At 70.0% G+C, this 115,343-nt stretch carries 95 protein-coding genes, 3 tRNA genes and 1 pseudogene (2 of these 99 running past the window's edge); 51 read left to right on the top strand and 48 right to left on the bottom strand.

Annotated elements, in window-relative coordinates:
* On the bottom strand, positions 1-824 hold the 5' portion of the coding sequence (gene purD / locus ABC304_RS01460) for a phosphoribosylamine--glycine ligase (RefSeq protein WP_412928548.1). 448 nt of this gene lie to the left of the window's left edge; the window shows 824 of its 1,272 coding nt (coding positions 1-824); its start codon is at positions 822-824; its stop codon lies beyond the left edge, outside the window.
* An 82-nt stretch (positions 825-906) separates the two neighbouring features.
* Here purD and ABC304_RS01465 point away from each other — a divergent pair, with 82 nt between their 5' ends.
* The 3 genes from ABC304_RS01465 to ABC304_RS01475 are packed head-to-tail and all read left to right on the top strand — an operon-like array spanning position 907 to position 2,201.
* The gene (locus ABC304_RS01465) at positions 907-1,398 is read left to right on the top strand and encodes a hypothetical protein (RefSeq protein ID WP_412928549.1); all 492 of its coding nucleotides are present in this window, start codon (positions 907-909) and stop codon (positions 1,396-1,398) included.
* Positions 1,399-1,426: 28 nt separating this feature from the next.
* Positions 1,427-1,795: a sterol carrier family protein gene (locus ABC304_RS01470; protein ID WP_412928550.1), complete on the top strand. Its 369-nt coding sequence runs from the start codon at positions 1,427-1,429 to the stop codon at positions 1,793-1,795.
* A 46-nt stretch (positions 1,796-1,841) separates the two neighbouring features.
* The gene (locus tag ABC304_RS01475; RefSeq protein WP_412928551.1) at positions 1,842-2,201 is read left to right on the top strand and encodes a potassium transporter Trk; all 360 of its coding nucleotides are present in this window, start codon (positions 1,842-1,844) and stop codon (positions 2,199-2,201) included.
* A gap of 30 nt (positions 2,202-2,231) precedes the next feature.
* Here the strand turns inward: ABC304_RS01475 and ABC304_RS01480 are convergent, their stop codons facing one another.
* Positions 2,232-2,843 carry a zinc-binding alcohol dehydrogenase gene (locus ABC304_RS01480; RefSeq protein ID WP_412928552.1) on the bottom strand — a complete coding sequence of 204 codons (612 nt, stop codon included), beginning with the start codon at positions 2,841-2,843 and terminating at the stop codon, positions 2,232-2,234.
* A 61-nt stretch (positions 2,844-2,904) separates the two neighbouring features.
* Between ABC304_RS01480 and purM the strand changes: the two genes are divergently transcribed.
* From purM to ABC304_RS01495, 3 genes are all read left to right on the top strand, one after another.
* Positions 2,905-4,071, top strand: coding sequence for a phosphoribosylformylglycinamidine cyclo-ligase (purM, locus tag ABC304_RS01485; RefSeq protein ID WP_412928553.1), 1,167 nt, complete (start codon positions 2,905-2,907; stop codon positions 4,069-4,071).
* Between the two features lie 8 nt (positions 4,072-4,079).
* Positions 4,080-5,540 (top strand): amidophosphoribosyltransferase, encoded by a 1,461-nt coding sequence (gene purF / locus ABC304_RS01490; protein WP_412928554.1) that lies wholly within the window; start codon positions 4,080-4,082, stop codon positions 5,538-5,540.
* Between the two features lie 84 nt (positions 5,541-5,624).
* The gene (locus tag ABC304_RS01495) at positions 5,625-6,851 is read left to right on the top strand and encodes an MFS transporter (RefSeq protein ID WP_412928555.1); all 1,227 of its coding nucleotides are present in this window, start codon (positions 5,625-5,627) and stop codon (positions 6,849-6,851) included.
* Positions 6,852-6,925: 74 nt separating this feature from the next.
* Here ABC304_RS01495 and ABC304_RS01500 read toward each other — a convergent pair whose 3' ends face one another.
* Positions 6,926-7,123, bottom strand: coding sequence for a DUF3073 domain-containing protein (locus ABC304_RS01500; protein WP_127094355.1), 198 nt, complete (start codon positions 7,121-7,123; stop codon positions 6,926-6,928).
* Positions 7,124-7,276: 153 nt separating this feature from the next.
* On the opposite strand from ABC304_RS01500, the gene ABC304_RS01505 reads away from it, so the two are divergent.
* Positions 7,277-7,822, top strand: a complete 546-nt coding sequence (locus ABC304_RS01505; protein WP_412928556.1) for a universal stress protein — start codon at positions 7,277-7,279, stop codon at positions 7,820-7,822.
* 62 nt (positions 7,823-7,884) lie between these two features.
* Here the strand turns inward: ABC304_RS01505 and ABC304_RS01510 are convergent, their stop codons facing one another.
* Positions 7,885-8,490 carry a PadR family transcriptional regulator gene (locus ABC304_RS01510; protein ID WP_412928557.1) on the bottom strand — a complete coding sequence of 202 codons (606 nt, stop codon included), beginning with the start codon at positions 8,488-8,490 and terminating at the stop codon, positions 7,885-7,887.
* Entirely contained in the window at positions 8,490-9,410 is a 921-nt protein-coding gene (locus ABC304_RS01515) for a DUF4097 family beta strand repeat-containing protein (protein WP_412928558.1), read from the bottom strand. Before ABC304_RS01515 ends, ABC304_RS01510 begins: the two co-directional genes overlap by 1 nt.
* A 160-nt stretch (positions 9,411-9,570) precedes the next feature.
* Between ABC304_RS01515 and ABC304_RS01520 the strand changes: the two genes are divergently transcribed.
* Positions 9,571-10,341 (top strand): MerR family transcriptional regulator, encoded by a 771-nt coding sequence (locus ABC304_RS01520; RefSeq protein ID WP_412928559.1) that lies wholly within the window; start codon positions 9,571-9,573, stop codon positions 10,339-10,341.
* A 76-nt stretch (positions 10,342-10,417) separates the two neighbouring features.
* On the opposite strand, the gene ABC304_RS01525 is transcribed toward ABC304_RS01520, so the two are convergent.
* The 3 genes from ABC304_RS01525 to ABC304_RS01535 all read right to left on the bottom strand — a co-directional run bounded on the left by ABC304_RS01525 (position 10,418) and on the right by ABC304_RS01535 (position 12,330).
* Complete coding sequence (locus ABC304_RS01525) at positions 10,418-11,278, bottom strand: aldo/keto reductase (RefSeq protein ID WP_412928560.1); 861 nt, start codon at positions 11,276-11,278, stop codon at positions 10,418-10,420.
* Between the two features lie 116 nt (positions 11,279-11,394).
* Positions 11,395-12,114, bottom strand: coding sequence for a hypothetical protein (locus tag ABC304_RS01530; RefSeq protein WP_412928561.1), 720 nt, complete (start codon positions 12,112-12,114; stop codon positions 11,395-11,397).
* Positions 12,115-12,162: 48 nt separating this feature from the next.
* Entirely contained in the window at positions 12,163-12,330 is a 168-nt protein-coding gene (locus tag ABC304_RS01535; protein WP_164734570.1) for a hypothetical protein, read from the bottom strand.
* 266 nt (positions 12,331-12,596) lie between these two features.
* Between ABC304_RS01535 and ABC304_RS01540 the strand changes: the two genes are divergently transcribed.
* From ABC304_RS01540 to ABC304_RS01560, 5 genes are all read left to right on the top strand, one after another.
* Positions 12,597-12,866 (top strand): DUF7218 family protein, encoded by a 270-nt coding sequence (locus ABC304_RS01540; RefSeq protein WP_412928562.1) that lies wholly within the window; start codon positions 12,597-12,599, stop codon positions 12,864-12,866.
* 3 nt (positions 12,867-12,869) lie between these two features.
* On the top strand, positions 12,870-13,904 hold the full coding sequence (locus tag ABC304_RS01545) for a DNA topoisomerase IB (protein ID WP_412928563.1): 1,035 nt from the start codon (positions 12,870-12,872) through the stop codon (positions 13,902-13,904).
* On the top strand, positions 13,901-14,347 hold the full coding sequence (locus ABC304_RS01550) for a fluoride efflux transporter FluC (protein ID WP_412928564.1): 447 nt from the start codon (positions 13,901-13,903) through the stop codon (positions 14,345-14,347). Before ABC304_RS01545 ends, ABC304_RS01550 begins: the two co-directional genes overlap by 4 nt.
* Positions 14,344-14,715: a fluoride efflux transporter FluC gene (locus ABC304_RS01555; RefSeq protein WP_412928565.1), complete on the top strand. Its 372-nt coding sequence runs from the start codon at positions 14,344-14,346 to the stop codon at positions 14,713-14,715. The genes ABC304_RS01550 and ABC304_RS01555 overlap by 4 nt, the downstream gene beginning before the upstream one ends.
* A gap of 109 nt (positions 14,716-14,824) precedes the next feature.
* Entirely contained in the window at positions 14,825-18,295 is a 3,471-nt protein-coding gene (locus tag ABC304_RS01560) for an efflux RND transporter permease subunit (RefSeq protein WP_412928566.1), read from the top strand.
* Between the two features lie 170 nt (positions 18,296-18,465).
* On the opposite strand, the pseudogene ABC304_RS01565 reads toward ABC304_RS01560, so the two are convergent.
* The 3 genes and pseudogenes from ABC304_RS01565 to ABC304_RS01575 form a co-directional block, all read right to left on the bottom strand.
* A pseudogene (locus ABC304_RS01565) lies at positions 18,466-19,149 on the bottom strand (DUF998 domain-containing protein); the annotation flags it as partial.
* 178 nt (positions 19,150-19,327) lie between these two features.
* Positions 19,328-20,320 (bottom strand): aldose 1-epimerase family protein, encoded by a 993-nt coding sequence (locus ABC304_RS01570; RefSeq protein WP_412928567.1) that lies wholly within the window; start codon positions 20,318-20,320, stop codon positions 19,328-19,330.
* Positions 20,321-20,322: 2 nt separating this feature from the next.
* Complete coding sequence (locus ABC304_RS01575; RefSeq protein WP_412928568.1) at positions 20,323-20,931, bottom strand: antibiotic biosynthesis monooxygenase; 609 nt, start codon at positions 20,929-20,931, stop codon at positions 20,323-20,325.
* Positions 20,932-21,242: 311 nt separating this feature from the next.
* On the opposite strand from ABC304_RS01575, the gene ABC304_RS01580 reads away from it, so the two are divergent.
* Entirely contained in the window at positions 21,243-23,288 is a 2,046-nt protein-coding gene (locus ABC304_RS01580; RefSeq protein WP_412928569.1) for a DEAD/DEAH box helicase, read from the top strand.
* 9 nt (positions 23,289-23,297) lie between these two features.
* On the opposite strand, the gene ABC304_RS01585 is transcribed toward ABC304_RS01580, so the two are convergent.
* Positions 23,298-24,374: an Rv2578c family radical SAM protein gene (locus ABC304_RS01585; protein ID WP_412928570.1), complete on the bottom strand. Its 1,077-nt coding sequence runs from the start codon at positions 24,372-24,374 to the stop codon at positions 23,298-23,300.
* 203 nt (positions 24,375-24,577) lie between these two features.
* Between ABC304_RS01585 and ABC304_RS01590 the strand changes: the two genes are divergently transcribed.
* Both ABC304_RS01590 and ABC304_RS01595 read left to right on the top strand, forming a co-directional pair.
* Positions 24,578-25,486, top strand: a complete 909-nt coding sequence (locus ABC304_RS01590) for a M15 family metallopeptidase (RefSeq protein WP_412928571.1) — start codon at positions 24,578-24,580, stop codon at positions 25,484-25,486.
* A gap of 159 nt (positions 25,487-25,645) precedes the next feature.
* A complete protein-coding gene (locus tag ABC304_RS01595; protein ID WP_412928572.1) occupies positions 25,646-26,809 on the top strand; it encodes an acyl-CoA dehydrogenase family protein in 1,164 nt (387 codons plus the stop codon).
* Positions 26,810-26,849: 40 nt separating this feature from the next.
* Here ABC304_RS01595 and ABC304_RS01600 read toward each other — a convergent pair whose 3' ends face one another.
* The 3 genes from ABC304_RS01600 to ABC304_RS01610 all read right to left on the bottom strand — a co-directional run bounded on the left by ABC304_RS01600 (position 26,850) and on the right by ABC304_RS01610 (position 29,935).
* The gene (locus ABC304_RS01600; protein WP_412928573.1) at positions 26,850-27,758 is read right to left on the bottom strand and encodes an SMP-30/gluconolactonase/LRE family protein; all 909 of its coding nucleotides are present in this window, start codon (positions 27,756-27,758) and stop codon (positions 26,850-26,852) included.
* 23 nt (positions 27,759-27,781) lie between these two features.
* Positions 27,782-28,408: a hypothetical protein gene (locus ABC304_RS01605; protein ID WP_412928574.1), complete on the bottom strand. Its 627-nt coding sequence runs from the start codon at positions 28,406-28,408 to the stop codon at positions 27,782-27,784.
* Between the two features lie 180 nt (positions 28,409-28,588).
* On the bottom strand, positions 28,589-29,935 hold the full coding sequence (locus tag ABC304_RS01610; RefSeq protein WP_412928575.1) for an HNH endonuclease signature motif containing protein: 1,347 nt from the start codon (positions 29,933-29,935) through the stop codon (positions 28,589-28,591).
* Between the two features lie 120 nt (positions 29,936-30,055).
* Here ABC304_RS01610 and pip (ABC304_RS01615) point away from each other — a divergent pair, with 120 nt between their 5' ends.
* Entirely contained in the window at positions 30,056-31,027 is a 972-nt protein-coding gene (gene pip, locus ABC304_RS01615) for a prolyl aminopeptidase (RefSeq protein ID WP_412928576.1), read from the top strand.
* An 11-nt stretch (positions 31,028-31,038) separates the two neighbouring features.
* On the opposite strand, the gene ABC304_RS01620 is transcribed toward pip (ABC304_RS01615), so the two are convergent.
* From ABC304_RS01620 to ABC304_RS01630, 3 genes are read right to left on the bottom strand one after another with little or no spacing between them, the layout of a single operon-like run.
* Positions 31,039-31,824 (bottom strand): energy-coupling factor transporter transmembrane component T, encoded by a 786-nt coding sequence (locus ABC304_RS01620; RefSeq protein ID WP_412928577.1) that lies wholly within the window; start codon positions 31,822-31,824, stop codon positions 31,039-31,041.
* Positions 31,821-33,563, bottom strand: a complete 1,743-nt coding sequence (locus ABC304_RS01625) for an ABC transporter ATP-binding protein (protein ID WP_412928578.1) — start codon at positions 33,561-33,563, stop codon at positions 31,821-31,823. The genes ABC304_RS01620 and ABC304_RS01625 overlap by 4 nt, the downstream gene beginning before the upstream one ends.
* A 2-nt stretch (positions 33,564-33,565) precedes the next feature.
* A complete protein-coding gene (locus tag ABC304_RS01630) occupies positions 33,566-34,204 on the bottom strand; it encodes an ECF transporter S component (protein WP_412928579.1) in 639 nt (212 codons plus the stop codon).
* 131 nt (positions 34,205-34,335) lie between these two features.
* Here ABC304_RS01630 and ABC304_RS01635 point away from each other — a divergent pair, with 131 nt between their 5' ends.
* Complete coding sequence (locus ABC304_RS01635; RefSeq protein ID WP_412928580.1) at positions 34,336-37,920, top strand: S8 family serine peptidase; 3,585 nt, start codon at positions 34,336-34,338, stop codon at positions 37,918-37,920.
* A 123-nt stretch (positions 37,921-38,043) separates the two neighbouring features.
* Here ABC304_RS01635 and ABC304_RS01640 read toward each other — a convergent pair whose 3' ends face one another.
* Positions 38,044-39,030 (bottom strand): pirin family protein, encoded by a 987-nt coding sequence (locus ABC304_RS01640; RefSeq protein ID WP_412928581.1) that lies wholly within the window; start codon positions 39,028-39,030, stop codon positions 38,044-38,046.
* Positions 39,027-39,413, bottom strand: a complete 387-nt coding sequence (locus ABC304_RS01645) for a GNAT family N-acetyltransferase (protein WP_412928582.1) — start codon at positions 39,411-39,413, stop codon at positions 39,027-39,029. The genes ABC304_RS01640 and ABC304_RS01645 overlap by 4 nt, the downstream gene beginning before the upstream one ends.
* A 322-nt stretch (positions 39,414-39,735) precedes the next feature.
* Here ABC304_RS01645 and ABC304_RS01650 point away from each other — a divergent pair, with 322 nt between their 5' ends.
* From ABC304_RS01650 to ABC304_RS01685, 8 genes are all read left to right on the top strand, one after another.
* Complete coding sequence (locus ABC304_RS01650; protein WP_412928583.1) at positions 39,736-42,477, top strand: DEAD/DEAH box helicase; 2,742 nt, start codon at positions 39,736-39,738, stop codon at positions 42,475-42,477.
* Between the two features lie 67 nt (positions 42,478-42,544).
* The gene (gene recQ, locus ABC304_RS01655) at positions 42,545-44,656 is read left to right on the top strand and encodes a DNA helicase RecQ (RefSeq protein WP_412929034.1); all 2,112 of its coding nucleotides are present in this window, start codon (positions 42,545-42,547) and stop codon (positions 44,654-44,656) included.
* Between the two features lie 48 nt (positions 44,657-44,704).
* A complete protein-coding gene (locus ABC304_RS01660) occupies positions 44,705-46,477 on the top strand; it encodes a glycoside hydrolase family 3 protein (protein WP_412928584.1) in 1,773 nt (590 codons plus the stop codon).
* 75 nt (positions 46,478-46,552) lie between these two features.
* Positions 46,553-47,344: an alpha/beta fold hydrolase gene (locus ABC304_RS01665; RefSeq protein WP_412928585.1), complete on the top strand. Its 792-nt coding sequence runs from the start codon at positions 46,553-46,555 to the stop codon at positions 47,342-47,344.
* The gene (locus ABC304_RS01670; protein ID WP_412928586.1) at positions 47,344-48,009 is read left to right on the top strand and encodes an esterase/lipase family protein; all 666 of its coding nucleotides are present in this window, start codon (positions 47,344-47,346) and stop codon (positions 48,007-48,009) included. Before ABC304_RS01665 ends, ABC304_RS01670 begins: the two co-directional genes overlap by 1 nt.
* A gap of 196 nt (positions 48,010-48,205) precedes the next feature.
* Positions 48,206-50,311, top strand: a complete 2,106-nt coding sequence (locus ABC304_RS01675; protein ID WP_412928587.1) for an acyl-CoA dehydrogenase family protein — start codon at positions 48,206-48,208, stop codon at positions 50,309-50,311.
* 47 nt (positions 50,312-50,358) lie between these two features.
* Positions 50,359-50,931, top strand: a complete 573-nt coding sequence (locus ABC304_RS01680; protein ID WP_412928588.1) for a DNA-3-methyladenine glycosylase I — start codon at positions 50,359-50,361, stop codon at positions 50,929-50,931.
* 222 nt (positions 50,932-51,153) lie between these two features.
* On the top strand, positions 51,154-53,526 hold the full coding sequence (locus tag ABC304_RS01685) for an ATP-binding cassette domain-containing protein (protein ID WP_412928589.1): 2,373 nt from the start codon (positions 51,154-51,156) through the stop codon (positions 53,524-53,526).
* Positions 53,527-53,647: 121 nt separating this feature from the next.
* Here ABC304_RS01685 and ABC304_RS01690 read toward each other — a convergent pair whose 3' ends face one another.
* Positions 53,648-54,112, bottom strand: coding sequence for a recombinase family protein (locus ABC304_RS01690; RefSeq protein WP_412928590.1), 465 nt, complete (start codon positions 54,110-54,112; stop codon positions 53,648-53,650).
* A 68-nt stretch (positions 54,113-54,180) separates the two neighbouring features.
* Entirely contained in the window at positions 54,181-55,941 is a 1,761-nt protein-coding gene (locus ABC304_RS01695) for a cation:proton antiporter (protein ID WP_412928591.1), read from the bottom strand.
* Between the two features lie 181 nt (positions 55,942-56,122).
* Between ABC304_RS01695 and ypfJ the strand changes: the two genes are divergently transcribed.
* Positions 56,123-57,001: a KPN_02809 family neutral zinc metallopeptidase gene (gene ypfJ / locus ABC304_RS01700; protein ID WP_412928592.1), complete on the top strand. Its 879-nt coding sequence runs from the start codon at positions 56,123-56,125 to the stop codon at positions 56,999-57,001.
* Positions 56,998-57,975 (top strand): prolyl aminopeptidase, encoded by a 978-nt coding sequence (gene pip / locus ABC304_RS01705; RefSeq protein WP_412928593.1) that lies wholly within the window; start codon positions 56,998-57,000, stop codon positions 57,973-57,975. The genes ypfJ and pip (ABC304_RS01705) overlap by 4 nt, the downstream gene beginning before the upstream one ends.
* A gap of 6 nt (positions 57,976-57,981) precedes the next feature.
* On the opposite strand, the gene ABC304_RS01710 is transcribed toward pip (ABC304_RS01705), so the two are convergent.
* From ABC304_RS01710 to ABC304_RS01735, 6 genes are all read right to left on the bottom strand, one after another.
* Positions 57,982-59,649, bottom strand: coding sequence for a GMC family oxidoreductase (locus tag ABC304_RS01710; protein WP_412929036.1), 1,668 nt, complete (start codon positions 59,647-59,649; stop codon positions 57,982-57,984).
* A gap of 32 nt (positions 59,650-59,681) precedes the next feature.
* On the bottom strand, positions 59,682-61,385 hold the full coding sequence (locus ABC304_RS01715) for an aldehyde dehydrogenase family protein (protein ID WP_412928594.1): 1,704 nt from the start codon (positions 61,383-61,385) through the stop codon (positions 59,682-59,684).
* Positions 61,386-61,466: 81 nt separating this feature from the next.
* A complete protein-coding gene (locus ABC304_RS01720; protein ID WP_412929038.1) occupies positions 61,467-62,717 on the bottom strand; it encodes a kynureninase in 1,251 nt (416 codons plus the stop codon).
* 64 nt (positions 62,718-62,781) lie between these two features.
* Positions 62,782-63,753, bottom strand: coding sequence for an amidohydrolase family protein (locus tag ABC304_RS01725; protein ID WP_412928595.1), 972 nt, complete (start codon positions 63,751-63,753; stop codon positions 62,782-62,784).
* Positions 63,754-63,758: 5 nt separating this feature from the next.
* Positions 63,759-64,616: a tryptophan 2,3-dioxygenase gene (gene kynA / locus ABC304_RS01730; RefSeq protein ID WP_412928596.1), complete on the bottom strand. Its 858-nt coding sequence runs from the start codon at positions 64,614-64,616 to the stop codon at positions 63,759-63,761.
* Positions 64,617-64,689: 73 nt separating this feature from the next.
* Positions 64,690-64,950, bottom strand: a complete 261-nt coding sequence (locus ABC304_RS01735; RefSeq protein ID WP_127094393.1) for a glutaredoxin family protein — start codon at positions 64,948-64,950, stop codon at positions 64,690-64,692.
* A gap of 141 nt (positions 64,951-65,091) precedes the next feature.
* On the opposite strand from ABC304_RS01735, the gene ABC304_RS01740 reads away from it, so the two are divergent.
* Both ABC304_RS01740 and ABC304_RS01745 read left to right on the top strand, forming a co-directional pair.
* Complete coding sequence (locus tag ABC304_RS01740) at positions 65,092-66,240, top strand: glycosyltransferase (protein WP_412928597.1); 1,149 nt, start codon at positions 65,092-65,094, stop codon at positions 66,238-66,240.
* A 263-nt stretch (positions 66,241-66,503) separates the two neighbouring features.
* The gene (locus ABC304_RS01745; RefSeq protein WP_412928598.1) at positions 66,504-68,051 is read left to right on the top strand and encodes a metallophosphoesterase family protein; all 1,548 of its coding nucleotides are present in this window, start codon (positions 66,504-66,506) and stop codon (positions 68,049-68,051) included.
* Positions 68,052-68,105: 54 nt separating this feature from the next.
* Here ABC304_RS01745 and ABC304_RS01750 read toward each other — a convergent pair whose 3' ends face one another.
* The 3 genes from ABC304_RS01750 to ABC304_RS01760 form a co-directional block, all read right to left on the bottom strand.
* Entirely contained in the window at positions 68,106-68,552 is a 447-nt protein-coding gene (locus ABC304_RS01750; RefSeq protein WP_412928599.1) for an FAD synthase family protein, read from the bottom strand.
* Positions 68,553-68,636: 84 nt separating this feature from the next.
* On the bottom strand, positions 68,637-69,581 hold the full coding sequence (locus tag ABC304_RS01755) for a glycosyltransferase family 2 protein (protein ID WP_412928600.1): 945 nt from the start codon (positions 69,579-69,581) through the stop codon (positions 68,637-68,639).
* Positions 69,578-70,609 carry a glycosyltransferase family protein gene (locus tag ABC304_RS01760; RefSeq protein WP_412928601.1) on the bottom strand — a complete coding sequence of 344 codons (1,032 nt, stop codon included), beginning with the start codon at positions 70,607-70,609 and terminating at the stop codon, positions 69,578-69,580. The genes ABC304_RS01755 and ABC304_RS01760 overlap by 4 nt, the downstream gene beginning before the upstream one ends.
* Before the next feature lie 66 nt (positions 70,610-70,675).
* Between ABC304_RS01760 and ABC304_RS01765 the strand changes: the two genes are divergently transcribed.
* Both ABC304_RS01765 and ABC304_RS01770 read left to right on the top strand, forming a co-directional pair.
* Positions 70,676-71,533 carry a CDP-alcohol phosphatidyltransferase family protein gene (locus ABC304_RS01765; protein WP_412928602.1) on the top strand — a complete coding sequence of 286 codons (858 nt, stop codon included), beginning with the start codon at positions 70,676-70,678 and terminating at the stop codon, positions 71,531-71,533.
* Complete coding sequence (locus tag ABC304_RS01770) at positions 71,502-72,320, top strand: glycosyltransferase (RefSeq protein ID WP_412928603.1); 819 nt, start codon at positions 71,502-71,504, stop codon at positions 72,318-72,320. The genes ABC304_RS01765 and ABC304_RS01770 overlap by 32 nt, the downstream gene beginning before the upstream one ends.
* A gap of 19 nt (positions 72,321-72,339) precedes the next feature.
* Here the strand turns inward: ABC304_RS01770 and ABC304_RS01775 are convergent, their stop codons facing one another.
* A complete protein-coding gene (locus ABC304_RS01775; protein ID WP_412928604.1) occupies positions 72,340-73,416 on the bottom strand; it encodes a glycosyltransferase family 4 protein in 1,077 nt (358 codons plus the stop codon).
* Positions 73,417-73,649: 233 nt separating this feature from the next.
* On the opposite strand from ABC304_RS01775, the gene ABC304_RS01780 reads away from it, so the two are divergent.
* The 6 genes from ABC304_RS01780 to ABC304_RS01805 all read left to right on the top strand — a co-directional run bounded on the left by ABC304_RS01780 (position 73,650) and on the right by ABC304_RS01805 (position 87,012).
* Positions 73,650-74,210: a hypothetical protein gene (locus tag ABC304_RS01780; RefSeq protein WP_412928605.1), complete on the top strand. Its 561-nt coding sequence runs from the start codon at positions 73,650-73,652 to the stop codon at positions 74,208-74,210.
* Positions 74,207-80,368: a PKD domain-containing protein gene (locus tag ABC304_RS01785; protein ID WP_412928606.1), complete on the top strand. Its 6,162-nt coding sequence runs from the start codon at positions 74,207-74,209 to the stop codon at positions 80,366-80,368. Before ABC304_RS01780 ends, ABC304_RS01785 begins: the two co-directional genes overlap by 4 nt.
* Before the next feature lie 132 nt (positions 80,369-80,500).
* Positions 80,501-81,730: an O-antigen ligase family protein gene (locus ABC304_RS01790; protein WP_412928607.1), complete on the top strand. Its 1,230-nt coding sequence runs from the start codon at positions 80,501-80,503 to the stop codon at positions 81,728-81,730.
* A 34-nt stretch (positions 81,731-81,764) separates the two neighbouring features.
* The gene (locus ABC304_RS01795; RefSeq protein WP_412928608.1) at positions 81,765-83,111 is read left to right on the top strand and encodes a tyrosine-protein kinase domain-containing protein; all 1,347 of its coding nucleotides are present in this window, start codon (positions 81,765-81,767) and stop codon (positions 83,109-83,111) included.
* A 702-nt stretch (positions 83,112-83,813) separates the two neighbouring features.
* On the top strand, positions 83,814-85,865 hold the full coding sequence (locus tag ABC304_RS01800) for a right-handed parallel beta-helix repeat-containing protein (RefSeq protein ID WP_412928609.1): 2,052 nt from the start codon (positions 83,814-83,816) through the stop codon (positions 85,863-85,865).
* A 55-nt stretch (positions 85,866-85,920) separates the two neighbouring features.
* Positions 85,921-87,012 (top strand): acyltransferase family protein, encoded by a 1,092-nt coding sequence (locus ABC304_RS01805; protein WP_412928610.1) that lies wholly within the window; start codon positions 85,921-85,923, stop codon positions 87,010-87,012.
* 68 nt (positions 87,013-87,080) lie between these two features.
* On the opposite strand, the gene ABC304_RS01810 is transcribed toward ABC304_RS01805, so the two are convergent.
* From ABC304_RS01810 to ABC304_RS01840, 7 genes are all read right to left on the bottom strand, one after another.
* Positions 87,081-88,082 carry a DUF6492 family protein gene (locus tag ABC304_RS01810; RefSeq protein WP_412928611.1) on the bottom strand — a complete coding sequence of 334 codons (1,002 nt, stop codon included), beginning with the start codon at positions 88,080-88,082 and terminating at the stop codon, positions 87,081-87,083.
* Positions 88,079-89,548 (bottom strand): lipopolysaccharide biosynthesis protein, encoded by a 1,470-nt coding sequence (locus ABC304_RS01815; protein WP_412929039.1) that lies wholly within the window; start codon positions 89,546-89,548, stop codon positions 88,079-88,081. Before ABC304_RS01815 ends, ABC304_RS01810 begins: the two co-directional genes overlap by 4 nt.
* 5 nt (positions 89,549-89,553) lie before the next feature.
* Positions 89,554-90,627 carry a polysaccharide pyruvyl transferase family protein gene (locus ABC304_RS01820; protein WP_412928612.1) on the bottom strand — a complete coding sequence of 358 codons (1,074 nt, stop codon included), beginning with the start codon at positions 90,625-90,627 and terminating at the stop codon, positions 89,554-89,556.
* 197 nt (positions 90,628-90,824) lie between these two features.
* Positions 90,825-91,970 carry a DUF1972 domain-containing protein gene (locus ABC304_RS01825; protein ID WP_412929040.1) on the bottom strand — a complete coding sequence of 382 codons (1,146 nt, stop codon included), beginning with the start codon at positions 91,968-91,970 and terminating at the stop codon, positions 90,825-90,827.
* Positions 91,971-92,252: 282 nt separating this feature from the next.
* Positions 92,253-93,857, bottom strand: coding sequence for a sugar transferase (locus ABC304_RS01830; protein ID WP_412928613.1), 1,605 nt, complete (start codon positions 93,855-93,857; stop codon positions 92,253-92,255).
* A gap of 320 nt (positions 93,858-94,177) precedes the next feature.
* A complete protein-coding gene (locus ABC304_RS01835; RefSeq protein ID WP_412928614.1) occupies positions 94,178-95,341 on the bottom strand; it encodes a polysaccharide deacetylase family protein in 1,164 nt (387 codons plus the stop codon).
* A gap of 72 nt (positions 95,342-95,413) precedes the next feature.
* Complete coding sequence (locus ABC304_RS01840; protein ID WP_412928615.1) at positions 95,414-96,028, bottom strand: TetR/AcrR family transcriptional regulator; 615 nt, start codon at positions 96,026-96,028, stop codon at positions 95,414-95,416.
* Positions 96,029-96,136: 108 nt separating this feature from the next.
* Between ABC304_RS01840 and ABC304_RS01845 the strand changes: the two genes are divergently transcribed.
* From ABC304_RS01845 to ABC304_RS01855, 3 genes are all read left to right on the top strand, one after another.
* Positions 96,137-96,943 carry a sugar phosphate isomerase/epimerase family protein gene (locus ABC304_RS01845; RefSeq protein ID WP_412928616.1) on the top strand — a complete coding sequence of 269 codons (807 nt, stop codon included), beginning with the start codon at positions 96,137-96,139 and terminating at the stop codon, positions 96,941-96,943.
* The gene (locus tag ABC304_RS01850; RefSeq protein ID WP_412928617.1) at positions 96,940-98,073 is read left to right on the top strand and encodes a Gfo/Idh/MocA family protein; all 1,134 of its coding nucleotides are present in this window, start codon (positions 96,940-96,942) and stop codon (positions 98,071-98,073) included. The genes ABC304_RS01845 and ABC304_RS01850 overlap by 4 nt, the downstream gene beginning before the upstream one ends.
* Before the next feature lie 119 nt (positions 98,074-98,192).
* Positions 98,193-98,705 carry a glycine cleavage system transcriptional repressor gene (locus ABC304_RS01855; RefSeq protein WP_412928618.1) on the top strand — a complete coding sequence of 171 codons (513 nt, stop codon included), beginning with the start codon at positions 98,193-98,195 and terminating at the stop codon, positions 98,703-98,705.
* A 17-nt stretch (positions 98,706-98,722) separates the two neighbouring features.
* On the opposite strand, the gene ABC304_RS01860 is transcribed toward ABC304_RS01855, so the two are convergent.
* Positions 98,723-99,346, bottom strand: coding sequence for a TetR/AcrR family transcriptional regulator (locus ABC304_RS01860; RefSeq protein WP_412928619.1), 624 nt, complete (start codon positions 99,344-99,346; stop codon positions 98,723-98,725).
* Between the two features lie 92 nt (positions 99,347-99,438).
* Between ABC304_RS01860 and ABC304_RS01865 the strand changes: the two genes are divergently transcribed.
* A complete protein-coding gene (locus ABC304_RS01865; protein WP_412928620.1) occupies positions 99,439-100,935 on the top strand; it encodes an MFS transporter in 1,497 nt (498 codons plus the stop codon).
* A gap of 59 nt (positions 100,936-100,994) precedes the next feature.
* Here ABC304_RS01865 and ABC304_RS01870 read toward each other — a convergent pair whose 3' ends face one another.
* The 7 genes from ABC304_RS01870 to ABC304_RS01900 all read right to left on the bottom strand — a co-directional run bounded on the left by ABC304_RS01870 (position 100,995) and on the right by ABC304_RS01900 (position 106,142).
* Positions 100,995-101,747, bottom strand: a complete 753-nt coding sequence (locus ABC304_RS01870) for an amino acid ABC transporter ATP-binding protein (protein WP_127097122.1) — start codon at positions 101,745-101,747, stop codon at positions 100,995-100,997.
* Positions 101,748-101,824: 77 nt separating this feature from the next.
* The gene (locus tag ABC304_RS01875; RefSeq protein WP_412928621.1) at positions 101,825-102,844 is read right to left on the bottom strand and encodes an amino acid ABC transporter permease; all 1,020 of its coding nucleotides are present in this window, start codon (positions 102,842-102,844) and stop codon (positions 101,825-101,827) included.
* Positions 102,845-102,849: 5 nt separating this feature from the next.
* A complete protein-coding gene (locus tag ABC304_RS01880; protein ID WP_412928622.1) occupies positions 102,850-103,755 on the bottom strand; it encodes an ABC transporter substrate-binding protein in 906 nt (301 codons plus the stop codon).
* Between the two features lie 42 nt (positions 103,756-103,797).
* A complete protein-coding gene (locus ABC304_RS01885; protein WP_412928623.1) occupies positions 103,798-105,471 on the bottom strand; it encodes an amidohydrolase in 1,674 nt (557 codons plus the stop codon).
* Positions 105,472-105,831: 360 nt separating this feature from the next.
* Positions 105,832-105,904, bottom strand: a tRNA-Phe gene (locus ABC304_RS01890).
* 65 nt (positions 105,905-105,969) lie between these two features.
* Positions 105,970-106,043: transfer RNA gene (locus tag ABC304_RS01895), tRNA-Asp, on the bottom strand.
* 26 nt (positions 106,044-106,069) lie between these two features.
* Positions 106,070-106,142, bottom strand: a tRNA-Glu gene (locus tag ABC304_RS01900).
* Between the two features lie 206 nt (positions 106,143-106,348).
* Here ABC304_RS01900 and ABC304_RS01905 point away from each other — a divergent pair.
* Entirely contained in the window at positions 106,349-107,767 is a 1,419-nt protein-coding gene (locus ABC304_RS01905) for a peptidoglycan DD-metalloendopeptidase family protein (protein ID WP_412929041.1), read from the top strand.
* Positions 107,768-108,111: 344 nt separating this feature from the next.
* On the opposite strand, the gene ppa is transcribed toward ABC304_RS01905, so the two are convergent.
* Positions 108,112-108,645, bottom strand: a complete 534-nt coding sequence (gene ppa / locus ABC304_RS01910) for an inorganic diphosphatase (protein ID WP_412928624.1) — start codon at positions 108,643-108,645, stop codon at positions 108,112-108,114.
* A gap of 228 nt (positions 108,646-108,873) precedes the next feature.
* Here ppa and tilS point away from each other — a divergent pair, with 228 nt between their 5' ends.
* The 8 genes from tilS to ABC304_RS01950 all read left to right on the top strand — a co-directional run.
* A complete protein-coding gene (tilS, locus tag ABC304_RS01915; RefSeq protein ID WP_412928625.1) occupies positions 108,874-109,884 on the top strand; it encodes a tRNA lysidine(34) synthetase TilS in 1,011 nt (336 codons plus the stop codon).
* Positions 109,885-109,901: 17 nt separating this feature from the next.
* Complete coding sequence (gene hpt, locus ABC304_RS01920; protein WP_412928626.1) at positions 109,902-110,453, top strand: hypoxanthine phosphoribosyltransferase; 552 nt, start codon at positions 109,902-109,904, stop codon at positions 110,451-110,453.
* 128 nt (positions 110,454-110,581) lie between these two features.
* A complete protein-coding gene (gene ftsH, locus ABC304_RS01925; protein ID WP_412928627.1) occupies positions 110,582-112,588 on the top strand; it encodes an ATP-dependent zinc metalloprotease FtsH in 2,007 nt (668 codons plus the stop codon).
* A gap of 9 nt (positions 112,589-112,597) precedes the next feature.
* On the top strand, positions 112,598-113,182 hold the full coding sequence (folE, locus tag ABC304_RS01930) for a GTP cyclohydrolase I (protein ID WP_412928628.1): 585 nt from the start codon (positions 112,598-112,600) through the stop codon (positions 113,180-113,182).
* Positions 113,179-114,018, top strand: a complete 840-nt coding sequence (gene folP, locus ABC304_RS01935; protein ID WP_412928629.1) for a dihydropteroate synthase — start codon at positions 113,179-113,181, stop codon at positions 114,016-114,018. The genes folE and folP overlap by 4 nt, the downstream gene beginning before the upstream one ends.
* Positions 113,991-114,449: a dihydroneopterin aldolase gene (folB, locus tag ABC304_RS01940; RefSeq protein ID WP_412928630.1), complete on the top strand. Its 459-nt coding sequence runs from the start codon at positions 113,991-113,993 to the stop codon at positions 114,447-114,449. The genes folP and folB overlap by 28 nt, the downstream gene beginning before the upstream one ends.
* Positions 114,446-114,979 (top strand): 2-amino-4-hydroxy-6-hydroxymethyldihydropteridine diphosphokinase, encoded by a 534-nt coding sequence (gene folK / locus ABC304_RS01945; protein ID WP_412928631.1) that lies wholly within the window; start codon positions 114,446-114,448, stop codon positions 114,977-114,979. Before folB ends, folK begins: the two co-directional genes overlap by 4 nt.
* A protein-coding gene (locus ABC304_RS01950) for a DUF3180 family protein (protein ID WP_412928632.1) crosses the window boundary here: on the top strand, positions 114,976-115,343 show its 5' portion. It continues 109 nt past the right edge of the window; only the first 368 of its 477 coding nucleotides appear in the window; the start codon lies at positions 114,976-114,978; its stop codon lies beyond the right edge, outside the window. Before folK ends, ABC304_RS01950 begins: the two co-directional genes overlap by 4 nt.

Below are 115,343 nucleotides of genomic sequence, written 5' to 3' on the forward strand. Positions count from 1 at the left end.
TCGGTGACGATGAGGCCGGCGTAGAGCAGCCCGATGAAGGGCGTGCCCTCGGCGTCGAGACGGCGGATGACCGGCTCGGCGACCGTGCGCGTGATGTGCGCGACGAACTCCGCCTCGCCGTCGAACCGCTCCAGCAGCCAGGGGAGGGGCGAGTAGGCGCCCATCCCGCCGGTGTTGGGGCCTTCGTCGCCGTCACGGAGACGCTTGAAGTCCTGTGCCGGGCTGAGTGGCAGCACGTGATCGCCGTCGCTGAGGAAGAACAGCGAGATCTCCGGTCCCGACAGGAACTCCTCGATGAGCACCGCTCCGGCCGGAAGGTAGGACTCGGCGTGGGCGACGGCGGCGTCGCGGTCCTCGGTGACGATGACGCCCTTGCCGGCGGCGAGGCCGTCGGCCTTCACGACGTACGGTGCGCCCAGGTCGTCGAGCGCGGCGGCGACCTCCGCGGTCGTGTGCGCACGCACGGCCCGGCCGGTGGGCACACCCGCGGCATCCATCACCCTCTTGGCGAAGGTTTTGGAGCCCTCCAGCTGCGCGGCTGCGCGCCCGGGGCCGAACACGGGGATACCGCGCTCGCGCAGCGCGTCGGCGACGCCCGCGACGAGCGGGGCCTCGGGGCCGATCACCACGAGGTCGATGTCGGCGTCGTTGGCGTACTCCGTCACGGCCTGAGGGCTGACGGGATCGACGTCGACGATCTCGGCGATCTCGGCGATGCCGGCGTTGCCGGGGGCCGCGAAGAGGTCGTGGGCGACCTCCTCCGAGCGCAGCGACTGGAGGATGGCGTGCTCGCGCGCGCCCGAGCCGAGGACCAGGATTCTCACCCCGTCAGCCTAGCGAGGGGCGCACGGGCGGACCGGCCGGAAAGTCGGTGCCGACTCCGCCCCGCGGTGCGACAATGGAGCCATGGCAGCTCGCCGCAGTGATGGGGACGACTCCGGCTTCGAGCACGAGCGCATCGTCGACCGCGAAGTCCTTCCCGTGCACGTGCACGCGGCCCCGCGCTACGAGCGCTTCCTCCTGTTCGGACTGCTCGGCGGTCTCACCCTGGCGATCATCATGACCGGCGTCGCCGGCATGACGGAGGAGCCCGGGGGCCCGATGTCGACCGGACTGTCGGGTCTGCTGGTGGTGTTCGCCGTGTACGCCGCCATCTTCGTCGGCGCCGGGCTGCTGATCGCGTCCGTGCTGTCGATGACCCTCGCCCGCATCTGGGCGGGGCGCGCGCAGCGGCACAGCGCGGAGCACGACACCGCGCTGAACCGCGATCCCTTCACGCCGGGCAACGACGACATCCCGCGGTGGGTGCACGAGGCGGAGGACCTCGCGCGTGTGAAGAAGCCCGGACGCATCTGGCGGCCGCCGAACCGCGATCAGCCCGACGCGACCCCGCGCTGAGCGAGCCGCGAACGCGTAGCGTGGACGGATGCCGCGCAAGATCGACACCGTCGCAGGGCGCGCCGCGCTGACCGCAGTCGCCGATGCCGTGGCCGCCGAGGCGAAGCCCGGCCGCACCGAGCTGGCCACCGCCGTCCGCTACCTGCTCCAGCTGCTCGCCGAGAAGGCGCCCGGTCACGCGGTGGAGGTGCGCGTGCCGCCGTTCGGCGCCGTGCAGGTGATCGAGGGTCCGCGTCACACGCGCGGCACCCCGCCGAACGTGGTCGAGACCGACGCCCTGACGTGGATCGCGCTTGCGACCGGCACCGAGAAGTGGGCGGATGCCGCGGCATCCGGTCGCATCCTCGCCTCCGGCGTGCGCGCCGATCTCACCGCCGTGCTGCCCCTCCGTCCCTGACCGCCGTCGCGAGGCCACGGCGTCCGGCCGGTGAGAGAATGGACGCATGTCCCTTCCGCAGGACCCCGCATCCTCCGCCGACGAGCCCCGTCCGGTGATCGACGAGCAGATCGTCACCGTGACCGTCCGTCGCGCGCCGAAGTACGCGGTGTTCCTCGTCGCGGGCGGCATCATCGGCGTCATCGTCGCGGCGATCCTGACGTTCTCGTTCAGCGGCGTCGACGAGCTCAGCCCGAACACGGGCGTCGTCTACTCGCCGATGCAGGTCTTCGGCTTCGTCGGCCTCATCTGCGTCTCCGTCGGCATCCTGCTCGGCGGACTCGTGGCCCTCGTGCTCGACCGCACCATCGGGAGCCGCACCCGCGAGGTCACGGCCGACCGGGAGCGCGCCCGCTACCTCGACTGATCCGCCCCGGCGGTTCAGGCGAGCCGCGGTTCAGGCGAGCTCGGCGATGATCGGGTGGATCGCCGAGTCGAAGGCGGCGACGTCTCCGCGGAGGCCGTCGGTGACCGCGATCGTCAGGGATCCGATCCACCAGACGCCACGCTGGGCCAGCGGCAGCACCTGCACGTTGAGCTCGAACGAGTGCGCGCGGCGGCCGACCCGGCGCTCGTGCTCGGCGATGGCGCTGGCGTACGCGCGGTAGGAGACGCCGGGCTTGGCGGTGGCCTCCCGCCGGTAGCGGGAGTGCGCCGCCCGCGAGAACGCGAGCGCGGCGTCGGCGTGCGGTGCCATCGCCGCGCGCAGCTCGTCGAAGCCCGCCGACGGCAGGGCGATGAGCGTCTCGAAGCCGTCGACGAGTTCGAGGGGGACGGGGGACGGATGCGCCTGCGGCTCCACGGTCATGGCCCAGTACTCGCGCCACTGGCGTTCGAGCGCCGCCTGGTCCGACTCGAGCCGGTCCACCCGCGCTGCGGGGAGGCCGCGCAGCTGGGGGAGCTCCTCGGGGGAGCGGAGGGACATCACCTGGCGCAGATACAGCGCGAGGAGCACGGGCTGTCCCGCGTCCTCGCGGATCACCCACTCCGGTGCGCCGGCGCCGACCATGCGCCCATGGTACCGGTGGGCTCGCACCTCGGGCCGCGGCCACCGCCGGTAGGCTGTCCCGGTGGCCTCTGCTTCCACCGAACCCCCCACCCCCTCCTCATCCTCCGGCGACTCCGCGCCGCGCGATCCGTACAGCGCCGCGGGCGTCGACACCGAGGCGGGTGACCTCGCCGTCGAGCTGATGAAGTCGGCCGTCAAGCGCACGCACGGACCCGAGGTCCGCGGCGGCGTCGGCGGCTTCGCCGGCCTCTTCGACGCGAGCGCGCTGCGCGCCTACGAGCGGCCGATCCTCGCGACCAGCACCGACGGCGTCGGCACCAAGGTCGCGATCGCCCAGGCGATCGACAAGCACGACACGATCGGCATCGATCTCGTCGGCATGGTCGTCGACGACATCGTCGTGGTGGGCGCGAAGCCCCTCTTCATGACCGACTACATCGCGTGCGGCAAGGTCGTGCCCCAGCGCATCGCCGACATCGTCGCCGGCATCGCGCGCGGCGCCCACGAGACCGGCACCGCCCTGGTCGGCGGTGAGACCGCGGAGCACCCCGGCCTGCTCGGCCCTCAGGACTACGACGTGGCGGGAGCCGCCACGGGCGTCGTCGAGGAGTCCGGCATCCTCGGAGCGGAGCGCGTGCGCCCCGGCGACGTGGTGCTGGCGCTCGCCTCCAGCGGCCTGCACGCCAACGGCTACTCGCTGGTGCGCCACATCGTCACGGGCGCGGGCATCTCCTACGGCGACCGCGCCGCAGATCTCGGCGCAGACGGCACGACGTGGGGAGAAGCGCTGCTGGAGCCCACGCGGCTCTACACCGCACCGCTCCTCCGTCTCGTCTCGACCCTCGGCGGCGGCGTGCACGCGCTCAGCCACGTCACGGGCGGCGGCATCGCCGCGAACCTCGCGCGGGTGCTGCCGCAGGGCACGTGGGTCGACGTCGACCGGTCCACGTGGTCGCCGTCCCCGGTCTTCCGGGTGCTCGCCGACCTCGGCGGACTCGATCTGTCGGCCACCGAGGGCACCTGGAACCTCGGCATCGGCTTCCTCGCGGTCGTCGCCGCCGAGCAGGCGGAGGCCGCGGCATCCGCTCTCTCGGCCGACGGGATCGCGACGTGGCAGGTGGGCAGCGTCCAGTCGCAAGCGCGGCCGGCGGGGGACTACACGCAGGGCGCCAAGGGCGTCGACGGCGGAGCGGTGCGCCTGGTGGGCGCATTCGCGGACGGGAGCTGAGTCGGACCGTGTGCGGAATCGTCGGAATGGTCGGCCAGGGGCCGATCAACCAGGAGATCTACGATGCGCTCCTCCTCCTGCAGCATCGCGGGCAGGACTCCACGGGCATCGCCACGGCCGAGGCCAGCGGCGTCTTCCACATCAACAAGCAGAAGGGCATGGTGCGCGAGGCCTTCCGCACGCGCGACATGCGCACGCTGCTGGGCGAAATCGGACTCGGACACGTCCGCTACGCCACGAAGGGCACCGCGAGCAATGAGGAGGAGGCGCAGCCGTTCTACGTGAACGCGCCGTACGGCATCGTCCTCGTGCACAACGGCAACCTCACCAACACCCGTGAGCTCACCGACGAGCTGTTCCACAAGGATCGCCGGCATCTCAACACGAGCTCCGACACCGAGCTGCTCGTGAACGTGCTGGGCAGCGAGCTGCAGACCGAGATGGCGGGTCTCGAGCTCGACCCCGAGCAGGTCTTCGCCGCGGTCTCCCGCGTGCACGAGCGCGTCGAGGGGTCCTACGCCGCGATCGCGCTGATCGCGGGCTACGGGCTCCTCGCCTTCCGCGATCCGTTCGGCATCCGCCCGCTCATCCTCGGCACGCGGCACTCGGATGCCGGCGGCTACGAGTGGGTCGTGGCATCCGAGTCGCTCGTCCTGGAGAACGCCGGCTTCGACGTCGTCCGCGACGTCCTGCCGGGCGAGGCCATCTTCATCGACCTCGCCGGACGCCTGCACACGAAGCAGTGCGCGCCGTCGCCGACGCTGGCGCCGTGCTCGTTCGAGTACGTCTACCTCGCGCGGCCCGACTCGGAGATGAACGGCGTCTCGGTCTACGAGGCGCGCCTGCGGATGGGTGAGCGCCTCGCCGACACCATCGCGAAGTACACGCCGTCGGGCTCCATCGACGTCGTCATGCCGATCCCCGACTCGTCGCGCCCCGCGGCCATGCAGGTGGCGCGCAAGCTCGGGCTCGAGTACCGCGAGGGGTTCTACAAGAACCGCTACATCGGCCGCACGTTCATCATGCCCGGGCAGGCGGTGCGCAAGAAGAGCGTGCGCCAGAAGCTCAACGCGATGTCGAGCGAGTTCAAGGGCAAGAACGTGCTGCTCATCGACGACTCGATCGTGCGCGGCACCACGAGCAAGGAGATCATCCAGATGGCGAGGGATGCCGGAGCGAAGTCCGTCACGTTCGCCTCCGCCGCCCCGCCCGTGCGCTTCCCCCACGTCTACGGCATCAACATGCCGTCGCGCCAAGAACTGGTGGCACACGGTCGCACGATCCCCGAGATCGCCGAGGAGCTGGGTGCCGACTACCTCGTCTATCAGGAGGTGGAGGACCTCAAGGCCGCCATCCTGGAGGGCTCCGACCTCGACGACCTCGACATGAGCTGCTTCGACGGCCGCTACGTCACCGGCACGGTGAGCGCCGAGTACCTCGACTGGGTGGAGAACTCGCAGGAGAGCTGAGCCGCGCGGCGCCGGCGGTGCGCCCGGCGCCATGGTCGAGCCGCGCGGCGCCGGCGGTGCGCCCGGCCCCATAGTGTGGGGGGAGTGATCTCTGCTCCTCCCCGTCCCTTCTGGCGGGGAAGGGCACTCGCCCTCGTCGGCATCGTGCTCTTCGCGTTCTCCCTCCGTTCCGCCGTCGCCTCGCTGTCGCCGCTGATCGGCCACATCCAGGACGACTTCCCCGTGCCCGCGGCGATCGCGGGCCTCATCGGCACGGTGCCACCGGTCTGCTACGCGATCTTCGGATTCGCCACGCCCGCGCTCGAGCGGAAGTTCGGGCTCGAGGCGCTCGCGACCGCGGCCATGGCGGTCGTCACGGTCGGTCTCGTCGCGCGCAGTCTCGCCCCCGACGCCGGCCTGCTGCTGGCCGGCACGGCGGCCATGTTCGCCGCGGTGGGCACGGGCAACATCCTGCTGCCGCCGCTCGTGCGGCGGTACTTCCCCGACCGGATCGGGGTGCTCACCACGATCTTCACCACGACGATGACCCTGGCCACCCTGCTGCCGCCGCTGGTCGCCGTGCCGGTGGCGGACGCCGCCGACTGGCGGCTGTCGCTGGGCATGTGGGCCGTCTTCGCGCTCGTGGCGACGGTCCCCTGGATCGGCATGACCCTGCGGCGCCGCGACGCCGAGCGGGCCGACCCGACCGAGGTCATGCCCGGGGTGTTCCGCCGCATGTGGCGCCTGCCGCTGGCGTGGGCCATCACGATCGGGTTCGCCGTCTCGAGCACGATCGCCTACACGTCCTTCGCGTGGCTGCCCTCGATCCTCGTCGACATCTCGGGAGTGACGCCCGCAGAGGCCGGGGTGCTGCTCTCGCTCTTCGCCGGCATGGGCGTCCCCGCATCGATCGCCGTGCCGCTGCTGGTCACGCGGCGCGGTGCGACGCGCATCCTGTTCGGGGTCGCCGCCGCGACCGGGCTTTCCGGCATCGCCGGATTCCTCCTCGCGCCCGCGGCCGCGCCGTGGCTCTGGACCGCCCTGCTGGGTCTCGCGCCGCTGCTGTTCCCGATGATGCTCGTGCTCGTCGGACTCCGCTCGCGCACGCACGAAGGCGCGGTGGCGCTCAGCGGGTTCGTGCAGAGCGTGGGCTACGGCATCGCCGCGGTGTTCCCTCTCGGCGTCGGCCTGCTGCACGACGCGACGGCGGGGTGGACCGTGCCGCTGCTGGTGATGGGCGGCGTCATCGCCTGCGCGATCCCGGTCGGCGTCGTGGCGTCGCGGACGATCACCATCGAGGAGGAGTGGAGCAGACGCCACGGTGCCTGGTGAGCGTGCCCGCTGTCTCGACCCGCGGGCACGACGAACGCCGGTCAGCCGCGCTCACGCGCTGATGCGGCTGGGGATCAGACCTGGGAGGACGAGGAGACCGGAGTCGTCTCGTCTTCGTCCTCTTCGTAGTCGTCGGCCCACTTGTCGACGTAGAGGTCTTCACCTTCGGGGTGCAGCTCACGCTCCAGAGCGGAGTAGTTCACACTCGGGCTGAACGACTTGAGCTCACGGGCGATCTTTGTGTGCTTCGCCTTCTGACGGCCACGACCCATGCGAGACCCCTCATCTTCTACAGACGCGGGATGTTTCGCAGTCCCGCCGCATTCACGAATCCGGTCCGAAGCCGGTAAGAGTAGCATCCAGGATATCACGGAGACCCCGGTCCCCTGCGGCCACGGCCACTCCCCGAAGGTGAGGCGGAACACATGTCGGAAGAGGCATCTGCCGTCCCCGCGCCCGGTGTCGACGACGCCGCTCTGCGCGGCGCGGTCATCGCGGGCGTCGTGCCCGGTCAGTCGTCGCGGGTCGTCCGCGAGGCGGGGCGCTACGCGGCTCTGCTGGGGGTGCACCTGCTAGTGGTGCACGTCGACGTCACGCGCTTCGTGACGTACGAGGACCCGGACGGCTACGTGCACTCGGCACCGCTGGACGCGGAGGGCGGAGTCGGCTCTGCGGAGCTCGCCGCCGTCACCGAGCTCGCGCGGACCGCGCTGGACGGCCGGGCCGTCGAGTGGTCGGTGCGCCAGCTCATCGGCGATCCCGCGCTGGCCATCAAGCATCTGGCAGAGAACGTGGACGCGCGGCTCATCGTCGTGGGCACCCGGCGGCGCGGGCTCGGCGAGTCGATCCGGGAATTCTTCACCGGCGCGGTCGCGGCGCGGCTCGCGCACCGTCAGCAGCGGCCGGTGCTCGTCGTGCCGCTGGGCGATCCGGTCGCCGATGATCAGGACATCTGGCCCGACGCGGTCTGATCAGGCCCTCGTGAGAAGCCGTCTGAGGGGAGCCCCCGGCGGAGCTCCCCCAGACGGGTCCGTCAGCGCTGCAATGCGCGCGTGACCTCGCGGCCGGCCTCGTCGAGTGCGGCGGTGAGCCGGTCGACCACCTCGGCCTCGATCACGCCGCCGCCGGCGGTGAACAGCCGGAGGTCGCTGCGCACGCGCGCGCGGAAGGCGTTGATCGCGACGTCGGCGCGGTGGAGCTGCTCGCGTCCGGCGAAGCGCGGGTCGTCGGCGCGCGCGGGTGCCGGCGGTTCCTGCTGCTGATCCCGCGCGGAGGCGAGGTCGGCGCGCAGGCTCTTCATGGCCTCGCGGACGCTCCCGCGCACCTCGTCGGCGATCAGGCGGACCGAGTCGGCGAGCCCCGCCTGGATGCCCTCGAGGTCGCCGGAGCGCGAGGCGACCTCCGCGTGGCCCGCGTCGGTGATCTCGTAGACGGTCTTCCGTCCGTCGACGGTCTTGGTGACCAGGCCGTCGTCCTCGAGCTTCGACAGTCGCGGATAGATCGTGCCCGCGCTGGGGGTGTAAGTGCCGCCGGTGCGGTCGGCCAGGGCCTGCATGATGTCGTAGCCGTGGCGGGGAGCCTCGTCGAGGAGGCTCAGCAGGTAGAGGCGCAGGTCGCCGTGGGAGAAGACGGGACTCATCACCACGCCTGCCCGTCGTCGACGGCGCTCACGGGGCTCTCGACCGGTCGGCGCTGCTCTTCGGTCGCCGCCTCCACGGGGACGGATGCCGCGGCATCCACTTCCGCGGGCTGACGCAGCACGGTGATGTCGCCCGAGACGGAGTTGATGCGCATGTCGGCGAAGGATCCGCTGAGCTCGCCGACGGAGCCGGCGAAGTTGGTGGTCGGTCCCGTGCCTCTGCCGGACTGCACGACGCCGTCGATCTGCACGCGTCCGCTGACGCTGCGCACGACGTAGTTGGCGGGAACGCCCTCGGACAGGCGGACGGTGGCGTCACCGCTGACGGTGTTGAGGCCGACGACCTGGATGTCGCCGTCCGAGTCGACGAGCATGCCTCCGGACACGGTGTCGATGGTCGCCTTGCGGACGGTGCCGGTGATCGCGACGTCTCCCGACACGCTGTTCGCGTTCAGGGAGCCGACGACGTGCCGGGCGGAGACGTCGCCCGAGACGGCGTTGACCGTGAGGTCGCCGGTGAGGCCGTCGACGATGATGTCGCCGGAGACGGTGTTGAGCTTGGCGTCGTGGCGGATGCCGGAGACGAGCGCGCTCGCGCTGACCACGCCCAGGGTGAGGGCGATGTCGCGCGGCACCGCGACGCTGATCTCGGCTTTGGGCCCGCCGGCGCCGAAGTTGCGGAAGACCTCGAGGAAGTTGTCCCAGCGCAGCTGCGGGTGGTCGATCTCCAGCTGATCGCCGGTGGCCTCGATGCGGAGGTCCTTGACGGTGACGCCGTGGACCTCGATGCGGACGCCGGACTCGTCGTGGGCGACCACGTCGATCTGGCCGCCGACGAGACCCACCTTGAGGGCGCGGATGCCGTCGATGTCGATGACGCGGGTCTCGCCGGGGTGGATGAGCCACTTCTCGAGGGTCATGGGGTGCTCCTTCGTGTCAGACTCGAGATATATCGCGAGTAGGACCAGTAGACACGATATATCGCGTCTCGTCAACATCTGTTCGGAGTTCTCTCAGATCAATCGCTTGACCTTGACGCAGCGTCAAGCTCTAACGTCGTCCCCATCGAGAGGAGGCGCTATGGAGTGGACCATTCAAGATGTGGCCCGGCTGACGGGCACGACGAGCCGCACCCTGCGGCACTACGACGCCGTCGGGCTGCTCCCGCCGTCGAGTGTGGGGGCGAACGGCTACCGGCGCTACGACGAGGACGCCCTCGTCCGGCTGCAGCGCATCCTGCTGCTGCGCGAGCTGGGACTCGGCCTGCCGCATATCGCGGAGGTGCTGGGGCGGGAGGTCTCGGAGGAGGACGCCCTGCGCGCGCACCTCGACTGGCTGGAGCAGGAGCAGGAGCGCACCGCGCGGCTGATCGCGTCGGTGCGCACGACGATCGACACGAGAAGGAGAGGAGCACCGCTCATGGCGGAGGACATGTTCGACGGATTCGACCACACCCGGTACGCGGACGAGGTGCGCGAGCGCTGGGGTGAGCGGGCGGTCGCCGTCGGCGACGCCTGGTGGACGGGGATGGGACCCCACGACCGTCGGGACTTCCAGGCGCGGCTGCGCGCGATGGAGGCCGACTGGATCGCCGCGGCGGCGTCCGGGGAGGCGCCCGAGGGCGAGGTCGCCCAGGCGCTCGCCGCGCGGCACGTCGCCTGGCTGCGGTCGGTGCCGGGGACGCCGCTGGCCGACCCGGACGGCGACGGCCGGGCCTACGTCGTCGGCCTCGGCGAGATGTACGTCGTCGATCCGCGGTTCAGCGCGCGGTATGCCGTGGCGGAGGGCGATCTGACGGGCGCACGACTCGTGCGCGACGCGCTGCGGCTCCACGCCGAGGCGAACCTCTAGCGGGTCGCACAGGCACGACGGCCTCCGAGCATCGGCGCCACGGCGCAGCGGTGCTCGGGGGCCGTCGTGCCGGCCGTCAGTCGGCCATGAGCTCGCGCAGCTCGTCGTCGGTGAGTTCCAGGTCGGGTGCCTGTGCGGAGTCGCGGATGCTCTCCGGCCGGGAGGCCCCCGGAATGGGCACCACGATCGCCGCCAGAGCCAGCTCCCACGCCAGGGTGACCTGCTGCGGGCTCACGCCGCGCGCCTCGGCCACGCGGGCGAAGGCGGCGTGGTTCTCCCCGAGCTCACCGGCCTTGGAGATCCCCCCGAGAGGCGACCACGGGAGGAAGGCGATGCCGAGCGAGGCGCAGTGCTCGAGTTCGCCGAGGCTCGAGCGGAAGGCCGGAGAGAACTGGTTCTGCACCGAGACGAGCCGACCGCCCAGCACCTCGTTGGCCTCGTCGATCTGTGCGACGTCGGCGTTCGAGATCCCGGCCATTCGGATGACGCCGTCGTCGAGCAGGTCGCGGATCGCGCCCACCGACTCGGCGTACGGCACCGAGGGGTCCGGACGGTGGAACTGGTACAGCCCGATGGCGTCCACGCCCAGCCGGCGGGCCGAGGCCTTCGCCGCTTCCTTCAGGTAGTCGGGGTGACCGTCGACCGTCCACGACCCGTCGCCGGGACGCAGGTGCCCGCCCTTCGTCGCGACGAGCACGTCGGCGGCGCCCGAGCCGTACGAACGCAGCGCCTTGGCGATGAGCTCCTCGTTGTGGCCGACCTCGTCGGCGTGGAGGTGGTACGCGTCGGCGGTGTCGATGAGGGTGACGCCGGCGTCGAGCGCGGCGTGGATGGTGGCGATCGAGCGTCCCTCGTCGGGTCGGCCCTCGATCGACATCGGCATGCCGCCGAGTCCGATCGCACTGACCTCGTGGGTGCCGATGTTGCGTCGCTTCATGGGTGTCCTTCCGGGGACGATGGGGAACATCCACTCTTCCTGCCGCTACCCGGTCGGGCACAGGGGTTGCGCGCGGCCCGCGGACGTCTCATGGCCGCAGGCCCGACGACACCGGTTCAGCCGATCGCGGCGACGGCTCGCGCGACGACCAGCAGGCCGAGGATGTAGGCCGACAGCGCCTGGATGGCCATCAAGAGCTTGGCGCGGTGCGTGAGCGGCATCGCATCGGCGGCGGAGAACGCGATGCCGTCCGTCATCGAGGAATAGAGGTAGTCGAAGAACCGCGGCCGCCAGCCCGCGATCTGCGAGGAGCGCGCGGCGACCTCGGTGACCGCGTCGTGGTCCTCGTCCTGCGGGAAGCGGAAGTCGGCGGGCGTGAGGTCCGCTCTCGAACGGATGCCGCGGGCCACGGGGCCACCGCGGTCGATCTCCCAGAACACCAGCGCGAACACGATCGCGTTGGTGGCCCACACCTGCAGGGCGGCGAGCAGGATGAGACCGCCGCCACTGGGTGGGCTCGCGATGAGCTCGTAGATGAGCTGCACCAGCAGCACCTGATTGATCATGAGCAACGACAGCGAGAGCGCGAGCGACAGGGCACGTGACCATCGCTCCTCGCGGTTCAGGCGGTGCGGGTTGAAGATGATGAGCGGCACGAGCGCCGCGAGGGCCAGCCCGACCGCGCCGAACCGCAGCCAGGTGTAGAACGCGCTGGGCAGCAGCGCCCACAGCAGCAGCACGACCAGGACGGCGACGGCCGGCGGCCAGCGGTGCTCCGGGAGAAGCCGAGCGCCGTCCCCCGTCTTCGACGTCTTCCGCGAACCGGCACCCGACATGACGAAACCCCCCACCCGAAGGGTAGGGGGTTCGGCCGGGTGTCCGGGTCAGACGCGGTTGCGTCCTCCCGTGATGACGCGGAAGAGGAAGACGATCAGAGCGATCACTCCCACGATGAGCGCCACCCACAGCAGCCACGAGAGCGCGCTGTTGAGGCCACCGAAGATCGCAAGGACGACCGCGATCACGATGATGATGATGAGGGCGAGGTTCATAGGAGGCTCCTTCTCCGTCGTTCGGTGCAGGGGGGTGTCTGCACACGGTGCCGCACGGGGCACATCATCACGCTCGCACGCGTCGACCGTGCGGACGAGGGCCTTGCGAGCGGACCTCTTCGGTGGTACCTGGGAGAAACCTGAATGCCGCGAACCCGATCCCTCCCCGGGATGGTGTCAAGCCCTGACCGCGACACGGGCGGCGCGCCCTATCGTCGGGACGCGAGGGTCGCGCTGCGCGCGGCCCGTCGGAGAGGGAGGACGCGATGCCGGACGGTCGTGGATCGAACAGTGTGAAGGACCTCGAGCTGTACGAGGCGCTGCGCGCGCAGGGGGACTCGAAGGAGAAGGCCGCGCGCATCGCGAACGCCGCGGCCCGGGACGGGCGCAAGAGCGTCGGCCGGCGCGGAGGGTCCTCGGGCGACTACGAGGACTGGACCGTCGCGCATCTGCGCGCGCGGGCCAAGGAGCTCGGCATCTCGGGCTACTCGGGCAAGCGCAAGGCCGAACTCATCTCCATGCTGCGCGAGCACTGACGCATGGCGAAGCTGCGTCGGGTCGTGCCGTTCGTCGACCCCGGATACACCCGCATCCGCGTCGGCGAGGGACACCAATTCGTCAACGCCCGCGGCAAACGGGTGGGCGCCAAGGACGACGTGCGCATCCGCGCGCTCGTCATCCCGCCGGCCTGGACGGATGTCTGGATCAGCGCGCGCCCGGACGGCCACATCCAGGTCGTCGGAACCGATGCGGCCGGCCGCAAGCAGTACATGTACCACCCGACCTGGAGCGAGGACCGCGACAAGGGCAAGTTCGCCCGCGCACTGGACCTCGCAGCATCCCTTCCCCGTGCCCGCGCCCGTGTCACGCAGGCGCTGCGCACCGAGGGGCTGTCCCGCGAGCGCGTGCTCGGCGTCGCCTTCCGCCTGCTCGATCAGGCGGCGCCCCGCGTCGGATCGACCGCCTACCTGAAGGCCAACGGCAGCCGCGGGCTCACCACGCTCCAGCGCCGGGATGCGGAGGTCGACGGGTCGATCGTGACCCTCTCGTTCCCCGCCAAGAGCGGCAAGCGGGCTCTGCTGCGCATCGACGACCCCCTGCTGGCGGAGGCGATCACCGAGCTGAAGGCCGGGCGGCCCACCGCGCCGCTCCTCGCCTACCGCCGCAAGCGGTCGCGCGTCGCGCTCAGCGCCGGTGACGTCAACGCGCACCTGCGTGCGCTGACGGGCGGACCCTTCACCGCGAAGGACTTCCGCACGCTGCGCGGGACGGTGAGCGCCGCCGACGCCCTCGCCCGCATCGGCACGGTCGACACGAAGAAGGACCTCGCGCGCGCAGAGAAGCTGGCCGTCCGTGCCACCGCGGACGCGCTCGGCAACACCCCGAGCGTCGCCCGCGCCAGCTACATCGACCCGCGCGTGTTCACCGAGTACCGGAAGGGTCACCTGATGTCGCTGGAGGGATCGCGCGATGCGGCCATCCGCACCCTCATCCTCGGCGACGCCGCCGACCGTCCCGTGACGGCCGACGGCGCGCGGGGCCGGCGGCGGCGGCGGAGTACCGTGAAGCGGTGACGACCGCCCCACCCGCCCCGCGCGTGGACTCGCGCATCCTCGGCTGGGTGGTGCTCGGCGGTGCGCTCGGCACCGCGGCGCGGGCGGCTCTCGTGTTCCCCTGGCAGACCGGGACCGACGATGCGACCCTCGCCGTCCCGCTCGTGACGCTCGTGATCAACCTCGTCGGCGCCTTCGCGCTCGGGCTCGTCGTCGGGGTGCTGGGGCCGCGGCATCCCTCCGCCCGCGCCTTCCTCGGCACCGGCGTGCTGGGCGGCTTCACGACCTACTCGGCGTTCGCCGTGCAGACCGTCACGGTGTCGTCGTGGTCAACGTGGCTGTCGGTCGGGCTCGCGCTGGTGAGCGTCGCCATCGGCTTCGCGCTGGCCGGCGTCGGCGTGCGGTGCGGACGCCGCCTCGGCGCCCGTCGCGACGAGGTCGACGCGCCGGAGGAGGCGGAATGAGCCCCCTGCTGCTGATCGCGATCGGCGTCGCCGGCGGAGCGGGGGCGGGGCTGCGGTATCTCGTCGACACCGGCGTGCGCCGGCTCGTCCCACGGCGCTTCCCGTGGGGGATCCTGCTGGTGAACATCTCCGGCTCGTTCGCGCTCGGCGCCGCGACGGGGGCGGTCCTGTCGGCGGAGCTCAGCGCGATCATCGGCACCGGGCTCCTTGGCGGCTACACGACGTTCTCCGCGGTCGCGGTCGAGTCGTGGCTGCTCGGCGAGGAGCGCAGGGCGGGCCAGGCCTGGGGGAACCTCGTCGGGACGGCCCTCGCGTGCGTCGCGGCGGCCGGGCTCGGCGTGCTCGTCGGGCAGGCGCTCGCGGCCTGAGACGGCGGCCGACGCCCAGGGAGCCCGTGGGATACTGGCCCTCCCGATACATCCGCGTATCGGATCGGCGGCTCGCCGCCGCCCTGCCGCACATCATCGAAGGTCGACCGTGTCGAATCTCGCCCTCCTGAGCCTGCGGAACCGCGCGCTCATCGCCCTCATCACGATCGTCGCGGCGATCTTCGGGGGCATCGCGCTGACGAGCCTCAAGCAGGAGCTCATCCCGTCGATCGAGTTCCCGCAGCTGGCGATCGTCTCGAACTACCCCGGGGCCTCGCCCGAGGTGGTCGAGAACGACGTGTCGACGCCGATCGAGACGGCGATCCAAGGTGTTCCCGGACTCGAGTCCAGCAGCGCGACCAGCACGACCAACGCCTCGATCGTGTCAGCGTCGTTCACCTACGGCACCGACCTGGCGACCGCGGAGCAGAAGATCCTCCAGGCGATCAACCGCATCCAGAGCACTCTCCCCGGCGGCGTCGAGCCGAACGTGATCTCGGCGAGCTTCGACGACTTCCCCGTCATCCAGCTCGCGGTCACCGGCTACAGCGACGAGAAGACGATCCAGCAGCAGCTCGAGGCGTCGGTTCTGCCCGAGCTGGAGGACGTCGCCGGCGTCAACGCGGCGCAGATCGTCGGCGGTCAGGGCTCGCGCATCACGATCACACCCGACCAGACCGCGCTCGCCGCGGCCGGCTACTCCACCCAGGCGATCCGCGACGTGCTCGACCAGAACGGCGTGCTCTTCCCGGGCGGGACGATCACCGAGGGCGACCAGACGCTGACCGTCCAGACCGGTCTGAAGATCACGACGATCGACGAGCTTTCCGCCCTCCCGCTGGTGCCCACCGATGCGCAGCAGTTCCAGGCCGGAGCCCTCACGCTCGGCCAGGTGGCCTCCGTCACGCAGGACACCGACCCGGTCACCTCCATCTCGAGGGTCAACGGCGAGCCCGCCCTGACGATCGCCGTGACCAAGCTCCCCGCCGCCAACACCGTCGACGTGTCGCGCGGCGTGTTGGCCGCCATCCCCGACCTCGAGCAGTCGCTCGGCGGCGCGACCTTCACCGTCGTATTCGACCAGGCGCCCTACATCCAGCAGTCCATCGACTCGCTCGCCCAGGAGGGGCTCCTCGGCCTCGTCTTCGCGGTGTTGGTGATCCTGCTCTTCCTGCTCTCGGTGCGCTCCACCCTGGTCACGGCGATCTCGATCCCGACCAGCGTGCTGATCACCTTCATCGGCATCCAGGCGTTCGGCTATTCGCTCAACATCCTCACGCTCGGCGCGCTCACGATCGCCATCGGACGCGTGGTGGACGACTCCATCGTCGTCATCGAGAACATCAAGCGGCACTATGTCGGCGACGCCGACAAGCTCGCCTCGATCAAGCTCGCCGTGCGCGAGGTGGCGGCCGCCATCACCGCATCGACCATCACGACGGTCGCGGTCTTCCTCCCGATCGCCTTCGTCGGCGACGTCACGGGCGAGCTGTTCCGGCCGTTCGCGCTGACCGTGACCATCGCCATGGTCGCCTCGCTCTTCGTCGCCCTGACGATCGTGCCGGTGCTGGCCTTCTGGCTGCTGCGGCCGGGCAAGGCCGCGCGGGATGCCCAGGGCGCTCCCATCGACCCCGAGTCCCCGGATGCCGCGCTCACGCGCCTGCAGGAGGCCTACCTGCCGATCCTCCGCTGGACGCTGCGCCACTCGGCCATCACCCTGATCGCCGCCGTCGTCGTGCTCGGCGGCACCATCGTCGTGGCGCCTCTCATGAAGACCAACTTCCTCGGCGACTCGGGTCAGAACACCTTCACCATGACCCAGGACGTCGGACCGGCACCGAGCCTCGACGCCGAGGACGCCGCATCGGAGGGCGTCGAGGAGAAGCTGCGCGCCATCGGCGGCGTCGAGAACGTGCAGGTGTCGATCGGCTCGAGCGGCTCGGCCCTGCGCGACGCCTTCAGCGGCGGCTCCTCCGGCATCACCTACTCGATCACGACCGACTCCGGTGTCGACCAGGTCGCGCTGCGCGAGCGGGTGCAGGAGGAGGTGTCGGCGATCCCGGATGCCGGCACCTTCACCGTGGCCGGCTCCGGCGGCGGTTTCGGCTCCAGCGACATCGCCATCGACGTCTCCGCACCCGATCAGCAGACGCTCCAGGACGCGACGGACGCCGTGGTGTCCGCCGTCAGCGGGCAGCCCGGCATCGGCCAGGTGACGAGCAACCTGGCCGCCTCCCTCCCGTACATCGCCGTGCAGGTCGACCGGGCGAAGGCGGCGGGTCTCGGGCTGTCGGAGGTCGCCGTCGGCGGCATCGTGTCGGGCGCCATGCAGCCGCAGCGGATCGGGACCGTCGAGATCGACGGCACCGGACTCACCGTGTACCTCGCCGCCGCCCAGACCCCGCTGACGATCGACGAGCTGCGCGCGCTCAGCATCCCGTCGGCGTCCGGTGTGCTGACGCTGGGCGACGTGGCGACGGTGCAGCAGAGCGAGGGTCCGACGTCGGTGACCACGCAGCGCGGCCAGCGCACCGCGACGATCACCGCCACGCCTTCGGGTGACGACCTCAACGCCGCCTCCGCCACGGTGCGCACCGCGCTCGCCGACACGGAGCTGCCGACGGGCGCGTGGGCGGAGGTCGGCGGCGTGCTCTCGCAGCAGCAGGACGCCTTCTCGCAGCTCGGGCTTGCGCTGCTCGCGGCGATCCTCATCGTCTACATCGTCATGGTCGCGACATTCAAGTCGCTCCGTCAGCCGCTGCTTCTCCTGGTGTCGGTGCCGTTTGCCGCCACCGGCGCGATCCTCCTGCAGATCGCGACCGGCGTGCCGCTGGGCGTCGCCTCGCTGATCGGCGTGCTGATGCTGATTGGCATCGTCGTGACGAATGCGATCGTGCTCGTCGACCTCGTCAACCAGTACCGCTCGCGCGGCTTGTCGGCGCACGACGCCACGATCGCGGGCGGCTCGCGCAGGCTCCGGCCCATCCTCATGACGGCGCTGGCGACGATCTTCGCCCTGACGCCGATGGCCCTCGGCATCACCGGGCACGGCGGGTTCATCTCCCAGCCACTGGCGATCGTCGTGATCGGCGGACTGATCTCCTCGACCGTCCTGACCCTGGTGGTGCTGCCGACGCTCTACAACCTCGTCGAGGGTGCGCGCGAACGCAGGACCGCCCGCAGGCGCGGTGACCGCGATGCCGCCGGCGGCATCGACCTAGACGGCCTCGACGACGGACGCGTCGACGCCGCCGTGCCCGCAACGCGCCGCGAGCGGCGCATCCTCGAGGCCGACGACCGCACGCGCCCGCTGTCGTCGGTCGCGGTGCTGGAGCACGACGAGGGAATGACGGATGCCGCGGCACCGACGACCGGGACCGGGGCCGATACGGCGGCGACCGGCGCCGAAACGGCGGCGACCGGCTCGGGGATGGACTTCAGCACCGCGGGCGGAGCCGGGACCGGCGCGGACAGCGCGGTGGAGGACGCCTCCGAGACGACGACGCGCGGCGCCGTCGACGAGACGCGGGAGCCGCGGAGCGGAACCGATCCCGACACCGACGGGGTCGACAGGGCGTAGGTCGCGGAGGTCGGGGCGGGAGCCCCGACGGACGACCACACGAACGTGCGCGCGACGTCGTGCGCGGCGGCGGGCGCCGCGGCGACGATGGACAGGCCGCGGCGCACACGGCGGCGGGCGGCCCGCTCTGTGGTGCGTGCCGGTGCCATGTGGCCGAAGAACAGCCAGAGCCAGAGGAACATCGAGGCGAACGCGATGAACTCGAAGAGCGTGAGGTTGATGACACCGCACGTCATGACGACGAATCCGCCGACCAGGAGGATGCCGGTCGGGACGTTCTTGAGCACGAGGCGACGGCGCAGGCCGGGCACGTAGATCGGCGTGACGATCAGCAGCACGAGGAACGAGAACGTGATGCCGAGCGCGGCGAGGTCGTGCACGGGCTTGACGGTGTTGATCGGGACGAGACCGACCACGGCGAGGTGGAGTCCGAGGGAGGCGATGAGGCCGGAGACGAGCGCGGGTCCGCGGCGGTGGGTGCGGCGGCGCACGGCGTGCTCGTGCATCTCCTCGCGCACGCGGCGGGAGAGGAGGAAGATCAGCACGCCGGCGGCCAGCAGCGTGGTGTTGAAGGAGAAGCCCGAGAACACCGCGACGGTGCCGAGCTGGCTGAAGTAGAGGTACCACCACTGGTGGTCGGGAGCGGTGATGATCGCCGTTCCGATGCCGGCGACCAGGAGCACGGAGATACCGACGAAGAGCTGCACGGCCGGGGTGCGCTCGGGATCGGCCCGAGGGTGCAGGCCGACGGCGGTGGCCGGCAGCGGCTGCGCCACCGCCGGCATCGGGGCGATCTCAGCGGTCGCCGGATGCGGGGGATGGCCGGGGGCCGTCGGAGAGAGAACCAGAGTCATTCGTGCACCACTTCGCCAACAGTGCTCCGATCAAGGATTCCCCTCGACGCCTCTCGCCGAATCCGTGGTCGGGGCCACTGATCGATCGTTAGTCGTCCCCAGTGCGACTCTTACGCCAGACAATACCGGATTCTCCTGAATATTCCGCTAGCGATTGCTCGAGACCGGTGTGCATTCCCTACACGTGATCGGTCGAGGGGGTATGCTCCACCCCCCAGTTCAGCTCCCAGGTCTCGCCGGGCGTCAGCCAGCGGAGGTGCTGACCGGAGTTGAACGCGTCGGGAGGCGCGGTCATCGGCTCGAGCGCCAGCGCGAGATCCTGGCCGGGGTAGGTGTTCATCGTGAACACCTGCACGTGATCGAATCCGGCGCCCAGCCACAGGGTCACCCGCTGCCCGTCGGGCGCCTCGAGGACGCAGCGCACGCGATCGTCGGCGTCGCGGGTGAGCTCGCCGTACGCCACGTTGAGGTCGAGGTCGCCGACGCGGCGGGGGGAGCGGAGGTCGTTGCCCGCATCGACGGGACGCTCGGCGACCGGGAGCAGGCGCTCGTCGAGCTCGAAGAACGATGCGGCGGGGACCGTCAGCGCGAGGTCGGCCGTGTCGACGCCGCCGAGGCAGAAGTACGGGTGGATGCCGAGGGCGACCGGTGCATCCTCGCGTCCGACGTTGGTGAGCCGGTGCGTCGCGGCGATGCCGTCCGACGTGGCGGTGTACTGCACGCTCGTCTCGAGGTGGAACGGATACCCGGTCTGCGGGAAGACCGTCGCCGCGAGGGTGATGGAGGATGCCGCCGCGGACTCGGCTGCCGCTGCGGGGCCGCCCGTCACCGCGGACATGTCGGCCGCAGCATCCGTCGGCTGGTAGGGCATGAACCGCAGAAGTCCGTGCGAGGCGCTGCCGGTCTTCGGCTCGGTGATGGGGAGCTGCCGCGTCTCGCCGCGCTGCGTCCATCTGCCGTCGCGGATGCGGTTCGGCCACGGCACGAGCGTGATGCCGGAGGCCGACGGCGTGGGCACGTCGTCGGGGTACGGGGGGATGAGTGCTCGTCCGCCGACCTCGAGGGAGCGGAGGGATGCTCCGACCTGGGCCACCTGGGCGGCCACCCGCCCATCGGGTGAGACGAGGCGGAAGCGCCGGCCGGTCGGATCGGCGGGGATGGATGTCGTCATGATCACCTCTGCAGCCACGGCCGGAGCAGCCGTGTCACCCAGGGTAGGACGAGGTAGGTCATGACGGGAGTGAGCAGGACCGTCGTCAGCAGCACGCGCACGACCAGCGGCCAGGCTCCGAACCCCGGCACGAAGCCCAGCAGCCACGAGGCGAGGAGGTTCACGGGGAAGAATCCGAGCCAGATGGTCACCGCCTGCTTCCAGCGCGGCGGCGCCGCGGGGATGGGCTGCACGATCGGGCCGGTGGTCGCAGCATCGAGAGGGGAGCCGGGCGTCCGCGACTCGACGTGGGTCGCGAACGGGGCGTCGAACCAGCCCTCGATGCCGCTGCGCCGCTCGATGCGCACCTCGCGGGCGAAGGGGCGGCCTGAGTTGAGCCACCAGGTGCGCTGCGAGGACTGCTCCCACGCCTCGAGCGTGGGGATGTCGCGGAAGCGGTAGAGCATGTACCAGAGGTCGCTGCCCTCGCCCGCGCGCACCCACCCCGAGCCGAGGAAGCCGTCGAACGCGGCCGCGAGGTCGGTTCCCGCCTGCATCCAGGTCGTCGCGACCGACGCCTGCTCCGGATCGATGCGCCGTTCGATGGCGACGGTGATGGGGGCATCTGTCATGCGTCCATTCCATCCGATCCCGGTCCGTCGTCGGCGCACGGGTTCTCAGGGTTCGGTGAGGGGCGTCCGCTACCATGAGGGGTCGGCTCCGGACACCGCGGGCCAACCGCGGATGCTTTTGTGAGTCCCAGCGGGCCGATGGTGGGGGCGCATCCGCCCCGACGACCATCCAGTGAACGGCCCCGCCGGCCAGCAGCGTCCGGCCTGCTCCTCTGCTTCTGCCTCAAGAAGCCGCTCGCGTCCGCGCGCGCATCCCCTCCTCATGCGGAGTTTCGGAGTGCTGTTCCTGCTTTGTGAGAACAGGAAGAACAATGGCCAACCCCAAGAAGAAGACCTCTACCGGACGACCGAACTTCGAGCCGCGCTACGGCGAGAAGAAGTCGTCGTACCAGGACCGCAAGCGCTTCAACGGCGCCCCCACCGCCGGCGGCGAGGCGGGCGGCTCCGCACGCTCGGGTGCACCCGTCCGTTCGGGCGGCTCGAAGGCGGGCTGGGCGAAGCCCGCGTCGGCGAAGGGTGGCGCGGCGAAGGCCGGCAGCCGCAGCGCCGGCCACCGCGGCTACCGCGCCGAGGAGGAGGGCGCGGCCCCCAAGGCCCGCTGGACCTCCACCCAGCGCGCCGGGCGCGACGAGGCGCGGGGCATCCGCGACCACGCGTCCCGCCCCGCCGGCTCGGGCGCGCGCAGCTTCGACGACCGTCCGCGTCGCGATGACCGTCCGGCTCGTTCGTTCGATGAGCGTCCCGCGCGTCGCGATGACCGTCCGGCTCGTTCGTTCGATGAGCGTCCCGCGCGTCGCGATGACCGTCCGGCTCGTTCGTTCGATGAGCGTCCCGCGCGTCGCGATGACCGCCCGGCCCGCTCGTTCGACGAGCGCCCCGCCCGCCGTGACGAGCGTCCCGCGCGCCGTGACGACCGTCCGGCCCGCCCGTTCACCGACCGTCCGGCCCGCCCGTTCACCGACCGCCCGGCCCGCCCGTTCAACGACCGCCCGGCTCGCTCCGCCGGTGACCGCCCCGCGCGGCACGATGGCCGCCCGGCCCGCCGAGACGACCGCCCCGCGCGTTCGTGGGACGACAAGGCCCGCACGGCCGGCACGCACCGCGACGCGGTCGACGTGGTCCACGAGCGCCTGCAGGCGCAGGCGATCCAGGCCGAGGAGACGACCGAGATCGGCTGGTCCGACCTCGGACTCGGCCAGAACATCGCCGGCGTCCTCGTCGAGCTGGGCGCTCCGACCCCGTTCCCGATCCAGGCGGCGACCATCCCCGAGGTGCTCGCCGGTCGCGACATCCTGGCCCGCGGCCGCACCGGCTCCGGCAAGACCATCGCCTTCGGCGCACCGCTCGTCGAGCGCGTGCTGCGCGCGCAGGGCGGCGGACGACGCGAATACGGCCGGCGGCCGCGCGCGCTCATCCTCGCGCCGACGCGCGAGCTCGCGCTGCAGATCGACGGCACCGTGCAGCCCATCGCCCGCAGCGTGGGGCTGTTCACGACGCAGATCTACGGCGGCGTGCCCCAGGGCCGCCAGATCGGGGCGCTCCGCAAGGGCGTCGACATCGTCATCGGCACGCCCGGGCGCATCGAGGACCTCATCGATCAGCGCAAGCTCGACCTGTCCGACATCCGCGTCGTCGTCATCGACGAGGCCGACCACATGAGCGAGCTGGGTTTCCTCGAGCCGCTGCAGCGCATCCTGCGCCACACGCCCGGCGGCAGCCAGAAGCTGCTGTTCTCGGCCACGCTCGACCGCGAGGTCGCCGCCGTCGTCGACGAGTTCCTCGAGAACCCGGCCGTCTACGAGGTCGCGGGCGAGACGCAGGAGACCGGCACGATCGACCACCGCGTGCTCGTGATCGACCACCGCGAGAAGGGCGAGATCCTCCGCCGCCTCGTCGACCGCGACGGCAAGACCCTCGTGTTCGCGCGCACCCGCGCCTACGCCGAGATGCTCGCCGACGACCTCGCCGACGCCGGCATCCCCGCGGTCGCCCTGCACGGCGACCTCAACCAGGCCAAGCGCACCCGCAACCTCGAGCGCCTGACCTCGGGCCGCGTGCGCGTGCTCGTCGCCACGGATGTCGCGGCCCGCGGCATCCACGTCGACGACATCGACCTGGTGGTGCAGGCCGACGCCCCCGACGAGTACAAGACGTACCTGCACCGCTCCGGCCGCACCGGTCGCGCGGGCGCCGTCGGGCGCGTGGTCACGCTGATCCCGCGTCAGCGCCGCCGTCGCATGACCGAGATGCTCGAGCGCGCCGAGATCGACGCGCCCTTCGAAGAGGCCCGCGCCGGCGACGACGTGATCGACGAGCTGGCCGGCACCCTGCCGACCGACGCCGAGCTCACCCGCTGAGCGACGCCCTCAGAACAGCATCGGAGCGGCGGTCTGCGCGGCACGACCTCTTGTGGTCGTGACCACGCGGGCCGCCGCTGTGCGTGCGGCGAGCCCCGGCGACGGCGCTCGCCGCACGCCCTCCTCCTCGGCCCAGCCGTCGAGCCGGTGCCGGCGCAGCAGGGGTCTGACCCGCTGCGTCAGCCACGACCGGTAGCCCTTCGGCGCATACGACGCCACACCCGGGTACAGCCCCAGGTACGCCGGCACGAGGTCGGGATGCTCCCGCTCGAGCCAGGTCATGAACCACTGCTTCGCGCCCGGTCGCAGGTGCAGCGCGCCGAAGACGACGCGTGACGCTCCGGCGGCGGCGATGAGCTCGAGCGCGTGGTCGAGAGCGGCGACCGAGTCGGTGAGGTGGGGCAGGACGGGCATGAGGAACACCGTCACGCGGAAGCCGGCCTCCGTCGCCGCCCGCACCGTGTCGAGTCGCGCCTTCGCCGAGGGAGTGCCGGGTTCGATCGCGTGTTGGAGCACGTCGTCGAAGATCGCGATCGACATGGCGAGTCCGACATGGACGGATGCCGCGGCCTCGGTGATCAGCGGCAGGTCGCGCCGCAGCAGCGTGCCCTTGGTGAGGATCGAGAACGGGGTGCCCGACTCCGCGAGCGCGGACACGATCCCCGGCATGAGGGCGTAGCGGCCCTCGGCGCGCTGGTACGGGTCGGTGTTGGTGCCGAGCATGACGGGCTCGTGCTGCCACGACGGGCGCCGCAGCTCCTTCGTCAGCACCTCCGCCACGTTGACCTTCACGACGACCTGGGAGTCGAAGTCGCGTCCCGCGTCGAGGTCGAGGTACTCATGGGTGCCGCGCGCGAAGCAGTAGACGCAGGAGTGGCTGCAGCCGCGGTAGGGGTTAACGGTCCAGTCGAACGGCATGCCCGATGATCCGGGGACGTTGTTCAGGGCGCTCTTGGCCATCACCTCGTGGAAGGTCATGCCGGCGAACTCCGGCGTCGTGACCGATCGCACGAGACCGTCGATGCGCTCGAGTCCTGGCAGGGCGGCGGCATCCGGCACCCCGAGCTCCTGTCCCTGCCAACGCATGACACCATACGAACAGATGTACGAATGTGTGTCAAGCACAGCGCGACATCGATCGAAGCTCGCACCACCCCGATCGCGCGACCCAGCCCCGGCGTTCACAATGGAAGCGTGACGGCACCCGAACCGCACGTCGGCACCTCCCGTCGCGCGCACCCTCCCGCGCGTGACGTCGAGCGTGCCGCCGCCGACGCCGGGCCGCCCGCGTGCGGCTCGTCTTCGCGCTGGCGATGGCCGTCGCCCTCGTCGTCGGCACGACCGTCGCCGTGTCGGCGGTGCTGAACGCCGGGCCGGTGGCCGAGGCATCCGCATCCTCCGCGACGCCGGCGGCCCTCGCCGCCTCGCCCGCCCCAGCGCAGGCCGACGCCCTCCCCGCGCCGACGATCGTGGGCAGTTCCGTCGCAGCCGTCGACCTGTGCGCGGACGCGACGGTCACCGCCGCGCTGGCCGCCGGCGACGATGCCGCGGTCATCGCCGCCGCCGGTGGACCCGACGGGCTGCGCCAGGGCGTCGCCGCCGGAACCCTGGCGTGCGTGTCGCTGTCCGATCCGGGGCACGTCTGGACGGTCGTCAACAAGAATCGCCCGTTCCAGCCCGTCGACTACGAGCCGTCGCCGCGCGAGCTGCCCGCCGGCGTGCGCAGCATCGAGGGCGGGACGCTGCGATCGGATGCCGCGGCCGCCCTGTCCGCGCTCGTCGCCGCCGCCGCGGCGGAGGGCGCCGGTGAGATCGCCCTCGAGAGCGGCTACCGCTCCTACGTCACGCAGCAGAACAACTTCGGCTCGGGCGGACCGGAGGTCGAGGCATCCGTCGCCCGTCCGGGATACAGCGAACACCAGTCGGGCCTCGCGGCCGACGTGGTGGCCTGCGACGGCGGGGGGTGCGGCACGCTGGACGACCTCGCCGCGACGCCGCAGGGCGCGTGGACGGCGGCCAACGCCTGGCGGTTCGGGTGGATCGTCCGCTACGAGGCGGGGCGCACCGACGTGACCGGGTACATCCCCGAGCCCTGGCATCTGCGCTTCGTCGGCACCGAGCTGGCGCAGGCGTATCACGACGGTGGCTGGCTGAGCCTGGAGGAGTTCTTCGGGCTGCCCGCGGCGCCGACGTACTGAGCATCGGAACGCGACACCCAGTTCCACGTCGAGTGGGATGCGATCCCACATCCCCGGCTCGTTCATCGATTCGGAGACATAGAATCGCCGCAGGCGCCGCGGCCGTTCCGGCCTTCGCCACCGAGATGTCTCCGCGCGGCGGAGAGGGAAGGACCGGGCATGGACCGCGAGATCTACGACGAGGACCACGAGGCGTTCCGCGAGGTCGTCAAGGAGTTCGTCAAGCGCTTCGTGACGAACGAGAAGCGCGAGCAGTGGGACGCCGCGGGCGAGATCGACCGCGCGACGATGAAGGCCGCCGGCGAGTCGGGCATCATCGGCCTGTCCGTCCCCGAGGAGTTCGGCGGCGCCGGGATGCTGCAGGACTACCGCTTCCGCGCCGTCGTCAACGAGGAGATCATCAAGGCCGGTGCGGGCTCGCTCGCCGGCGCCTTCGGCATCCAGGACGATCTGGCCGTGCCGTACCTCGTGCACATGGGCACGCAGGCGCAGAAGGAGAAGTGGCTGCCGGGGATGGCGACGGGCGACGTGCTCGGCGCGCTGGCGATGAGCGAGCCGGGGGCGGGCTCCGACCTGCGCGGCATCTCGACGACGGCGAAGAAGGTCGACGGCGGGTACCTCGTCAACGGCGCCAAGACGTTCATCTCCTCCGGCAAGACCGCCGACATCGTGGTCACGTTCGTGAAGACCGGCGAGGGCAACCGTCCCGACGCGTTCAGCCTCCTCATCCTCGAGAACGGGATGGACGGGTTCGATCACGGCAAGAAGCTCCACAAGATGGGCTTCGCCGGTCACGACACCGCCGAGCTCAGCTTCAGCGACGTCTTCGTGCCCGACGAGAACCTGATCGGCGGCGAGGAGGGCAAGGGCTTCGTCCAGCTGATGATGAACCTGCCGCTGGAACGCCTGTCGATCGGCGTCGCGGCGGCGGCGGCCTCGGAGGCTGCGCTCGCCTGGACTCTCGAGTACACGGGTAGCCGGGAGGCGTTCCGCCAGCCGGTGATCGACTTCCAGAACACGCGGTTCAAGATCGCGGACGTCGCCACCACGGTCGACGTGCTGTGGGCCTACATCGACCGCGCGATGATGCTGTACTCCGAGGGCAAGCTGTCGCCGGATGAGGCCGCCAAGGTCAAGTTCTGGTCGACGGAGCGCGAGTGGGAGATCCTCGACACCTGCGTGCAGCTGTTCGGCGGCTACGGCTACATCACGGAGTATCCGATCGCCCGCGCGTTCCTCGACGCGCGCGTGCACCGCATCTACGGCGGCACGAACGAGATCATGCGCGAGATCGTCGCCCGGCGGGTGACCGGCCGGAAGTGAGGGACGGATGCCGCGGCTCGCGCCGCGGCATCCGTCGCCCTCAGTCCGCTGCGCCCGTCGGCCGTGCCGCTGCGCGCGTGGATGTGCGGAGCCGGTACAGGCTCGTCGTGGCGGTGATGAAGAGGTCGGTTCCATCGTCGCCGCCGAAGCACAGGTTGGAGACGACCTCGGGCACCGGGATGAAGCGGATCTCGGTGCCGTCGGGCTCGAACACGTGCACGCCGTCGCCCGCCGACGACCACATGCGTCCGCGCTCGTCGACGGCGATCCCGTCGGGCAGGCCGACGTCGATGACGGCGAAGGTGTGGCCGCGCGCGGCGCCGATGCACGGGTGCTCGGTGGAGCCGGTGACGTCGTAGGCGCGGATCCAGTGGCCGGGTCCGTCGTCGAGGCCCGCGGCGGTGTCGGTCACGTAGACCGTGCGACCGTCGGGCGAGAAGGCGATGCCGTTGGGCTGGACGATGTCGGTGATGACCGGGGTCAGTCCGTCGGCGGGAGACCAGCGGAAGACGAAGCGCGCGCCGTATTCGCGCTCGCCGGGATGGCCCTCGTTCGGCTGGACGATGCCGTAGTCGGGATCGGTGAACCAGTACGACCCGTCGGGGGCGATCGCGATGTCGTTGGGGGAGTTGAGGCGCGCATCGTTCCAGTGGGACGCGATCGCCTCGACGGTACCGTCAGGCCGCTCGCGCTCGAGGCGGCGGCGGCCGTGCGAGCACTGGATGACGCTGCCGTCGGTGTCGAGTGCGCGTCCGTTCGTGAACTCGACGCCCTGCCGGTGGACGGAGGTCTCGCCCGTGGCGGCGCTCCACTGAAGGATGCGGTCGTTCGGGATGTCGCTCCACCTCACCGTGCGGGAGGCGGGGATCCAGAGGGGTCCCTCGGTCCAGATCCCGCCGGTTGCGAGTCGGTCGATGCGGGTGCCCTCGGGCAGGAGGGGATCGGTCACGGGTGCGTCTCTCGGTCGTCGGCTCAGGCGGAGCGGAACACGTCGACGCTCGCGGGACGCTGTCGAGCGGCGAGCACGAGCGCGAGGACGCCGAGTCCGACGGTGGCGGCCAGGAAGGGAAGGGTGCCGATGGCGGCGAGTGCTGCCGCGACGGGCTGGACGTCGTCCGGTCCGAGTGCGACGAAGAGGATCTGCGGCAGGGCCCATGCCGCGGCCTGCGCGGCCAGCACCCACAGCGGAGCCCACCGCCACGGCGCCGGGATCACCCCCGCGCGCCCGAGCTGCACGCCGCCGATGAGGCCTGCCGCCGCGGGAATGAGGAGCGAGGCGTAGCCCAGCACCTGCCAGCCCGCGCCCGCGCCCGTCGGATCGGTCTGCGAGAGGGCCGCCCCCAGCGCGGTCGCCGCGAGCGGCCAGAGTGCTACGATCGCCAGCGCCGTGAGGCCGAGGGGGCGGCGGGCGACGACGCTCGCCTCTCGCGAGAGCCCGATCGCGAAGAGCAGGACGGCGACCGCCCACACGACGTCTGCGACGGCGGTGAGGACGGCCGTGCCGGGGCCGCCGTACATGGTGAAGCGCATCATGCCCAGCACCCCGCAGAGGATGAGTCCGCTGCCGGCGATGGTCCACGTCCTCGTCACCTGCCGCATGGGTCCAGGCTAGCGAGGGGTATGCGCGCCGCACTGGGGCGGGTCGGCAAGCTGACGCGATCCCGATCCCGATCCCGATCCCGATCCCGATCCCGATCCCGATCTCGATCTCGATCCCCATCCCGACCTCGGCGCTCGTCCGGATCCTGGCGCGAATCTGGGTCCCGGCTCTGGGAGCGATCAGAACGGCGGTGGGTCGTCGGCGACGAAGCGCACCATCGGCGCGGGGGCGTCGAGGTACACGCGCCTGGTCGGACTCGTCCACCGCAGCACCCCGCCGCCGGCCTGCTCGACGCTCCACGCCGACTGATGCTTCAGCACGTGATGTCGACGGCAGAGATGGGCGAGGTTCTCGACCTCCGTTGGACCGCCCCATGCAGCATCCTTCGTGTGATCGAGATCCGACCGCCGCGCGGACACCCCGCATCCGGGGAATCGACATCGCTCGTCGCGTGCGCGGAGGAACCGCCGCAGGTCTTCTGAGGGGCGGTACCGGTCGACGGCCACGACCGCGCCGCTCGAGGCGTCCGTGAGCACGCGATCCCACGCCGGCGCGGCGGCGCTGAGGCGTGCCGCGGTGTCGCGGTCGATCGGCCCGTGGCCACCGAGCACGGCCGGCCGCCCCTCACCGAGAGCGAGCGTGGTCACCGGGACCGTCACCTGCACGCTCGCGGCGATCGCCTCCAGCCCGTCGCCGTGGCCGTGAGCCAGGCCCGTCAGCGCCAGATCGCACAGCAGATCGGCTCGGCGCTCGTCGATGCAGCGCGGGTCGTCGGTCACCGCGACGGCCGGTGAAGCATCGCCCGCCTCACCGCCGGACATCGCTTCGCGGCCGCCGTCGGCATTCGATCGCTCCACGGACGCGCCCTGTCGCGTGGTCGCGTGCGCCATTCGGGTCAGGCGGTCGTGGATGCCGTGCGCAAGAGCCGCGGGGAGCACGGCGAGCAGTTCCGCCATGCCGTCGTCGAGGTCGGTGACGACGACGCGCCGCAGCCGGCGCGCCTCCGCGTACCGCTCGTCGATCGACGTCGACCGCGCCTCCTCCGCCAGCGCACGTGCGATCGCTCGCAGTCTGCCGGGCGTCTCATGCGCGGCCTTGTCGATCGCGCGAGCCTCGTACGTCGCACGCGCGCCCGCATCGTCGATGCCGATGCCCGCGTCGACGATCACCGACAGGTGCGCGCGGCTGATGCGCCCCTCGGCGAGGGCGGTGACCGCCGCAGGGAACCGGTCGACGGCGACGTGCGCGTCGGACAGTCGTCGCTGCACCGTGCGATCGCTCACCCGGAGGGCGGCAGCAAGCTCGGCCGCGATGGACCGCAACGGCAGGTCGGACTCCACGGTGCCCGCCGGTCCGCGGGATGCCTGCTCCTCGGCGAGCGCGACCGCCGCGGACAGCAGCTGCGCCTCCAGCGCCTGCAGGGTGCCGATCGTGCGATGGGCCTGCTGGAGGGTGGCGACCAGCTCGGACAGCATGACGGATTCCTCCTCCGTGGGAAGGGAGTCGGCGGCCCAGCGATCGGTCATGAACCCATTCTGACCAGGGGTTCCGACATCGGCCCCGTCGTCAGACCCGCGCTCGCCGCAGGGCCGGACGATCCCCGAATCGGCGGCCGAGGGAGCCCCGCCCCCACCTATCATTCGAACGTGCATGATCCGATCGAGCCGTACGAGCACGGGTCGCTGGCGCGTCCCGGCGGTTCGCAGCTGTACTGGGAGGCGTCGGGCAACCCCGACGGGCATGCTGCGCTCTATCTGCACGGCGGACCGGGGAGCGGCCTCGGGCGTGGAGGCTATCGGCGCCGCTTCGACCCGTCCGTGTACCGCATGGTCGGCCTGGATCAGCGGGGATGCGGACGGAGCACGCCGTGGGCGTGCGACAGCCTCGACACCTTGGACGCGAACACCACGCCGACGCTCATCGCCGACATCGAGGCGCTTCGCGAGCACCTGGGAATCGAGCGCTGGCTGCTGCACGGCGTCTCCTGGGGCAGCACCCTGGCCCTCGCCTACGCGCTGCAGCACCCCTCACGCGTGGGCGGGCTGGTGCTCACCGCGGTCACGTCCGGCAGCCGGGAGGAGATCGACTGGATCACGGAGGGCGTCGGCATGGTGTTCCCCGAGGCCTGGGAGCGCTTCGCGTCGCGCGCGCCGGACGGCGAGCGGGTGGTCGAGGCGTACGCGCGTCTGGTCCGCGATCCCGACCCGGCGGTGCGCGCCGACGCGGCGTCGGCCTGGGACGAATGGGAGTCCACCACCGTGTCCCTCGACCCGAACTGGACCCCCGGGCCGCTGTTCGACGACGCTCGGCAACGCCTCAACTTCGCGACGCTCGTCACCCATTACTGGGCGCACGACTGCTTCCTGACCGGTTCCGACCGCATCCGCGATCGCATCGCCGAACTCGCCGGCATCCCCGCCGTCCTCATCCACGGCCGGTACGACATCAGCGGACCGGCCATCACCCCGTGGCTGCTCCATCGCGCGTGGCCGGGCAGCGAGCTGATCATCGTCGAGGACGAGGGACACGGCGGCGAGAAGGAGATGGAACGGACCTCGCGCGCCATCGATGCGATGGTCGATCGTCTCGGCGCAACGGCGTCCGGCCCGCGGGCCTGAGCCCGCCGACCTCACACCACCACGAACAGCCCCGCCGTCACCGCCCAGAACAGCACCACGAACACGACGTCCCTCGTGCGGAACGGCACGAGATGCCGCTCGGTGCGATCGGGATGGGCGCCGAAGGCGCGCGCGTCCATCGCGAGGGCGACCCGCTCCGCGTGCCGGATCGCGCCGGCCAGCAGCGGGATCATGTACCCCCACCACCGGCCGATCGCCGCGAACGGTCCACGCCCGGCGTGGGCGCCGCGCACGCGATGCGCCTGCCGGATCACCTCCAGCTCGTGGCCGAACCGCGGCACGAACCGCAGCGCGGCCAGGGCGGTGTAGCCGATCCGGTACGGCACCCGCAGCTGCTGCACACTCGCACGGATGAGGTCGGTGCCGTCGATCGACAGCCCGGGAATCAGACTGAGCGCGACGATCGCCGCGAGCCGCAGCCCCGTCGACAGGCCGATCTCCAGTGCGCCGGCGCGCAGCTGCCACGCGCCCGCCTCCCACACCACCGGCGTCCGGGCGACCGCGGCCGGATCCGTCCACAGCGAGAAGCCGAGGCCCAGCACGACGACGACCACCGGAAGCACGAGGAGCGCGCCGAGCAGCCGCCGACTCGGCCGGACCCCCACGAGGAGCACCACGACGGCCAGCACGAGGAACGCGGCCGGGGTCGCGGCATCCCGGACGAGGACGAGCGCGACCATCGCCGGCAGCGGGGCCGCCAGCGCGGCGAGCGGATTGAGGCCGTGCAGGAACCGCACGCCGCGCGTCGCGGGGGGCGTCTCGACGGCGGAGGTCACCGGTCACCCCCGGGGAGGTCGGCGAGCCGCGTGACACCGGCGAGCGACGGATGCCGCGTCAGCCCCGCGAACGCACGTCGGAGCGGCGGCTGCGCGAGCCCCGCCGCCTCGATGAGCGCGTCGCTCGCGAAGACGGAGCACGTGGATGCTGCGGCCACCACCTCGCCGTCGGCGAGCGCGACCACGTGGTCGGCGTACTCGCTGACGAGCTGCATGTCGTGCGTGACGATGAGGACCGTCGTGCCCTCGGCACGCAGATCGGCCAGCATCGACAGGAGCTCGTCGGCGCGGGCGCGGTCCTGACCGAACGTCGGCTCGTCGAGCGCCAGCACCGGGGCGCCGGCGATGAGCGCGGTGCCGACCGAGAGCCTCCGCTTCTGCCCGCCCGACAGTCGGAACGGGTGCGCGTCGGCCTTCGCGGCGAGTCCGAAGCGGTCGAGCATCCGCGATACGCGCGCGTCGATGTCGTCGCCGGACAGGCGGAGCCGACGGAGGCCGTATGCCAGCTCATCGCGGACGGTGTGGGCGACGAACTGGTGCTCGGGGTTCTGGAAGACGAAGCCGATCGCGGTGTTCAGCTCGCGGATGCCGGCCCCGCCGACGTCGAGATCGCCCACCGCCACGGTGCCGCGGGGCGGCCGGACGACGCCGGCGATCGCCTGGACGAGCGACGTCTTGCCCGCACCGTTCGCGCCGACCACCGCGGTGAACGAGCCGCGCGCGACGTCGAGGTCGATGTCGCGCAGCACCTCCGCGCGACCGCGCTTCAGCGACAGCCCGCGCACCCGGACGGCCGGTGGATCCAGGCGCACGCCGGAGGCGGCAGCACTCGCGCCGGGAACAGTCGCGCCGGAACCGCCGGAGACCGGCCCCGCCTCGCCCTCGAGCGCCGTGCGCAGCTCCGGCGGGTCGAGCGGCAGCGGGTCGAGGATCCACCCCGCCCGCCGCAGGCGCAGCGCCGCCAGCGCCGCCGCGGGCAGCCAGACGCCGTGCGCGTGCAGCTCGACGGCGCGCTCCTGCAGCACGGCCCGCGCCGGACCGTCCGCGATGACCCGGCCCTCCTGGTCGAGGACCACGGCGCGATCGACGAGGTGCATCGCCGCGTCGAGGTTGTGCTCGATCAGCACGACGGCGTGCTCGCCGTCGGCCACGACCTCGGCGAGGGCGCGGTAGACCTCGTCGACCCCGCGCGGGTCGAGGTTGGCGGTCGGCTCGTCCAGCACCAGCAGCGGCGATCCCATCGCCAGCGCACAGGCGATCGCGAGGCGCTGCCGTCCGCCGCCCGACAGGCGGTCGGGGTTCTCCGCCCGCCGCTCCCACAGCCCCACGCGCCGGAGCGCGGCCTCCGACCTCTGCAGCACCTCGGCCACCGGCATCCGCAGATTCTCGGGTCCGAACGCCACCTCGTCGAGCACCGTGCCCGTGACCAGCTGCGCGTCGGGGTCCTGGAACACCATGCCGACCCGGGTGCTGAGCACGGCCACCGAGGTCTCGATCGTCGACAGTCCGTCGACCTCGACCGTCCCCTCCAGCGTGGCGGGGACGTCGTGCGGGATCAGTCCGTTGAGCGCCAGGGCGAGCGTGGACTTGCCCGAACCGCTGGGGCCGAGCAGCAGCACCACCTCGCCGCGAGCGACCTGGAACGATGCCGAGGCCGGCGTCGCCGTCGACTCCCCGTCGTGCGTGATCGCGAGGTTGCGCACGCTGAGCAGCGGCGGACGAGCGGATGCCGCGGCCACGGTCAGCGGCGGGGGCCGGCGCCGGTCCGCCCTGCGCCGGAAGGATCGATCCCCGAGCCACCGGTCGCTGGACGCCCACGAGCGCCGGGACGACCGCCCCCGGAGCGACCGACGCCCGCGCGCCGGAGCCCGGCGCCGATTGCGAGGCCGACGGCTGTCCAGGCGACGGGCCCGAGCACGGACAACACCAGGTACAGGATCTGCGCCCACCCGGGGAGGGTCGACAGATGGGCGGCGAAATAGACGGCGGCGGCCACGACGACGCCGATGACGAGCGCCGAGACGAAGAAGCGCCACGCGGCCCACGACCGGTAGCGGACGGCTGCCGCGACGAGCTCCTGGATCGCCCCGAAGAGCAGCGCCGTGCCGAGGAACTGCGCGGCGTAGATCGGCGCGATCGCGCTGGAGACCAGCGCAGCCAGGGCGTGCGCGGTGAGGGCCACCCACGGCATCCGGAGCAGCTCCTGGGCGATGATCCCGGGCAGCACGTGCACGCCGAGGAGGAAGCCGTAGACGACCGGCAGCGCGGCCAGCAGAGGCACCGTCACCCAGCCGGCGACGCCGCCGAGCACGCCCGTCGCGACCCCGATCGCCGCGCAGATGAGCAGAACGCTCGTCGAGATGCGGGTTCGCTGGGCCACCTGCTCAGCCTATCCGCGACCTCTCATCACCTTCTCACCCGATCCCGTTCCCTGAGTGAAAACCGTGAGTTAGGTTTGCGGGAGCCGTACGTCGTCGTGCGGTTTCGCTTCCTCCCCATCTCTAGGAGCGCATGACTATGGTTCGCAACACCGTGCGAGCAGCAGCGGTCGTCACACTCGCCGCACTGTTCACCGGATCGGCCGCCTCGGCCGGATTCGCCGCCACCCCCGCCCCGGACGCGCCGCCGCCCGCACCGATCGAGTCGCCCACCGGCAACTACATCGTGCTGCTGGACGAGGACCCGGTCGCCACGTACACGGGCGGTGAGGCCGGCCTCGCGCCGACCCGTCCCGACGAGGGGCGGCGACTCGACAGCCAGTCGGTCGACGTCAAGGAGTACCAGGCGTTCCTCGAGCAGCGGCAGGAGGACGTCGCCGCGGCCAGCGGTGTCGACCCCCTCGAGACGTACCAGACCACGCTCAACGGCTTCAGCGCCACGATGTCTCCGGAGCAGGCGGCGAAGGTCAGCGGCATCTCCGGCGTGAAGGGCGTCTTCCCCGACGAGATCCGTCACCCCGACGCCGTCCCCTCGACCGAGTTCCTGGGTCTGGAGGGCGACAACGGCGTGTGGAGCCGCCTCGGCGGCACGGAGGGTGCGGGCAAGGGCGTGGTGGTCGGTGTCGTCGACACCGGCATCGCCCCCGAGAACGCCTCGTTCGCCGGCGACCCGCTCGGCACGACCCCGGGCGACGAGCCCTACCTCGACGGCAACGACGTCGTGTTCCAGAAGAGCGACGGCAACGAGTTCCGCAGCGAGCGCGTCGAAGGCGCGCAGTGGAGCGCCGACGACTACTCGACGAAGATCGTCGGCGCGAAGTACTTCACCACGGGCGCAGCAGCGGCCGGGTTCGACTTCCAATACGACATCCTCTCGCCGCGTGACGGCGCGGGGCACGGCTCGCACACGGCCAGCACGGCCGCGGGCAACCACGACGTGCCGGCATCCGTGAACGGCGTCGACTTCGGCCTCATCTCGGGCGTCGCGCCGGCCGCCAAGGTCGCGGCGTACAAGGCCTGCTACGACGGCCCCGACCCGGCCGACAACACCGACGACATCTGCGCGCTGAGCGACCTGCTGGCCGCGATCGACACGGCCGTCGCCGACGGCGTCGACGTCATCAACTACTCCATCGGCGGAGGCTCGGCCACGAGCGTCCTGCAGCCCGATGACATCTCCTTCTACAACGCCGCCGTCGCGGGCGTTTTCGTCTCGGTCAGCGCGGGCAACTCCGGCCCCGGAGCGTCCACGGCCGACCACGCGTCCCCCTGGTACACGACGGTCGCGGCATCCACGATCCCGACCTATGAGGGCACCGTCCAGCTGCCGAACGGCTTCCAGGCCGCCGGCGCCTCGGTCTCCGTGCCGGCCGGCCAGCCCGTCACCGGACCGGTGGTCTACGCGGGCGACGTCGCCGCGGCGGGTGACGCGGGCGCGAACGCCGCGCTCTGCTTCCCCGACACCCTCGACCCGGCGAAGGTCGCCGGCAAGATCGTCGTCTGCGATCGCGGCACCAACGCGCGCACCGAGAAGTCGGACGTCGTCAAGGCGGCCGGCGGCATCGGCATGATCCTCGTCAACGTCACGCCGAGCTCGGTGGACAACGACTTCCACGCGGTGCCCACCGTCCACATCGACGCGCAGTACCGCACGCCGCTGCTGGACTACGTGCGTAACACCGCGGATGCCACCGCCACCCTCGTCGGCGAGAACACCACGGGCGTCACCACGCCCACGCCGGTCGTCGCGGGCTTCTCCAGCCGCGGACCGATGCTCGCCGACGGCAGCGACGTCCTCAAGCCGGACATCGCCGCACCGGGCGTGGCGATCCTCGCCGCGACCAACAACCCGCTGGGCTCCCCGACGACGTACAACTTCCTGTCGGGCACCTCGATGGCCGCCCCGCACATCGCCGGCCTCGCCGCCCTCTACCTGACGGCCCACCCGCTGGCGCCGCCGGCGGAGATCAAGTCGGCCATGATGACGACGGCCTACGACACGCTCAACGGCGACGGATCGACCAACACCGATCCGTTCGCACAGGGCGCGGGTGAGGTCGACGCGAAGAAGTTCCTCGACCCGGGACTGCTGTACCTGAACGGCGTGGGCGACTGGCGCGCCTACCTGCAGGGCCTCGGCCTGGCGGACTTCGGCGTCGACCCGATCGACCCGAGCGACCTCAACCTGCCGTCGCTCGCGATCGGCACGCTGTCCAAGGAGCAGACGCTCACGCGCACCCTCACCGCGACCGCTCCCGGCACCTACACTGTGTCGGCCGAGGTCCCGGGCGTCGACGTGACGGTGAGCCCCTCGTCGCTGACGTTCGGCGCCGCGGGCGAGTCGCACACCTTCGAGGTGACGTTCTCCAACGCCACCGCGCCGGTCGAGGAGTGGGCCACCGGCTCGCTCACCTGGACCGACGGGACGACGAACGTCCGCTCGCCGATCGCGGTGCGTCCGGTCACGGCCGACGCCCCCGCCGAGGTGCAGGGCACGGGCATCACCGGCAGCACCGACGTCACCATCGACGCCGGCCTGACGGGCGACCTCGCGCTCAACCTGTCGGGTCTCGCGCCGGTGACGCTGCTCACCGACCCGACCCACCCGGTCGAGGGCCACTCCGGCGACCAGGACTCGGGCGATGAGAACGGCCTCGTGACCTGGATCACCGAGGTGCCCGAGGGTGCGACCCTCGCCCAGTTCGATCTCGACTCCTCGGACGACACGGAGGGGACCGACCTCGACCTCAGCGTGTACCGCATCGTCAGCCCCACCGACACGCGCTACTACGAGAAGTTCTCGTCGGCCACCGCGTCGGCGGACGAGCGGGTCACGCTGAACGACCCGACCGCGGGGTACTACCTCATCGAGGTCGACATGTACGCCACGCCGGTGCCGATGACGTGGGACATGACCACGGCGATCGTCACCCCCGGTGGCGAGGGATCGCTCACCGCGACGCCGAACCCGCTGCCCGTCGTCCGCGGCGAGCAGGCTAAGTACACCCTGTCGTGGAGCGGCCTGCAGGCCGACACGCGCTACCTCGGCGTGGTCGGCTACGGCGACTCCGCGGTGCGCACCATCCTCTCGGTCGACAGCGGTCCGGCGGCACCCGTCGCCACGGTCGCTCCCGCGGTGACCGGGACGGCGCAGGTCGGCAAGACTTTCACGGCCACCCCGGGCACCTGGGATCCGGCCGACGTGACGGTCGCCTACCAGTGGCTCCGCAACGGCGAGCCGATCGACGGCGCGACGTCGGCCCGCTACCGCGTCACGCAGGGCGACGTCGGGACGAAGCTGTCGGTGCAGGTCACCGCGACCGCGGCCGGCAACCCCAACGCGGGCACGGCCGTCAGCAACGAGGTGTTCGTGAAGTACACCTCGCGCACGACGGTGAGCATGAACCGGTACATCGGCTCGTCCTCGCAGCCCTACGCGGTCACCGTCAAGGTGACCCCGTCGGGCGGGGAGGCGGCCACCGGCAGCGTCACGATCTGGGTCGGCTCGCAGACCTACACCGGCACGCTGGCCGACGGTGCTGTGACGTTCAACCTGCCGAAGCAGTCGCGCGGCATCCACGTGGTGGTCGCGACCTACGCCGGCAGTGAGACCGTGCAGTCGTCGTGGGGCCTCACCGGGTTCCTCGTCCTGCGCTGATCCACCGAGAAGCGCCCGGGCTCAGGCCCGGGCGCTTCTGCGTGAGCGGATGCTGCGGCGCGCGCCGCGGCATCCGTCGAGCTCGATCGGTCAGAGCCGCGACATCCGTGGATGACGCGTCGCTCAGAGCCGCCGGCGGCGCTGCGTGAGGCGCACGCCCGGGAGCGGCGGCGCCGGGATCCGCTCGGCCCCGTGGTCCACGACGTGCCCGAAGCGCGATGCGTCCGCCTCCCACGCGTCGCGCGCCTCCACGATGTCCTCGTGCGAGCGGCCGACGAAGTTCCACCACATGACGATGTCGTCCTCGAACGGCTCGCCGCCGAGCAGGAACAGCGTCGTGTCCGCCTCGGCGGAGACCTCGATGACCGTGCGACCGGTGCCGAGATAGAGCAGATGCGCGGCATCCACCGGCAGCGACTCGTCGGCGTCGACCGCGGCGATCCCCTCGCCGAAGACGCCCGCGAGCGCATACTCCCACTCCGGGTGCAGCGGGATGCGCACCCGCGACCCTGCCGGGACGTGCAGCTCGGCGCCGACGATCGGGGTGAAGGCGGAGGCGGGCGACACCGCTCCGCCGAGCTCCCCGAGCACGACCGTCGCGACGCCGTCGGCACCGTGCACGGCCGGCAGCGCGATCTCGGGGAGCGCCTCGTGCCGCTCGAACGCCGGTCCGCCGTGGCGCCGGCTCTCGGGGAGGGCGACCCAGAGCTGCAGCGCGTCCAGGGGCACCGGCCCGTCGCCGACCGAATACTCCGAGTGGGCGATGCCGGCGCCGCTCGTCATGAGGTTCAGGGCGCCGCGGGCCACGACCACATCGCTGCCGACGGTGTCGCGGTGGCGCACCTCGCCGACGAACGGCCACGTCACCGTCTGCAGGCCGATGTGCGGGTGCGGCTCGACCCGCATGCGGGTCTCCTGCGGTCCGAACCGGTCGAGGAAGCACCACGCGCCGACCATGGGCAGGTCGCGCTGCGGCAGCGCGCGATGCACCGACATCCCGCGCACACCGCCCAGCGGAACCTCGCGGCTCTCGAGCAGGATGGTCCGCGGGCCGAGGCCCTCCGGCGCGGGCTCCGCCACGGACTCCGCGTCGACGTCGAGCCGGGTCATACGCCCGAGCCGCCCGATTTGCTGGCGCCGGCCGCACCGTCGTCCGCGCTCGGGCGATGGCCCGCTTCGTCGCGACCGGCCGCAGCCCAGTCGATGCGCAGACCCTCGACCTCATGCCCGCGGAGGTACTTGGCCACGAACGAGCACAGCGGCACCACCGTGGCGTCGTGGGCCGCAGCATCCGCCATCGCCTCGCCCACGAGCGTGCCGCCGAGACCGTGTCCCGCGAACGCCGGGTCGACCTCGGTGTGGGGGAAGACCCACCGGCCCTCGTCGTCGGTCTCGACCTCGGAGAACCCGCCGAGCTCGTCGCCGACGTGGATCTCGTAGCGGCCGGCCTCCTCGTTGCGGGTGACGGTCACGGGTGCGCTGGGCTGGGTCACGGGAAGTCCTCTCTTCGCTGCGTCCAACGTAGGTCGCCGCGGCGGTGGTCCGCCATGCGCGTCGACCGTTCGTCGCGCTGATCTGACCGTTCGCCGCACGACAGCCCGCGGGCCCGCACGCCGCACCGAGCGCTACCTCGCACGTCTGCACCTCCCCGAGCGCTGAGCCGCCGACCGCGAGACTGCACTCGCGCGACGAGACCTAGGGGACTGCCCATTGTCTCGCCGCACCGCTGCAGTCTCGCGGTCAAGGGCGAGGCGCGGTCAAGGCGAGCTCGCGGTCGAGGGCGGGGGCGCAGCAGGCATCGGGCAGACTCGGGGAATGACCCTGCTCGAGCTGATCGGCGACAGCCGCGACCCCGACGCGGTCTACGACGCCTTCGTGACGTGGGCCAACGGCCGCGGACTCGAGCTGTACCCCGCCCAGGACGAAGCCGTCATCGAGATCGTCTCCGGCGCGAACGTCGTGCTGTCCACCCCGACCGGCACGGGCAAGTCGCTCGTCGCGGTCGCGGCGCACGCCGCCTCCCTCTCCCGCGGCGGGCGCAGCTACTACACCGCTCCGATCAAGGCGCTGGTGAGCGAGAAGTTCTTCGCCCTCGTCGAGATCTTCGGCGCGTCGAACGTCGGCATGGTCACGGGCGACTCGTCGGTGAACCCGGATGCCGCGATCATCTGCTGCACGGCGGAGATCCTCGCCAACCTCGCGCTGCGCCATGGCGCCGAGTCGGACGTCGACCAGGTCGTGATGGACGAGTTCCACTACTACGGCGACCCGGATCGTGGCGGCGCGTGGCAGATCCCGCTGCTGCTGCTCCGGCGCGCGCAGTTCATCCTGATGTCGGCCACGCTCGGCGACGTGAGCGCCATCGCGTCGGATCTGACGCGGCGCACCGGGCGACCCACCGCGCTCGTCACCGGCGTGGAGCGGCCCGTGCCGCTGCACTTCTCGTATGCCCGCACACCCATCCACGAGACCGTCGAGGAGCTGCTGCAGACGAACCGCGCGCCGGTCTACGTCGTGCACTTCTCGCAGGCGGCGGCGATGGAGCGCGCCCAGGCGCTGTCGTCGGTGCGGATCGTCTCCCGCGAGCAGCGCGACGAGATCGCCGAGGCGATCGGCGGGTTCCGCTTCACCACGGCCTTCGGCCGCACGCTCTCGCGCTACGTGCGGGCCGGCATCGGCGTGCACCACGCCGGCATGCTCCCGCGCTACCGCCGCCTCGTCGAGACGCTCGCCCAGCGCGGGCTCCTGCGCGTCATCTGCGGCACCGACACACTCGGCGTCGGCATCAACGTGCCGATCCGCACGGTGCTCATCACCGCGCTCACGAAGTACGACGGACAGCGGATGCGCCAGCTCACCGCCCGCGAATTCCACCAGATCGCCGGCCGTGCCGGTCGAGCGGGCTACGACACCGCGGGAACGGTCGTCGTCATGGCGCCCGAGCACGAGATCGAGAACGCCGTCGCCGTCGCGAAGGCCGGCGACGACCCGAAGAAGCAGCGTAAGGTCGTGCGCAAGAAGGCGCCGCAGGGGTTCGTGAACTGGGGCGAGGCCTCCTACGAGCGCCTCGTCGCGGCGGAGCCGGAGCCTCTCGAGCCGCAGCTGAAGCTCACGGCGGCCATGCTCATCAACGTCATCGCGCGCGGCGGGGACGTGTTCGCCAACGTCCGCTCGCTCGTCTTCGACAACCACGAGCCCCGCGCCCGCCAGTACGAGCTCGCCCGCCGCGCCCTGGCGATCTTCCGCACCCTCGTGCAGGCCGGCGTCGTCGAGGTCGTCCGCGAGCCCTCGCCCGTCGAGCACGCCGCACCACTCGCCGCCATCCGCCTCACCGTCGACCTTCAGCCGAACTTCGCGCTCAACCAGCCGCTGTCGCCTTTCGCGCTCGCCGCCATCGAGCTGCTCGATCCCGACGACGCAGTCGGCGCGGCATCCGCCCGACCGACGAGGCCGGTACCCTCCACCGTCACCCCCGCCGCCTCAGCCGCCACCTCCACTTCCGACACCTCCACCCCCAACACCTCCACCCGCGAGAACTTCGGAGAATCGAGCGAACTTCGGACCGAAGCATCGGATTCCTCCGACGTCCGCGACGAACTCCGAGTTCCGAATGACGCCGAGCAGGCGGCGCCCACCGCCACGACCGCCGGCACCGGCCACTACGCGCTCGACGTCGTGAGCGTCATCGAGGCGACACTCGACGACCCGCGGCCGGTGCTCTCGCAGCAGCAGTTCCAGGCGCGCGGCGAGGCCGTCGCGGCGATGAAGCGCGCGGGCATCGAATACGAGGAGCGGATGGAGGCTCTCGAGGAGGTCACCTACCCGAAGCCCCTCGCCGAGCTGCTCGCGCAGTCCTTCGAGGTCTTCGCGTCGAGCCAGCCGTGGGTGCGCGACTTCGAGCTGTCGCCCAAGTCGGTCGTCCGCGACATGTTCGAGCGCGCACTGTCGTTCGCGGAGTTCATCTCCGTCTACCAGCTCGCCCGAAGCGAGGGGCTCATGCTGCGCTACCTCAGCGACGCGTACCGCGCGATCCGCCAGACGGTGCCCGCCGAGGCGCAGACCGAAGACCTGCTCGACGTCATCGCGTGGCTGGGCGAGCTCGTCCGTCAGGTCGACTCGAGCCTCGTCGACGAATGGGAGAGCCTCATCAACCCGGTCGCCGATCCGACCGCGCCGGTGGTGCCGCCCGCGCCCCCGTCGGTGCTCACCAACCGCCGCGCGTTCGTCGTGCTCGTGCGCAACGAGCTCTTCCGCCGCGTGCAGCTCGCCGCCCTGCAGCAGGACGACGCCCTCAACGAGCTCGACCCCGACGTCGACTGGTCCGCTGCGCTCGACGGCTACTACGACGACCACGACGTGCTGCTCACGGGCGGCGCCGCGCGCTCGCCGGCGCTCGTCACGATCGACGAGTCCGAGCCGGGCGTCTGGCGCGTGGAGCAGACGCTGGACGATCCGGAGGGCGACCACGACTGGCGCATCCGCGCGGAGGTCGACCTCGCCGCCTCCCAGGAGGAGGGCACCGCCGTCGTCCGGGTGACCGAGGTCCTGCGGCTCTGATCGGGGTCCGTCCCGCGTCGGGGAGGGCACACGAAGATTCCGGATGCCGCGGCATCCACTCCTCACGATGTCGCCGTCGCGCGCGGATCCCACGAGAACACGGCCCTCCGGCAGCTTCGTCGGCGGCCGCGGATACCCTGGAGAGGTGACCCCTCCTGCCGCGCCCGGCGACCCGTACGCCGATCTCGTGTGGGATCCCGACGAGCTCGCACCGCCCGACGACGAATTCGCGCCGCCGCCCGACGAGTACCTCCCCGGCGGCTTCGACGACCGGGCGGCCGGTCCCCGCGTGGCCGGCACGCGCAGCACCCCCGGCCGGGCGGCGAGCACCATCGCCCCCGTCCGCGGGGTGCGCGCCGCGCGCTACCCGACCGCCGCGGCGGCGCTGCATGACGTCTACGGCTACGACGCGTTCCGCGGCGACCAGGCCGACATCGTCGAGCACGTCATCGGCGGCGGGGACGCCGTCGTGCTCATGCCCACCGGCGGCGGCAAGAGCGTCACCTACCAGGTGCCCGCCCTCGTGCGGGAGGGCACCGGACTCGTCGTCAGCCCGCTCATCGCCCTCATGCACGACCAGGTCGACGCGCTCACGGTCAACGGGGTCCGCGCGGCGTACCTCAACTCGACGCAGAGCCCCGCCGAGCGGGCCGACGTGGAGCGCGCCTACATCGCCGGCGAGCTCGACCTCATCTACGTCGCCCCGGAGCGCCTGTCCTCCCCGGCCACGGCCTCCCTGCTCCAGCGCGGCACCCTCAGCGTCATCGCCGTCGACGAGGCCCACTGCGTGTCGCAGTGGGGCCACGACTTCCGCCCGGACTACCTCGCGCTCGGCGGCCTCGCCGACCTCTTCCCCGGTGTGCCGCGCATGGCGCTCACCGCCACGGCGACCGCCGCGACGCACCGCGAGATCACCGAGCGTCTGCGCCTGCCCGACGCGCGGCACTTCGTCGCGAGCTTCGACAGGCCGAACATCCAGTACCGCATCGAGCCGAAGGTCGACCCGCGCCGCCAGCTCGTCTCCTTCGTCAAGGAGCACGCGGGCGAGGCCGGCATCGTCTACGCGCTGAGCCGCAAGTCGGTGGAGGCCACGGCCGAGCATCTCCGCGCCCAGGGCGTCGACGCCCTGCCCTATCACGCCGGTCTCGACGCCGGCGTGCGGGCCCGGCACCAGTCGCGCTTCCTGCGCGACGAGGGCGTCGTCATGGTCGCGACCATCGCGTTCGGCATGGGCATCGACAAGCCCGACGTGCGCTTCGTCGCGCACATCGACCTCCCGAAGTCGGTCGAGGGCTACTACCAGGAGACCGGCCGTGCCGGCCGCGACGGCGAGCCGTCCGTCGCGTGGATGATCTACGGACTCGGCGACGTCGTGCAGCAGCGCCGCATGATCGACCAGAGCCCCGGCGACCGCTCCTACAAGATGCGGCTGGGCCAGCATCTCGACGCGATGCTGGCGCTCTGCGAGACGATCGGATGCCGCAGGCAGAACCTCCTCGGCTACTTCGGCCAGGAGTCGGCCCCGTGCGGCAACTGCGACACGTGCCTGACCGCTCCCGAGACGTGGGACGGCCTCATCCCGGCGCAGAAGCTGCTGTCCACGATCGTCCGCCTCCAGCGCGAGCGGAACCAGTCGTTCGGAGCGGGTCACCTCATCGACATCCTGCGCGGCTCCGACACCGAGCGCATGCGCCAGCAGGGCCACGACCGGCTGTCGACCTTCGGCCTGGGTTCCGATCTGTCCGAGCAGGACTGGCGCAGCGTCATCCGCCAGCTCCTCGCGCGCGGCGTGCTCGTCGCGCAGGGGGAGTACGGCACTCTCGGCCTGAGCGATGCAGCCGCTCCCGTCCTGCGCGGCGAGGCCGACGTGCCGCTCCGCCGCGACGTGCTCGGGCGGGGCGGCGGTGGAGGCGGCGGGTCGCGATCGCGGCGCGCGACGGCGTCGGCGAGTCTCGGCGGAGCCGATCAGCCGCTGTTCGAGGCTCTGCGCGCGTGGCGGGCGGAGCAGGCGCGCGAGCAGGGCGTGCCCGCCTACATCGTGTTCGGCGACGCCACCCTCCGTGCGCTCGCCGAGCAGCGTCCCATGTCGCTCGGTGCGCTCGACGGCATCACCGGCATCGGCGCCAAGAAGCGCGAGGCCTACGGTGAGGCGGTCGTCGCGGTGATCGCGCAGCACTGATCCGAGCCCAACCACAAAACCTATCGTCGTTCGGTTTATGCTCGACCCATGAGCAACGACGCCCCGACCCTCGACGACCGCCCCTGGCTCGACCCGGCGCTGCCGATCGAGGAGCGCGTCGACCTCCTCATCGCGGAGATGACGCCGGAGGAGAAGGCCGGCCTGCTCTTCCACACGATGCTCGGCGTGGGCGACCTCGAGCAGGACAATCGGGCGTTCGACCTGCCGTCCGGCCGCGCGTACGTGACCGAGCTGCACATGACGCACTTCAACGTCCTCGGCGCGGCTCCCAGCGGCCGGGAGTTCGCAGCCTGGCACAACGCGCTGCAGCGGCTCGCAGCATCCACTCGTCTCGGCATCCCCGTGACCCTGTCGACCGATCCGCGGCACTCGTTCAGCGACAACCCCGGCGCGGCGATCAACTCCGGGCCGTTCTCGCAGTGGCCCGAGACGATGGGCCTGGCCGCCATCGGCGACGCCGACCTCGTCGAGCGCTTCGGCGACATCGCGCGCCAGGAGTACATCGCCGTCGGCATGCGGGTCGCGCTGCACCCGCAGGTCGACCTCGCCACCGAGCCCCGCTGGGCGCGCGGCTCGGCGACCTTCGGCGAGGATGCCGACCTCACGTCGCGCCTGGGCGCGGCGTACATCCGCGGCTTCCAGGGATCCGCCTTCGGGGCGGGGTCGGTCTCGACCATGACCAAGCACTTCCCGGGCGGCGGGCCGCAGAAGGACGGCGAGGATCCGCACTTCGCCTACGGCCGCGAGCAGGTCTATCCCGGCGGCCAGTTCGAGCTGCACCTGAAGCCGTTCGAGGCGGCCTTCGAGGCCGGCACCCGCCAGATCATGCCGTACTACGGCATGCCCGTCGGCACCGAGCACGAGGAGGTCGGGTTCGGCTTTAACAAGTCGGTCATCACCGGACTCCTGCGCGGGCGCTTCGGCTTCGACGGCGTCGTCTGCACCGACTGGCGGCTGCTGACCGACTCGGTGATCCTCGGCGACACGCACCCGGCGCGCGCGTGGGGCGTGGAGCACCTGTCGCCGAAGGAGCGGGCGAAGAAGGTCCTGGATGCCGGAGCCGACCAGTTTGGCGGCGAGGCGTGCCCCGAGCTCGTCCTCGAGCTCCTCGCCGACGGCGGACTCACCGTGGACCGCCTCGACATGTCCGTCCGCCGCCTGCTCCGCGAGAAGTTCGCGCTCGGACTCTTCGACGACCCGTTCGTCGACGAGGACGAGGCCGACCGCATCGTGGGTCGCGCCGACTTCCGCGCAGAGGGCGAGGCCGCCCAGCGCGCGTCGGTGACCCTTTTGACCGACACGGGCATCCTCCCGCTCGCCACCGGCACGCGGCTCTACGTCGAGGGGATCGACCCGCAGGCGGCCGCCGCCTACGGCACCGTCGTCGACGACCCGGCCGACGCCGACGTCGCGATCCTGCGCCTCCACGCGCCGTTCGAGACGCGCGCGACCGCGTTCGAGAACTTCTTCCACGCGGGGTCGCTCGACTTCCCCGCCGAGGTCATCGCGCACGTCCGCGACGTGGCCGCCGCCGTGCCCACCGTCGTCGACGTGCTCCTGGATCGTCCGGCGATCCTCGAGCCGCTGGTGGATGCCGCGGCCGCCCTCACCGCCAACTGGGGGGTCAGCGCGGCCGCCCTCCTCGACGTGCTCACGGGCGCGGCGGAGCCGAAGGGCCGGCTGCCGTTCGATGTGCCGCGCAGCATGGCGGCGGTCGAGGCATCCCGTCCCGACGTCCCGTTCGACACCGCCGATCCGCTGTTCCGCTTCGGCCACGGACTCGACCTGCCGGCACGCTGACGCGTCCGGCTAACCCTCTGCACACGCGGGCACAACCCCGCAAGGACGAAAGACGCTCGCCGTTATCGTGAGCGGATGCCTCGCTCTCCCGTGACCGCCCGCCCGCTGCTGCGGTCGTGGTTCGTCGACGACCTCCAGCTCCGCACGCGCACGTCGAGCGGAACTGCCGGCAGCGCGCGGACGTACGTGCTGATCCACGGGATCGGGATGTCGCACCGCTACCTGATGCGCCTCCACGGCGAGCTGGCGGCATCCGGCGCCACCGTCCACACGGTGGATCTGCCCGGGTTCGGCGGGCTGCCCAAGCCCGACCGCGACGTCGATGCCGGAGGCATGGCGGACGCCCTCGGCACGGTGCTCGACCGGCTCGAGGTCCGCGCCGCCGTGCTGGTCGGCCACTCGATGGGCACCCAGTGGGCTGCCGAGCTCGCCGCCCGTCGCCCCGACCTGGCCGCCACCGTCGTGCTCATCGGTCCGGTGTCCGACGAGCGGCACCGCTCCTTCACGGGCCAGGCGATCGCCCTCACCGTCGACACGCTGCGCGAGTCGCCCGGCGCAAACATGCTCGTCTTCACCGACTACCTGCGGTGCGGCATCCCGTGGTACCTGGTGCAACTCCGCCACATGCTGACCTACCGTCTGGAGGAGACGGTGGCGCGGATCGAGGCGCCGGTGCTCGTGCTGCGCGGCGGCCGCGACCCGATCGCCGGTGTCGAGTGGTCGCGGCGGCTGCGGGACCGCGCCCGTCGAGGAGCCCTGGTCGGCGTCCCGGGTCACGCGCACAACGCGCAGCACTCCGCGCCCCGCGCGGTCGCCGGGGCGATCGAGGCATTCGTGGCGGCGCAGAGCGCCATGGCGACGCTGTGATGACCCTGCTGCGCAACCTGGTCTGGTGGGTGCAGGACTACACGTATGCCGCCGTCTGGCAGGTGCGGGCGGCCTTCGACCGCACGACGCCCGAGAGCTTCGGGACCGGCCCCGGTGTTCCCCTCGTCATCCTCCCCGGCGTCTACGAGACGTGGCAGTTCCTGCAGCCGCTCATCACCGCGCTGCACGGTCGCGGACATTCCGTGCACGTGGTCGCGCCCGCACGGCGCAACCAGCGCCCGGTCGCCGACATCGCGCGGCAGGTCGAGGAGTACCTCGTCGCGCGAGGGCTCACCGACGTCGTGCTCGTGGCGCACAGCAAGGGCGGCCTCGTCGGCAAGCAGGTCATGACGGGCGGCGAGGGGGCGGCGCGCGTGCGCGGCATGGTCGCCATCGCCACGCCCTTCGGCGGATCGCTCTACGCGCGGTTCATGGTCGGCCGCACCCTGCGCAGCTTCTCGCCGGCGAACGCGACGATCCTCGCCCTGTCTCGCTCCACCGACGTCAATGCGCACATCGTCTCGATCTACGGACGCTTCGACCCGCACATCCCGGAGGGCAGCGAACTGGCCGGTGCGAAGAACGTCGAGCTCGAGACCGGCGGCCACTTCCGCATCCTCGCCCACCCGCGGGTGATGGCCGAGGTCGCCGCGCTCGCCGAGTAGACCGCGGGGCTGATGGCTCCAGTGGCTGCGGCGGTCCGCCCAGCGCGGCATCGTCGCAGGGTCGGCTGTGGGGGGAGCACAACGCGCCGTCGCGACGTCCCTCGTCCCGGTTGGAGGTATCACCCAACCTGTTTGGGAGGTCGTTGGAGGAGTCCTACCGTGGACACGTCTTCACGCTTCGCCGAAAGGTACCGACATGGCCGACGCCGCTGTTCGCCCCCACCGCCCCGCCACGAGCAGGCGCACGCCCGCCGGAGGCGCTCCCCGCGCTCCGCACACCCCCGAGGAGGCCGCGGAGGCGCGCATCGACGTCTCCGCAGTGACCGACCTGCTGCTCGGCACCTGGGGTGAGACGCGCCGCGAGGCGCGCGAGATGATCAAGGACCCCGCGTTCTGGCAGGTCGCCGGCATGCCGGTGGACCAGCACCGCGAGCGCGTGCTCACCCAGCTGCACCTCCTCGTCGAGGCGGGCGGCTCGCGCCGCGCGTTCCCGAAGGAGTACGGCGGCCTCGACAACAACGGCGCCAACATCGCCGGCTTCCAGGAGCTCGTGCTGGCCGACCCCAGCCTGCAGATCAAGTCGGGCGTGCAGTGGGGCCTGTTCGGCTCCGCAGTGCACCAGCTCGGCACCAAGAAACACCACGACGCGTGGCTGCCGGGCATCATCGACCTGTCGATCCCCGGTGCCTTCGCGATGACGGAGACCGGACACGGCTCGGATGTCGCGGCGCTGGGCACGACGGCGACGTACGACCCCGCGACCGAGGAGTTCGTCATCCACACGCCGTTCCGCGGCGCCTGGAAGGACTACCTCGGCAACGCCGCGCTGCACGGCAAGGCCGCGACCGTCTTCGCCCAGCTCATCACCGGCGGCGTCGACTATGGCGTTCACTGCTTCTTCGTGCCCCTGCGCGACGACGAGGGCAACTTCCTTCCCGGCATCGGCGGGGAGGACGACGGCGTCAAGGGCGGCCTCAACGGCATCGACAACGGCCGCCTGCACTTCGACCAGGTGCGTATCCCGCGCTTCAACCTGCTCGACCGCTACGGCCAGGTCGCCGCCGACGGCACGTACACGAGCGAGATCGCCAGCCCCGGCCGCCGCTTCTTCACGATGCTGGGCGCCCTCGTCCAGGGCCGCGTGTCGCTCGACGGCTCCGCCACGACCGCGACCGCCCTCGCGCTGTACATCTCGCTCACCTACGCGGGCCAGCGCCGGCAGTTCGACTCCGGCGCGGGCACCGACGAGGTCACGCTGCTCGACTACGGCAAGCACCAGCGCCGCCTCATCCCACTGCTCGCCCAGAACTACGCGCAGTTCTTCGCTCACGACGAGCTGCTGAAGAAGTTCGACGGCGTCTTCTCGGGGCGCACCGACACCTCCGAGGAGCGCGAGGACCTCGAGACGCTCGCCGCCGCGCTGAAGCCCCTCTCGACCTGGAACGCCCTGGACACGATCCAGGAGTCCCGCGAGGCCTGCGGCGGCTCGGGCTTCCTCGCCGAGAACCGCATGGTCGACCTGCACCACGACCTCGACGTGTTCGTCACCTTCGAGGGCGACAACAACGTGCTGTTGCAGCTCGTCGGCAAGCGCCTGCTCGCCGACTACGCCGCACAGTTCAAGGGCGCCGACACCGCCGCACTCGCGAAGTTCGCCGTCGGCCAGACCGCCGGTCGCGTGTTCCACGGCGCGGGCCTTCGCCAGCTCGGCCAGGCCGTCGCCGACTTCGGCTCGACCGCCCGCTCGGTGGAGCTGGGACTGCGTGTCGAGCAGCAGCACGAGCTCCTCGCGGGGCGGGTGCAGCAGATGGTCGCGGATGTCGCGGGTGCGCTGCGACCGGCGTCCAAGCTTCCCCGCGATGAGGCCGCCGCGCTGTTCAACCGCCACCAGAGCGAGCTCATCGAGGCCGGTCGCGCCCACGCCGAGCTGCTCCAGTGGGAGGCGTTCAGCGACGGCGTCGCGCGCATCGACGACGAGGGCACCCGCCGGGTGCTCACCTGGCTCCGCGACCTCTTCGGCCTGCACCTCATCGAGAAGCACCTGGCCTGGTACCTCATCAACGGGCGTCTCTCGGCGCAGCGGGCCTCCGCGGTCAGCCGCTACATTGATCGCCTGACCTCGCGTCTGCGCCCCCATGTGCAGGACCTCGTCGACGCCTACGGCTTCGCTCCCGAGCACGTGCGCGCGCCCATCGCCTCCGGCGCCGAGCAGCGCCGCCAGGATGAGGCCCGCGAGCACTACCGCCGCCTGCGCGAGTCGGGTGAGGCGCCGGTCTCCGAGAAGTCGCTGAAGAAGAAGTAGGCCGTCCGGCTCCGGGTCCGGTGGGGGCGGCTCGCTAGAGTCGCTGCGTGAGCACCGACGTCCTCCTCGGACCCGACGGCCGCGCGCGCTGCGCGTGGGTCGGCGACGACGACGAGTACCGCCGCTACCACGACGAGGAGTGGGGGCGACCGTTGCACGGCGACCGGAAACTCTTCGAGAAGATGAGCCTCGAGGGGTTCCAGGCAGGCCTGTCCTGGATCACCATCCTGCGCAAGCGGCCGCGCTTCCGCGAGGTGTTCGCCGGCTTCGATCCGGAGACGGTCGCCGCCTTCGACGAGGCGGACGTCGAGAGATTGATGGCGGATGCCGGGATCATCCGCAATCGCGCGAAGATCCTCGCCACGATCGGCAACGCGCGCCTCGTGCGCGACATGGCAGACGGTGAGCTCGACGCGCTGCTGTGGTCTTTCGCCCCGCCGCCGCGCCCGGCCCCGGCCACCTTCGCCGACGTGCCTGCGACGACGCCCGAGTCCGCGGCGATGAGCGCAGAGCTCCGCCGTCGCGGCTTCCGCTTCGTCGGCCCGACCACCATGTACGCGCTCATGCAGTCCGGCGGGATGGTCGACGACCACGTCGCGGACTGCTGGCGCGCCTCCTGACCCGCCCGCCCGCCCCCGCGCCCGGCCGCCCTTTCCCGCGAGACTGCATCGGGAGCGCGAGACGTAGGGGAATGCCCTGCGTCTCGCCGGCCGGGTGCAGTCTCGCGGGAAGGCTCGGGAAGGCTCGGGAAGGCTCGGGGAGGCTCGGCTTCGCGCAGGATCGAGGAAGCGCGATGTCCGCCGGGTGCGCCACACTGGTGCCACGCTTCCTGAGGAGGGCCCATGACCGACGACGCGCGCGCGGCCGCAGCATCCGCTCCCTTGCCCGACAGCCATGACGTGCTGAGGGTGATCGGTGCCCGCGAGAACAACCTCAAGAACGTTTCCGTCGACATCCCGAAGAGGCGCCTCACGGTGTTCACGGGCGTGTCGGGCTCGGGCAAGTCGTCGCTCGTGTTCGCGACGATCGCGAACGAGTCGCAGCGGCTGATCAACGAGACGTATCCGACCTTCGTGCAGCAGTTCATGGGGCAGCTCAGCCGCCCCGAGGTCGACGCGCTCGAGAACATCAGCCCCGCCATCGTCGTCGACCAGGAGCGGATGGGCGCCAACGCGCGCTCCACCGTCGGCACCGCGACCGACGTGCACGCGATGCTCCGCATCCTCTTCAGCCGCCTCGGGCAGCCGCACGTCGGCTCGCCGCAGGCCTTCTCGTTCAACGTGCCCTCCGTCTCGGGCGCGGGCGCCGTCACGATCGCCACCGGCTCCGGCGCCGGCCGCAAGGAGCGCCGCTCGTTCGAGATCACCGGCGGGATGTGCCCGAACTGCGAGGGGCTGGGCACCGCGTCCGACCTCGACCTGGACGCCCTCGTCGACAAGACCAAGTCGCTGGCACAGGGGGCGATCCTCGTGCCCGGGTACACGGTCGACGGATGGATGGTGCGCGCCTACACCGAGTCGGGTTTCCTCGACCCCGACAAGCCGATTCAGGACTACACCGAGCAGGAGCGCGCCGACTTCCTCTACAAGGAGCCGACGAAGGTCCGCATCCAGAGCATCAACATGACCTACGAGGGTCTCGTCCCCAAGATCACGAAGAGCATGCTCCAGAAAGACCGCGACGGCCTGCAGCCGCACGTCCGCGCGTTCGTCGACGCGGCGGTGACCTTCACACCCTGCCCCGCCTGCGGCGGCACGCGTCTCAACGAGGGCGCGCGGTCGTCGCGCATCGGCGATGTGAACATCGCGGATGCCGCGGCGATGCAGATCAGCGACCTCGCGGCCTGGCTCGCCACCGTCGACGATCCGGAGGTCGCTCCGCTCATGGCCGGCCTGCGCGACACCGTCGGCTCGTTCCTCGACATCGGACTCGGCTACCTCTCGCTCGACCGCGCCTCCGGCAGCCTCTCCGGCGGGGAGTCGCAGCGCATCAAGATGATCCGGCACGTCGGCTCGCCCCTCACCGACATCACCTACGTGTTCGACGAGCCCACCGCAGGTCTCCACCCGCATGACATCCAGCGCATGAACGCGCTGCTGCAGCAGCTGCGCGACAAGGGCAACACCGTGCTCGTGGTGGAGCACAAGCCCGAGGTGATCGAGATCGCCGATCACATCATCGACCTCGGGCCCGGAGCCGGACGGCAGGGCGGCGAGGTCCGCTACACGGGCGACGTGGCGGGTCTGCGACGCTCCGACACCATCACCGGACGCCACCTCGACGACCGCGCGCGGCTGAAGCCGTCCACCCGCACCGCCACGGGGTCGCTGCCGATCCGGGGCGCCACCCAGCATAACCTGAAGGCCGTCGACGTCGACATCCCGCTGGGCATCCTCACGGTCGTCACCGGCGTCGCGGGGTCGGGCAAATCCTCGCTCATCCACGGCAACGTCCCCGCCTTCGACGACGTGGTCGTCGTCGACCAGACGCCCATCAAGGGCTCCCGCCGCAGCAGCCCCGCCACCTACACCGGCTTGCTCGACACCATCCGCGCCGCGTTCGCGAAGGCGAACGGCGTGAAGCCCGCCCTCTTCAGCGCGAACTCCGCCGGCGCGTGCCCCGCGTGCCGCGGGCTCGGGGTGATCATCACCACCCTGGGCTTCACGCAGACCGTCGAGACGCTGTGCGAGCTGTGCCAGGGGACCGGATTCAGCGACGAGGTGCTCGAGTACACACTCGACGGCAAGAACATCGCCGAGGTGCTCGCGCTGTCCGCGTCGGAGGCCCTCGAGTTCTTCCCGAAAGGCCCGGCGGCGCTGACACTCGCCCGCATGGTCGACGTGGGCATCGGCTACATCACCCTCGGACAGGCGCTGAACACCCTGTCGGGCGGCGAGCGGCAGCGCCTGAAGCTCGCGATCTCGATGGCCAAGAAAGGGGCGATCTACGTCCTGGACGAGCCGACCACGGGCCTGCACCTCGCCGACATCGACAACATGCTCGGGATGCTGGACCGACTCGTCGAGGCGGGCAACAGCGTGATCGTGATCGAGCACCATCAGGCCGTCATGGCGCACGCGGACTGGATCATCGATCTCGGTCCGGGTGCGGGGCACGACGGCGGAAGGGTCGTCTTCGAGGGCACCCCTGCGGAGCTGGTCGCCGCGGGCGGGACACTCACGGCGACCCACCTCGCCGCCTACGTCGCCGGCTGAGAGGAGCCCGCTTCCGGTCACGAGCCGCCGGCCGGAGCCGCTTGTCGTAGCCCGCGAGCCGTCGGCCGGGGTCGCTCGTCGTAGCCCGCGAGCCGCGTGTTCCCGGTCAGGGCGTCGGGTGTCAGCGCCCGGCGTCGTACAGGTGGCGGCCGCCGGCGCCCAGCACCTTCACCACGACACCGCGGCGGTGCAGCTCGGCGACGGTGCGGGTCTCCTCGTCGATGTCGCGGCCCAGGGCGTGCACCGTGGCGACGACGAGCACGTCACCCGCGCCGAGTGTGCCGAAGAGGCGAACGAGGCGCTGCTCCCAACTCTCCATCGTCTCCGGAGCCGGATGCCGGAATCCCTCGATCGGCACACCGAACCGCGTCAGCTCGTCGCGCTGGGCGACGACCGACGGCATGTCCTCGCGGGAGATCACCAGCCCGACCAGGCGGGAGCCGGCGGGTCGTGCGCGCCACCAGTTGTGGTCGCTCTGGAGCTCGGTGAAGCACTTGGGGCAGTCCGCCGCGACGTGGGGGAGGTGCAGGGGCGCGGTGGCCGCGGCATCCGCTGTCCCGTCCGACGTCCTCGTCGTCTCGCTCATCCCGGTGCCACCCCCTCGCCTCCATTGTGCACTGCGGCGCGGCGCCGTGCTGCCGGGAAGCGGGTTCGTCAGGCGCGGTCGCCCAGGCGGAGCTGGATGCTGATCTCGTCGGCGTCGAGCTCGGCCAGGGCGTGCCGCAGAGCGACCGTGCTGTACGTGCCCTCCGACGAGAGCTCCAGGAGACGCCGGCGCATGATGCCGATCATCGCCAGCCGCAGCTCGATCAGGTCGCGCCCGAGCGTGCTGGTGTCGTCGTCCGGCGGTGTCGTGAAGCGCGCGCCGACGCGTTCGACGAGGCCCTCAGGGAACCGTGACCCGTCGCGACGCACGATCGCCGCCGTGTCCGCGACCAGCTCGCGGGATGCCGCGGCCCGCAGTTCGTCGTCGATCGCCCGCTCCTCGGCCGCCGAGGGCCCGGCGGGTGCCTCACTGGTGAGCTTGAGCATGCGGGCGACGCGGGGCAGCGTCGTGCCCTGCAGGAGGAGACTGCCCGCCGCCACGAGGAAGGCGATGAGCACGAGCAGGTGGCGGTGCGGCGCATCGGCGGGCAGGGTCTGAGCGGCCGCCAGGGTGACGACGCCCCGCATCCCGGACCACACGATGATGGAGCCGTGCCGCCAGCCGAGGGGCGAGGCCCGGTAGTAGTCGAGATCGGCGATTGCACGGGAGATCCGACGGCGCGCGATGCCGACCATCTTCTCCCGGCGCTCCGGATCGCTGGGCAGCCGCCGGCCGAGGGCCGACACGGGTTCGTCGGCGGATCGCGTCGCCGCGTGCTCGACCCGCTCCGCGAAGTGGTCGAGGCGCTCGCGGCCCTGCGCCTCCGCCCGTCTGCTCGAACGGCTCTGCAGCGCGATCAGCACGGTGACGTACAGCCCGCGCACGGCGATGAGGATCAGGAAGGCGATGCCCGCGAGCGCGAGTCCGTGGCCGAGGCCGCGCTCGGCGGAGATGTTGGCGGCGACGATCTCCTTCAGCTCCAGCCCCATGAGCAGGAACACCGCTCCCTCGAGCATCAGCTCGATCGTGCGCCAGTTGAGTTCGTCAGACAGCCGCTGCTCGGGGGTGAAGCGGCGCGCGGCGCCCTGGCCGGTCACGATGCCCGCGACGACGGCGGCGACGAGCCCCGAGCCGCCGAGGTGCTCGGTCGGCAGGTAGGCGATGAACGGCACGACGAAGCTGATGGCGGTGTTGGCCGCCGAATGCGAGACCCGCTCGCGCACCAGGAGGTTCAGGTAGCCGACGAGTCCGCCGATGATGAGGGCGAGGAACACCCCCCACGCGAAGCTGCCGACGGCCGCGCCCCACGAGACGGCGCCGGCGGCGAAGGCGGCCACCGCGGTCCGCAGCAGCACGAGCGCCGTGGCGTCGTTGAGCAGGCTCTCGCCCTCGACGATCGTGATCACGCGCGGCGAGATGCCCAGCCGCTTCGCGATCGTGGTGGCGACGGCATCCGTCGGACTCAGGATGGCGCCGAGGCCGATCGACAGGGCGAGGCCGAGATCGGGGATCGCCCAGAAGAAGAACAGGCCGAGCGCGAGCGCGCTGACGAGCACGAGCAGCACCGAGAGCCCCGCGATGGGGCGGAAGTCGCGCCGGAATTCGATCGCGGGCAGCGACACCGCCGCCGAGTACAGCAGGGGAGGCAGCACGCCGACGAGGATGATCTCGGGGTCGATGGGGTCGATGTGCATGAACGGCAGCAGGCTGACCCCAGCGCCGATGGCGACGAGCGCCAGCGGCCCCGCGATGCCCAGCCGCGGCGCGACGGCCGTCGTCAGCGCGATGACGATGACGAACGTCAGCGCGATGACGAGCTGATCGGTCACCGGCCCGCTCCGACCGCGGGCGGTGAGCTCTCCTCCGGCATGAGGCGAGCATATTCCCGGCGGTCGCCGCCCGACGGATCGCCCCCGCAGCGCGCCCGTCAGCCCGCGCAGAGCGACCGGCAGAACGGATGCCGCGGCCCGGGGGGCGGTGGGACCGCGGCCCGCCCGGTACCGTGACCACATGACGTTCAACGACAACGCCCGCGTCGGGGGCAACACCGCCAAGCGGCGCGGCGGGGGCGTCGCCGTCGCCGGCGGCGGCATCGCAGGCATCGGAGCCCTCGCGGTGCTGCTCTTCTCCCTCTTCACCGGCACCGACCTGTCGGGCCTCCTCGGCGGAGGCGGCATCCCCGCCCAGCCGGGCAGCGGTGGAGGCGAGGCGATCGCGAACTGCCAGACCGGTGCCGACGCGAACGCGAACGACGACTGCCGGCTGGCTGCCGCATCCGTCAACATCGACCAGTTCTGGGCGGCGACCGTCGAGGGCTACCGCAAGCCGCAGCTGATCATCGTCGACGGCTCGACGTCGACGCAGTGCGGGACGGCGTCCAACGCGACCGGCCCGTTCTACTGCCCGCCGGAGGAGACGGTCTACGTCGATCCGACCTTCTTCGCGCTGCTCCGCGAGCGCTTCGACGCCACCGCCGGCCCCCTGGCACAGCTCTACGTGCTGGCGCACGAGTACGGCCACCACGTGCAGAACATCACCGGGCTCATGGAGCGGTACCCGAACAACGGCACCGGCCCCGACAGCAACGGCGTCCGCACCGAGCTGCAGGCCGACTGCTTCGCCGGAGCGTGGGTGGCCGCCGCGGGCGATCAGCTCGATGAGGACGGCACGCCCTACCTGCAGCAGCCGACGCAGCAGCAGATCGCCGATGCGCTGAACGCCGCGGCATCCGTCGGCGACGACCACATCCAGCAGGAATCCGGTCAGGGCGTGAACCCCGAGAGCTGGACCCACGGTTCCAGCGAGCAGCGTCAGCGGTGGTTCGAGGCCGGCCGCGAGGGCGGGGTCGGCGCCTGCGACACGTTCGCCGTCTCGGGGGGAAGTCTGTGATCGCCACGGACGCCTCCGACGCGCTCTACCCGCCGATCGAGCCGTACGAGACCGGGATGCTGCTGGCCGGCGAGGGTCAGCGCGTCTACTGGGAGCAGAGCGGCAACCCGGAGGGCAAGCCGGTCGTGTTCCTGCACGGCGGTCCCGGCGGCGGCACGTCGCCGTGGCAGCGGCAGCTGTTCGATCCGGAGAAGTACCGCATCGTGCTGTTCGACCAGCGCGGCTGCGGTCGCAGCACGCCGCACGTGAGCGAGCCCGAGGCCGACCTCAGCCACAACACCACGTGGCACCTGGTGGCCGACATCGAGCTGCTGCGACGAAACCTCGGCATCGCGAAATGGCAGGTCTTCGGGGGGTCGTGGGGGAGCGCCCTCGCCCTCGCCTACGCGCAGACGCACCCCGAGGCCGTCAGCGAGATCGTGCTCCGCGGCGTCTTCACCCTGCGCCGGCACGAGCTCGAGTGGTTCTACGAGGGCGGGGCGTCGGCGATCTTCCCCGACCTGTGGGAGGACTACATCGCCCCGATCCCCGTGCTGGAGCGGTTCCACCTCATCGAGGCGTACCACCGGCGGCTGACCGACCCTGACCCGGCGGTGCACGTGCCCGCGGCGCTCGCGTGGACGACGTGGGAGGCCTCCACCCTCACCCTGAAGCCCGACGCGGGTCTCGTGGAGTCGATGACCGACACCGACAAGGCCGTCGCCTTCGCCCGCATCGAGAACCACTACTTCATGAACGGCGGCTGGTTCGAGGAGGGGCAGCTCATCGCGAACGCGGGCGTGCTCCGCGACATCCCGGCGGTCATCGTGCAGGGCCGCTACGACATCTGCACGCCGATCATGACCGCGTGGGACCTCCACCGCGCGTGGCCGGAGGCCGAGCTGGTCGTGGTGGACGACGCCGGGCACTCCGCGACCGAGCCGGGCATCGCTCGGGCCCTCGTCGCGGCGACGGACCGCTTCGCCGCGGAGTGAGCGGGCTCAGATCCCGCGGATGAGGTCGGCCGCGACCTCGCCGATCACGATGGCGGGTGCGTTGGTGTGGCCGCGGATGAGCGTCGGCATGACGGATGCATCGGCCACCCGCAGTCCGGACACCCCGCGCACCCGCAGCTCCGGGTCGACGACGGATGCGGCATCCGTCCCCATCCGCGCGGTGCCCACCGGGTGGTACAGCGTGTGGGAGTAGCGGGTGAGGCTCAGGCGGTCGCGCTCGGCCGGCGTCATCGACTCGCCGCCGACCGGCTGCACCCATGTCCCGGTGGTCAGCGCCGACAGCGCCCTCGTCGCGACGAGCTCCTCGCACGCCGCGAGGCCCGCGAGCATGGTCGCCTCGTCCAGGCCCTCGGGGTCGGACAGGTACCGCGGATCGATGAGCGGTTTGGCAGCCGGGTCCGCCGACGCGAGCCGGATCGTGCCCCGGCTGCGCGGCCGCAGCAGGATCGCCCCCACCGTGAGGCCCTCGGCCGGCAATGGCACGAGTCCCTCCCCGACGTAGGGCGCCGAGGCGAAGATCACCTCGACGTCCGGAAGAGCGGATGCCGCGGCGGCACGTTCAGCTCCGTCCGCCCGAGCGACGCGGTCGGCCACCTCCGTGCGGATGAACCCGTACGCCTCCGCGACATTCGAGGTCAGCATCCCGCGCCGCCGCGCGAGGTAGACCGCGAGCTGGAGCGGCTTCTCCGCGCCGAAGAGCGTGCCGCCCGCGGCCGTCGGCGCGAGCCCGGCCACCAGATGGTCTTGCAGGTTGGAGCCGACGCCGGGGGAGTCCACGCGCACGCGGATGCCGTGCTCGGCGAGGTGGGCTTCGGGTCCGATGCCGCTCAGCATCAGCAACTGGGGGGTGTTGATCGCGCCGCCGGAGAGGATGACCTCGCGCCGCGCGAGGGCGTGCCGGGGGATGCCGGCGATCTCGACGTAGACGCCGGTGACCCGCGGTGTCGCTCCGTCGTCGGGCGCGAAGGTGACCCGGCGCACGAGGGCGTTCGTCAGCACGCGGAGGTTGGGACGACCGCGCGCGGGCTTCAGGTAGGCATCGGCCGTCGACGCGCGTGCGCCGCGCCGCTGCGACACCATCGTCTGGCTGAAGCCCTGCCCCTCGGGGAGGTTCGCCGGGGTGACCGGATGCCCGACCTCCCGCGCGGCGGCCAGGAAGGCTGCGGTGTGCGGCCGCGGGTCGCGCTGATGCTCGACCGACTGCGGTCCCGCCGCCCCCTGGGTCGCGTGCGCCGGCGTCTCGGTCCGCTCGACGCGCACGAAGTAGGGCGCCAGGGCGTCCCACGACCAGCGCGCGCCGGCCGTCTCGGCCCACTCGTCGTAGTCGGCGGCGAAGCCGCGCACCCACATCATCGCGTTGAGCGACGACGATCCGCCCAGCGTCTTCCCGCGCGGCCAGAACACGGTGCGGTTCTCGAGAGCAGGCTGAGGCACGGTGTCGTAGCCCCAGTCGTACGCGCCGCGGAAGAGCTTCGAGAACGCGGCCGGCACGTGCAGCTCGAGCGCCGTGTCGGGCCCGCCCGCCTCCAGGAGCAGCACCTGCACCCGCGGATCCTCGCTGAGTCGCGCGGCGACCGCCGCCCCGGACGATCCCGCGCCGACCACGATGTAGTCGGCGGTCAGATCGGCGCTCCGGGCGCGACCACGGCGCATCCGCCCGTCGCGGGCGAGGCGCCGGGAGGAGCTCACGCGCGGAACGCCTTCGCGAGCGTCCCGGCCATGCGCGCCCAGTTGCGGTCCATCCGGAAGCGCGTGAAGCCCTCGCTCACCGCTGCGCCGGTGCGCGCGGTGACGAACCACGGCGGCTTGGGAAGCAGGCTGAACCGCCCGGGGCCGAACAAGGCGGCCGCGGAGCGCGGGAACGGACGGAACGGACCGCGAACGACCGAACGCTCGACCCGGTCGAGGAGCAGCGCGTTGTGCACGACGCCGATGCCGCTCTGCACGTCGGCGACCGTGGCGCCGGGGAAGGCGCCCCACGTGAGGGTCGGGGTGAGGAAGGCGAACGCCGTCCAGGCGTTGATCGCGATGTCGCCGTAGCGGAGGTCGGCGATCGAGCGCTCGAAGCCGTCGCCGAGGGCGTCGCGCGTCACCGGATCGATGAGCACGTTGGCGCCGAGCGTGCCCACCAGCTTCTCGTTGGCGTGGGTCACCGCAGCATCCAGGAACTCCTGTCCCGACCCGGGCAGCGACACCACCCCGAGCACGGGCGAGAAGTATTCGACCGTTTCGAGGTCGCCGGCGTCCGTGCCCGGCGGCACCTCGACGATCGCGCGTCGCCGTCCCGCGCTCCAGCGTGCGCCGGGATGAGCGGATGCCGCGGCCTCCAGCTTCTCGGAGCTCTTCGGGTACCAGACGGGTCGATCGGGAGCGGCGGCGTACGCCGCGCGCAGGGCGCCGAGGAAGGCCGCGCGCTGCGGCCAGTCCTCGCTGAGGATGACGACCTGCCCGGCGATGCAGTTGTGGCCGGCGTTCTGCAGCCGCATCGTCGCGACGTGCTCGGCGTGGAAGCGCAGGTCGGCCGGCGTCCACTCGCCGGGCACGATGATGATGGGCGAGACGCCGCCGAGCTCGGCCGTGATGGGCTTGTCCAGTACCGGCTCCGACCCGCCGTCGCGGACGATGAGGTCGAACGTCGCCGCCGACCCCGTGATGTGCACATGCGCGATGTCGGGGTGGGTCACGAGCGCGGCACCCACCGCGCCGTCGCCGGTCACGATGCGGAGGAATCCCGGCTCGATGAGCGGGGCGAGCGCGCGCTCGTAGACGGGGACGAGCGCATCCTGCGTCGGGTTCACCTTGAGGATCACCACGCGGTTGTGGGCGAGCAGCTCGTAGAGCACGTCCAGCACGGGGATGGAGGTGATGTTGCCGGCCCCGAGCACGAGGCCGACGCCGGCCTTGTCGGTCGGGTGCAGCTGGCCGAGTCCGGCGCTGACACGCGCCTGCGACTCGGTCACGCCCGGCTCGAACCACACCTCGCCGGTGTAGCCCGAGAGCAGCAGCGCGTCGGTGGCGGTGAGCGGAAACGTGTAGGCGCGCAGACGGTCGCCGGGGGCGGCGTCCAGCAGCACGTCGCCCAGCGGGCTGCGGGACGAGGCCAGGGCAGCGATTGTCGTGCGGTACGCCTCGAGCGCGGTCAGCACCGCATACGGACCCGACAGCCACTCCTCGCCGCGCAGCGGGTGGCGCTTCGAGAGGCCCTTCGACGTGGCGGCGACGTCGGCCCACTCCTCCGCCACGGCCGAGACGGTGCCGTGCAGCCGCTCGAACAGCCGCTCGCGCTGACCGAGGGTGAGATGCGCCCACACGCCGACGCCCGTGCGCAGGGCCGCGAGGTCGGCGTCCAGCGACGCGGAATCGGATGTCGTGGGCGCGCTGATCGACACGTCGCTCTCCTTCGTGCGGGTGGCCCTCAGCTTACGTCCGCGCTTCGGGAGGCGCTCGCCGAGTCGACGAGAGAGCGGGGATCAGGCCGCGTGCCGCCGCACCGACTCCTCGACGGCGCGCATTCCGGCGAGCGTCTCCGCGAAGCTCGTCGACAGCGGCGAGAGGCCGATCCGCAGCCCGTCCGGGTCGCGGTAGTCGGGGATCACGTCCTGCTCCCACAGATCGGCCGTGACCTGTCGCATCGCCGGATGCGAGAGCGTCACGTGTCCGCCCCGCCGCTGCGGATCGCGGGGCGAGGCGACGGTCACGCCGAGCGGCGCGAGGAGCGCGTCCGACACCTGCTCAACGAACGACGTGAGAGCGAGCGACTTCTCGCGCACCGCCGCGATGCCCGCCTCCGCCAGCATCCCGAGCGTGTCCTGCATCGCCAGCATCCCGACGATCGGCGGCGTGCCCGACAGGAAGCGGCGCATCCCGGCGGCCGGGGCGTACTGCGGACCCATCGAGAACACGTCCGCCGCCCCCATCCAGCCCTGCACCGGCTGCGTCAGCGCGGCCTGGTGGCGCTCGGCGACGTACACGAACGCCGGCGAGCCCGGCCCGCCGTTCAGGTACTTGTAGGTGCAGCCGACGGCGAGGTCGAACCCCCACTCGTCGGCGAGCACGGGCACCGATCCGGCCGAGTGGCAGAGGTCCCACACGGTGAGGGCGCCCGCGTCGCGGGCGATGCGGGTGAGAGCCTCGGCGTCCGCGAGATGGCCGGAGCGATACGCCACGTGGCTCAGCAGCACGACCGCCGTCGCGGGACCGACCGCCGCGCGCAGCGTCTCCGGCTCGACGCCGCCGTCACGCGGGACCTCGATCCACCGCACCGTGCCGCCGGTCTCGCGGGCGATGCCCTCGACGAGGTACCGGTCGGTCGGGAAGTTGTCGCGGTCCACGACGATCTCCACGCGCGCGGGGTCGGCGGCGCGCTGCGCGTCGAAGGCCGCCCGCAGCGTCTTGTACAGCAGCACCGTCGTCGAATCGGCGATCACGGTCTGGCCTGCGGCCGCGCCGATCGCGACGCGCCCGATCTCGTCTCCGATCGCGAAGGGCAGCTCCATCCACGACTCGTCCCAGCCGCGGATGAGCCGTGCGCCCCACTCCTGCTCGACGAACGACGCGAGTCGCTCCGCCGTCGCCTTCGGCGGTCGCCCCAGCGAGTTGCCGTCGAAGTACACGAGCGGACTCTCCGCCCCGACGAAGCGGTCGCGGAATCCGCGCAGCGGGTCGGAGGCGTCGAGGGCGGATGCCGCGGCATCCAGCTCCCTCGCGTGCAGGGCATTCATCGGCTCCGTCGTCGACGACGCGGTGGTGGTCGACTGCGTGGTCATCGGCTGGGCGGTCGTCGGTTCACTGGTCATCGGGCACGAGCTCCTCTGTGGGGACAACCCGCGCGCCGGCGAGCCAGTCGGGCACCTCGGCGAGCGAGGCCGGCGGGGCGCCGGGGACGAAGGTGGAGACGCCGTGCAGCGCGCCCTCGCGCGGCCAGGGGTCGGCGAGCGCGGCGATGACCGCCGCACCGTCGAGGTCGGCGGCGAGTAGGACTCGCACCTCGGCCGCATTCACCCCGAGCGGCAGGGGCCCGTTGCCGAGGTCGGTGCCGTAGAGCACGCGGCCTCCGGCCGCGACGAAGCGGCGCAGGTTGTCGACGGCGCAGGGCAGCGCGGGACCGTCGTGGATCGCGAGGGTCGAGATCCACACCTGTCCGCGCTCCACCGCGGTGCGCAGGAGGGCGTCGTCGACGGTCTCGGTGAACGGGGTGTGAGCAAGGGCGTCGACGCCCGCCTCGACGGCGAGCCGGGTCATCCCCGCACCCTGCACGTGCGCCACCACCGGCAGCCCGCGCGTGCGAGCCCGCGCGACGACGGCGGAGAGGGTGTCCGCGTCGAAGACCGGACCGGCGTCGGCGTTGAGCGCCACCTTGACGACGGATGCCCCGAAGTCGGCCTGCTCGTCGACGGCGGTCTGCGCGCCGCCGCTCGCCCCCTCGCCCGCGGATCCGACGACCTCGCGGACGATCGCCGGCGGCGCCCAGCCCCGTCCGACGGGGTACCCGCCCGGCGCCGTGAGGAAGGCGCCGGCGTAGTCGACGTGCGGCACGGCGCGGTCCGCGCGGAACAGCGCCGCGGGGTCGCCGCCGAGGTCGACCACCGCCGCGATGCCGCCGAGGAAGACCTTGGCGAGGTCGACGAGGTGCCCGTGCACGTGGTGGTCGGCCAGGGGCGGGAGGGCCACGCCGATCTCTCCCGAGATGGCCCGGCGTGCGACGGCGGCCTCGTCGCCGAGGAGCGCGCGCAGGGCGAACGGGTCGGGGTGCAGCATCCGACTCAGCCGATCTCGGTGCGCACGGCGAAGAGCTCGGGGAAGAACGTCAGCTGCAGGGCGCGCTGCAGGAACGGCACGCCGCTCGACCCGCCGGTGCCGGTCTTGAAGCCGATGATGCGCTCGATGGTCTTGAGATGGCGGAACCGCCAGAGCTGGAAGTTGTCCTCGAGGTCGACGAGTTCCTCGCACGCCTCGTAGGCCGTCCAGTGCTTCTCCGGGTCCTCGTAGATCGACGCGAAGAGCGGCACCAGCTCGGGGACGAAGGTCCACGCGGTGGTGACGTCGCGCTCGAGGATGCCGGCGGGCACCGCGTAGCCCGAACGTGCGAGCAGGCGGAGGAACTCGTCGTAGAGGCTGGGCGCCTCCAATGCTGCGGTGACCAGCGCCAGGGCCGGAGCGTCGTCGGCGAAGACCCGCAGCATGCCGGCGTTCTTGTTCCCGAGCGTGAACTCGACGGCGCGGTACTGCGCGGACTGGAAGCCGCTCGCGTTGCCGAGCACGCCGCGGAACTGCGCGTACTCCGCGGGAGTGAGGGTCGCGAGCACCGACCACTGCTCGGTGAGCGTCTTCTGGATGTGCTTGACGCGCGCCACGCACTTGAGGGCCGGAGCCAGGCGGTCTTCACGCAGGAGACGGCACGCCGCGGCGAGCTCGTGCAGCACGAGCTTGAGCCAGAGCTCCGTCGTCTGGTGCTGGATGATGAACAGCAGCTCGTCGTGGTGCTCGGGGTCGCTGAGAGGGCGCTGCGCCGACAGCAGCGTGCCGAGGTCGAGATAGCCGCCGTAGCTCATGCGGTCGGCGAAGTCGGTGACGACCGTCTTCTCGATCGTGCGGGTGTTGTCCTGGACGCCGTCGCTCACGCGCCGAGCCTATCCACCCGCTCGGTGTCGAGCGGAGGGCTCGGAGCGGCGCCGGGCTCGGTGCGCGGCGGGGTCAGATGAGCGAGAGCTCGCGCAGCTTGCCCTCGACGTCGGCGTTGGACGGCTCGACGTGGTGCGACGAGTCGGGGTAGACGACGACCGGGATCTGGGTGCGGCCGGAGATCTCCTTCGCGACGTCGGCCGCGGCCGGCTCGGCGACGAGGTCGACGTAGGTGTACTCGACACCGAGCTCGTCGAGCTGCTTCTTGGTGCGGATGCAGTCGCGGCACCAGTCGGCGCCGAACACCGTGAGGGACGAGGGAAGATCGGTCATCCATCCAGCGTAGACGCGTCAGGAGGCGTCGGGCGCGGGGCCGATCCGGGCCGGGAATGCGACGGGCGACGCTGTGTTTACGCTATGGACTTCTGTCAACGGTCTTTTCGACCGGCGCGTCCATGCGAAAATCGGATCATAATGCAGCTTTCCATCGTGGTACCCACCTTCAACGAGGCTCCTAACATCGCGGAGCTCGTCCGACGGGTATCCGAGGCGACCGCGGACATGGACGTCGAGGTCATCTTCGTCGATGACAGCACGGATGCCACGCCCGAGACGATCCGCGAAGTCGCGGATGCGGCATCCATCCCCGTCCGCCTGATCCACCGACAGGACCACGTCGGCGGCCTCGGCGGTGCCGTGGTGACCGGCATCCAGGCCGCGACCTACGACGCCTGCCTCGTGATGGACGGCGACCTGCAGCATCCGCCCGAGGACATCCCGCTCATCGCCCACCGGCTCGACGTCGGCGACGTCGACCTCGTCGTCGCCTCGCGGTACGTCGCCGGCGGAGAGGCCCACGGCCTGGCCGACAAGAGCCGCGTGATGGTGTCGCGCTCGTCGACCGCGCTGACCAAGGCGATGTTCCCGCGGCGTCTCAAGGACGTCAGCGACCCGATGACCGGCTTCTTCGCCGTCGACCGCCGCTCGATCGACATCGACGACCTGCAGCCGCGCGGTTTCAAGATCCTGCTCGAGATCCTCGCCCGCAAGACCATGCGCGTCGCCGAGGTGCCGTTCTCCTTCGCCGACCGTCACGCCGGCGACTCCAAGGCCTCGTTCCGCCAGGGCCTGCACTTCCTCGTGCAGCTCGCCGCGCTCCGCTTCGGCAAGATGTCGCTCTTCGCGATCATCGGCGGCCTGGGCGCCGTCGCGAATGTGCTGATCGTGTGGGCGCTGACGCACCTCGGCATGGACTACATCGTCGCCGCCGTGATCGCGGCCGAGCTGACCATCGTCGCCAACTTCCTGCTGATCGAGCGCTTCGTCTTCCAGGACATGCGCAGCGAGGCATCGGGCGTCTGGTCGCGCTTCGCGAAGTCGTTCACGTTCAACAACGTCGAGCTGATCATCCGCATCCCGGTCATGGCCCTCATGGTCGGCACCGGTCACATCTCGGCCGTGCTCGCCACCGCCATCACGCTCGTCGTCGCGTTCTTCGTGCGTTTCGTCTTCCACTCGCTGGTGGTCTACGCACCGAAGCGCTCGAAAGCCGCACCCGTCAGCCGCACGCGCCAGGTGCTCCGCGAGCTCGACGAGCAGGCGATGGCTCCGGGCGAGCTCTGACACGACGCGACACGCGTTCGCCGGTCCCATCAGGGACTCGGCGCGTACGGTATGTCCGTGAGAATGCTCTCACCCGCTGTCCCAGCTCGCGCATAGCACCTTAGGGTGGCCCTTGCGGGAATGATCGGCCCACCCGAATCGGCCGACGTCCACCGTGTTCGCCACGACCTGGGGTCGTCGGCAGGCTTACGCGCTGGGGAGCGAAGTTCATGATGACGAGAGCGGAATTGCGGCGTGCGTCGATGCGACGACGTCGACGGACCATGACGGCGATCGTGGCGACGGTGAGCCTGGCGGCCACCGGCGCCGTGGTCGCGGGCACGACGGCGGCGAACGCGGCGACCGGCTGCTTCGCGGCCGATACGACGGTCGAGCGCTGGGAGGACTCCCGCGGCGTCGTCATGTTCACGACGGACGAGGCACAGGAAGCGGATGCCGCGGCCGCCGGGTTCACCGCCACCGGCGACGCGTTCGCGGTGGCGAGCCAGCCGGCGAAGGGTCTCGTTCCGCTGTACGAGGCGTACCGCGCCAGCAACGACGACTACGCCTGGATGATCTGGGACCGCGAATACAACGGCGCCGTCAATCGGGGCTGGGAGGGTCGCGGTCCCGTCGGCTACGTCTCGACGCGGCCGATGGACGGCTGTGAAACGGTGCTTATGTCGCGCGCTGTGCGCGGCGCTGTGCACACGGTCGCGATCGGGGAGAGCGAGAAGTCGGAGGTCGCATCTTCCGGTTACCGAGTCGAGTACAGCTGGTACGCGGCCGCTGCCCCTGAGGGTCAGCCGACCGAGCCTACTCCGCCCTCGCCGGAGCCGACGACGGAGCCGACGACGGCTCCGACTCCTGCCCCCACGACCGCGCCCGCACCGGACCCGGCACCGCCGGTGGACCCTGCTCCGCCTGCCACCGGAGACGGCGACGGTAAGTTCACCGTCGCGACCTATCCCGACACGCAGCAGGAGGTCTTCGGAGCAGCAGACGATCGGTTCCGAGCGCGATCGCAGTGGCTGGTCGGCCAGAAGAGTGCTCTTGACCTCCGCTTCGTCGCGCACACGGGTGATGTCGTGAACTGGGACACCGACACGCACAGCCAGTTCGCAGAGGCTCAGGAGGCGATGGAGCCCCTTGAGGCAGCAGGCATCCCGTACCAGCTGAGCATCGGCAACCACGACACGCTCGCGACCGGACCCGGCGGAACGGCGCGCGATCCGCAGCGGACGGCCCAGCTGCAGCGCACGACCACCACGTTCAACCAGTATTTCCGTCCGTCTGATTACCAGGCCCTTGCCGGTTCGTTCGAGCAGGGCAAGGTCGACAACACCTACTCGATGTTCGAGGCGGAGGGTGCGTCGTGGCTCGTGCTGAACCTCGAGCTCTGGCCGCGCGTGTCGGTCGTCGACTGGGCGGAGAGCGTGATCTCGTCGCATCCCGACTCCAACGTCCTCATCCAGACGCACTCATTCCTCGATGGCAACGGCAACATCGATGGGGCGGGCCAGTCGAAGACTCACTGGCAGTACGGAGACTCGTCGCCGCAGTATGTCTATGACCGGCTCGTGGCTCCGTACGGCAACGTCAAAGTCGTCATGAGCGGGCACGTGGGAGACGCCGTGTCGAAGGTCGTCACGACGTCCGCAGGCAACAAGGTGGCGTTTCTTCTGCAGGCCATCCACTCGAAGTCCACGAACCCTGTCCGCTTGTCGCAATTCGACGTGAACGCGGGCACCATCTCGACGAAGGTGTACGGGCCGTTGGACGGATCGACCTGGGATGTGAACACCCTCTCGGGCCTGACCTTCATCCGCTGAGACCGCGGACGACGAAGCGGGCGGTGTCTTCGGACACCGCCCGCTCCACTCTGTTCAGGCGAGCTGCTCCGCGACGCGGGGCCGGTTGAGGATGTCGATCGCCGTGCGCAGCTGAGTGCTGGACGTGTGCGCGGTGTAGGGGAAGTAGACGACCTCCACCCCCACCTCGGCGAACTCACGCTCCAGGCGCAGGCCCTTCTCGGTTCCCCGCCAGTCGTCGCCCTTGAAGAAGTGGGTGAAGCCGACCTGTCGCCACGTGTCGAGCTTGTCCGGCACCGTCTCGATGTGCACGGCATCCACGAAGGAGATGTGTCGCACGATCTCCGCGCGCTCGTGGGTCGGGATCATCGCCTCGACGCCCTTCACCTCGCGGAGCATCTCGTCGCTCACCACGCCCGCGATGAGCACATCGCAGTTCTCCTTGGCATGACGAAGGATGTTGAGGTGTCCGACGTGGAAAAGGTCGAAAGCACCAGCGGCATAGCCAACGCGAAGCGTCATCAGAAGATCCCCCAGAGATCAGATGCGCAGACTCCCCAGAATGCGCCCCAGTGAGGTCAGCTTAGCGGAACACGCTGGACGTCGTCACCCGTCCGCCTGTGGAGTCGCACGGTACTCGTTGTAGCGGATACCGACGGAACCGGCCATCATTCCCAGCCCACGCGAGAGCAAGCGTGCCCCGCGAGCCTGATGCACGAGCGAACGTGTCACCAGACCGAGAGCCCAACGCGCCGCACCGCCGACCACTCGAGCGATTCCGTGCGCCGCCCAGCGGACGCGCCGCGGCAGCCGAGCGGCGGATGAATGCTGCCAGGCCAGATCGCCCGCCACCGTGGTGGTTCCGACCCGATACGCACGGCGCATGACCCACGACCGCGTGGCGCGGTCACGCGGTACGGGATCCAGAACGGTCGCCTGCGGAGCGGACACGATGCGCGCACCCGCGCGAGCGAGTGCGCCCGTGAAGTGGATGTCCTCGCCACCCGTCGTCCCGAATGCTTCCTCGAAACGTCGGCCCGTCCGGGCGAGGAGAGCCACATCCACGAGCAGATTGTTGGTGGGCGCGGCCTTCATGAGCTCGCCTCTGGCGAACTCCTTGCGCCGGAAGAAACCACCCGCGTCTATCCATGGGTCCGGTGCGGGCTCGAAGGTGGAGACGACCCGACCCGAGACCAGCTCCGCGGAGCCTGCGATCCACGGGGCGATGAGCTCGGACAGCCATCCGTCCGTCGGGATCTCGTCGTCGTCGACGAAGATGAGCGCGTCCGCGCCCGCGGCCATCGCTTCTTCGATCGCGCGATTCCTGACAGCAGCCAGTCCTCGGGCCGGCTCGAGGACATAGGAGGTGGCGGCGGCCTCCGCAGCAGGTCGAGCTGATCCCTCCGGATCGTTGTCGATGACGAGGACGTTCACGATCGCACCGGCCTTTGAGGCGCGCTGCTCGTTGATGACACTCAGCAGTACCGCAAGACGGTCGGGTCGTCGGTACGAGGGGATCGTCACGAGGACTTTGCGTTCGCCCTCAGTCACCGGTGTCGCCCCCTCTTCGTAGCGACGGCCTTCTCGAAGGCCTGGCGGTGCCGGGAGCCCGTCACGGCCCACCCGCGTCCGTCGAGAAATGGTGAGCCGACGGGAGCTTTGCGCTCGAGTTCCTCTGCGAAGCGCGTTAGGTCCGCGGCGCTCAGCGTCTCGTCGAACATGTGCACCCACCCGGCACCGACCTCCTCGCTGAGCGCCTCGTTCACGGTGTTCCGGGGCACGAGAACCGCTCGATCCAGGGAGAGAGCCGCCAATGCCGTTCCCGAGTTGTGCATGGCTCGGTAGGGGAGCACGATTCCGCCGGATCGCATGATGGCCTGGGCGAACTTCTCCTCCGATAGATAGCCGAGGTCGAGCGAGATCCGCTCGTCCGGTGCGGCGAGCGCCTCCACCTCCGGTGCCAATCCCGGACTCGGATTGCCCGAGATGCGCAGGCGCCACCCCGGCAACGCCCTACCGGTCGAACGGAATGCTTCGATCAGAGTCTCAACGCCCTTGTACCGCCGGATCAATCCGACGAAGCCGATGGACTTCTGATCGGCGGGCAGCTTCGATACGGAGGCGAACCAATCCCGGTAGTGACCATGCGGGATGACGGTATCGGGGACACCGGCCCTGGTCGGTGTCTCCTCGTTCAGTCGGATGTAGAAGTCTGTCCGTCGATCGACGCTCGTGAGGAACCACCGATCCCACCGCGAGAGGTCCGACGGCAGATCCAGGTTGTGCGCCGTGCGGACGATCGTCGTTCGGGTGATGGTCAGCCGCGCCAGCAGCGCCGTCGCGTACAGGCGTCTCGCGAGGCGCTTGGCCGCCGTCGAGCCGCCCAGCAGCGTCTCCGGCCAATGGAAGTGGATGGCGTCATACCGACCGACCAGGGCGTGACGGCGGTCGAATCGCCTGTGATCGAGTTCCGGATCGGCGTCCAACGCTTCGTCGAGCATGTGGATGTAGGGGTTCGATGTCGGCCGGGGCGGTCCGAACGACTGCATCACTCGAAGCCTCGTAGCGTGCTTGACCATGGCCTCAGTCTGTCAGCACTGAACACGCGCCCTATGCTCGTCACAGGTTTGCGCACAGTTCGGGGGATGGCAATGCCGGGGACATTCAAGGACGCCTATCGACGCCTGGCGGCGGCGCAGAAGGGTCATGCCCGTGGTGCGCCGGCGTATTCGGTGTACGTCAACCGCCGGATCGGTCGAGTGCTGGCCGCGTGGGGCCACTCCATCGGCATGACTCCGAACACCGCGACGGTCGTGAGCGCCCTTCACACCTTCACCGCTCTGGCCCTGATCGTGCTCGCGCCCGCCACAGTCTGGGCCGGGGTCCTGATCGCGCTGCTTCTCGTGCTGGGGTATGCGTGGGATTCATCCGACGGACAGCTTGCCCGGCTTCGCGGCGGGGGGAGCCTGGCGGGAGAGTGGCTGGATCACTTCATCGACGCGTTGAAGATCTCGTCGCTGCATCTGTGCGTGCTGGTCGGGCTGTGGCTGCACACGCCGTTCCGTGACACCGGGTGGCTGGTCGTGCCGCTGGTCTTCTCGGCTGTCGGTGTCACGACCTTCTTCGGCATGCTCCTGAATGATCTGCTGAAGGGCAAGCGCGGGGTTCCGTCGACGCACGGACGGGGGGAGGAACCGCGCTCCGGTCGCTCATCCTCGTTCCGACCGACTTCGGCCTCGTCTGCCTCGTGTTCGTCCTGTGGGGGGCGCCCACCGTATTCCTGGTGGCATACGGACTGCTTATGGCGGCCAATACGGCCTTCCTGGCGCTGGCCGCAGTGCGTTGGTTCCGCGAGATGCGCGCACTGGACGCCGCGACGTGACGTCGGCGGCGATCGTCGTCGTGAACTTCGGTTCGGCGTCGCTTCTCGCCTCGAACGCGGCGAAGATCTCACTGCCCGACGAGGTGCGCATGATCGTGGTCGACTGTTACAGCACAGCTGACGAGCGTGATCGTGTTGCGAGAATCTCCCTCGAGCATGGGTGGGAGCCTGTCCTACTCAACGAGAACGCCGGCTTCGGCGGCGGCACCAACGCCGGGGTCGACGCTGCGCTGCGAGACGGGGCGGACGTGGTCATCGCGCTCAATCCGGATGCGCACCTTTCAACCGAGGCCATCCAGGATCTCGTCGCATCGGCCGCCGCGCATCCTGACGCGCTCGTCTCGCCTCGTATCATCTCGGGCGACGGTAGCCCGTGGTTCGCCGGATCCGATCTGTATCTCGACGACGGCACAATCGCCTCCTCGCGCCGCCGCGAAGAGCGTGCCGGTCGCCCACGGCACCCGTGGGCCACTGGGGCCTGTTTCGCGCTGTCGCGCGAACTATGGGCGAGCGTGGGTGGATTCGATCCCGACTACTTCCTCTACTGGGAGGACGTTGATCTTTCACGCCGAGTCCTGGACGTGGGCGGGCGTCTGCTGAGCATCGATGCCGTCGTCGTCCACGACGAAGGTCAGACGCACGCGGATGCATCGAAGCACGACCGTCGGAAGTCGGAGACGTACTACTACTACAACATCCGGAACCGCCTGCTGTACGCCGCGAAGCATCTGGAGCAGGCAGGAATCAGGCAGTGGATGAGGAGCTCTCCTCGCGTCTCGATGGAGATCCTTCTCCAGGGCGGCAAGGGGCAGCTCCTGACATCGCTGAAACCCTGGCGGGCGCTCTGGCGGGGGCTGCGAGATGGTCGGCAGTTCGCGCTCGAGGCCGAGCGAGCTGAGGAAGTCTGAGGTTCGCTTCGCCTCCGGATCAACGGGGCGCCAGCGAGCTCGCGGCGACCCGCAATGCCGCGGCCGCGCCATCCCAGCTGTATCTGCTGACGACGGAGGACCGGGTCTCAGCGGCAGGCCGGTGGCCCCACTCACCATCGATCGCCCTCGCCACCTCTTCCGTCGGCGCGGTGGGTGACACGAACGCGGCATAGTCGCCGACCGTCTCCCGGAAGACGGCGATGTCGCTCACCAGGAGCGGTGCCCCGAACGCCGCTGCCTCCAGCGCGGGCAGGCCGAAACCCTCATCCAGGCTCAGGCTGATGACCAGGGATGCGTGAGCGTAGAGCCACGCCACCTCGCTGTCCGTCGCCGATCCCAGGAGGATGACGCGCCCGTCCCGGATGGCTTCCGAGACATCGTCGGGGAAGTCGGTCGCGCGTCCCGAGTGCGCGGTGCCGCCCACCACGATGAGCGGGCTCGTCGGACTGATGCTGTCGGCAACGCCGGCGCCACGCATGACCGCGAGGAGGTTCTTCCTGATGTTCAGTCGTCCGACGGTGAGCGCGAAGGACGTATCCGCGGCGACCTGCGTCGGGCGTCGGGGTGCCTCGGACGTCAGACCACTCGGCACGCCGAGGCCCGTGACGGACGTCGAGCCGACTCGTCGCTTCATCAGACGGTCGATGCGATGCGCCTCGGTAAGGGTGGACGTTGCGATGGCGTCGGCGGCGCGGGCCCACGGGATCATCAGGGAGAAGTACGCCTTCTCGGATAGCGAGAACCATTCGGGGTGGTCGACGAACATGGCGTCGTGGATGAAGACGACGGATGCGCCGCTGCGTGGTGCGTAATTGTGCGCGACGATCACGTCTGCTCCGACCTGCCGCGCGATCCGGGGCAGGTCCCATCGGTTGGCGGCAGCATGGGGCCACAGTCGTGTATTGACGATGAGGCCGATGTCGGTCGTGTCGGGAGCGTCGGCGCCTCGGCGCAGGGCCAGAACGAGCTCGTCATCGGGGAACAGGCGTCGCCATGCCGCGATGAGCTCCTTCTGCACCGTGCGGTTAGCTCCGGGTCCGCGTTCCCACCAGAACGCGTCGAACAGTACCTTCATTGCCCCCCCCCCGGCCTTCGGCTCCGACCGATCCTACTGGCGCGCTTCTTCACGCCCGGACGAGGTACACAGGACGTCCGCTAAGATTAATTTGCTCTCACGAACGGATTGGCCCTAGGGTAGATCTTGCCTGTATAGGCATCTGCTCTCGTTGGGGAACGAGAGCCGGGGGAAACTGGGGAATCAGCGTGGGGACGCATTTTGCGGCGCGCCATAGGCGCGCACTTTCGATCATGACGGCACTGACCGTGGGCGCACTCGCGCTCGCCGGATGCGGTGCTGCGACTCAACCGACGAGCGAGTCGACGCCCTCGATCTCGACGGCGCCGGTCGTCGACAGCGGCGCGACGACGGAGCCGACCGCATCGCCCGATGCGCCGACCGACGCGCCGGGACTCCCGACGGAGGCTGCTGCGCTCGACCAGGCGGTGACCTTCGCTAACGGGGTCACCGTCGAGGTCGTCAGCGCGACGGCCACCGCGGTCGAGGCGGAGACACCGGGCGAAGTCAGCGGCCCTGCCGTCGTCGTCAAGATTCGAGCCGTCAACGACTCTCAGGAAGACGTCGACCTCGATTCAGCCGTGGTGATGCTCGCCGCCGTCGACGGAGAGGTCGGCATCGGCACGACCGCCGGCGACAACTCTCCGCTCGGCGGCGTGATCGGACGAGGACAGTCCGTCGACGCCACCTACACCTTCATGCTCGGCTCACCGGCCGGCCGCACCATCAACGTCACCGTCAACTACTCGGCCGGACAGCCCGTCGCCGAATTCACCGGAGAGATCTCCTCATGACCGAATATCGCGAGCGCCGGACGAAGAAGTCGATCAAGCGCCTCATCGCCATCCTCGCCGTCGGCGTGGTCGCCTTGGGTGGCGTTTTGGCCACGGCGCCGGCGGCTACCGCTGACGTGCCCACGACGACGGCTCCGCTGCTGCAGCGGACGCCGGATGTCGCCACGGCGGATGCGCTTCCGACCGTCCAGATCGACTCCGGGTACGTCTGGGCGCAGACGATGATCGGGAACCGCGTCTACGCGGTGGGCTCGTTCAGCAACGCCCGCGCCGCAGGCGCGGCGCCGGGCACGAGCCTCACGCCCCGTACCAACGCCCTCTCCTATGACATCACCAACGGAAACCTGCTCTCCTGGGCCCCGCAGGTGAACGGCGTCATCAAATCCGTGGCGGCGTCGCCCGACGGCACGCGGATCTACATCGGGGGAACCTTCACGCAAGTGAACGGCTCGACCCGGTACAACTTCGCCGCCCTGGACGCGACCACCGGCGCCCTCGTCGCAGGATTTGCGCCGACCGTCGGCGGCACCGGCGTCTACGCCATCACGACTGTGGGTTCGACGGTGTACGTCGGCGGCTCATTCACGCAGGCGAACGGCGTGGCGCGCAAGAATCTTGCAGCCTTCGCCACCACCAATGGGGCGCTGCTGCCGTGGGCTCCCACCACCGACCTCCAGGTCGATGCGATGGTGATGGAGCCCGGCAACCAGAAGGTCATCCTCGGAGGCCGCTTCTACACGGTGAACGGAGTCGCTGGCGAGCAACGCGGTATCGCCGCCCTCGACCCCGCCACGGGCGCGACGGTGCCATGGGCCGTGACCGGCATCATCAAGAACGGCTGGAACCAAGGCAGCAACGCGGGAAAGACCGGTATCTTCACTCTCGCGACGGACGCCACGGGCGTGTACGGCACAGGGTGGACCTTCGCCGACGTGCAGGCGGGCAACATTGAGGGTACGTTCGCGGTCGATGCGGGCGCAGGCAATCTGCGGTGGCTCGCCGACTGCCACGGTGATCACTACGGTGTCTTCTCGACCGGCAAGGTCGTCTACTCGACCAGCCACACGCACCAGTGCGACACGGTGAACCTGTGGCCCGAGCAGCCGGTCCGTCAGTACCGGTACATGGAGGCTTACACGGCCGATGCCCGTGGCACGCTCAGCAGGACCCCGAGCGAGAGCAACATCTACAAGAACTGGGCCGGTACGCCGTCCCCGTCGGCCTACGCGTGGTACCCCGACTTCACCGTCGGCAACGCGAGCGGACTCGGCCAGGCCGGACTCTCCATCACCGGAACCGGCGATTACATCTCGGTCGCGGGTGAGTTCGGCAGCGTGAACAACGGTCGCTTCCAGGGCCTGGTGCGCTTCTCGACGAAGCCGTCCACCGGCGCCAAGCAGGGGCCTCGCATCGCAACGGCGAATTGGACTCCGACGGCGACGTCGACCAACGCAGGAGAGGTCCGGGTCAAGATCCCGTCCAACTGGGACCGCGATGACCTGAACCTGACGTACGAGCTCCGCCGCGACGGCAGCACCGCTCCTGTCGCAACCGTGAACGGAGCATCCACCTGGTGGAACCAGCCCGCGCTCCTCTTCAAGGATTCAACGGTCACGCCCGGTCAGAGTTACACCTACCGAGTGGTGGCCAAAGACGTGAACAACAACTCGGTCACGAGCTCTCCTATCACGATCACCGCGTCCTCGACGCCGGTCTCGGCTTATGCCAAGTCGGTGCTGGATGACGGCGCAACTCACTACTGGCCGCTCGGCGAGGCGAGTGGCACGACCGCTGCCGACTGGGCCGGGGCGACCGATCTGAACGTGAACGGAGCGACCCGCGGTCTCACCGGTCAGGACCAGACGACGCCTTCGACCGCCACCGGCTTCGCCGGCAACGACGGCTCGTACGCGGCGACAACCTCGCAAGAGGTGGCCCCGAACACATTCTCGGTCGAGGCTTGGTTCAACACCACCAGCACGTCCGGCGGCAAGATCGTCGGGTTCGGCGGCAACTCCACCGGAACGTCCGGGAGCTACGACCGTCACATCTACCTGAGCAACAGCGGTCGACTGACGTTCGGCGTCTACCCGAATTCGGTTCAGGTCATCCAGTCCGGCGACGGCTACAACGACGGTAAATGGCACCAGGTCGTCGGGACGCTCTCCGGCAACGGCATGGCGTTCTACGTCGACGGCCAGCTCATCGGCACGAAGTCGAACATCACGTCGGGTCAGGACTACTCCGGCTACTGGCGTGTGGGCGGCGACAACACCGGCGGGTGGCCCGACGGCGGTAGCAGCGCGTATGCTGCGGCGACGATCGCCGACGTCGCGGTGTACCCGACTCCGCTCACGGCGAAGCAGGTCGCCTCGCGCTTCCTGGTGAGCGGCCACGGCGAAGCACCTCCGGCAGCGCCGGCGGACGCCTACGGCAAGGCTGTCTACGGCCTGGATCCTGCGTTCTACTGGAGACTCGACGAGACCTCCGGCTCGGTCGCGAAGGACTCCGGTCCCGGAATCGCCCGCAGCACCGGAACCTATCGAGGCGGCAATGTCCAGGGGGAGGCCGGCGCGCTCAACGGCGGCATCGGAACCTCCGTCCGCACGACGCCCAATTGGCAGGCAGGCGTCACCAGCGACAAGCTCGTGGTGAACCCGACCACGTACTCGCTGGAGACCTGGTTCAAGACATCGTCGACCGACGGCGGCAAGATCATCGGGTTCGGCGACCGCAATGTCGGTGAGAGCGGCAACTACGACCGTCACGTGTACATGTCCGGCGACGGACGTGTGAAGTACGGCGTCTGGACCGGATTCAGCAACATCATCGAGAGCAACACCGGGTATAACGACGGACGGTGGCACCACGTCGTGGCGACACAGGGTTCGGCGGGTATGGCGCTCTATCTCGACGGCCAGCTCGTCGGCACCAACGGTCAGACGAGCGCGCAGGACTACGCGGGCTACTGGCGCATCGGGGGCGACTCGGGCTGGGAGGGCTCTACCTACTGGACCGGTTCCATCGACGAGACCGCGGTGTACAACACGGTGGTCTCCGCAGCGGACGTCCTCTCGCACTACCGGCTCGGTTCGGGACAGCAGGCGCCGAACACGGCGCCTAAGGACCTCGACTTCAGCTCGCCGGCGACGGGACTCTCGGTGGCCTTCTCGGCGACTGCATCCGACGCCGAGGGAGACGCGCTTTCTTACGCCTGGAACTTCGGCGACTCGACGACGGCAGAGGGTAGCGAAACCACTCACGCCTTCGCGGCGGCCGGCACCTATTCCGTCAAGCTGACGGTCACGGATGCTCGGGGGGCCTCCACGGACCTGGTGAAGGACGTCACGGTCGTGCACGCCAGCCCGGCGGCGACGTTCACGAAGACCGTCGACAACCTGAAGGTCTCGGTGGATGCCAGTGCTTCGACGGCGTCCGATGGCGCGACGCTCACGTACGCGTGGAATTGGGGTGACGGCTCCGCGGTGACGCAGGGTGCGACTTCCGACCACACGTACGCGAACGGTGGGACCTTCACGGTCACGCTGACCGCGACGGATTCCCTCGGGGCGGTCGCCGTGACCACCCAGAACGTCACCGTGACTCACGCCAGCCCGATCCCGTCATTCACGAAGACGGTGGACAAGCTCAAGGTGTCGGTGGATGCGAGCGCTTCGACGGCCTCTGATGGCGCGACGCTCACGTACGCATGGAGCTGGGGTGACGGCTCCGCGGCGACGCAGGGTGCGACATCGGACCACACCTATGCGAACGGCGGAACCTTCGCCGTCACGCTGACGCTGACCGACTCCCTCGGGGCGACCAGTCAGATGACGCAGAATGTGACCGTCAACCACGCCAACCCGGTCGCATCGTTCACCAAGGCGGTCGACAAGCTGAAGGTGTCCGTGGACGCCAGTGCCTCCACGGCGTCGGACGGCGCGACGCTCGCGTACGAGTGGAACTGGGGCGACGGCTCGGCGGTGACGCAGGGCGCGACTTCCGACCACAGCTATGCCGCGTCGGGCACCTTCCGTGTGACCCTCAAGGTCACGGACAGCCTTGGTGCCTCGGCCACGACTGCGCAGGATGTCACCGTGGCGGATGCGACGGCGCCGACCTTCGTGGCAGCGGACTCGTTCGGGCGCACAACGTCGAACGGCTGGGGAACGGCTGACATCGGAGGGGCGTGGAGCTTCCTCGGCGGCACCACGTCGGTCGCATCGGTTCAGGGTGGGAAGGGTGTCCTCACACTCCCCGCAGGACAGACGCGGAATCTGGCGCTCAGCTCCACGGTGCGCGACTCGCAGAGCAGCGTCACCTACACGCTGCCGAACGCGCCCTCGACAGGAGCCACGTATGTCGGTCTCGGGTCGCGTCGCATCGGGTCGACCTACTACGTCGTCCGTGCCTGGCACCGCGACAACGGCTCTGTGTGGCTCGTCGCTCAAAGCGGTTCGACCGTCATCACCTCGCGGACCATCAACGGTCTGACCGGTGCCGCAGGCGACACGTTCCAGATGAAGACTGAGGTCGTTGGCACGAACCCCACGACCATCAGGGCAAAGATCTGGAAGGTCGGCTCCCCGGAGCCCACCGCGTGGCAGCTGGAGACGACGGACTCGACCGCAGCGCTGCAGAGCGCCGGCGCCCCGCTGCTCCACTACGCAGTGGGAGGGTCGGCGACAGCCGCCGGTGTGGTCCGGTTCGACGACCTCACCGTCCGTGACCTGGCCGCTCCGGCGGCGAATGTTCCTCCGGTGGCGGCGTTCACGTCGGCGGCGGCGGGTCTGGTGGCGTCGGTGGATGGTTCGACCTCGTCGGACTCTGACGGCACGATCGCGTCGTACACCTGGAAGTGGGGTGATGGTTCGGCGGACTCGACGGGTGCGACGGCGTCGCACACGTATGGTGCTGCGGGCAGTTACAACGTCCAGCTCACCGTTGTGGACAACGCGGGTGCCGCGACGTCCATCACCAAGAGCGTCACGGTCACCGCTCCTGCGGCGAATGTTCCTCCGGTGGCGGCGTTCACGTCGTCGGCGGCTGGTCTGGTCGCGTCGGTGGATGGGTCGACTTCGTCGGACTCGGACGGCACGATCGCGTCGTACACCTGGAAGTGGGGCGACGGGTCTGCGGACTCGACGGGTGCGACGGCGTCGCACACGTACGGTGCGGCGGGTAGCTACAACGTGCAGCTGACGGTCGTGGACAACGCGGGTGCCGCGACGTCCATCACCAAGAGCGTCACGGTCACCGCTCCTGCGGCGAATGTTCCTCCGGTGGCGGCGTTCACGTCGTCGGCGGCTGGTCTGGTCGCGTCGGTGGATGGGTCGACTTCGTCGGACTCGGACGGCACGATCGCGTCGTACACCTGGAAGTGGGGCGACGGGTCTGCGGACTCGACGGGTGCGACGGCGTCGCACACGTACGGTGCGGCGGGTAGCTACAACGTGCAGCTGACGGTCGTGGACAACGCGGGTGCCGCGACGTCCATCACCAAGAGCGTCACGGTCACCGCCCCGGCCAATGTCGCCGTGGCGAGCGATCAGTTCGAGCGCGCCGCGACGGGCGGTTGGGGCCAGGCGGACGTCGGCGGCCCGTGGGCGATCAGCGGCGGCTCGGTTGCCGCAGCCTCGGTGGCGAACGGAACCGGGCAGCTCTCGTTGGCCGCTGGTGGCACACGGTTCGCGGTGTTGTCTCAGACGGCTGTCCGAGACGCGAGCAGCACCGTCCAGTTCACGTCCAACGTCGCGCCGGGCTCAGGCGGCGGCTACATGGGTGTGGTCGCCAGGTACACCACCAGCGGCAACTACTACCTCGTCAATGCCTGGCTCCGACAGGACGGGACCGTCTGGTTGGTCGCCCAGCGTGGGACGACGGTCGTCCAGACCGCAGTGGTCAGTGGGATGACCTACGCCGCCGGCGACATCTTCAATCTCGCGGTCGAAGTGAGCGGTTCAGGGACCACAGCTCTGAAGGCCAAGCTCTGGAAGGCAGGGGCCGATGCCCCTTCGACCTGGCAGCTTCAGGCCAGCGACTCGGCTGCAGATCTTCAAGGGCCTGGCGCGGTCGGTATCAGGGCGAGTCGCCCGTCCTCTTCGACGAGCACCGCGGTGGTAGCCTTCGACAAATTGGTGGTCAACCAGCTGGGTTGATCCCACTCTCGATGTGTGACTGAAGGGTCGTTCGTGTCACCAGGGATTGTCGCGCTCGGAGTATTGGGCGGCCTGGTGGTCTACATGGTCCTTCGAGCGGCTCCACGAACGACGGTCCTACTCTGGGTTGCGGTGCTCTTCTTCGTACCGATCTGGGTAGGCGTCGCCGTGGGGCCGTTCCTCTCGGCGGTGACCATCGTGACGCTCTTGGCGATGGCGACGACATCGAGAAGCATCGAACTCACGGCCGCCGACGCGCTGATGGCAGTTTTGGTGTTCCTCCTCATAGGTCAATATGCGCTGAAGCTGACGTCGCTTCCATCGATGTTCGTCGCCATGACCGACTGGGTGCTTCCCTTCATCTGGGGGCGGTTGATCCTCACCCGCGTACATTCCGGCTTCCTCGCGGTGGTGCTCGCTGCTGCCGCCACCATTGCGGGTACCCTCGCGGTCATCGAGGGGCTCACCGGGGAGAACCCGTTCGTAGGTATCTCCGTCGGGTCCCCCACTTTGCACGCGCAGTGGGGGACGTTGCAGGAGCGAGGCGGCTCAATTCGCGCTGAGGGAGCCTTCGGCCACTCGATTGCGCTGGGTGCGACCTTGGCGATGATGTCGGCGTTCGTGCTCGCCTGCAGATGGAGGCTATGGGCGAAGCTGGCGAGCTTGGTCATCATCGTTGCCGCCGTCACGCTCACTCTGAGCCGCATAGGCCTCGTGACATTGGTGATCACGATCGCGCTGTCTTTGATCGTGCTCCCTACGCTGTCGCGACGGGCGAAGTGGTTCATCCTATTGGCCGGACTGATAGCAGCAGTGCTCGTCGTCCCACTCCTGTCTGATATCTTCTTGAGCGCGGGACGCGAAGCCGGCGGCAGCGCCGACTATCGCTGGGACCTATTCGCACTGTTCCCGTTGATCCCGTGGTTCGGTTCGGCGGCCGACTTCTCTGGGCTGACCGTTGACGGTCAATACTTCGGCAACTTCGCGACATCCGTCGACAACGCAGTCCTCGTGGCGGCTTTGCGGGCAGGACTCGTACCTGCTGTCATCCTCATCCTCATCATCGTGCTCGCGATCGTCCCAGCCTTTCGGCAGCGCTCGACGAATGCGGCGAGCATCGCCGTGGCCGGGCAGGTGCCGGGACTTTTTGCGGTGGCCTTCATCACCCAGTACGCGACAGTTTTCTGGTTCGTCGTCGGGCTCGCTGTCGCGGGTGAGGTGGCCAGACGACAGGCTGAGAGGGCCTCGAACGCGGCGACCCTGGGGGAAGCGGTGATGAGGACAGCTGACTTCGCGCCCACGGGTCCGCTGATACGCTTTCGAAGACTCGCTAGTGAGCGGTCTTCGGGTGGGGAAGGTTGACTTGAGAGTCGAATCTGTGTGGACCTTGGGCGCTGTGTGGAACGCGCTCAAGAAGGGGTGGGCCTTCATCCTCGTCGGGCTGATTGCCGGTGGACTCGTCGGTTTTGGTCTCGCCGCGGCCACGCCGCCGACCTATCAATCCACGGCCACCTTGTACGTGTCGATCAGCCAAGGGTCGAGTGGAGCTGACCTCAATCAGGGGACGACATACGCGCAGAATCAGATGCAGTCCTTCGCGCAGTTGGTGGGGTCTTCGCGCGTTCTCGAGCCCGTGATCGAATCTCTGAAGCTGGAGACGACACCCCGAAGCCTCGCGAGAAGTCTGTCGGTGACGAATCCGACCGACACCGTGATCCTGCGTATATCAGCCTCATCGTCGGCGGCAGAGAGGTCGGCGGCGATTGCGAATGCGGTCGCGCGATCATTCGCTGATGTCGTCGGCGGGGTGTCGCCGACGGCCAGCGGTGGCGCGCCGACGATCACTGCTTCCCTCGTCGACGAGGCGGTGGTGCCGGAGTCGCAGTCCGCCCCGAATAAGCCTCAGGACACGGCCCTGGCGGCTGCCGTCGGGTTCCTGCTCGGGGTCGCGGTGGCGATCACGCGCGCGCTTCTGGATACGAGGGTGCAGTCCGCCGGCGTTCTGGAAAGCATCACGGATGTGCCGGTCCTCGGCACGGTGTCGACGGCGGGGAAGGGCGGGCTGGGTTTGGCGGTGGGCGACGATCCTCTCGGCCCGACATCGGAGGAGTTCCGCCGCATACGCTCGGCCCTGTCGTACGCGGGCGTTGCCGACAAGGTGCAACGCATCCTGGTGACCTCGACATTCCAGGGCGAAGGAAAGTCTTCCTTCTCCGCCAATTTCAGCCTCACCTTGGCCGGACTGCAGAGCCGCGTCCTCCTTATCGACGGTGACCTGAGGCGTCCGAAAGTCGCCGAGTACTTCGGTTTGGAGGGCGCCGTGGGATTGACGACAGTGCTCCTTGGCGACGTCTCCTTCGAAGAAGCCCGTATCAGTCGCGCCCGGAGTCGGCTGGACATCCTGCCTTCCGGCGGCCTGCCGCCGAATCCTGCTGAGCTGCTGACATCAAGGGCCATGAACGACTTCCTCAACGAGGTCAGCCGCCAGTACGACTACGTCATCATCGACTCGCCGCCTGTGCAGAGCGTGGCGGATGCGAACCTGATGGCCCCCCTTGTCGATGGCGCTGTCTTCGTCATCGACTCCCGGAAGACCCGCCGTCACCCCTTGCTGACGGCGATGGCCGGGTATCAGAATGCTGGCGGCAGAATCGTGGGCGTGGTCCTCAACAAGGTGAAACGGCGCCGTCAAAGCGACGGCTACTACGAGCAGGCTGCCCAGGCGATGAAGGATGGCGGTTAGAAAGCGCTCATGAAGCGAGCGGCGACGCTCCGCCCGCTGCTCTCGGCTTACTAGAAGACCGCCCCCGGAGCCCGGCTCGCCGATTGGATCTGCGCGTGATTGGCTCGACCCGGGTCGCACCGGATGAGCTTTCTGGCCCGATCAAAGGGCGATGAGGGTACTCTCATTCCGTCGAGCGCGCCGGTAACACGCTGGTACGGTCTTGGGATCCGCCCGTCCCGATGATGGGGCCGGGCTCTCCGGGAAAGACTGCTGCGAGGGTACGAATTGAAAACCATACACAGAGCTCCACTTGCGCGACGGCGAACGCTGGTCTCCATCGGAGCGGTGGCGACAGTCGTCCTCTCACTTCTCGCTGCATCCTCGCCGGCCAGCGCGGCCGAACAGACAGTAGTCGCCCGGGATTCCATGGAGCGGACTGTGACGGCGGGATGGGGCAACGCTGATTCGGGCGGCAGCTGGTCCGCTTTGTCGAGCACCATCTCATCCGTGAGCGGAGGGAAGGGCTGGATCCAAAGCCCCGCGCCGGGCCGCACCTCGAGGGTCTCGCTGCCCATAACAGCAGGCGACTCGGTCTCGGTGTTCTCGTTGACCGTGCCCACGCTACCGACCGGCGGCCAAGGGATCTTCTCCTCCTACGGTGCGCGGCTGTCGTCCGACTCCTCATATGTCATCGGAGTCCGCGTTCTGCCGGGAGGAGCCGTGGAGACCACCTTGGAAAAGCGAGTCGGCTTCCAGACGACTACCTTTCAGCGCGTGCGCCTCACGCAGGCAATCGCCGCCGGAGGGACGCTGAAGGTCTTGCTCAAGGTGTCGGGAACGAGTCCAGTGCTCCTTCAAGGCAAGGTCTGGCTAGCTCAGCAGAGCGAGCCCGGCTCGCCTACGATGTCATACTCCGATTCCGATCAGGCACGTCTGCAGAAGGCCGGCGGCATCGAGTACTCCGTGTACACGGGTCCCGACACAAAAGTCGCTCCGGTGGCGATCGACGACCTCTCGCTCACCAGCACCACTCAGAGTGCCGCTGCACCAGTGACTACGCCTACGCCGACCGCCCCGCCCGCCACTACCCCGCCGGCGACGTCTGTCCCATCGGGCAGTACCGCGAGCGTTTCGGGAGCTCGTCGTGCTGCCGGAGCTGCGACGCCCGGTAGCAAGGACTTCGCTGTGCCCTCGGGAGCAGTGATCGTCGCTCCGGGCGGATCGGACTCCGGCGCTGGCACCGTGGCGTCGCCGCTCAAAACGATCAAGGCTGGCATCGCAAAAGTTGCGAACGGCGGCACCATCGTTCTGCGGGGCGGGGCCTACCACGAGGACATCATCGTTCCTCCGCAGAAGAAGGTGACGCTGCAGCCGTATCGGTCCGAGGCCGTTTGGATGGATGGGGCGGAGAAGGTGGGGAACTGGCGGTCGTCCAACGGTGTGTGGATCCGCGACGGGTGGACTCAGTCACTCGACTCGAGCCCGACCTTCACCAAGGGAGCGGCTGACGGGACAGCCCCCGGGTGGCAGTTCGTCAATCCGGCTTACCCGATGGCATCACACCCCGATCAGGTCTGGGTCGCAGGGAAGCAGCTGGCGCAGGTCGGATCACGCGCCGCGGTCAAGTCCGGGACCTTCTTCGTGGACGAGGGCGCTGACCAGCTCGTCATCGGCTCGGACCCGAACTCGGGGAGCGTGGAGGTGAGCACTCTGACGTCGGCGCTGTCCGTCCGCTCTGCCGGCTCTGTGGTGCAGGGCATCGGCGTTCGTCGTTACGCGACGAGCGTTCCTGCCATGGGCAGTGTCATCATCGCGGCTGATGATGTCTCATTGTCGGACGTGACCGTCAGGAACAACTCGACGACCGGCCTCTACACGTGGTCGAAGAACACCAAACTCACGAACGTCTCCTTGGTGGACAACGGACTCCTGGGCATGGGTGCAGCGCACGCTGACGGGCTTCGTATCACCGGACTGCTGTCCACGGGCAACAACAGCGAGCGATTCAACCGAGCGCCTGTTTCTGGCGCCATGAAGATCCACAGTTCCAACGGCGTTGTGGTGACTAACAGTGTGTTCGCCGACAACCTCGGACAGGGCCCGTGGTTCGATGAATCGAACACGAACGTCACCTTCACCGGAAATGACAGCCTCCGAAACACCGGAAGTGGCTTCGTCTTCGAGTTGTCGGAAACCGCCACGCTGGCCAACAACCTCTTCGCATCCAACGGCATCGACGGAGTCCTCATCGCCAACTCCGGCAACGTCTCTATCTGGAACAACACCTTCTCCGGCAACTATCGGAACGTCAACGTGAGCATGAACACGCGACGGTCCACCAATACGACGACGCCGTGGGTGACAAGGAACATCTCGGTGGTGAACAACGTGCTCTCCTCGGCCAAGGGCGATTGCGTCGTATGCGTCGACGACTTCTCCAAGAACCTCACCGGTGCTCAGATGGTCACGCGAAGTGAGGGGAACCTCTACCAGCGGACGAGCGCAATCGCCCCCAAGGTGTTCGCGTACTGGTCCCAGGGGAGTGCGGGCGGATCCCAGGTCTTCTCGAACCTCGCGGACTTCGCGCGCTCGACGGGTCGTGACTCGCAGTCCAAATTGGTGGAGGGCTCCGCGGTGCTGGATTCGACCTACAGATTGACGTCTTCGATGGCGCCGCTGCAGACGAGTATCACCGTCACCGTGCCGTCAGCCATCTCTGCTGTCAGCGGCATCTCGGCCGGGTCGCGCCCACTCGGCGCCATCTTCCCCTGACGTCAGTAATCGGAGCGTGACGAGCTAGTGCTCGAAGGCCAGTGCACCTCCGGGTGTGCTGGCCTTCGAGGTGATAGCGTTGCCAGACGGGGAAGGATCTGGGGTGGCTAGAGGCCGATCATTTGCGGAGGTCTTCGACCCACGGGCTAACGGACTTAACTTCGTTCGCTTGCTGCTGGCCATACTCGTCATCCTGTATCACTCCTTTCCCCTGACAGGCACGCCCATCCCCTTCGACCCCGTCAAGAGGTTGATCGGCCAGGTGTGGGTGGACGCGTTCTTCGCGATCAGCGGGTACCTGATCGTGTCGTCCTGGGTCAATCGGCCGAGAGTGTGGGCGTTCCTGCGGGCCCGGTTGTTGAGGATTTACCCGGCATTCTGGGTGTGCTTGCTCGTCACGGCGTTTGTCATCGTGCCGGTCGTTACGGGGGTGCTCGGGTCTGACAACGTCCGCTACATTTTCGCCAACGCGACACTCTTCATCACCCAGTACGACATCGCAGGCACACCTGACGGCGTCCCGTACCCGGGTGCATGGAACGGCTCTCTCTGGACTCTGTTCTGGGAGTTCCTCTGCTACCTGGGTGTGCTCGCTCTCGGGGTGCTCCGCCTCTTTCGCTGGCGGTGGACGATTCCGCTCGCTTTCGGCGTCGCGCTGGCAGCGTCGGTGGCGGCGGCCGCCGGTCTCACGAGCAACGGATGGATCGTGAACGGCTCGCGATTCGGTCTCATGTTCCTCGCGGGCGCGATGCTGTGGAGATTTCAGAAAGTGCTGCCGGTGCGCACAGGATGGATCTTAGGCAGTGTGGCGGTCATCGCACTGTCGACTCTTCTTCCGAACTACCGGTTACTCGGCGCCTTGCCCGTTGCTTACGTGGTGCTCGTCCTGGGGGCTCTCCTCACCTCGCCGAAGCTCCGCTTCAAGAACGACATCTCCTACGGTGTGTACATTTACGCGTTCCTCGTTCAGCAGGTCCTCGCGACGTGGGGACTGTGGCAGTTGGGGTGGTTCGCGTTCTTCCTGATAGCGACCGTCGCAACGGTGCCTCTTGCCACTCTTTCGTGGTTCCTTGTGGAACGCCCCGCGCTCCGGCTTAAGGGAAAGCGTGCTCCCGCAGACCCTGCCGTCGTCGCGTCAGTCCCCTGATTCGAGACCGCAACGCAGCCGCCGGCCGCCATCGCGTCGATTCATGTCCTATGACAAGGCGCCGCCGGTCAGGCGTGTGCGCGTCGCGAAGTGAATGGAATCTTCCGCGTGAGGCGCTGAATGCGTTCAGCGGACCGGGTCAACGCCAGCGCCGGGGTATAGGACCGCTTGAACCTGCCGAGGAAGCGCTTGACCTCCTTAACGTCGCGGAACAACCCGATACCCACCCAGTGGCGGGCGACACGGTCGAGCGTCGCACGATCTGCGTGCGCGAGAGCCTGGCGATGGACGGCGAAGACGAAGGCGCCGGAGTCGCGCGCTTCGGCGATCGTGTCCTCGACTCCCTGCAAGTGAGCGGCCTTCGGCCAGACGGTCGGAGAGGTCAGGGGCGACTCATTGCGGAGAGCGGGCAGTCCCGGTCCGCGCACGGTGGCCCATCCGGAGTAGAGGAAGAACTCGAGCAGCCGTCGGTCCTCGAACTCGACGGCGAACGGACGACCGGACGACTCCTCGATGTCGCGGATGAGCTCTTGCACGACGGAGGTGCGCAGCACGAAGGGCGTGGCCGTCGGCGGAAATGCGCGCACAGCGCCTTCCACCATGGCCTTGTCGCCGCCGAGGTATTCGATCGTGTGGACCAACGATGATCGAAGGGGATGCTGGTCGTAGGGGTGAGAGCGACCACGGGCCCGCCCATCGTCTCCGACGAAATCCGCACTGGTCACCGGGCGGGTGAAGTGATTCTTGGCGTCTAGAGCGATGTAATCTGGCGTGCGCACCCGGGAGCTGATGAGGAGCTTCGCGGCCTGCTGACTCCGCCAGCCCGACGTCGCCCCCGGATCGAAGAGGTCGCGCGTAGGCACGAAGGAGACCTTCGGCGCGTGCACACCATACGCATCGAGCAGGCGCGCCCGGCGACGAGAACCGAGGCCGAGCAGGCAGTTGTCGAGCACGATGATCTTGTCGACGGCATCCGGAGCGAGAAACATGCGCATGGAGCGTGCTTGCAGTTCCAGGAGGGTGACCTCGGCGTCGAAGACGACGCTGACGAAGGTGAGCTTGTCCGTCACACCAGCTCCTTCTCGCGCTTCAACATGAGACGGGCGAATCTCACCAGCAGTGCGAGGTCCACACGATAGATGCGCAAGGACAGGAAGAGCGCTGCGGCGGCGATGCCCGCGACGGCGCCCATCGCCACAGCGAGCCAGGAGTTGAAGATGAACAGTTGAGACGTGGCCCAGCTCGCGAGCCCGGCGGTTGCCACGACGCAGACGATCCTGATGGCGCCGCCGTAGAGGCGGCGAACGGGCAGGGTGGTGATTCTCGAGAGCCACCACAGGGAGAGCGGCCATGCGATGGCCGGCGCGAGCGCCACCCCCGCGGCGACGCCGAGGATGCCGAAGAAGGACCCCGAGACGATGCAGACGGCGCGGATCCCCGTCGACACCCAGGTCCACCACATCAGCTGGCGGCTGAGGCCTCGGGACACATAGACCCAGTAACCGACGAACGGCAACGTGGTCAGGAGTGCGGCGATCGCGAAGAAGCGCAGGATGGGCGCGGCTGAGGCCCATTGCGGCCCGAGCATGATCTGCACGATCGGTTCGGAGAGTCCCGCGACCATGAGGAGCGGCAGGCCGAGCGTGTAACCGAGCATGAGCTGCCCCGACACGACGAACGACTCGTATCTGACCGGATCGTTCTGCGCGCGGGAGAGGACCGGAATCGCGACGCTCGACAAGGGCGTGCGCACCTGGCCGAGCGGCGTCATCACCAGCTGATAGGCGCGGTTGTAGAGACCGAGCGGCGCTGTGCCGAAGCGGGCCGCGACCAGGACCGTGTCGATCTGATTGGCCCCGTAGGACAGCAGGTTGGCGACGACGAGGTTCCATCCGAAGCGCACGAACGACCCGATCGGATAGGCCCGGGAGTACCAGCGTGGAAGCCACCGGCCGACGGCGACGGTGGCGATCAGGGCGATCGCGGCGTTGGCCAGCTGCTGGACCACCAGTGCCCAGTAGCCGGCGCCCGCGAACGCCAGGATGACTGCGATCCCGAGTGCGGATGCCGCCGACACGACGTCGATGATCGCCATCGCTCGAAAGCGCAGACCACGCATGAGCTGCGCTCGGTACTGAGTGGTGAGCCCGTTGATGAGGAAGACGCTCGAGAGGACCTGGAGGATTCCGAGCAGCTCCGACTCGCCGCTGATCAGCTGCAGAGGCCATGCCAAAGCGAAGGCCAGCAGGCCCAGCGTCACCCCGATGCCCGTGTTGATCCAGAACAGGTTGTCGCGCTGGCCGCGGCTGAGTTCCGGGGCCTGCACGGACGCCGAGGTCAGCCCGAAGTCCCGGAAGATCTCGCCGACGCCGATCACCACGAGCACGATGGCGATCAGGCCGTAGTCGTGAGGGGAGAGCAGACGCGAGAGTACGACGACGGAGGCGAGCTGCAGGACGATGCGGGCGGCCTGAGCGATCAGCATGAACAGCGCGCCCTTTGCCGCGGACCCCGCCAGTGTCCGGCCGGGGGCCACCTCGATCAACGCAGCGCCTCGAGCAGGGGCACCGCATTGCCGAGCAGTCGTTGTCCTGCCCCCTGCGACTCGAGCGCGCGGTCCACGAGGTTCGGGTCATCGACGGAATCGAGGACGCGGGTGGACACGGCTTCGTCGCCCGCGAGTGACACGACGTGCGGCCATTCGAGTGCGGCCATGAGCGGTGCGAATTTCCTCGAGTAGGCCATCGCGACGGTAGGAGTACCCGTGGAGAGGGCGTTCAGGCAGGCGTGCATCCGCGCGCCGATTACGAGATTCGCGCCCGCGATCATCCGCCGAGCGTCTTCCAGATCCGTGGGCACGGCGAGGTGGACCGCACCGCCCAGATCCTGCTGGATCTGGCGAGAGACGGGAACGTCGTTGTCGGGATCTGCCGAGTCGAGGACGTGCGGCAGAAGCGTGACGGATCGTCCGCGCTGCGTGAGCCCGGCGATGATGTGATGAACCTGCTCGCGGTAGGCGATGTTGCTGCCGTGGGCTGTGGAGTTCCAGAGGAGTCCGGAGACGTTGAGCAGGACGTCGTACCCGGATGCCGGCTCCGGCTGCGTGATGCCGAACACCATGTCGGTGGTCGTGAGGTCCACCGGACGTCCGAGCGCGGCGCTGGCCTGAGCGCTGATCGGATCGCGTGCGAGCACGATCCGTGATCGGCGCAGATTCCGTCGGGCGAGCACGCGTGCGCGTCGAGATCCGAACGGGCCGATCGTCTGCGGTGCCATCACCGCAGGAACTCCGGACCGCACAGCGAGCTCGTGGATGAGCGACATCGTCGTGTGGCGCGGCATCCCGTAGATGTCGGCGAAGCTGTCACCGGAACGGGTGTCCCAGTACAGGTCGAAGCTGCGCAGCCAGTCCTTCATGCCGCGCTTGTTCGTCACCCACTCCCGCGCCAGCCCTCGGGTAGACCAGCTCACGGACGCGGGCCGGGTGCCGTAGTTCATGTACTCGAACTCGGCCTCGGGCCAGATCCGACGCAGGAAGTCCTGCGACCCCCGTCCGAGCGCCCGGACACCGAGATTCGGTGAGATGTCATCGGTCCAACCGAGAAGTACGCGCAACTTGTCCCCCAAGTTTCGAAGTTCTGCGGACTCCCAGGGAGTTCCGTGATGTTGATGTCGTCGATCACCCGCCGATGGAATCGGAAGGCTGATGCTCCCGATCGCGGGCATCGCACGAAGACCCCACCCGCCAGATTACGACTTCTCGTGATGATGCGATTCGCGTCGACGGCGACAGGTGCGGTCTCAGCCGCGGTTCAGGAGAAGTCCCACTCCTCAGCGGTGCGCTTCGCGCGACGACCGAGCTTGTGCATCGACTCGCCCGCGGCGAGCCGCTGCGCCAGGTCTTCGTAGCCGTCGGCGACGTCGTCCCACCGGAACGCTACCTCGGCGCGACGCTGATTGCCCGCGGCGAGACGGTCGACGGCCTCCGGCTCGTTCTCGAGCGTGGAGAAGTGCGTCACGAGGTCGGTCGAGTCGACGAAGAACCAGGCCTGGTCGTCGAGCACCTCTCGGTTGAACTGCACGTCGTAGCCGATGACGGCGGTGCGGGCGCCCATGGCACGCAGCAGCGACGGATTGGTACCGCCCACCGAATGGCCGTGCACGTACGTGTAGGCGTGCGCGTAGAGCGCGTCGAGCAGGTCCTGGTCGAAGACGCCGCCGAGGAAGATGATGCGCGGATCGTCACCCGCCGCCTTGCGGATCGACTCGGTGTAGCCGGCGCTGTAGGGCGCCGAGCCGACGACGACCAGCGGCATCCGTGCGCTGCTGCGCTGGTAGCCCTCGACGATCTCGAGCACATGGTTCTCGGGCTCGAAGCGGGCGACCACCAGGTGGTAGCCGTTCGGACGCAGGCCCAGACCCTCGATGCCGTCGGTCGGGACGTCGTTGATGATGGGCGCGCCGTAGCGGAGCAGCTCGGTCGGAACGCGGAACTGGTGCGCGTAGTACGCGGCGATGCCGGGGGCGTCCGCGATCAGCGCGTCGGCCGTGCGGACTCCGAACAGCTCGGCGCCGCGGTAGTAGGCCTTGCCGCGCGCACCCCACTTCGACCGGCGCCACTCCAGACCGTCCATGTGGAGGGCGGTCGGGATGCCGCGGGCACGCAGCATCGGCAGGAACGGGGAGTTCGCGGCGTTGAAGACGAAAGCCGCGTCCGGGCGCCGGTGCGCGAGCGCGTGCAGCGTCGACAGGCCCGTGTGGCTGAGCGTCTCGAGCTGCTTCTGCGCGACGGCCGGCAGATGCACGACCTCCATGCCGAGGTAGCTCTTCTCACGCGACTCGGAGCCGCGGGTGTAGACGCGCACGCGGTGGCCGCGCTCGACGAGCCGCTTGCCGACCTCCTCGACCGCGGTCTCGAAGCCTCCGTAGGCGGCGGGGACGCCGCGCGTGCCGACCATGGCGATCGACAGCTGGGCGGTGCGCCGACGCGCGCGGGTGGTGACGACGGGAGCGGACTGCGTCTCCGTCGCGGTGATCATGTCGGTGCGATCGTTTGCGATGACCATTGTCAGCTTCTTCCTGGCAGGTTCGTGCTCGAGCAGGTGACAGGGGAGGGGGAGGACCCACGGCCACCGCGGTCGGCGCGAAGAACGCGCACGTATCGCGGCCGACATGTGGGGGACACACCGGGGATGGTGGCCGTGGATCCGGTTCGGGAAATCTGTGTGGCGGCGTGCATGTCAGTACGCGCCCTTCGGGCGGATCATGACGCGCGCGGTGCGGACCATGATCATGAGGTCGTTGGTGACCGACCAGTTCTCGACGTAGCGGAGGTCGAGGCGGACGCTCTCGTCCCATGAGAGGTCGCTGCGACCGCTGACCTGCCAGAGGCCCGTGATGCCGGGCTTGATGTAGAGGCGGCGGTACACGCGACCGTCGTAGCCGACGACCTCGCTGGGAAGCGGCGGACGGGGGCCGACGATGCTCATGTCGCCGATGAGGACGTTGAAGAACTGCGGCAGCTCGTCGAGCGAGTACTTGCGCAGGACGGCTCCGACGCGCGTGATGCGCGGGTCGTTCTTCATCTTGAAGAGGAGGCCTGACCCCTCGTTGGCCGCGCGGAGGGCGACGAGTTCGGTCTCGGCGGTGGTGCGCATCGTGCGGAACTTCAGGATGCCGAACTCGCGGCCGTCGCGACCGATGCGGGTCTGCCGGAAGAAGACGGGGCCGCCGTCGTCCATCTTGATGGCGAGGGCGATGAGAACGCTGATGACGGCGATCGGGATCAGGGCGATCGCGGACAGGACGATGTCCATGGCGCGCTTCATGGAATGAGCGCCGCCTTCGAAACGCGGGATCTCGACGTGGATGAGAGGCAGACCGTCGATCGGCTTGAGAGAGATGCGCGGGCCGGCCACATCCGCCAGGCGACCGGAGAGGATGAGCTCGGCAGCAGTGCCCTCGAGGTCCCAGCTCAGCCGCTTGATGAAGTCGGGATCGTCGGGCGGCGTGCTGGCGACGATGATCGTGTCGGCCTCGACGGCGCGGGCGTGCATCGACACCATGCCCATGCGTCCGAGGACGGGGTAGGCGCGACCGTTCACGACGAGCGTGTCGTGGTCGGCGTCGGGCGTCGTGACTCCGACCACCTGGAAGCCGAGCCCCGGATTGGCTGCGAGATTCCGGACGACATAGTCGATGTCGTGCTCGTTACCGGCGACGATCACGCGGGACGCGTAGTGGCCGAACTCGCGCTGGCGCGCGAGCCATCGACGCCAGCCCCAGCGCGCCGCGATCAAGGACAGCAGACCGACCGGCAGGGCGACGAGCAGGATCATGCGGATGCCGCTCCACTGGAACACGACGAACAGCATGGCGAGCAGGCCGAACGCGGCAGCCGTCGCGTGGGCGACCCGCTTGTACTCGGTCGCCCCGGTGCCCAGCACCTTCGGCGAGCGGGTCTGAAGGAGCCACAGGAGCAGAACCCACGCGGCGAGGGTGATGGCCGCGACGCGCATCACGACACCCACCTCCGGCGATGTGAAGCGCAGACCGATGGTGTCGATACCGGCGGCGAGCGCGGTGACGATCAGAACGATCACGCCATCGGTGATGCGCAGGCGCCGAACGTAACGGCGCTCCCATGTGCGTCGCCGCTCCAGCGAGGGCTGCATGCGCGGCATGACAGTGGGCCCGGTGCGCACGATGTGCGCGGTCGTCGACACGCGCGACGCCTCGACGCGGCGCAGCGTACTGCGCGTCGGAGCAGCGACGGCCGCGATCGGCGTGAACTGCGCCGTCGGCGTGGCCGTCGTCTCGGTGACCGTCGACTCGACGGTCGTCACGAACGCGCAGCAGAGAGCTGCACGCCGGAAATGGCGTCCCCAGACATATCGTTTTCCCCAGTAAACGATGAGACGACCGAAGTCGTCTGATTCCCCAGTTCACGCGATCTGTCGGGCCCCAGCCCGGCATATGAGGCATCCCACTGCCTCACCCGCGTCGCCCTCCGTGGCGCCGTCGAAGACGGCGCCGCATGAGAGTTCTTTCATACTAGGCCTGCGCGTCGCCCGCTGTCCACTCAACGGGAGGAGAACGTTCATCTTCCCCGCGCACCCATAGGAAGCGCCTTCGCAGACGGCGGGCACGAAGCCGCTCGCGGCCGTCAGCCGATCATGCCGACGAGCGCGTCGAGCCCCATCCCGTAGTTCACGCGCTGCACGGGCAGGGCGAGCTTGTCCGAGCCGATGGAGACGTAACCGGGCTCGATCGTGCGGCCCATCTCGAAGCCGGCCTGCGCCACGCCCTGCTTGGTGATGTCGTTGTAGTGGCCGAACGGATAGGCCACGACCTCCTTGACCCCGAGCACGGACGCCGACGTCTCCAGGTCGGCGGCGATCTCGTCGGCGCTGAGGTTGACCATTCGGCCCTGGCCGTTGTCGCCTGCGCGGTGCATGTCGTGGGTGTGCGACCGGCGCAGCACGTAGGGGTTGGGCGCAGCATCCTGTCGCCACGCGGTGATCATGAACGACGTCGTCATGACCTTGTACTTCTCCACGACGGGGGCGGCGAGGTCGAACCAGGTCTGGTCCGCGTCGTCGTCGGTGACGATCACCGAGTGATTCGGCAGGAAGACCTTGCCGTCGATGAACGCGCCCAGCTCCCGCCACGTGGGCAGGTAGAAGCCGTCCGACGCGATGTAGGCCATGTGCGCGTCGAAGTCGCCGATGTAGGCGTAGTTGCCGCGCAGCCACCCCTCCTCGCCTGCCGGGTTGGTCGTGAACTGGTGGTACATGAGGATCGGGATGCGCGCGTTCTCGGCGATGTTCTCCTCCGGCGTCTTCCACGACGCGAAGAGGGTGGTCTCGCGATCGGTGCAGGAGACGGTGCGCGACTCGTTGACGCGCTGCGCGGTGGTGAAGGCCGCAGCATCCTGAGACGTCGTGTACCAGCCGGCGAACACGCGGCCGTCGGCGGAGGGCAGGGGGAGGTCGGAGTACAGGCCGCCCTCCGTCTGCAGCACGGGCTGGTCGCTGATGCCGTCGCCGGTGAACGTGACGGCGCACGCGGCGGGATCGGTCGAACCCGCGAGAAGCTGCTGCGCCGCGGTCAGGGCGACGGTGGGAGTCGGCGTCGGGCTGTCGCTCGGTGCGCCGGGCGCGGGCTGCCCGTCGGCGACGGCCTCGCCGGTGGCAGGCGCGACCAGTTTCGGCACGACGACGATCGCCGTGACGATGGCCGCGATCACCGCGATGGCGCCGACCGCGGCGAAGGTGCGGCGGCGCCTGATCTGGCGTGAGGCGCGACGGCGTCGTCGGGTGGTGTCCATGGCGAGGTCCCCTTCGGTGCCGGGCGGCGAGACCGGCGGCACCACCGATGATAGGGGCTGGAGGCCGCGGGATCAGGGATTTTCGGCGGGAGACAGGAGTCGATCGAGCAGTCCGAGCGCGCCTTCCAGGTCGACGTCGTCATCGAGCAGCCACTGCGTCTGAAGACCGTCGGATGCCGCGATCACGAGTGAGGCGGTCAGTTCCGCATCCACGTCCGCGCGCAGACGACCCGCGCGCTGCTGCGCGCGGATGTCGTCGGCGAGCCCGGTGCGGATGCGGGAGAAGCGTTGCGTGGCGAAGTCACGGGCGTCGGGGTGACCCTCTTCCAGGGCCGTCGCGACGAGCGTGCTGTAGAGCTGCACGAGTCCCGGCACGGTGCGGTTGCGGCGTGCGGACTCCATCATGACGCCGACGGCGGACGTGTCCTGCGGGTGCGGCTCGGTCTCGTCCGCGCGCCGCTCGGAGGCCCGGTACACCTCGACGAGGAGCTGCTCGCGCGAGGTGAAGTAGTGCGTGAGGGCGGCGTGCGAGACCCCGATCGCATCGGCGATGGAGCGCAGCGACGTGCGCTCCGCGCCGCGCTCGGCGAACACCTCGATGGCGCGGTCGAGGATCTGCTGGCGGCGCGCGAGCCCCTTGGCGTAGGAGCCGCGTCGCTTGGATGCCTCGGGTGCGTCATCGGACATGGTCGAAGTGTATCCGGCGAATACTTCCATTCGGAGGTTTTCGACGCTAGCCTGAGCGTGGTCGCCGGTCGCGGCGGCCTGTCAACGGCGATCCCAGCGAGAGAGACCATGCCTCCGACCACTTCCGTTCAGCTCTTCACCGTCAACACGGCCCTCGATGCCGACCTCGAGGGCACGCTCTCGAAGATCGCCGAGGCCGGCTTCACCTCGGTCGAGCCCTATGACTTCGTGCGCCGCGCCGACGCGCTCGCCGATGCCTTCCGCGTGCACGGGCTCTTCGCACCCACGGGTCACGCGTTCCTCGCGTCCGACTCCTTCGTGCGCCCGGACGGCACGGGCACCACGGTCGAGGTGCCGACCCACGACGAGGTGTTCGCCGCGGCGAAGACCCTCGGCATGACGATCGTCATCGATCCCTACACGGTCCCGGCCCGCTGGGAGACGCGCGAGCAGATCGAGGACACCGCCCGCCGCCTGAACGCCGCCGCCGCGGCCGCCGCCCCGCACGGCCTCCGCGTCGGCTACCACAACCACGCGCACGAGCTCGAGGCGCAGATCGACGGCGAGACCGGGCTTGAGGTGCTCGCCTCGCTGCTCGACCCCGAGGTCGCCCTCGAGGTCGACCTGTACTGGGCCGCCCGCGCCGGCGTCGACGTGCCCGCACTGCTCCAGCGCCTCGGCGACCGGGTCAAGGCCGTGCACGTGAAGGACGGCACCCTCGCCCCCGAGCTGCTCGACGCCTACCCGCCCGCCGACCAGGTGCCGGCCGGCGAGGGCACCGTGCCCCTCGCGGAGGCGCTGGACGCAGCATCCGCCCTCGAATACGCGGTCGTCGAGTTCGACGCGTACGACGGCGACATCTTCGAGGCCGTCCGCACGAGCCGCGTGTTCCTGGACGAGCGGGCCGGCCGATGACCGGCGGGACGGTCGGCGTCGGCATCATCGGCGCCGGCAACATCAGCGACACCTACCTCGAGAACCTCTCGAGCTTCCCCGACGTGACGGTCCACGTGGTCGGCGACATCCTCGAAGACCGCGCGAAGGCGCAGGCCGAGAAGTACGGCGTGGCGGCCTCGGGCGGCGTCGACGCGGTGCTGAGCCACCCCGACGTCGAGATCGTCGTCAACCTCACGATCCCGGCGTCTCACGTCGAGATCTCGTCGGCGGCGATCGCCGCGGGCAAGAACGTGTGGAGCGAGAAGCCGATCGGCGTCGACCGCGAGAGCGCGAAGGCGCTCATCGAGCAGGCGGATGCCGCGGGCCTGCGTGTCGGCATCGCCCCGGACACGGTGCTCGGCCCCGGCCTGCAGTCGGCCAAGCGGGCCATCGCCCGCGGCGACATCGGGCGCCCGCTGTTCGCGCAGACGTCGTTCCAGTGGCAGGGGCCGGAGATCTTCCACCCGAACCCCGGTTTCCTGTACGCGCGCGGCGGCGGTCCGCTGCTGGACATGGGCCCGTACTACGTCTCGGCCCTCGTGCACCTGTTCGGTCCGGTCGCCGCCGTGGCGGCTCTCGGTCTGCGCAGCTCCGCGACGCGTCAGGTGCAGGTCGGCGAGCTCGCGGGCACGGACTTCCCGATCGAGATCCCCACCACCGTCAGCGTGCTGACGCAGTTCGAGCAGGGCGGCCAGGCGCAGAGCCTGTACAGCACCGACTCGGCGCTCAAGCGTCACGGCGTCGTGGAGATCAACGGCACCGAGGGCACCCTCGTCATCCCCGACCCGAACACGTTCGGCGGACGCATCTACATCACGCGCCCGATGACCGAGGTCGTCGTGCCGCCGGCCCCGACGGTGCAGCAGGTCGACGAGGTCGAGCAGGAGGGCGTGCTCGTCGGCCGCGGTCTCGGGCTGCTCGACATGGCGCGAGCGATCCGCGAGGGCCGCCCGCACGTCGCGAGCGGCGAGCTCGGCTACCACGTGCTCGACACGCTGCTGTCGATCGAGGAGTCCGTCGAGCGCGGCGCCTTCGTGCCGGTCGAGAGCACCGTCGCCGGCGTCGGCTCGGTGCCGGCCGACTTCGACCCGCTGGCCCGCACGGTCTGAGCTCCGACTGAGGGGCGGGTGCGCGCGGCGCGCCCGCCCTTCCGCATTCCCGGGTGCGGGGACGGTGGTCGACAGATGAGCGGATGCTGCGACCCGGCCCCGTCGCTACGCTGAGCCGCATGACAACTCTCGTGCTGACCGTGGTCGGCGACGACCGCCACGGACTCGTCGCCGCCGTCGCCGACATCGTCGGGGAGCACGGCGGCAACTGGGAGAACAGCGAGCTGGCCGAGCTCGCCGGCGCGTTCGCCGGGATCGTCGAGATCTCCGTCCCCGATGCCCGCGAGGCCGAGTTGCGCGCCGCCCTCCAGCGACTCGAAGGGATGCTGTCGGTCACGGTGCACGCGGGGAACCCGACCGTCGCATCGGCGGGGGAGCGGCGCTTCACCATCCGCGTCCTCGGCAACGACCGGCCGGGCATCGTCAAGGACGTCTCCTCCACGGTCGCCGCGCAGGCACTGAGCATCGAGCGCATGACGACCGAGACGCGCGACGCGGCCATGGCCGGGGGCCGCCTGTTCGAGGCCACCATCGTGGCGGCGGTCGCGGCATCCGTCGACGTCGACGCCGTGCGGTCGGCCGTAGAGGAGCTGGCCACCGACATCCAGGTCGACGTCGCCCTCGAGGTCTGAGGTGCGCGCTCGGAGCGTCAGGCGGTCAGCCGAAGACCGGCCGCGGGCAGCACGACCTGGTCGATCGTGCGGATCATGAAGTCGCGGTCGACCGGCTGCTGAAGCATCAGCGAGCGGAAGTTCACGATCGCCGCACCGAGGGTGGAGAGCATCTCGAGGTCGGCGTCAGCGGGGATCTCGCCCCGGTCGATCGCCCGCTGGAAGATGAGCCGGTTGGCTGCGGCCCGCGGCTCGATCAGTGCGGCCTGAGCGGCCGCGGCCAGCTCGGGATTGCGCGCTATCATCGACATGATCCCGGCCATGACCTTGAGTCTGTGCTCGGCGTTCTTCAGCGTCGGCGACTTCACCATCGCGACGAGGTCGCCCCGCAGCGTGCCGGTGTCGGGCGGCGACGACAGGTTCAGGTCGCCCGACTTCATCCGTGCGACCGCGTCGATGACGAGCTCTTCCTTCGACGACCAGCGACGGTAGAGCGTGGCCTTGCCCGCTTTGGCCCGCGCGGCGACCATGTCGATGGTCATGCCGTCGTAACCCGTTTCGGCTAGGACGTCGAGCGCGGCATCCAGGATCTCGGGATCGCGGGACTCGTCGCGCTTGCGTCCAAGGCGCGGCTTGACCTCAACGTCGTCGACCTGGGCCATCAGCGCCCCTTCCGTGTCACGACGAGATTACCAGCCGATGAATTCCTGTACGAAGTATTTCCGGAACTCAAGATTACCGTATAGTGATCGCCATGTCTTCCGAACTCACCCCGCCGGCGACCAGTCGTCGGCACTGGATCACCCTCGTCGTGGTCGGCCTCGCCCAGCTGATGGTCGTGCTCGACGGCACCGTCGTGAACATCGCCCTCCCGTCCGCGCAGGCCGACCTCGGCTTCTCCGACGGCCAGCGCCAGTGGATCATCACGGCCTACTCGCTCGCCTTCGCGAGCCTCCTCCTCCTCGGCGGCCGCCTCTCCGACCTCATCGGCCGCAAGCGCACCTTCGTCATCGGCCTCGTCGGCTTCGCCGTCGCCTCCGCCCTCGGAGGCGCCGCCGGCTCCTTCGAACTCCTCGTGGGAGCCCGTGCTCTGCAGGGCGTCTTCGGTGCGCTGCTCGCCCCGACCGCGCTCGCGGTGCTCACCACGACCTTCACCATCCCGAAGGAGCGTGCGCGCGCCTTCGGCGTCTTCGGCGCGATCGCCGGCGCCGGTGGAGCGATCGGACTCCTCCTCGGCGGCGTGCTGACCGAGGCGCTGAACTGGCGCTGGAACCTCTACATCAACGTCTTCATCGCCGTCATCGCGATCATCGGTGCCTTCCTGTTCGTCCCGTCGATCACCCGCACCGGTCCGCGCCCCCGCCTGGACGTGCCGGGCACGATCCTCGTCTCCGGTGCGCTGTTCGGCCTCGTCTACGGGTTCTCGAACGCCGAGACCGAGGGCTGGGACGCTCCCGTGACGTGGGGGATGCTGGCCGCCGCGGCCATCCTGCTCGTCGCCTTCGTGCTGTGGCAGCGCCGTGCGTCGCATCCGCTCCTTCCGCTGTCGATCGTGCTCGACCGCAACCGCAGCGCCGCATACCTCTCGGTGCTCATCGCCGGCGCGGGGATGTTCGGCATCTTCCTGTTCGTCACGTACTACCTGCAGCTGACGCTCGGGTACTCGCCCATCCAGACGGGGCTCGCCTTCCTGCCCATGATCGGGATGCTGGTGCTCGCCGCCCAGCTCGGCACCAACCTGCTCGTGCCCCGGTTCGGTCCGAAGGTGCTTGTGCCGATCGGCATGCTTCTGGGCGTGACGGCGATGATCTGGCTCACGTTCCTCGACGCCTCGAGCGTGTACGTGGCGAATGTCATGCCCCCGCTGATGCTCATGGGCTTCGCGATGGGCACGATCATGCCGGCCTCGATGCAGACCGCCACACTGGGGGTGGACCGGCAGTTCGCCGGCGTCGCCTCGGCGATGGTCAACACCAGTCAGCAGGTCGGCGGCTCGATCGGCACGGCGCTGCTGAACACGCTGGCAGCGACCGCGATGGCCGACTACCTCGCGGGCCACACGCCCGTCACCCCCGGCATCGGGGTGGATGCGGCGCTGGCCAGCTACTCCACGGCGTACGCGTGGGGCGCCGGATTCTTCCTCGTCGGCGCGATCGTCTCCGCGACGCTCTTCCGGCGACAGGGACAGGGGCTGTCGCTCGCGCACCCGCCCGCCGACGCCCGCGCCGCGGAGCCGGTCGTCGCGCACTAGTCCCGCCGCGACATGACAGAACGCCCCGGCCGACACGGCCGGGGCGTTCTGCCTTAGCGTCAGAGCACGCGGGCCAGGAAGGCCTTCGTGCGCTCGTGCTGCGGATTGCTCAGCACCTCGCGGGGATCACCGGTCTCGACGACCACGCCGCCGTCCATGAAGACGAGCGAGTCGGCCACCTCGCGGGCGAAGCCCATCTCGTGCGTGACGACGATCATCGTCATGCCCGACTTCGCCAGCTGCTTCATCACCTCGAGCACCTCGCCGACGAGCTCGGGGTCGAGGGCCGAGGTCGGCTCGTCGAACAGCATCAGCTTCGGGTCCATCGCCAGGGCGCGCGCGATCGCGACGCGCTGCTGCTGACCGCCCGACAGCGAGGCCGGGTAGGCCTTGGCCTTCTCGGCGAGGCCGACGCGCTCGAGGAGCTCCATCGCCCGCGCCGACGCCTTCGCCTTCGACTGCCGCTTCACCTGGGTGGGCGCCTCGATGACGTTCTCCAGCACGGTGAGGTGCGGGAACAGGTTGAAGCGCTGGAACACCATGCCGATGTCCTTGCGCTGCTCGGCGGCCTCCTTCGGGCGCAGCTCGTAGATCTTGTCGCCGCGCTGGCGGTAGCCGATGAGCTCGCCGTCGACCGTGAGGCGGCCGCCGTCGATCTTCTCGAGGTGGTTGATGCACCGCAGGAACGTGGACTTGCCCGACCCGCTGGGGCCGATCACGCACACGACCTCGCCGCGCTTCACGCTGAGCGAGATGTCCTTCAGCACCACGTTCGAGCCGAATGACTTCACGATCCGGTCGGCGACCACCATCGTGTCGGTGCCGCCGGCACCGTTCGCGTTCAGACCGGTCGTGGCCGCAGCATCCGGTGCCGTCGCATCGCCGAGCGTCATGATCTCGTCCCCTCGTCGTGCGGCGGCCGTCGAGACCCGTCCGGTGGTGCCGTGATCGTTCCGGTCGCGGGCGTCTCGACCACCATGGCGTCGCCCTGGTGCGCACCGCCGAGGTCGACGTGCCGGGTGCCGCGGGCGAAGCGGCGCTCGAGGAAGTACTGGCCGATCATCAGCAGCGACGTGAAGAACAGGTACCAGATCGACGCCACGATCAGCAGCGGGATCGGGTTGAACGTCTCGGCCGAGATGTCGCGCGTGCGCGTGTAGAGGTCGGTCGAGAGCGGCACGGCCGTCACCAGCGACGTCGTCTTCAGCATCGAGATGACCTCGTTGCCGGTCGGCGGGATGATGACCCGCATCGACTGCGGGATGATGATGCGCCGCATCGTCTGCGACCACGACATGCCCAGCGCCGTGGAGGCCTCGGACTGCCCCGGGTCGACCGACAGCATGCCGGCGCGCACGATCTCGGCCATGTAGGCCGCCTCGTTCAGCGCGAGGCCGATGACCGCGAGCCAGAAGACGTTGATGGCGTCCTGGGTGGTGAACTCCGTGAAGACCTGCGTGAACGGGATGCCGACGCTGATCGTCTTGTAGATGGTGGCGAGGAGTCCCCAGAACACCAGCTGCACGTAGACGGGGGTGCCTCGGAAGATCCACAGGTACACCCACGCGACGCTCTTCAGCACCGGGTTCGGCGACAGGCGCATGACGGCCAGGAGCGTGCCCAGCACGATCGCGCCCACCATCGCGAGCACGGTCAGCTGCAGCGTCACGAGCGCCGCCTGGGAGACGCGCACGTCGAAAATGTACTTGCCGACCGCGGGCCAGTCGTAGGCGGGACGGTTGAACGCCGCGTCCCAGAGGAACGCCAGCACGATCAGCACGATGATGACCGCGATGATGTTGCGCACGGGGTGGCGCAGCGGGATCGCCTTGATGCGCTCGGGGCCCGAGTCCGGGCCCGCGCCCGGCGCCGCGCCGGAGCGCGACGCCGAGCCGGAGGGGGTGGCCACGGGTGTTACTCCGTGGCGCCGTTGATGTCGATCGCGTCGATGGCGCCCTGCTCGACGCCCCACTTCTCGAGGATCGAGGTGTAGGTGCCGTCGTCCATCAGCGACTGGAGCGCGGCCTGCAGCGCCTCGCCGAGCGTGCCGCGGTCCTTCGCGATCGGCATGCCGTAGAGGAAGACGGAGTAGACGTCACCCTGCGTCTCGAGCTTGCCGCCCGACTGCGCCACGGCGTACTGCGTGACGGGGGAGTCGGCCGACATCGCGTCTGCGCGACCGAGGGTCACGGCGGCCGTCGCGTCGTCCTGCGTGTCGTAGCCGAGCAGCTGGATCGGCTCCTTGCCGGCGGCGACGCACGCGTCGCTCTTGGCGGGACCGTCGTCGAGCGCCTCGGTCGTGCCGTTCTGCACGGCGAGCTTGATGCCGCAGGCGTCGTCGGGGTCGATGGTCTTGCCCGCGAGGGCCGCCCACTGGATGCCGGCGGTGTAGTAGTCGATCATGTCGACCTGCTGCTGACGCTCCTTCGTGTCGAAGAAGGAGGAGAGGCCGACGTCGTACTTGCCGCCGGTGATCGACGGGATGATGTTGTCGAACTTGGCGATGTTGTACTCGGTGGTGAGTCCGAGCTTCGCGGCCATGGCGTCGGCCAGCTCGATCTCCCAGCCGACGGGGTTGCCCGCGGCATCCTTGAACTCGTTCGGGGCGTACGTCGCGTCGGTTCCGATGACGAGCTTGCCGGCCGAGACGATCTCCTCGGGGAGCTTCGCGGCGGCGTCGTCGTCCTTCGTGACGGAGGCCGCGCCACCGGAGGCGGCGGCGGAGCCCGCGGGAGTGGCGGGGGCGTTGTTCACGCAGCCGGAGAGCAGCAGTGCTGCGGACGCCAGGAGGGCGATCGGGGCCAGACGGGCGATTTTCATGGTGTCCTTCTTGATTCTCATCGGGAGGGGGGACGGGATGACTCAGTCACCGTAGACGCGGACGCCCCGCGTATACGTCTGACGTGTGCGAGTCGATGCGATATCGAGACGATCGAGGGCGAACGGATCGCGGTCGGTGACGACCAGATCGGCGTCGTAGCCGGCGACGATGCGCCCAGCGCGGTCCTGGTGGTTGATGGCCGCGGAGCCGCTCGTGTAGGCCGCGAGCGCGGTGGCGAGGTCGAGCGCCTGCTCGGGATAGAACGGTCGGTCGGTGTGATCCGGATGCCCCGCCGGCAGCATCCTGTTGACCGCGACGTGCAGCGCGGCCCAGGGATCGGGAGTGGTGACGGGCCAGTCGGATCCGGCGCACAGGGCGGTGCCCGCCCGGGCCAGGTCGCCGAACGGGTACTGCCAGGCGGCGCGCTCCTCGCCGAGGATGGGGAGGTTCAGCTCCACCATCTGCGGCTCGAACGTGGCCCACAGCGCCTGCAGGTTCGCGGCGACGCGGAGCGGAGCGAAGCGCGGAACGTCGTCGGGGTGCACGATCTGCACGTGGGCGAGGTGGTGACGGTTGTCGTTGGCGCCGTTCGCCTCGCGGGCGGCGGCCAGGGCGTCGAGGGCCTCGCGCACCGCCCGGTCGCCGATCGCGTGCACGTGCACCTGGAAGCCGCGCGCATCCAGAGCCGTGACCGCACGGGTGAGCTCGGCGGGGGAGAGGAAAGAGTGTCCGCGGCTGCCGCCTCGCAGCGACGTGGCGCAACGGCAGCCCGCGGCATCCGTCCCGGGCACGAAGTACTCGTCGAGCATCGATGCCGTCTGGTTCTCGGGGATGCCGTCCTGCATGATCTTGACGCTGCCGGCGCTGAAGCGGGGGTGGCGCAGGCGCTCGCGTCGCGCGAGGAGGTCGTCGAGCTGCTCGAGACCCTGGTGGCGCTCCCACCAGAGGGCCGCGACGACGGTCGCCGTCAGCTCTCCGCTCTGCGCGGCGGCGAGGTAGACATCGCCCGTGTCGGTGTGGTTGCCGTAGTCGCCGACGATGGCGTCCTGCCAGCCGGTGACGCCGAGAGAGTGCAGATAGCGCTGCGCGGTCAGGAGCGCCGCGTGGTTCTCGGCATCCGTGTCGTCGGGGATGACGCGCGAGACGAGCAGCCGTGCGCCCTCCTGCAGCACGCCCGACGGGGCCCCGTGCACGTCGCGCTCGATGCGCCCGTCGTCGGGATCGGGGGTCTGGGCGTCGACGCCTGCGAGTCGCAGCGCCGCGGAGTTCACCCAGGCGCCGTGGTGGTCGCGGTTGGAGAGGAAGACCGGGCGGTCGGGCACGACGGCGTCGAGATCGGATGCCAGGGCGATGCCGCCGGGGAAGGCGGCGAGCTGCCAGCCCCCGCCGAGGATCCAGGGCGCGTCGGGATGGGCCGCCGCGTAGTCGCGGATGAGGCGGAGGTAGTCCTCGCGGGTCGCGGCCTCCGAGAGGTCGCAGCGCATGCGCTCGAGTCCGCCCTCGATGGGATGGATGTGCGCGTCCACGAAGCCGGGTGCCAGCATCCCGCCGTCGAGGTCGACGGTGGTCGTACCGGGTCCGATCACGCCGTCGAGGTCGGCGCCGACCGCGGTGATGGTTCCGCCCTGGACCGCGACCTGCGTTCCGGCGGGAAGCACGTGCGTGCCGTCGAAGACCGTTCCTCCGCGGAACACGGTGTCGGCATGGACCGTCATAGAACCTGGACTCTCACTGCGCAGCGACGCTTCTCGGGTGGACGCGTCGACGATATCGGCAGGATAGTCCTCCCGCGCGTCGCGCATGAGTCGCCGCCGTTTCGCGCGGTCGGCGACCGGTCGTTGAGCGAGCGCAGCGAGTCGAAACGCGCGGTGCCCCCCGTTCGTTGAGCGAGCGCAGCGAGTCGAAACGCTTCTGCCCTCGGCGCCCGCGGCGTAAACGGGCGGTGAGCTCCCGACGACCGGTACGAATAAGACCGACGTGGCGAGAACGAGTGGCGCCGGCATCCGGGCAAGGCAAAACCCCCGTGAGTAGAAGCCTCACGAGGGTTTCTGGGGTGATTGTAATGATCACCCTTGTGGCTCCGACGGGCGTCGATCCCGTGACCTCACGATTTTCAGTCGTGCGCTCTACCAACTGAGCTACAGAGCCGAGCGGCATTGCGAGAATGGCGCTCCCGAAACGAAAGGCCCTCCGAAAGGGCCCGTCGCTCGAAGCGACCCTGACGGGACTTGAACCCGCGACCTCCGCCGTGACAGGGCGGCACGCTAACCAACTGCGCTACAGGGCCATGCGTTTTTAGTTGTGTTGTCGACGTGACCCCAACGGGATTCGAACCCGTGCTACCGCCGTGAAAGGGCGGCGTCCTAGGCCACTAAACGATGGGGCCGAGTGAACCCGGGGGCCCACGCTTGCCGACGCCCAAGCATACGCAATCCACTGTGGATCCGCCAATCGGGGGCGCGTCCGCCCGCCGATCGAGCCTGCCTGACCGAGGATGAGGACGCCGCGGGCTGGGCCTTCCGCGATCGCAGAACGGTTGCGAATGTGACTGATGTTGCTAATGTGAACGAGGTCAGGCGATCGGAGGACCCGCTGGACGTCACGCGTGTCAACAGCGAGGAGTGCGGCTGCGGCCCCACTGCCGATGAGAAGCGCGCCCTCTGGCCGACGGTGAACCGGCGCGCGGCGCTCGGTCTCGGAGCGCTCGGCTTCCTCACCTTCGGCGCGCTGAGCTCCGGCACCGTCTCCCCCGCGTTCGCCGCGGATTACCCCTCCTGGGATGACGTGCAGGCGGCGAAGGCCAACGAGGCGGCCAAGGCTGCGGAGATCTCCCGCATCCAGGGCATCATCGACAGCCTCAACAGCGAGGTCGCCCGCACGCAGGCCGAGGCCGTGCGCACCTCCGACGTGTTCTACCAGGCGCAGCAGACCTTCTTCGAGGCCGTGCACCGTGCCGACGACCTGCAGGCGCAGGCGGATCAGCAGGCGGCGACGGCGACGGATGCTGCGAACAAGGCCGGCCGCATCGCCGCACAGCTCTATCGCAACGGCGGCGACGACACATCGATGGAACTGTTCTTCGCCGGTTCGGCGGCCTCGGCCGACGACCTGCTGTCGCGCCTGGGCACGATGGACAAGCTGATCCAGCGGAACCAGGCCGTCTACGCCGACGCCGTCACCGCCCGCGACTCGGCCCAGAACCTGAGCAACCAGGCGTCCGCCGCCCGGGACGAGCGCGACCGCCTCCAGAAGGAGGCGGAGGCCGCGATGGTCGCCGCGCAGAACGCGGCCGACGCGGCGCAGGCCGCTCTCGCGGAGCAGGAGGCGAACCTCACCACCCTGCAGGCGCAGCTCATGGCGCTGCAGGACACGACCGCCAAGACGATCGCCGACTACCAGGCCGGTGTCGAAGCGGCCCGCCTGGCGAAGGAAGCCGAGGAGCGCCGTCAGCGCGAAGAGGCCGAGCGCCTCGCGCGCGAAGCGGAGGCGCGTCGGCAGGCCGAGCTCGAGGCCGCAGCGGCTGCCGGCGGTGGCGGCGGTGGCGGCGGGGGAGGAGGCGGCGGCTCCGGTGGCGGTGGCGGCGGTGGCGGCGGCTCAGGTTGGGTGCGGCCCAACTGGGGCAACGAGTCCTCGGGATACGGCCCGCGCTACGTCCAGTGCGGCAACGGCTACTGCTCCAGCGGCTTCCACGAGGGCGTCGACCTCGCCCAGGGCTGCGGATCCGCGATCTACGCGGCCTCGTCCGGCACCGTGACCTATGCCGGGTACAACGGCGGATACGGCAACTACATCCGCATCGATCACGGCGGCGGCATCGGCACGGGCTACGGCCACATCCGCGACGGCGGCATCTACGTCAGCCGTGGACAGTGGGTCAACGCCGGCGACGTCATCGCGGCCGAGGGCAACACCGGCAACTCCTTCGGATGCCACCTCCACTTCGAGGTCTACATCTGGGGCGCGACCACCAACCCCGTGCCGTTCATGGCCGACCGGGGCATCTCGGTCTGAGGCGCGGGACCGGCGTCAGCCGGTTCGTGCGTTTCGGCTCGCTGCGCTCGCTCAACGGGCGGGGGCGCGTATTAGGTGACGCTTGTTGCGGGAACGGCTCGCGAGATGCCGCGACCAGCGTCAGATGAAGGAAGCGGATGCCGCGGCATCCGGTCCTCGCGGTCGGTCCTCGCGGTCGGGTCGTGCGTTTCGGCTCGCTGCGCTCGCTCAACGGGCGGTAGCGCGCATCAGTTGACGCTTGCCGCGGGGTCGAGGGATGGGATGCCGCGACAAGCGCCAGGTGGGCCGCGCAACAGTGAGGGCGGATGCCGCGCCGTGCGCAGCATCCGCCCTCGTGGGGATTCTCAGACCGTGCGGGGGGCTTCGCCCTCACCCTGCGTCTTGGTCTGACCCTCGTGCTCCTGGAAGCGGACGATCGACTCGGCGAGGAGGCGCTCGGCCTCGTCCTTGCCGGCCCAGACATCGACCTTGACCCACTTGTTGGGCTCGAGGTCTTTGTAGTGCTCGAAGAAGTGCTCGATCTCCTTCTTCGTGTACTCGGGGATGTCGTCCAGGTCCTGGATGTGGCTCCAGCGGGGGTCCTTCGTGAGGACCGCGACAAGCTTGTCGTCTCCGCCGGCCTCGTCCTTCATCTTCAGCACGCCCACGGGGCGCACGTTGACCATGACGCCCGGGAAGAGCGTGACATCGAGCAGCACCAGCACGTCGAGCGGGTCGCCGTCCTCGCCGAGCGTGTTCTCGAAGAACCCGTAGTCGGCCGGGTAGCCCATCGGCGTGAACAGCACGCGGTCGAGGAACACGCGCCCGGTGCCGTGGTCGACCTCGTACTTGACCCGGCTGCCGCGCGGGATCTCGATGACGGCGTCGTGTGAGGCCATGCCTGGTGCTCCTTCTGAAGGGGTCGTATGCCGCCGACCAGCCTAGCCGGGCGGTGCTCGCGCCGTGAGTGGAGGGGTCGGGGCGAGGGCGCCCCGCGACCGCGTGCACAACACAGGCAGATCGGTTGTGATCGAGCCCATCAGGACTCATCGAAAGAGCGCGGGGTCGAAATCGCCTGGGTTGTGCTCGACGTGCCGTCGGCGGGAGGGCGGAGATAGCGTGGGGCGGTGACGCATCGACCCTCCCTCGACCCCGCCGTCGCCGACGTGCGGCGAGCGGTGCGCGACGCACTCGCCGGACTGCCCGAGGGCGCGACCGTGCTGGTCGGTCTCTCCGGCGGCGCGGACTCCCTGGCCCTCGCCGCGGCGACGGCGTTCGAGGGGCCGAAGGCGGGCCTGCGCGCCGGCTCGGTCACCGTCGATCACGGGCTGCAGGAGGGCTCGACCGAGGTCGCCGAGGGCGCAGCGTCGCAGGCGGCGGCGCTCGGGCTGGACGCGATCGTGGTGACGGTCGACGTCGGCGGAGCCGGCGGTCCTGAGGCGGCGGCGCGCGACGCGCGCTACGGCGTGCTGAAGGATGCCGCGACCGACGCCGGTGCGGCGGCGGTGCTCGTCGGACACACCCTCGACGATCAGGCCGAGACGGTTCTGCTCGGGCTGGCGCGCGGGGCCGGCGCGGGGAGCCTGCAGGGCATGGCGGCGTCTTCGGAGCTGGCTCCGGGCGTCGCGCTGCTGCGTCCGCTCCTCGGCCTGCGCCGGGAGACGACGCGGGCGGCGTGCGCCGCGCTGCAGCTGGAGCCGTGGGACGACCCGCACAACAGCGAGCACCGATACGCCCGCGTCCGCGTGCGCGAGAGGGTGCTGCCGGTGCTCGAGGCAGAGCTGGGGCCGGGCATCGCGGAGGCGCTCGCGCGCACCGCCGCGCAGCTGCGTGAAGACGCCGAAGCCTTCGACGAGATGATCGACGAGACGATCGAGGACATCGTCGAGCACGCCGAGGCGGGCATCTCCGTCTCCGTCGCCGCGCTCGCCGCCAACCCGGCCGCCCTGCGGAACCGCATCATCCGGCTCGTCGTGGCATCCGAGTTCCACCAGAGCCTTTCGAGGGCGCAGACGCTCGAGGTGGCGCGGCTCGTCACCGACTGGTCGGGGCAGGGACCGATCGACCTGCCCGGATGCCGCGCCCGGCGCGTCGGAGGACGCCTCGAGTTCACCGCGCCCGTGGCACCCCCCGGGTAGCGACCTAGACTTGCCGCATGCGTGCGGCCGACATCTCCGGAGACCTCAGTCGGATCCTCGTCACCGAGGAGGAGATCACGGCGAAGCTCGGCGAGATCGCCGCCCAGGTGGCGGCGGACTACGAAGGCAAGGACCTTCTGCTCGTCGGCGTCCTCAAGGGCGCGGTCATGGTGATGGCCGACTTCGCCCGTGCTCTGCCGGTGCTCGCGCCCATGGACTGGATGGCCGTGTCGTCCTACGGGGCCGGCACGCGCTCCAGCGGCGTCGTGCAGATCCGCAAGGACCTCGACACCGACCTGCACGACAAGCACGTGCTCATCGTCGAGGACATCATCGACTCCGGCCTCACGCTGAGCTGGCTGCTGGAGAACTTCGCCTCGCGGGGTGCCGCATCCGTCGAGGTCTTCGCCCTGCTGCGCAAGCCCGAGGCCGCCAAGGTGCATGTGGACTGCCGCTACGTCGGCTTCGACATCCCGACGGAGTTCGTCGTCGGCTACGGGCTGGACTACGCAGAGCAGTACCGCAACCTGCGGGACGTCGCGATCCTCGCTCCGCACGTCTACTCCTGACCGACGGCGGAGGGCCCTGTTTCGCCGTCGGCGAATGCACAGACCCCCCATAGGCCGCCCGGGATACCCTGAGTCCACCGCGCCGAGCCGCGGTTCGTCGACGAAAGGGAACGGGCCTCGCCCGCACCATGAACTTCAAGAAGCTCACCCGCAACCCGCTCATCTACGTGCTGCTCATCGGGATCTTCCTCATCGTGGGGTTCTCGCTCATCTCGAGCCTGGGCGGTGCGAAGCAGATCTCCACGCAGGAGGGTCTGCAGCTGCTCAAGGGCGACACGGTCACCGAGGTGGTCAACACCGACGGCGACCAGCGTGTGGACATGAAGCTCTCCCAGCCCTACGAGGGCGCGAGCGACGTGCAGTTCTATTACGTCTCGGCGCGCGCTGACGAGGTCGTCCAGGCCGTCACGGCCGCCAACCCGTCGGAGGGGTTCAACGACGCCGTCCCGAAGGCCAGCTGGTTCGACGGCCTCCTGTCGCTCCTCATCCCGATCCTGCTGCTCGGCCTGCTCTTCTGGTTCCTGATGTCCAGCGCCCAGGGCGGCGGCAGCAAGGTCATGCAGTTCGGCAAGTCGCGGGCGAAGCTCGTCAGCAAGGAGTCGCCCACGGTGACCTTCGCCGACGTGGCCGGCTCCGACGAGGCCATCGAGGAGATGCAGGAGATCAAGGACTTCCTGAAGGACCCCTCGAAGTTCCAGGCCGTCGGCGCCCGCATCCCGAAGGGCGTGCTGCTGTACGGCCCTCCCGGAACGGGCAAGACGCTCCTCGCCCGCGCCGTCGCCGGCGAGGCCGGCGTGCCCTTCTACTCGATCTCCGGCTCGGACTTCGTCGAGATGTTCGTCGGCGTCGGCGCGAGTCGTGTCCGCGACCTGTTCAACCAGGCCAAAGAGTCCTCGCCCGCCATCATCTTCATCGACGAGATCGACGCCGTCGGACGCCACCGCGGTGCCGGCATGGGCGGCGGTCACGACGAGCGCGAGCAGACGCTCAACCAGATGCTGGTCGAGATGGACGGCTTCGACCCGAAGGTCAACGTCATCGTCATCGCGGCCACCAACCGCCCCGACATCCTCGACCCCGCCCTCCTTCGTCCCGGCCGCTTCGACCGTCAGATCGGCGTCGACGCGCCCGACCTCAAGGGCCGCAAGCGCATCCTCGAGGTGCACGGTCGCGGCAAGCCGCTGGCCGACGGCGTCGACCTCGAGGTCGTCGCCCGCAAGACGCCGGGCTTCACCGGTGCCGACCTGGCCAACGTCCTGAACGAGGCGGCCTTGCTGACCGCGCGCTCCAACGCGCAGCTCATCGACAACCGCGCGCTCGACGAGGCGATCGACCGCGTCATCGCCGGTCCTCAGCGGCGCACCCGCGTCATGAAGGACAAGGAGAAGCTCATCACCGCGTACCACGAGGGCGGTCACGCCCTCGCCGCGGCGGCGATGAACCACACCGATCCGGTCACGAAGATCACGATCCTCCCGCGCGGAAAGGCGCTCGGCTACACAATGGTCCTGCCGCTGGATGACAAGTACTCCGTCACCCGCAACGAGCTCCAGGACCAGCTCGCGTACGCCATGGGCGGTCGCGTCGCCGAGGAGATCGTCTTCCACGACCCGACCACCGGCGCCTCCAACGACATCGAGAAGGCCACCGGCATCGCCCGCAAGATGGTGACCGAGTACGGCATGACCATGGACGTCGGACCCGTCAAGCTCGGGCAGTCCTCGGGTGAGGTCTTCATGGGCCGCGACATGGGTCACGGACGCGAGTACTCCGAGCGCGTGGCCGAGCGCGTCGACACAGAGGTGCGGGCGCTCATCGAGCAGGCCCACAACGAGGCGTACGAGGTCATCAACGCCAACCGCGACATCCTCGACCGCCTGGCGCTGGAGCTCCTCGAGAAGGAGACGCTCGACCACATCGAGCTCGCCGACATCTTCAAGGACGTCCGCCGGCTGCCCCCGCGCCCGCAGTGGCTGTCCAGCAGCGACCGCCCGGTCTCCGATCTGCCTCCCGTCGACGTTCCCCGTCGCCGTCAGGAGGCCGGACTCGCCGCGTCGGTCGAGGCGGAGGCGCCCGTCGCCGAGAAGGCCACCCGCCGCCAGCCCTCGGGACAGGCCCGCCCGGCGACCGCGTAGGCTCCGTTCGTGGCCGTAGACCGCGAACGCGTCGTCGCACTGGTGCGAGAGCTCCTGGTGGCGATCGGTGAGGACCCCGATCGCCCCGGGCTCCGCCAGACGCCCACGCGCGTCGCCGATGCCTACTCCGAGTTCTTCTCCGGAGTGGGGGAGGATGCTGCGGCTCCCCTCGCCCACACGATCTCCGTCGCACGCGGCCCCTTCCCCGACACGCTTCCCTCGGGAGCGGTGATGCTCCGCGGCATCCGCTTCCGCTCGGTCTGCGAGCATCATCTGCTGCCGTTCGGCGGCCACGCCCACATCGCCTATCTTCCGGGCGAGCAGGTGGTCGGCCTCGGGTCGCTGCCCAAGGTCGTGGACATCCTGGCCTCTCGGCCGCAGGTGCAGGAGCGGCTGGGCGAGCAGATCGCCGACACCCTCGCCGCATCGCTGGACGCGCGCGGCGTCCTCGTCGTCCTCGACGCGGTGCACGAGTGCGTGACGATGCGCGGAGGACGGCAGTCCGACTCCTCGACCGTCACCATCGCGGCACGCGGCGAACTCGCAGAGCCGGCCGCGCGCGGCGAGATCATCGCGCTCCTCGGACGGTCATGAGCGCACTCATCATGGGGGTGGTCAACGTCACCCCGGACTCCTTCAGCGACGGCGGACGCTACATCGACGCCGACGCGGCGATCGCGCACGCCCGCTCGCTGCACGCGCAGGGCGCCGCGATCCTCGACATCGGCGGCGAGTCCACCCGCCCCGGTGCGGTGCGCGTGGAGCCGGTCGTCGAGCAGGAGCGCGTGCTGCCCGTCATCGAGGCGCTCAGCGCCGACGGCATCGCGGTCAGCATCGACACCATGAACGCCTCCACCGCCGTGGCCGCGGTCGCCGCCGGTGCGCGCATCGTCAACGATGTCTCCGGCGGCCTCGCCGATCCCGAGCTGCTCGTCGCCGTCGCCGGCACGGAGGCCGACATCGTGCTGGGGCACTGGCGCGGACCGTCGGCCGAGATGTACGCGTCGGCGCAGTACGACGACCCCGTGCGCGAGGTCGTGGCGGAGCTCGCGCGACGCGTCGAGGCGGCGGCCGAGGCCGGCATCCCGCCGGCACGAATCGTGGCGGACCCGGGCATCGGCTTCAACAAGCGCGGCGAGCAGAACTGGGCCGTGCTGCGCGGACTTCCGCGGCTCATCGGCCTCGTGCCCCGCGTGCTCGTGGGCACGAGCCGCAAGCGGTTCCTCGGCGAGGCGCTGGGTGAACCCGACCAGCCGGTGGTCGACCTCGCCCGTCGCGACCTGGCGACCGCGGTCACCAGTGTGCTCGCGGCGCACGCCGGCGCGTGGGCGGTGCGCGTGCACGATGTCGCCGCCACCCGTGACGCGCTGCGCATCGCGCAGTGCTGGGAAGGAGAGGGACGTTGGACGTCTCGGACCAGATCATCCTGACGGGCGTCCGCGCCTTCGGGTACCACGGCGTCTACGCCGAGGAGCGGCGCGAAGGACAGGAGTTCGTCGTCGACCTCGTGCTCGACGTCGACACGCGCGCCGCGGCGGCCTCCGACGACGTCGCCGACACCGTCCACTACGGCGAGCTGGCCGAGCAGGTCGCCGGCCTTGTCGCGGGGGAGCCCGTCGACCTGCTCGAGACCCTCGCTGCCCGCATCGCCGGCGCCGTGCTCGCGCGTCCGTCCGTCGCAGGGGTGCAGGTCACCGTGCACAAGCCGGCGGCGCCGATCCCGGTGCCGTTCGGCGATGTGGCCGTCCGCATCCACCGCCGCGCGTCGGCACCCGTTGCCGCAGCATCCGGGCCCGCGGCATCGCACGCCGCGGCGTCGGGCCCTGCCGCATCCAGGCCCGCAGAGGAGAGCTCCGCATGAGCCGCCGTCTCGCCGAGGGCTTCCAAGGGGATGCTGCGGCCGCCGGCCGCGCGCCCGTGAGCGCCGTCGTGGCGCTGGGCGCCAACCTCGGCGACCGCGAGGACATCATCGCCGAGGCCGTGCGGGATCTCGCGCGCCTCCCCCTGGTGACCGAGGTGCGGGCTTCCGCGACGATCGAGTCCGTCGCCGTGACGCCGGACGGTCCCGACGCGTCCCGCCCGGGCTACCTCAACGCCGTGGCGCTCGTCTCGACCCGACTCGCCCCGTCGGTGCTGCTGACGTACCTGCACGCGATCGAGGCGCGGCACGGCCGCGAGCGGCGCGAGCGCTGGGGCGACCGCACCCTCGACCTCGACCTCATCTCCTACGGCGACGTCCGCAGCGACGACCCGGCGCTGCGGCTGCCGCATCCCCGCGCCGCCGAGCGCGACTTCGTGCTCGGCCCGTGGCTGACCGTCGACGCCGAGGCCGAGCTGCCCGGTGCGGGGCGGGTCGCAGACCTTCTCGACGCGCTCCGGAGCGCGTCGTGAGGCGCACCGGCCCCGGCATTCTGATCGTCGCCGCGGTCCTCGGGATCGCCGCCGACTTCGGCGTGGACAGTGCGCTCACCGCGGCCGGCCGCGCCACCTTCACCCCGGCGATCACTCTGCCGATCCTGCTCGTCCTGCTCGGCGCGCTGGCCGTGCTGCTTGCGGTGCCCGTACGGCGAGCGGTGCGGGGCGGTCAGCCGACCGACCCGTTCCGCGCCGTGCGGACGGCGGTGCTCGCCAAGGCGTCGAGCATCGTCGGCGCCGCCGTCGCGGGCTTCGCCGGCGGGCTGGCCGTCTTCCTGCTGACCCGGCCGACCAGCCCCTCGGTAGGCTCGTTGACGGCGATCATCGCGACGGCTGTCAG

It is taken from the genome of Microbacterium jepli (assembly GCF_047237905.1).
GTDB lineage: Bacteria > Actinomycetota > Actinomycetes > Actinomycetales > Microbacteriaceae > Microbacterium.

Bases quoted from the DNA above. Each gene is read 5' to 3' on its own strand.
- ABC304_RS01465 (WP_412928549.1), top strand. From the start codon at position 907: ATGGCAGCTCGCCGCAGTGATGGGGACGACTCCGGCTTCGAGCACGAG.
- ABC304_RS01470 (WP_412928550.1), top strand. From the start codon at position 1,427: ATGCCGCGCAAGATCGACACCGTCGCAGGGCGCGCCGCGCTGACCGCA.
- ABC304_RS01475 (WP_412928551.1), top strand. From the start codon at position 1,842: ATGTCCCTTCCGCAGGACCCCGCATCCTCCGCCGACGAGCCCCGTCCG.
- ABC304_RS01480 (WP_412928552.1), bottom strand. From the start codon at position 2,843: ATGGTCGGCGCCGGCGCACCGGAGTGGGTGATCCGCGAGGACGCGGGA.
- ABC304_RS01500 (WP_127094355.1), bottom strand. From the start codon at position 7,123: ATGGGTCGTGGCCGTCAGAAGGCGAAGCACACAAAGATCGCCCGTGAG.
- ABC304_RS01505 (WP_412928556.1), top strand. From the start codon at position 7,277: ATGTCGGAAGAGGCATCTGCCGTCCCCGCGCCCGGTGTCGACGACGCC.
- ABC304_RS01510 (WP_412928557.1), bottom strand. From the start codon at position 8,490: ATGAGTCCCGTCTTCTCCCACGGCGACCTGCGCCTCTACCTGCTGAGC.
- ABC304_RS01515 (WP_412928558.1), bottom strand. From the start codon at position 9,410: ATGACCCTCGAGAAGTGGCTCATCCACCCCGGCGAGACCCGCGTCATC.
- ABC304_RS01520 (WP_412928559.1), top strand. From the start codon at position 9,571: ATGGAGTGGACCATTCAAGATGTGGCCCGGCTGACGGGCACGACGAGC.
- ABC304_RS01525 (WP_412928560.1), bottom strand. From the start codon at position 11,278: ATGAAGCGACGCAACATCGGCACCCACGAGGTCAGTGCGATCGGACTC.
- ABC304_RS01530 (WP_412928561.1), bottom strand. From the start codon at position 12,114: ATGTCGGGTGCCGGTTCGCGGAAGACGTCGAAGACGGGGGACGGCGCT.
- ABC304_RS01535 (WP_164734570.1), bottom strand. From the start codon at position 12,330: ATGAACCTCGCCCTCATCATCATCATCGTGATCGCGGTCGTCCTTGCG.
- ABC304_RS01540 (WP_412928562.1), top strand. From the start codon at position 12,597: ATGCCGGACGGTCGTGGATCGAACAGTGTGAAGGACCTCGAGCTGTAC.
- ABC304_RS01545 (WP_412928563.1), top strand. From the start codon at position 12,870: ATGGCGAAGCTGCGTCGGGTCGTGCCGTTCGTCGACCCCGGATACACC.
- ABC304_RS01555 (WP_412928565.1), top strand. From the start codon at position 14,344: ATGAGCCCCCTGCTGCTGATCGCGATCGGCGTCGCCGGCGGAGCGGGG.
- ABC304_RS01570 (WP_412928567.1), bottom strand. From the start codon at position 20,320: ATGACGACATCCATCCCCGCCGATCCGACCGGCCGGCGCTTCCGCCTC.
- ABC304_RS01575 (WP_412928568.1), bottom strand. From the start codon at position 20,931: ATGACAGATGCCCCCATCACCGTCGCCATCGAACGGCGCATCGATCCG.
- ABC304_RS01580 (WP_412928569.1), top strand. From the start codon at position 21,243: ATGGCCAACCCCAAGAAGAAGACCTCTACCGGACGACCGAACTTCGAG.
- ABC304_RS01585 (WP_412928570.1), bottom strand. From the start codon at position 24,374: ATGCGTTGGCAGGGACAGGAGCTCGGGGTGCCGGATGCCGCCGCCCTG.
- ABC304_RS01595 (WP_412928572.1), top strand. From the start codon at position 25,646: ATGGACCGCGAGATCTACGACGAGGACCACGAGGCGTTCCGCGAGGTC.
- ABC304_RS01605 (WP_412928574.1), bottom strand. From the start codon at position 28,408: ATGCGGCAGGTGACGAGGACGTGGACCATCGCCGGCAGCGGACTCATC.
- ABC304_RS01610 (WP_412928575.1), bottom strand. From the start codon at position 29,935: ATGACCGATCGCTGGGCCGCCGACTCCCTTCCCACGGAGGAGGAATCC.
- ABC304_RS01635 (WP_412928580.1), top strand. From the start codon at position 34,336: ATGACTATGGTTCGCAACACCGTGCGAGCAGCAGCGGTCGTCACACTC.
- ABC304_RS01640 (WP_412928581.1), bottom strand. From the start codon at position 39,030: ATGACCCGGCTCGACGTCGACGCGGAGTCCGTGGCGGAGCCCGCGCCG.
- ABC304_RS01650 (WP_412928583.1), top strand. From the start codon at position 39,736: ATGACCCTGCTCGAGCTGATCGGCGACAGCCGCGACCCCGACGCGGTC.
- recQ (WP_412929034.1), top strand. From the start codon at position 42,545: ATGTCGCCGTCGCGCGCGGATCCCACGAGAACACGGCCCTCCGGCAGC.
- ABC304_RS01660 (WP_412928584.1), top strand. From the start codon at position 44,705: ATGAGCAACGACGCCCCGACCCTCGACGACCGCCCCTGGCTCGACCCG.
- ABC304_RS01665 (WP_412928585.1), top strand. From the start codon at position 46,553: ATGCCTCGCTCTCCCGTGACCGCCCGCCCGCTGCTGCGGTCGTGGTTC.
- ABC304_RS01670 (WP_412928586.1), top strand. From the start codon at position 47,344: ATGACCCTGCTGCGCAACCTGGTCTGGTGGGTGCAGGACTACACGTAT.
- ABC304_RS01675 (WP_412928587.1), top strand. From the start codon at position 48,206: ATGGCCGACGCCGCTGTTCGCCCCCACCGCCCCGCCACGAGCAGGCGC.
- ABC304_RS01685 (WP_412928589.1), top strand. From the start codon at position 51,154: ATGACCGACGACGCGCGCGCGGCCGCAGCATCCGCTCCCTTGCCCGAC.
- ABC304_RS01690 (WP_412928590.1), bottom strand. From the start codon at position 54,112: ATGAGCGAGACGACGAGGACGTCGGACGGGACAGCGGATGCCGCGGCC.
- ypfJ (WP_412928592.1), top strand. From the start codon at position 56,123: ATGACGTTCAACGACAACGCCCGCGTCGGGGGCAACACCGCCAAGCGG.
- ABC304_RS01710 (WP_412929036.1), bottom strand. From the start codon at position 59,649: ATGCGCCGTGGTCGCGCCCGGAGCGCCGATCTGACCGCCGACTACATC.
- ABC304_RS01720 (WP_412929038.1), bottom strand. From the start codon at position 62,717: ATGAATGCCCTGCACGCGAGGGAGCTGGATGCCGCGGCATCCGCCCTC.
- ABC304_RS01725 (WP_412928595.1), bottom strand. From the start codon at position 63,753: ATGCTGCACCCCGACCCGTTCGCCCTGCGCGCGCTCCTCGGCGACGAG.
- ABC304_RS01735 (WP_127094393.1), bottom strand. From the start codon at position 64,950: ATGACCGATCTTCCCTCGTCCCTCACGGTGTTCGGCGCCGACTGGTGC.
- ABC304_RS01740 (WP_412928597.1), top strand. From the start codon at position 65,092: ATGCAGCTTTCCATCGTGGTACCCACCTTCAACGAGGCTCCTAACATC.
- ABC304_RS01745 (WP_412928598.1), top strand. From the start codon at position 66,504: ATGACGGCGATCGTGGCGACGGTGAGCCTGGCGGCCACCGGCGCCGTG.
- ABC304_RS01750 (WP_412928599.1), bottom strand. From the start codon at position 68,552: ATGACGCTTCGCGTTGGCTATGCCGCTGGTGCTTTCGACCTTTTCCAC.
- ABC304_RS01760 (WP_412928601.1), bottom strand. From the start codon at position 70,609: ATGGTCAAGCACGCTACGAGGCTTCGAGTGATGCAGTCGTTCGGACCG.
- ABC304_RS01765 (WP_412928602.1), top strand. From the start codon at position 70,676: ATGGCAATGCCGGGGACATTCAAGGACGCCTATCGACGCCTGGCGGCG.
- ABC304_RS01770 (WP_412928603.1), top strand. From the start codon at position 71,502: ATGATCGTGGTCGACTGTTACAGCACAGCTGACGAGCGTGATCGTGTT.
- ABC304_RS01775 (WP_412928604.1), bottom strand. From the start codon at position 73,416: ATGAAGGTACTGTTCGACGCGTTCTGGTGGGAACGCGGACCCGGAGCT.
- ABC304_RS01780 (WP_412928605.1), top strand. From the start codon at position 73,650: ATGACGGCACTGACCGTGGGCGCACTCGCGCTCGCCGGATGCGGTGCT.
- ABC304_RS01785 (WP_412928606.1), top strand. From the start codon at position 74,207: ATGACCGAATATCGCGAGCGCCGGACGAAGAAGTCGATCAAGCGCCTC.
- ABC304_RS01825 (WP_412929040.1), bottom strand. From the start codon at position 91,970: ATGGTCGGCACGCGCGGCGTCCCCGCCGCCTACGGAGGCTTCGAGACC.
- ABC304_RS01835 (WP_412928614.1), bottom strand. From the start codon at position 95,341: ATGGACACCACCCGACGACGCCGTCGCGCCTCACGCCAGATCAGGCGC.
- ABC304_RS01840 (WP_412928615.1), bottom strand. From the start codon at position 96,028: ATGTCCGATGACGCACCCGAGGCATCCAAGCGACGCGGCTCCTACGCC.
- ABC304_RS01845 (WP_412928616.1), top strand. From the start codon at position 96,137: ATGCCTCCGACCACTTCCGTTCAGCTCTTCACCGTCAACACGGCCCTC.
- ABC304_RS01850 (WP_412928617.1), top strand. From the start codon at position 96,940: ATGACCGGCGGGACGGTCGGCGTCGGCATCATCGGCGCCGGCAACATC.
- ABC304_RS01855 (WP_412928618.1), top strand. From the start codon at position 98,193: ATGACAACTCTCGTGCTGACCGTGGTCGGCGACGACCGCCACGGACTC.
- ABC304_RS01860 (WP_412928619.1), bottom strand. From the start codon at position 99,346: ATGGCCCAGGTCGACGACGTTGAGGTCAAGCCGCGCCTTGGACGCAAG.
- ABC304_RS01865 (WP_412928620.1), top strand. From the start codon at position 99,439: ATGTCTTCCGAACTCACCCCGCCGGCGACCAGTCGTCGGCACTGGATC.
- ABC304_RS01870 (WP_127097122.1), bottom strand. From the start codon at position 101,747: ATGGTGGTCGCCGACCGGATCGTGAAGTCATTCGGCTCGAACGTGGTG.
- ABC304_RS01880 (WP_412928622.1), bottom strand. From the start codon at position 103,755: ATGAAAATCGCCCGTCTGGCCCCGATCGCCCTCCTGGCGTCCGCAGCA.
- ABC304_RS01885 (WP_412928623.1), bottom strand. From the start codon at position 105,471: ATGACGGTCCATGCCGACACCGTGTTCCGCGGAGGAACGGTCTTCGAC.
- ppa (WP_412928624.1), bottom strand. From the start codon at position 108,645: ATGGCCTCACACGACGCCGTCATCGAGATCCCGCGCGGCAGCCGGGTC.
- hpt (WP_412928626.1), top strand. From the start codon at position 109,902: ATGCGTGCGGCCGACATCTCCGGAGACCTCAGTCGGATCCTCGTCACC.
- ftsH (WP_412928627.1), top strand. From the start codon at position 110,582: ATGAACTTCAAGAAGCTCACCCGCAACCCGCTCATCTACGTGCTGCTC.
- folP (WP_412928629.1), top strand. From the start codon at position 113,179: ATGAGCGCACTCATCATGGGGGTGGTCAACGTCACCCCGGACTCCTTC.
- folK (WP_412928631.1), top strand. From the start codon at position 114,446: ATGAGCCGCCGTCTCGCCGAGGGCTTCCAAGGGGATGCTGCGGCCGCC.